At 41.4% G+C, this 115,343-nt stretch carries 101 protein-coding genes and 4 tRNA genes (2 of these 105 running past the window's edge); 51 read left to right on the plus strand and 54 right to left on the minus strand.

The genetic code is table 11. The annotated features are described in order from the left end of the window. The 5 genes from leuB to B9T24_RS06700 form a co-directional block, all read right to left on the minus strand. Window positions 1–442: the start of a 3-isopropylmalate dehydrogenase gene (gene leuB, locus B9T24_RS06680; protein WP_086165065.1), read on the minus strand. The gene continues 638 nt to the left of window position 1, outside the view; only the first 442 of its 1,080 coding nucleotides appear in the window; the start codon lies at window positions 440–442; its stop codon lies beyond the left edge, outside the window. 43 nt (window positions 443–485) lie between these two features. After that, window positions 486–1,049 (minus strand): hypothetical protein, encoded by a 564-nt coding sequence (locus B9T24_RS06685; protein ID WP_086165066.1) that lies wholly within the window; start codon window positions 1,047–1,049, stop codon window positions 486–488. A 104-nt stretch (window positions 1,050–1,153) separates the two neighbouring features. Then, window positions 1,154–1,804, minus strand: coding sequence for a 3-isopropylmalate dehydratase small subunit (gene leuD, locus B9T24_RS06690; protein ID WP_086165067.1), 651 nt, complete (start codon window positions 1,802–1,804; stop codon window positions 1,154–1,156). A gap of 19 nt (window positions 1,805–1,823) precedes the next feature. Continuing rightward, a complete protein-coding gene (leuC, locus tag B9T24_RS06695; RefSeq protein ID WP_086165068.1) occupies window positions 1,824–3,257 on the minus strand; it encodes a 3-isopropylmalate dehydratase large subunit in 1,434 nt (477 codons plus the stop codon). Window positions 3,258–3,603: 346 nt separating this feature from the next. Then, the gene (locus B9T24_RS06700) at window positions 3,604–3,795 is read right to left on the minus strand and encodes a hypothetical protein (protein WP_086165069.1); all 192 of its coding nucleotides are present in this window, start codon (window positions 3,793–3,795) and stop codon (window positions 3,604–3,606) included. A 166-nt stretch (window positions 3,796–3,961) separates the two neighbouring features. Here B9T24_RS06700 and B9T24_RS06705 point away from each other — a divergent pair, with 166 nt between their 5' ends. Together B9T24_RS06705 and B9T24_RS06710 are read left to right on the plus strand one after the other, a co-directional pair. Then, window positions 3,962–4,204 carry a DUF2061 domain-containing protein gene (locus B9T24_RS06705; protein WP_086165070.1) on the plus strand — a complete coding sequence of 81 codons (243 nt, stop codon included), beginning with the start codon at window positions 3,962–3,964 and terminating at the stop codon, window positions 4,202–4,204. Window positions 4,205–4,397: 193 nt separating this feature from the next. Then, window positions 4,398–5,264, plus strand: coding sequence for a LysR family transcriptional regulator (locus B9T24_RS06710; RefSeq protein WP_086165071.1), 867 nt, complete (start codon window positions 4,398–4,400; stop codon window positions 5,262–5,264). Window positions 5,265–5,334: 70 nt separating this feature from the next. Here B9T24_RS06710 and B9T24_RS06715 read toward each other — a convergent pair whose 3' ends face one another. Together B9T24_RS06715 and B9T24_RS06720 are read right to left on the minus strand one after the other, a co-directional pair. Continuing rightward, a complete protein-coding gene (locus B9T24_RS06715; RefSeq protein WP_004649909.1) occupies window positions 5,335–5,580 on the minus strand; it encodes a DUF2789 family protein in 246 nt (81 codons plus the stop codon). 154 nt (window positions 5,581–5,734) lie between these two features. Next, the gene (locus B9T24_RS06720) at window positions 5,735–6,385 is read right to left on the minus strand and encodes an HAD family hydrolase (protein WP_086165072.1); all 651 of its coding nucleotides are present in this window, start codon (window positions 6,383–6,385) and stop codon (window positions 5,735–5,737) included. 183 nt (window positions 6,386–6,568) lie between these two features. Here B9T24_RS06720 and B9T24_RS06725 point away from each other — a divergent pair, with 183 nt between their 5' ends. Further along, entirely contained in the window at window positions 6,569–7,039 is a 471-nt protein-coding gene (locus B9T24_RS06725; RefSeq protein WP_004649911.1) for an RNA pyrophosphohydrolase, read from the plus strand. Between the two features lie 93 nt (window positions 7,040–7,132). Next, the gene (gene ptsP, locus B9T24_RS06730) at window positions 7,133–9,430 is read left to right on the plus strand and encodes a phosphoenolpyruvate--protein phosphotransferase (RefSeq protein WP_086165073.1); all 2,298 of its coding nucleotides are present in this window, start codon (window positions 7,133–7,135) and stop codon (window positions 9,428–9,430) included. On the opposite strand, the gene B9T24_RS06735 is transcribed toward ptsP, so the two are convergent. After that, the gene (locus B9T24_RS06735) at window positions 9,427–9,627 is read right to left on the minus strand and encodes a hypothetical protein (RefSeq protein WP_086165074.1); all 201 of its coding nucleotides are present in this window, start codon (window positions 9,625–9,627) and stop codon (window positions 9,427–9,429) included. The genes ptsP and B9T24_RS06735 overlap by 4 nt on opposite strands. A 409-nt stretch (window positions 9,628–10,036) precedes the next feature. Continuing rightward, entirely contained in the window at window positions 10,037–11,692 is a 1,656-nt protein-coding gene (locus B9T24_RS06740) for an acyl-CoA dehydrogenase family protein (RefSeq protein ID WP_086165075.1), read from the minus strand. A gap of 78 nt (window positions 11,693–11,770) precedes the next feature. Between B9T24_RS06740 and B9T24_RS06745 the strand changes: the two genes are divergently transcribed. Continuing rightward, a complete protein-coding gene (locus B9T24_RS06745) occupies window positions 11,771–12,391 on the plus strand; it encodes a TetR/AcrR family transcriptional regulator (protein WP_086165233.1) in 621 nt (206 codons plus the stop codon). A gap of 116 nt (window positions 12,392–12,507) precedes the next feature. On the opposite strand, the gene B9T24_RS06750 is transcribed toward B9T24_RS06745, so the two are convergent. After that, complete coding sequence (locus B9T24_RS06750) at window positions 12,508–13,017, minus strand: hypothetical protein (RefSeq protein ID WP_086165076.1); 510 nt, start codon at window positions 13,015–13,017, stop codon at window positions 12,508–12,510. 131 nt (window positions 13,018–13,148) lie between these two features. After that, window positions 13,149–15,338 carry a catalase/peroxidase HPI gene (gene katG / locus B9T24_RS06755; RefSeq protein WP_086165077.1) on the minus strand — a complete coding sequence of 730 codons (2,190 nt, stop codon included), beginning with the start codon at window positions 15,336–15,338 and terminating at the stop codon, window positions 13,149–13,151. 308 nt (window positions 15,339–15,646) lie between these two features. Here katG and B9T24_RS06760 point away from each other — a divergent pair, with 308 nt between their 5' ends. Both B9T24_RS06760 and B9T24_RS06765 read left to right on the plus strand, forming a co-directional pair. Then, window positions 15,647–16,090 (plus strand): thiol-disulfide oxidoreductase DCC family protein, encoded by a 444-nt coding sequence (locus tag B9T24_RS06760; RefSeq protein ID WP_086165078.1) that lies wholly within the window; start codon window positions 15,647–15,649, stop codon window positions 16,088–16,090. Beyond that, window positions 16,083–16,478 carry a DoxX-like family protein gene (locus B9T24_RS06765; RefSeq protein WP_086165079.1) on the plus strand — a complete coding sequence of 132 codons (396 nt, stop codon included), beginning with the start codon at window positions 16,083–16,085 and terminating at the stop codon, window positions 16,476–16,478. The genes B9T24_RS06760 and B9T24_RS06765 overlap by 8 nt, the downstream gene beginning before the upstream one ends. A gap of 5 nt (window positions 16,479–16,483) precedes the next feature. Here the strand turns inward: B9T24_RS06765 and B9T24_RS06770 are convergent, their stop codons facing one another. From B9T24_RS06770 to hcaE, 8 genes are all read right to left on the minus strand, one after another. Next, complete coding sequence (locus B9T24_RS06770; RefSeq protein ID WP_086165080.1) at window positions 16,484–17,539, minus strand: MBL fold metallo-hydrolase; 1,056 nt, start codon at window positions 17,537–17,539, stop codon at window positions 16,484–16,486. Window positions 17,540–17,616: 77 nt separating this feature from the next. Next, the gene (locus tag B9T24_RS06775; RefSeq protein WP_086165081.1) at window positions 17,617–18,555 is read right to left on the minus strand and encodes a cation diffusion facilitator family transporter; all 939 of its coding nucleotides are present in this window, start codon (window positions 18,553–18,555) and stop codon (window positions 17,617–17,619) included. 313 nt (window positions 18,556–18,868) lie between these two features. Beyond that, window positions 18,869–20,113, minus strand: coding sequence for a 3-phenylpropionate/cinnamic acid dioxygenase ferredoxin--NAD(+) reductase subunit (gene hcaD, locus B9T24_RS06780; RefSeq protein ID WP_086165082.1), 1,245 nt, complete (start codon window positions 20,111–20,113; stop codon window positions 18,869–18,871). Window positions 20,114–20,125: 12 nt separating this feature from the next. Beyond that, the gene (locus tag B9T24_RS06785) at window positions 20,126–21,091 is read right to left on the minus strand and encodes a 3-carboxyethylcatechol 2,3-dioxygenase (RefSeq protein ID WP_086165083.1); all 966 of its coding nucleotides are present in this window, start codon (window positions 21,089–21,091) and stop codon (window positions 20,126–20,128) included. Between the two features lie 340 nt (window positions 21,092–21,431). Then, window positions 21,432–22,247 (minus strand): 3-phenylpropionate-dihydrodiol/cinnamic acid-dihydrodiol dehydrogenase, encoded by an 816-nt coding sequence (hcaB, locus tag B9T24_RS06790; RefSeq protein ID WP_086165084.1) that lies wholly within the window; start codon window positions 22,245–22,247, stop codon window positions 21,432–21,434. Between the two features lie 2 nt (window positions 22,248–22,249). Further along, a complete protein-coding gene (hcaC, locus tag B9T24_RS06795; protein WP_067722172.1) occupies window positions 22,250–22,576 on the minus strand; it encodes a 3-phenylpropionate/cinnamic acid dioxygenase ferredoxin subunit in 327 nt (108 codons plus the stop codon). Continuing rightward, window positions 22,576–23,094: a 3-phenylpropionate/cinnamic acid dioxygenase subunit beta gene (hcaF, locus tag B9T24_RS06800; protein ID WP_086165085.1), complete on the minus strand. Its 519-nt coding sequence runs from the start codon at window positions 23,092–23,094 to the stop codon at window positions 22,576–22,578. Before hcaF ends, hcaC begins: the two co-directional genes overlap by 1 nt. Next, the gene (gene hcaE, locus B9T24_RS06805; RefSeq protein WP_086165086.1) at window positions 23,091–24,458 is read right to left on the minus strand and encodes a 3-phenylpropionate/cinnamic acid dioxygenase subunit alpha; all 1,368 of its coding nucleotides are present in this window, start codon (window positions 24,456–24,458) and stop codon (window positions 23,091–23,093) included. Before hcaE ends, hcaF begins: the two co-directional genes overlap by 4 nt. A 283-nt stretch (window positions 24,459–24,741) precedes the next feature. Here hcaE and hcaR point away from each other — a divergent pair, with 283 nt between their 5' ends. Together hcaR and B9T24_RS06815 are read left to right on the plus strand one after the other, a co-directional pair. Continuing rightward, a complete protein-coding gene (hcaR, locus tag B9T24_RS06810; protein ID WP_086165087.1) occupies window positions 24,742–25,641 on the plus strand; it encodes a DNA-binding transcriptional regulator HcaR in 900 nt (299 codons plus the stop codon). 264 nt (window positions 25,642–25,905) lie between these two features. Beyond that, a complete protein-coding gene (locus B9T24_RS06815; protein ID WP_086165088.1) occupies window positions 25,906–26,583 on the plus strand; it encodes a DUF1345 domain-containing protein in 678 nt (225 codons plus the stop codon). A 152-nt stretch (window positions 26,584–26,735) separates the two neighbouring features. Here B9T24_RS06815 and B9T24_RS06820 read toward each other — a convergent pair whose 3' ends face one another. The 9 genes from B9T24_RS06820 to B9T24_RS06860 all read right to left on the minus strand — a co-directional run bounded on the left by B9T24_RS06820 (window position 26,736) and on the right by B9T24_RS06860 (window position 35,974). Next, the gene (locus B9T24_RS06820; RefSeq protein ID WP_086165089.1) at window positions 26,736–27,593 is read right to left on the minus strand and encodes an alpha/beta fold hydrolase; all 858 of its coding nucleotides are present in this window, start codon (window positions 27,591–27,593) and stop codon (window positions 26,736–26,738) included. Window positions 27,594–27,876: 283 nt separating this feature from the next. Then, window positions 27,877–29,115 carry an OprD family outer membrane porin gene (locus B9T24_RS06825; protein WP_086165090.1) on the minus strand — a complete coding sequence of 413 codons (1,239 nt, stop codon included), beginning with the start codon at window positions 29,113–29,115 and terminating at the stop codon, window positions 27,877–27,879. A 509-nt stretch (window positions 29,116–29,624) separates the two neighbouring features. Next, on the minus strand, window positions 29,625–30,644 hold the full coding sequence (gene dmpG / locus B9T24_RS06830; protein ID WP_086165091.1) for a 4-hydroxy-2-oxovalerate aldolase: 1,020 nt from the start codon (window positions 30,642–30,644) through the stop codon (window positions 29,625–29,627). Window positions 30,645–30,655: 11 nt separating this feature from the next. Then, on the minus strand, window positions 30,656–31,564 hold the full coding sequence (locus B9T24_RS06835) for an acetaldehyde dehydrogenase (acetylating) (RefSeq protein WP_086165092.1): 909 nt from the start codon (window positions 31,562–31,564) through the stop codon (window positions 30,656–30,658). Between the two features lie 37 nt (window positions 31,565–31,601). Next, entirely contained in the window at window positions 31,602–32,411 is an 810-nt protein-coding gene (locus B9T24_RS06840) for a fumarylacetoacetate hydrolase family protein (protein ID WP_086165093.1), read from the minus strand. A 421-nt stretch (window positions 32,412–32,832) separates the two neighbouring features. Continuing rightward, window positions 32,833–33,438 carry a glutathione S-transferase family protein gene (locus tag B9T24_RS06845; RefSeq protein ID WP_086165094.1) on the minus strand — a complete coding sequence of 202 codons (606 nt, stop codon included), beginning with the start codon at window positions 33,436–33,438 and terminating at the stop codon, window positions 32,833–32,835. 50 nt (window positions 33,439–33,488) lie between these two features. Beyond that, window positions 33,489–34,202 (minus strand): helix-turn-helix transcriptional regulator, encoded by a 714-nt coding sequence (locus B9T24_RS06850; RefSeq protein WP_086165095.1) that lies wholly within the window; start codon window positions 34,200–34,202, stop codon window positions 33,489–33,491. A 74-nt stretch (window positions 34,203–34,276) separates the two neighbouring features. Then, window positions 34,277–34,945, minus strand: coding sequence for an HAD-IA family hydrolase (locus tag B9T24_RS06855; protein WP_086165096.1), 669 nt, complete (start codon window positions 34,943–34,945; stop codon window positions 34,277–34,279). Between the two features lie 93 nt (window positions 34,946–35,038). Next, on the minus strand, window positions 35,039–35,974 hold the full coding sequence (locus B9T24_RS06860; protein WP_086165097.1) for an RluA family pseudouridine synthase: 936 nt from the start codon (window positions 35,972–35,974) through the stop codon (window positions 35,039–35,041). A gap of 758 nt (window positions 35,975–36,732) precedes the next feature. Here B9T24_RS06860 and B9T24_RS06870 point away from each other — a divergent pair. The 6 genes from B9T24_RS06870 (at window position 36,733) to B9T24_RS06895 (ending at window position 42,912) form a co-directional block, all read left to right on the plus strand. Further along, window positions 36,733–40,176, plus strand: a complete 3,444-nt coding sequence (locus B9T24_RS06870; RefSeq protein WP_086165098.1) for an Rne/Rng family ribonuclease — start codon at window positions 36,733–36,735, stop codon at window positions 40,174–40,176. A gap of 171 nt (window positions 40,177–40,347) precedes the next feature. Next, a complete protein-coding gene (locus B9T24_RS06875) occupies window positions 40,348–42,189 on the plus strand; it encodes a long-chain-acyl-CoA synthetase (RefSeq protein ID WP_086165099.1) in 1,842 nt (613 codons plus the stop codon). A gap of 186 nt (window positions 42,190–42,375) precedes the next feature. Next, window positions 42,376–42,451 (plus strand) — tRNA-Lys (locus tag B9T24_RS06880). 22 nt (window positions 42,452–42,473) lie between these two features. Then, window positions 42,474–42,549: transfer RNA gene (locus tag B9T24_RS06885), tRNA-Lys, on the plus strand. 57 nt (window positions 42,550–42,606) lie between these two features. After that, a tRNA-Lys gene (locus B9T24_RS06890) sits at window positions 42,607–42,682 on the plus strand. A gap of 154 nt (window positions 42,683–42,836) precedes the next feature. After that, window positions 42,837–42,912, plus strand: a tRNA-Lys gene (locus B9T24_RS06895). Window positions 42,913–42,994: 82 nt separating this feature from the next. Here the strand turns inward: B9T24_RS06895 and B9T24_RS06900 are convergent. Beyond that, entirely contained in the window at window positions 42,995–43,624 is a 630-nt protein-coding gene (locus B9T24_RS06900) for a hypothetical protein (protein WP_086165100.1), read from the minus strand. 313 nt (window positions 43,625–43,937) lie between these two features. Here B9T24_RS06900 and B9T24_RS06905 point away from each other — a divergent pair, with 313 nt between their 5' ends. After that, window positions 43,938–44,207 (plus strand): PspC domain-containing protein, encoded by a 270-nt coding sequence (locus tag B9T24_RS06905; RefSeq protein ID WP_086165101.1) that lies wholly within the window; start codon window positions 43,938–43,940, stop codon window positions 44,205–44,207. Between the two features lie 64 nt (window positions 44,208–44,271). On the opposite strand, the gene B9T24_RS06910 is transcribed toward B9T24_RS06905, so the two are convergent. Together B9T24_RS06910 and B9T24_RS06915 are read right to left on the minus strand one after the other, a co-directional pair. Continuing rightward, entirely contained in the window at window positions 44,272–45,375 is a 1,104-nt protein-coding gene (locus tag B9T24_RS06910; protein WP_086165102.1) for an HPP family protein, read from the minus strand. Window positions 45,376–45,654: 279 nt separating this feature from the next. After that, entirely contained in the window at window positions 45,655–46,449 is a 795-nt protein-coding gene (locus B9T24_RS06915; protein WP_086165103.1) for a transglutaminase-like domain-containing protein, read from the minus strand. Between the two features lie 313 nt (window positions 46,450–46,762). On the opposite strand from B9T24_RS06915, the gene glyQ reads away from it, so the two are divergent. The 5 genes from glyQ to B9T24_RS06940 all read left to right on the plus strand — a co-directional run bounded on the left by glyQ (window position 46,763) and on the right by B9T24_RS06940 (window position 51,883). Next, window positions 46,763–47,746 (plus strand): glycine--tRNA ligase subunit alpha, encoded by a 984-nt coding sequence (gene glyQ, locus B9T24_RS06920; protein ID WP_004649954.1) that lies wholly within the window; start codon window positions 46,763–46,765, stop codon window positions 47,744–47,746. After that, window positions 47,746–49,815, plus strand: coding sequence for a glycine--tRNA ligase subunit beta (gene glyS / locus B9T24_RS06925; RefSeq protein WP_086165104.1), 2,070 nt, complete (start codon window positions 47,746–47,748; stop codon window positions 49,813–49,815). Before glyQ ends, glyS begins: the two co-directional genes overlap by 1 nt. Before the next feature lie 69 nt (window positions 49,816–49,884). Then, a complete protein-coding gene (locus B9T24_RS06930) occupies window positions 49,885–50,721 on the plus strand; it encodes an OST-HTH/LOTUS domain-containing protein (RefSeq protein WP_086165105.1) in 837 nt (278 codons plus the stop codon). 67 nt (window positions 50,722–50,788) lie between these two features. Next, window positions 50,789–51,178 carry a hypothetical protein gene (locus tag B9T24_RS06935; protein ID WP_086165106.1) on the plus strand — a complete coding sequence of 130 codons (390 nt, stop codon included), beginning with the start codon at window positions 50,789–50,791 and terminating at the stop codon, window positions 51,176–51,178. Window positions 51,179–51,385: 207 nt separating this feature from the next. After that, window positions 51,386–51,883, plus strand: coding sequence for a hypothetical protein (locus tag B9T24_RS06940; protein ID WP_086165107.1), 498 nt, complete (start codon window positions 51,386–51,388; stop codon window positions 51,881–51,883). Window positions 51,884–51,932: 49 nt separating this feature from the next. Here the strand turns inward: B9T24_RS06940 and B9T24_RS06945 are convergent, their stop codons facing one another. Beyond that, complete coding sequence (locus tag B9T24_RS06945; protein WP_086165108.1) at window positions 51,933–52,886, minus strand: 2-hydroxyacid dehydrogenase; 954 nt, start codon at window positions 52,884–52,886, stop codon at window positions 51,933–51,935. Window positions 52,887–53,350: 464 nt separating this feature from the next. Continuing rightward, window positions 53,351–54,622, minus strand: a complete 1,272-nt coding sequence (locus B9T24_RS06955; protein WP_086165109.1) for a hypothetical protein — start codon at window positions 54,620–54,622, stop codon at window positions 53,351–53,353. Between the two features lie 122 nt (window positions 54,623–54,744). On the opposite strand from B9T24_RS06955, the gene B9T24_RS06960 reads away from it, so the two are divergent. Together B9T24_RS06960 and B9T24_RS06965 are read left to right on the plus strand one after the other, a co-directional pair. Beyond that, the gene (locus B9T24_RS06960; protein WP_086165110.1) at window positions 54,745–55,518 is read left to right on the plus strand and encodes a class I SAM-dependent methyltransferase; all 774 of its coding nucleotides are present in this window, start codon (window positions 54,745–54,747) and stop codon (window positions 55,516–55,518) included. Window positions 55,519–55,538: 20 nt separating this feature from the next. After that, complete coding sequence (locus B9T24_RS06965) at window positions 55,539–56,123, plus strand: hypothetical protein (RefSeq protein ID WP_086165111.1); 585 nt, start codon at window positions 55,539–55,541, stop codon at window positions 56,121–56,123. Window positions 56,124–56,166: 43 nt separating this feature from the next. Here B9T24_RS06965 and B9T24_RS06970 read toward each other — a convergent pair whose 3' ends face one another. The 3 genes from B9T24_RS06970 to B9T24_RS06980 all read right to left on the minus strand — a co-directional run bounded on the left by B9T24_RS06970 (window position 56,167) and on the right by B9T24_RS06980 (window position 58,535). After that, on the minus strand, window positions 56,167–56,577 hold the full coding sequence (locus B9T24_RS06970; protein WP_086165112.1) for a GFA family protein: 411 nt from the start codon (window positions 56,575–56,577) through the stop codon (window positions 56,167–56,169). Window positions 56,578–56,650: 73 nt separating this feature from the next. Then, window positions 56,651–57,853: a TIGR03862 family flavoprotein gene (locus tag B9T24_RS06975; RefSeq protein ID WP_086165113.1), complete on the minus strand. Its 1,203-nt coding sequence runs from the start codon at window positions 57,851–57,853 to the stop codon at window positions 56,651–56,653. A 7-nt stretch (window positions 57,854–57,860) separates the two neighbouring features. Beyond that, window positions 57,861–58,535, minus strand: coding sequence for an SAM-dependent methyltransferase (locus B9T24_RS06980; protein ID WP_171264868.1), 675 nt, complete (start codon window positions 58,533–58,535; stop codon window positions 57,861–57,863). Between the two features lie 84 nt (window positions 58,536–58,619). On the opposite strand from B9T24_RS06980, the gene B9T24_RS06985 reads away from it, so the two are divergent. Together B9T24_RS06985 and B9T24_RS06990 are read left to right on the plus strand one after the other, a co-directional pair. Continuing rightward, window positions 58,620–58,805, plus strand: a complete 186-nt coding sequence (locus tag B9T24_RS06985; RefSeq protein ID WP_086165115.1) for a DNA gyrase inhibitor YacG — start codon at window positions 58,620–58,622, stop codon at window positions 58,803–58,805. Window positions 58,806–59,153: 348 nt separating this feature from the next. Further along, on the plus strand, window positions 59,154–59,339 hold the full coding sequence (locus B9T24_RS06990) for a hypothetical protein (RefSeq protein ID WP_086165116.1): 186 nt from the start codon (window positions 59,154–59,156) through the stop codon (window positions 59,337–59,339). Between the two features lie 34 nt (window positions 59,340–59,373). Here B9T24_RS06990 and B9T24_RS06995 read toward each other — a convergent pair whose 3' ends face one another. The 5 genes from B9T24_RS06995 to B9T24_RS07015 form a co-directional block, all read right to left on the minus strand. Then, complete coding sequence (locus B9T24_RS06995) at window positions 59,374–60,018, minus strand: MBL fold metallo-hydrolase (RefSeq protein WP_086165117.1); 645 nt, start codon at window positions 60,016–60,018, stop codon at window positions 59,374–59,376. 21 nt (window positions 60,019–60,039) lie between these two features. Further along, the gene (gene hemH / locus B9T24_RS07000) at window positions 60,040–61,053 is read right to left on the minus strand and encodes a ferrochelatase (protein ID WP_086165118.1); all 1,014 of its coding nucleotides are present in this window, start codon (window positions 61,051–61,053) and stop codon (window positions 60,040–60,042) included. A gap of 67 nt (window positions 61,054–61,120) precedes the next feature. Next, window positions 61,121–62,149 carry a DUF4062 domain-containing protein gene (locus tag B9T24_RS07005; protein WP_086165119.1) on the minus strand — a complete coding sequence of 343 codons (1,029 nt, stop codon included), beginning with the start codon at window positions 62,147–62,149 and terminating at the stop codon, window positions 61,121–61,123. Between the two features lie 132 nt (window positions 62,150–62,281). After that, window positions 62,282–63,154, minus strand: coding sequence for a glutamate racemase (murI, locus tag B9T24_RS07010; protein ID WP_086165120.1), 873 nt, complete (start codon window positions 63,152–63,154; stop codon window positions 62,282–62,284). Between the two features lie 47 nt (window positions 63,155–63,201). Continuing rightward, window positions 63,202–63,828, minus strand: a complete 627-nt coding sequence (locus tag B9T24_RS07015) for a DUF1285 domain-containing protein (RefSeq protein WP_086165121.1) — start codon at window positions 63,826–63,828, stop codon at window positions 63,202–63,204. 188 nt (window positions 63,829–64,016) lie between these two features. On the opposite strand from B9T24_RS07015, the gene B9T24_RS07020 reads away from it, so the two are divergent. Beyond that, complete coding sequence (locus B9T24_RS07020) at window positions 64,017–65,729, plus strand: electron transfer flavoprotein-ubiquinone oxidoreductase (RefSeq protein WP_086165122.1); 1,713 nt, start codon at window positions 64,017–64,019, stop codon at window positions 65,727–65,729. Between the two features lie 114 nt (window positions 65,730–65,843). Here B9T24_RS07020 and tusA read toward each other — a convergent pair whose 3' ends face one another. Continuing rightward, on the minus strand, window positions 65,844–66,101 hold the full coding sequence (tusA, locus tag B9T24_RS07025) for a sulfurtransferase TusA (protein ID WP_086165123.1): 258 nt from the start codon (window positions 66,099–66,101) through the stop codon (window positions 65,844–65,846). A 201-nt stretch (window positions 66,102–66,302) separates the two neighbouring features. Here tusA and B9T24_RS07030 point away from each other — a divergent pair, with 201 nt between their 5' ends. Both B9T24_RS07030 and lnt read left to right on the plus strand, forming a co-directional pair. After that, a complete protein-coding gene (locus B9T24_RS07030) occupies window positions 66,303–67,142 on the plus strand; it encodes an HlyC/CorC family transporter (protein WP_086165124.1) in 840 nt (279 codons plus the stop codon). Continuing rightward, a complete protein-coding gene (gene lnt / locus B9T24_RS07035) occupies window positions 67,139–68,698 on the plus strand; it encodes an apolipoprotein N-acyltransferase (protein WP_086165125.1) in 1,560 nt (519 codons plus the stop codon). The genes B9T24_RS07030 and lnt overlap by 4 nt, the downstream gene beginning before the upstream one ends. A gap of 198 nt (window positions 68,699–68,896) precedes the next feature. On the opposite strand, the gene B9T24_RS07045 is transcribed toward lnt, so the two are convergent. From B9T24_RS07045 to gspF, 3 genes are all read right to left on the minus strand, one after another. Further along, a complete protein-coding gene (locus tag B9T24_RS07045) occupies window positions 68,897–69,232 on the minus strand; it encodes a hypothetical protein (protein ID WP_086165127.1) in 336 nt (111 codons plus the stop codon). A 283-nt stretch (window positions 69,233–69,515) separates the two neighbouring features. Continuing rightward, entirely contained in the window at window positions 69,516–69,953 is a 438-nt protein-coding gene (gspG, locus tag B9T24_RS07050) for a type II secretion system major pseudopilin GspG (protein WP_074943786.1), read from the minus strand. A 39-nt stretch (window positions 69,954–69,992) separates the two neighbouring features. Continuing rightward, complete coding sequence (gene gspF, locus B9T24_RS07055; protein ID WP_086165128.1) at window positions 69,993–71,198, minus strand: type II secretion system inner membrane protein GspF; 1,206 nt, start codon at window positions 71,196–71,198, stop codon at window positions 69,993–69,995. A 152-nt stretch (window positions 71,199–71,350) separates the two neighbouring features. Here gspF and B9T24_RS07060 point away from each other — a divergent pair, with 152 nt between their 5' ends. From B9T24_RS07060 to B9T24_RS07090, 7 genes are all read left to right on the plus strand, one after another. After that, window positions 71,351–73,573 carry a primosomal protein N' gene (locus B9T24_RS07060; RefSeq protein ID WP_086165129.1) on the plus strand — a complete coding sequence of 741 codons (2,223 nt, stop codon included), beginning with the start codon at window positions 71,351–71,353 and terminating at the stop codon, window positions 73,571–73,573. A gap of 59 nt (window positions 73,574–73,632) precedes the next feature. Further along, the gene (locus B9T24_RS07065) at window positions 73,633–75,480 is read left to right on the plus strand and encodes a monovalent cation:proton antiporter-2 (CPA2) family protein (RefSeq protein WP_086165130.1); all 1,848 of its coding nucleotides are present in this window, start codon (window positions 73,633–73,635) and stop codon (window positions 75,478–75,480) included. Window positions 75,481–75,530: 50 nt separating this feature from the next. After that, window positions 75,531–76,406, plus strand: coding sequence for an Hsp33 family molecular chaperone HslO (locus tag B9T24_RS07070; protein ID WP_086165131.1), 876 nt, complete (start codon window positions 75,531–75,533; stop codon window positions 76,404–76,406). A 335-nt stretch (window positions 76,407–76,741) separates the two neighbouring features. Further along, window positions 76,742–77,209 (plus strand): DUF2147 domain-containing protein, encoded by a 468-nt coding sequence (locus B9T24_RS07075; RefSeq protein ID WP_086165132.1) that lies wholly within the window; start codon window positions 76,742–76,744, stop codon window positions 77,207–77,209. Between the two features lie 146 nt (window positions 77,210–77,355). Beyond that, a complete protein-coding gene (locus B9T24_RS07080; protein WP_086165133.1) occupies window positions 77,356–78,324 on the plus strand; it encodes a DnaJ C-terminal domain-containing protein in 969 nt (322 codons plus the stop codon). Between the two features lie 10 nt (window positions 78,325–78,334). After that, window positions 78,335–78,673, plus strand: coding sequence for a chaperone modulator CbpM (locus B9T24_RS07085; RefSeq protein WP_004649989.1), 339 nt, complete (start codon window positions 78,335–78,337; stop codon window positions 78,671–78,673). A 95-nt stretch (window positions 78,674–78,768) separates the two neighbouring features. Beyond that, window positions 78,769–79,035, plus strand: a complete 267-nt coding sequence (locus tag B9T24_RS07090; protein WP_004649991.1) for a YdcH family protein — start codon at window positions 78,769–78,771, stop codon at window positions 79,033–79,035. A gap of 96 nt (window positions 79,036–79,131) precedes the next feature. On the opposite strand, the gene B9T24_RS07095 is transcribed toward B9T24_RS07090, so the two are convergent. The 3 genes from B9T24_RS07095 to rpsO all read right to left on the minus strand — a co-directional run bounded on the left by B9T24_RS07095 (window position 79,132) and on the right by rpsO (window position 83,170). Next, window positions 79,132–80,367 (minus strand): magnesium transporter CorA family protein, encoded by a 1,236-nt coding sequence (locus B9T24_RS07095; protein WP_086165134.1) that lies wholly within the window; start codon window positions 80,365–80,367, stop codon window positions 79,132–79,134. Between the two features lie 192 nt (window positions 80,368–80,559). Then, window positions 80,560–82,647, minus strand: a complete 2,088-nt coding sequence (pnp, locus tag B9T24_RS07100) for a polyribonucleotide nucleotidyltransferase (RefSeq protein WP_171264870.1) — start codon at window positions 82,645–82,647, stop codon at window positions 80,560–80,562. Between the two features lie 253 nt (window positions 82,648–82,900). Then, a complete protein-coding gene (gene rpsO, locus B9T24_RS07105; protein ID WP_086165136.1) occupies window positions 82,901–83,170 on the minus strand; it encodes a 30S ribosomal protein S15 in 270 nt (89 codons plus the stop codon). Between the two features lie 244 nt (window positions 83,171–83,414). Here rpsO and B9T24_RS07115 point away from each other — a divergent pair, with 244 nt between their 5' ends. Further along, window positions 83,415–84,713, plus strand: coding sequence for a serine hydrolase domain-containing protein (locus B9T24_RS07115; RefSeq protein ID WP_086165138.1), 1,299 nt, complete (start codon window positions 83,415–83,417; stop codon window positions 84,711–84,713). A 668-nt stretch (window positions 84,714–85,381) separates the two neighbouring features. Here B9T24_RS07115 and recD read toward each other — a convergent pair. From recD to B9T24_RS07130, 3 genes are all read right to left on the minus strand, one after another. After that, window positions 85,382–87,145 carry an exodeoxyribonuclease V subunit alpha gene (recD, locus tag B9T24_RS07120; RefSeq protein ID WP_086165139.1) on the minus strand — a complete coding sequence of 588 codons (1,764 nt, stop codon included), beginning with the start codon at window positions 87,143–87,145 and terminating at the stop codon, window positions 85,382–85,384. A 63-nt stretch (window positions 87,146–87,208) separates the two neighbouring features. Continuing rightward, window positions 87,209–90,910, minus strand: a complete 3,702-nt coding sequence (locus tag B9T24_RS07125) for a UvrD-helicase domain-containing protein (RefSeq protein WP_086165140.1) — start codon at window positions 90,908–90,910, stop codon at window positions 87,209–87,211. A 6-nt stretch (window positions 90,911–90,916) separates the two neighbouring features. Then, the gene (locus B9T24_RS07130; protein ID WP_086165141.1) at window positions 90,917–94,609 is read right to left on the minus strand and encodes an exodeoxyribonuclease V subunit gamma; all 3,693 of its coding nucleotides are present in this window, start codon (window positions 94,607–94,609) and stop codon (window positions 90,917–90,919) included. Window positions 94,610–94,816: 207 nt separating this feature from the next. Between B9T24_RS07130 and B9T24_RS07135 the strand changes: the two genes are divergently transcribed. Continuing rightward, window positions 94,817–95,323: a hypothetical protein gene (locus B9T24_RS07135; RefSeq protein WP_086165142.1), complete on the plus strand. Its 507-nt coding sequence runs from the start codon at window positions 94,817–94,819 to the stop codon at window positions 95,321–95,323. A gap of 54 nt (window positions 95,324–95,377) precedes the next feature. On the opposite strand, the gene B9T24_RS07140 is transcribed toward B9T24_RS07135, so the two are convergent. After that, entirely contained in the window at window positions 95,378–96,823 is a 1,446-nt protein-coding gene (locus B9T24_RS07140) for a phosphate--AMP phosphotransferase (protein ID WP_086165143.1), read from the minus strand. Between the two features lie 205 nt (window positions 96,824–97,028). Between B9T24_RS07140 and B9T24_RS07145 the strand changes: the two genes are divergently transcribed. The 14 genes from B9T24_RS07145 (at window position 97,029) to B9T24_RS07210 (ending at window position 112,930) form a co-directional block, all read left to right on the plus strand. Next, entirely contained in the window at window positions 97,029–97,739 is a 711-nt protein-coding gene (locus B9T24_RS07145) for an FFLEELY motif protein (protein ID WP_086165144.1), read from the plus strand. Window positions 97,740–97,901: 162 nt separating this feature from the next. Further along, window positions 97,902–98,846, plus strand: coding sequence for a bifunctional demethylmenaquinone methyltransferase/2-methoxy-6-polyprenyl-1,4-benzoquinol methylase UbiE (gene ubiE / locus B9T24_RS07150; protein WP_004650003.1), 945 nt, complete (start codon window positions 97,902–97,904; stop codon window positions 98,844–98,846). 11 nt (window positions 98,847–98,857) lie between these two features. Further along, complete coding sequence (locus B9T24_RS07155; RefSeq protein WP_086165145.1) at window positions 98,858–99,538, plus strand: ubiquinone biosynthesis accessory factor UbiJ; 681 nt, start codon at window positions 98,858–98,860, stop codon at window positions 99,536–99,538. A 12-nt stretch (window positions 99,539–99,550) separates the two neighbouring features. After that, window positions 99,551–101,170, plus strand: coding sequence for an ABC1 kinase family protein (locus B9T24_RS07160; RefSeq protein ID WP_086165146.1), 1,620 nt, complete (start codon window positions 99,551–99,553; stop codon window positions 101,168–101,170). 161 nt (window positions 101,171–101,331) lie between these two features. Beyond that, window positions 101,332–102,411, plus strand: a complete 1,080-nt coding sequence (locus tag B9T24_RS07165) for a patatin-like phospholipase family protein (RefSeq protein WP_086165147.1) — start codon at window positions 101,332–101,334, stop codon at window positions 102,409–102,411. Window positions 102,412–102,665: 254 nt separating this feature from the next. Next, a complete protein-coding gene (gene hisIE / locus B9T24_RS07170; protein WP_086165148.1) occupies window positions 102,666–103,448 on the plus strand; it encodes a bifunctional phosphoribosyl-AMP cyclohydrolase/phosphoribosyl-ATP diphosphatase HisIE in 783 nt (260 codons plus the stop codon). Window positions 103,449–103,458: 10 nt separating this feature from the next. Further along, a complete protein-coding gene (locus B9T24_RS07175; RefSeq protein ID WP_086165234.1) occupies window positions 103,459–104,964 on the plus strand; it encodes a UvrD-helicase domain-containing protein in 1,506 nt (501 codons plus the stop codon). A gap of 30 nt (window positions 104,965–104,994) precedes the next feature. Next, window positions 104,995–106,362: an AAA family ATPase gene (locus B9T24_RS07180; RefSeq protein ID WP_086165149.1), complete on the plus strand. Its 1,368-nt coding sequence runs from the start codon at window positions 104,995–104,997 to the stop codon at window positions 106,360–106,362. Between the two features lie 364 nt (window positions 106,363–106,726). After that, window positions 106,727–109,570, plus strand: a complete 2,844-nt coding sequence (locus B9T24_RS07185; protein WP_086165150.1) for a monovalent cation/H+ antiporter subunit A — start codon at window positions 106,727–106,729, stop codon at window positions 109,568–109,570. Window position 109,571: 1 nt separating this feature from the next. Further along, on the plus strand, window positions 109,572–109,937 hold the full coding sequence (locus B9T24_RS07190) for a Na+/H+ antiporter subunit C (protein ID WP_086165151.1): 366 nt from the start codon (window positions 109,572–109,574) through the stop codon (window positions 109,935–109,937). After that, entirely contained in the window at window positions 109,937–111,745 is a 1,809-nt protein-coding gene (locus B9T24_RS07195) for a monovalent cation/H+ antiporter subunit D (protein WP_086165152.1), read from the plus strand. The genes B9T24_RS07190 and B9T24_RS07195 overlap by 1 nt, the downstream gene beginning before the upstream one ends. A 2-nt stretch (window positions 111,746–111,747) precedes the next feature. Further along, window positions 111,748–112,269: a Na+/H+ antiporter subunit E gene (locus B9T24_RS07200; RefSeq protein WP_086165153.1), complete on the plus strand. Its 522-nt coding sequence runs from the start codon at window positions 111,748–111,750 to the stop codon at window positions 112,267–112,269. Then, complete coding sequence (locus tag B9T24_RS07205) at window positions 112,266–112,541, plus strand: monovalent cation/H+ antiporter subunit F (RefSeq protein WP_074943837.1); 276 nt, start codon at window positions 112,266–112,268, stop codon at window positions 112,539–112,541. The genes B9T24_RS07200 and B9T24_RS07205 overlap by 4 nt, the downstream gene beginning before the upstream one ends. An 11-nt stretch (window positions 112,542–112,552) precedes the next feature. Beyond that, entirely contained in the window at window positions 112,553–112,930 is a 378-nt protein-coding gene (locus B9T24_RS07210) for a Na+/H+ antiporter subunit G (RefSeq protein ID WP_086165154.1), read from the plus strand. Window positions 112,931–113,272: 342 nt separating this feature from the next. On the opposite strand, the gene B9T24_RS07215 is transcribed toward B9T24_RS07210, so the two are convergent. Then, window positions 113,273–113,677 carry a ribosome-binding factor A gene (locus B9T24_RS07215; protein WP_086165155.1) on the minus strand — a complete coding sequence of 135 codons (405 nt, stop codon included), beginning with the start codon at window positions 113,675–113,677 and terminating at the stop codon, window positions 113,273–113,275. Next, window positions 113,677–115,343 carry the 3' portion of a translation initiation factor IF-2 gene (infB, locus tag B9T24_RS07220; protein WP_086165156.1) on the minus strand. It continues 1,051 nt past the right edge of the window, so 1,667 of the gene's 2,718 nt are visible here — the last part of the coding sequence; its start codon lies beyond the right edge, outside the window; the stop codon is at window positions 113,677–113,679. The genes B9T24_RS07215 and infB overlap by 1 nt, the downstream gene beginning before the upstream one ends.

Below are 115,343 nucleotides of genomic sequence, written 5' to 3' on the forward strand. Positions count from 1 at the left end.
TACCACGTGGTTGACCAAAGTAGATCCCGCCTGTCAATTCACGTACGATCAGGATGTCTAAGCCAGAGACGATTTCTGGTTTCAAGCTTGAAGCATCTGCCAATTGTGGGTAAAGAATCGCTGGACGTAAGTTAGCAAAAAGGTTGAGTTCACTACGAATTTTTAACAAACCACGTTCTGGACGAATTGAGCGCTCAATGCTGTCCCATTTCGGACCACCGACAGCGCCAAGTAAAATAGCATCTGCCTTTTTTGCTTGTGCAGCGGTTTGTTCAGGATATGGCGAACCATGAGCATCAATCGCTGCGCCACCCAATAAACCTTGTTCCCAAGTCAAACCTAAATTGAATTTTTCATTTACGAGTGTGAGTACTTGCTCTGCGGCGTTCACAATTTCAGGACCGATGCCATCACCAGCTAAAATCAAAATATTTTTTGACATGAGATTTTCCATTTTCAAAGTCAGTCATTGGACTGATGCAATATTAAATTTTTTGTTCCACAAACTCACCTAAGCCATTTAAGGCATTATAAGGTTTGCAGAAACGTCGAATGGTTTTTTGGTCTTGTTGAAGTGCTACACAAAGTGGATCAGGTGCAGAAACATTCAACAGACTTCCTTGATGCCTCGTTCGATCCCGATACATCTTAAAGGTATAGTGTTTTTGAGCATTAAATTTGTGAAATACATGTAGCGTTTCAGCACGATCTTTCGATATCGGATAAAAACGAATCACCACCTCATGCTGCCCTGCTGGCACGGACAAAAACAAAGAATTCGGTTCTGCCAACAATTTGGGTTGTAAACGAACAATCCCCTGATCAATTGCTTCACGGCTCACACGGTGACTTTGAGCATCCACAATCGGCATTTGATCGAAACGCTCAAACTCACATTGTTCTGTTCCAGTACAAAAGATCAACGCATTTAACTTTGTTGACTCTGTCTCTTTCACACTATTAATACGTTTTTTATCCAAGCTTTGGCATGCACTTAAAGATGCAAGTACAAGACCCAGCACAACAAGCTGACCATAAACTTTTGTCATTATTCGAGCCCAACCTCACCAATTAAAACCAACGAGATATTTTTATCGATTCGATATTAACAAGAGTTAAGCTCCGATACTACTATGTCCGAAATTTCAAACAATTAACCACGAATTTCTGCAAAGACCCAAGGGCGTGATTGCTTGGTTTTTTCTTCAAATGCACGGATATCATCCGCAACTTGAAGGGTTAAGCCAATATCATCCAAGCCATTCAATAAACAATGCTTACGAAATGGATCCACTTCAAATTTGAAAACTTCGCCTTTAGGTGTACGAACTTCCTGTGTTTCAAGATCGATGGTTAACTGATAACCCTCACTTTCAGCACATTCTTTAAACAGTTGCTCCACAATTTCTTCTGCTAAAATCACGGGCAACATGCCATTTTTAAAGCTGTTATTAAAGAAAATATCGGCATAGCTTGGTGCGATCACCGTACGAAAGCCGTACTCTTCTAAAGCCCAAGGCGCATGTTCACGACTTGAACCACAGCCAAAGTTGGCACGTGTAATTAAAACAGATGCACCTTGATAACGTGGTTGGTTCAAGATAAATTCAGGATTTTTTGGACGAATTGAATTATCTTGCCCCGGATAACCTTCATCTAAATAGCGTAATTCATCAAATAAGTTATCCCCAAAACCCGTGCGTTTGATGGACTTCAAAAACTGTTTTGGAATAATTAAATCTGTATCGACATTGGCACGGTCTAAAGGTGCAACAATACCTTGTTCAACGGTATAAGCTTTCATAATTTGCTCCTAGTCCCAATTAGAATGAACGAACATCAACGAAATGACCTGCAATCGCTGCTGCGGCTGCCATTGCTGGACTCACCAAGTGCGTACGACCGCCATTGCCCTGACGACCTTCAAAGTTACGGTTAGAAGTCGATGCACAGTGTTCACCCGGTTGTAATTTGTCTGCATTCATGGCTAAACACATTGAACAGCCCGGCTCACGCCATTCAAAACCTGCTTCAACGAAGATTTTATCTAAACCTTCTGCTTCTGCTTGTTGCTTCACTAAGCCCGAACCCGGAACCACCATCGCCTGTTTAATTGAACCTGCCACTTTACGCCCTTGAATCACTTCAGCGGCAGCGCGAATATCTTCAATACGTGAGTTGGTACATGAACCAATAAATACACGGTCTAATTGAATGTCAGCCAACGCTTGCCCAGCATTTAACCCCATATATTGATAAGCACGTGTCCAATCATTACGTTGTACGTCATCTTTGGCTTGTTCTAAAGTTGGGACGGCTTGTGAAACAGGAATGACCATTTCAGGTGAGGTTCCCCAAGACACTTGCGGCTCAATTTCGTCACCTTGCAACACGACAACGGTATCGAAATACGCGTCTTCATCAGAATGTAAGGTATTCCAATATTCAACTGCGGCATCCCATTGTTGGCCTTTTGGTGCGTAGTTACGACCTTGCACATAAGCAATCGTTTTGTCATCCACAGCGACCATACCGACACGAGCACCCGCTTCAATGGCCATGTTACATACGGTCATACGACCTTCAATCGACATATCACGGAACACTTGACCACCGAATTCAATCGCGTGACCAGTACCGCCCGCAGTCCCGATTTTACCAATAATGGCTAAAACCACGTCTTTTGAAGTCACGCCTTGACCTAATGTTCCGTCAACACGAACCAACATATTTTTCATTTTCTTTTGCACTAAGCACTGTGTTGCCAAAACATGTTCAACTTCAGATGTGCCGATCCCATGTGCCAAACAACCAAATGCACCATGTGTTGCAGTGTGCGAGTCGCCGCAAACCACGGTCATACCCGGTAAAGTTAAGCCTTGTTCAGGACCAACCACATGGGCAATGCCTTGACGAATATCATTGATCTTAAATTCAACAATATTGAAAGCATCACAGTTGTCATCTAAAGTTTGCACTTGGATACGTGAAGTTTCATCTTCAATTCCTGCAATCCCTTGATCACGTTCAGCTTTTGAAGTCGGTACGTTATGGTCAGGAGTTGCAACATTGGCACTTAAACGCCAAGGTTTACGACCTGCAAGCTGTAAACCCTCAAAAGCTTGCGGTGAAGTGACTTCATGTAATAAATGACGGTCGATATAAAGTAAGGCTGAACCATCATCTCGTTGTTTTACTAAATGGTCATCCCACAATTTGTCATACAAAGTCTTTGCTTTTTGGGTATTGCCTGCCATGTCGACGTGCTCCATAGAACTGGGTAATGCTTTTATTAACTTCGATTATAACCACGTATTTACATAAATCTAATTTATCATTTTTATTAGTTCGAAAACTTTTTGGAATTAATTTAAACAGATCAAAACCACTCATCCTGACCATATTTCATATCGGCACGTTTAAACCAACCCTTTATTTCCAGACCATTTGATTGAAGCGATCAAGATTACTTCATCACTTGAGCCAACAATCCAGATTGGATAAAGCACAGTAACATCTCAACCTTCTGATTTGTATTCAAAAGGCTGGAAAGTATTTTTCAGCTGTCTCTTAGCAAGCATGTCGCTGGTTAGAAACGGCGTATTATATCGATGGGTCTACTTTACTCTCGAGCAGTTCCTCAATCGCCTTAATTAATTCAGCTTTCGCTGCGCTGCATTCAGCCGCGGCGCGATTTTCATCATTTTCATCATCTGCAAGTTCATAAACCGCAGTACGTTTTTCTACAGCTTCCTCGAACAGATCAAGAAGATATTTTATATGTTTAATGTGCATAACTTAGATCCTTTAATAAGGTATCAATCGCTGATACTTTTTTAGATTACTTGATTTTTAAATTCAAAAAACCGATTTAAATATACAAAATGTTCGTTTTTACAAATCAAATAAGATTGATTATCCTTTAATCATATCCCGAAGATAAAGCTTGAGAAATCCCACTATGGCACATATTCAAAAATTTGTTACTTATAACCAAAAAACCTTAAAAAAGACCTGTAGTTATTACATCATGCACATCGCTATTGCGCTGTTGGTTGGCTATTTTGTCACGGGCAGTATTTGGATGGCATTAACCTTGAGTTTACTTGAACCCACCATTCAGGCGATTGCATTTTTCTTCCATGAAAAAGTTTGGGAAAAAAACGCCTCAAGCTTGCAAAAAAATCAGAACATGACGGTCTAGAATATTAAACATATTGTGGGTTCAAGCTTGCTTCTTTCAACAAATCACTTTATTGCTATGAAGTGATTTGTGATTTTTACCTCATGTATTCACATCTTTATACATTTTTTAGCTTTGATTTTTATTCTGGCATTCACTTTTAGTATAAAAATATTTTATACTTATTTTGATATTTCATAACCAGACTAATAGTATGAATCTTGCTGCTTTTGAAGCTTTTGTTAAAGTTATGGAAACAGGCTCTATTTCTATGGCTGCCGATCTGCTGTTTATTACCCAACCCGCAGTCACTAAACGAATTCATAGTTTAGAAGAATATTTTGGTGTAAAGCTATTTGAGTCTGCGGGTCGCGGTGTTCAAGCCACCCATGCCGCTCACTCCTTACTGCCCAAAGTAAAAAACTGGCTCAATGAACTGGGGGATATTCATCACACCCTTAGTCATGAACAAGGGCAAGTTCAAGGGAAGCTTAAAATAGGCACCAGCCATCATATTGGTTTACATCATTTACCCAATCACCTGCGCAATTATGTTCAAACCTTTCCAGAGGTCACTTTAGATGTGCATTTTGTTGATTCTGAACAAGCCCATGAAAAAGTACTTGCGGGTGACTTAGAGCTGGCATTTTTGACCCTACCACCTCAAGGCGATGCTCGTCTGAGCTATGTGAACATTTGGGATGATCCTTTGGTTTTTGTCGCTGCATCCTTTCATCCCCTAGCCAATCAAAAGAATTTACAACTTGAAGACTTGATTCGATATCCAAGTTTATTACCTGCGGCACAGACTTATACCAGTCAAATCACTTTGGCTGAATTTGAAAAACGTGGTTTAAAACCGAAAGTCAGTATGAGTAACAACCCACTCGAATCGATTCGCATGTTAGCGTCGATTGGTCTTGGTTGGTCCGTTTTGCCAAAGACGTTAATCAATCAAGATTTACAACAACTGGATATTAATTTTGAAATGCACCGTCAATTGGGTATGGTTTGGCATCCTGGACGCAGCCAATCCAAGGCCGTTTTAGAGCTAATTGAAATGATGAAAATAAAGGGCTAAAACCTAGCGGGAGAGAAAAGTTTCATCTCTTTCAATCCCGCGTCTATTTAATCTATCTTGACTATCAAGCTTAACGATTGGTTGATTCTTCATGTAAGGATTCATTGAGCTGATCCACCACAATCGCCCATTCCCCATCAGACTTTAATTTTTCAGCTAAAAACTGGTGCTGTGCCTCTGACCAATAATCCGCTTCAGTAATTTTGGTATGTGCACTTAATTGATGGGTCGCAATAAAAAGTTCAATCGCGTCCTCAGTGGCCTCTAAGCCTAATTGTTCAAATAAATGAGTCATTCTTGGGCGTACAGCGCTCATTATTTTCTCCATCCATTTTAATTCTTATGCATAACATAGCAGCTTCATGTTAAAAATGAAGGACAAAAATGTAAGGATTTTATACACATAAATAAAAAGACAGCACTTAAAAATGCTGTCTTTTCAATATCATTTTAAAAATGCTATGCATATTTCATATTGACCAATCTTGAATATCCCAACCTTGTTCTTTCGCCAGTACCACCAAGCGATCATCAGGATTTACTGCAATGGCATGATCGGCATAGTCCAACAGAAAACGATCATTAATTGAATCTGAATATGCCCATGATTCCTCAACATTTCTGCCTTGTAGCCATTGTTCTAAACGTGCCAATTTGCCTTTCTGATAACAGGCGATATTAATGACTTTACCTGTATATTGACCATCAATCACTTCTGCATTGGTGGCAATCGTTTCAGTAATGCCAAACTCATGAAAAATCGGTGTGGTAATAAAATCGGAGGTTGCGGTGATGCCCACCAATTCATGTCCAGCATTGCGGTGTTTTTCAATCGCCGCAAAACCTTCGGGACGCATTTGTGGACGAATCACTTTTTTCATGAATAATTCATGTAAGTCAGTCAAATAATCATGGTCATGCTGGGTTAAAAACTCGAAGACAAATTCGTTATACGCAATCGGATCCAGTTGACCGGCTTTATAGTCTTCATAAAACTGGTCATTCATTTGACGATGTCGAGTTGGATCAACCAAACCTTCATTCACTAAAAACTCACCCCATGAATAATCTGAATCGGTGTTTAACAAGGTGTGATCGAGGTCAAATAAAGCCAATTTCATGAAAATACTCGTAAAAACTGAAATTTAAGAAAAATTTTGTAAATCTATCTCCGCTAGTCGATAGAAATTCGTTAAGATCATAGCAATTTTTAACATTTAAGCTGTGCTTTTTTTCGAGATGGATGTAGAAATAACAATCCCCGAAACTAAAGCCACACATTAAAAGCAGATTTAGGTAGCCAAATGATCGACTCAGAAGGTTTCCGACCGAATGTCGGGATCATTTTGGCAAACGACATTGGACAAGTTTTATGGGCAAAACGCATTGGACACAATGCTTGGCAATTTCCACAAGGAGGGATCCAGTATGGAGAAACCCCTGAACAGGCACTTTATCGTGAACTGAGAGAAGAAATTGGCCTCTTGCCCGAACATGTTCAAATTGTAGCGCAAACAAAAGGTTGGCTACGGTATCGTTTGCCGCAACGGTATATACGCTCGGATTCAGACCCCGTGTGTATTGGGCAAAAACAAAAGTGGTTTTTACTTAAACTGACAGCTTCAGCCAAGAACATTCAGCTGAATTTGTCTGACCCACCAGAGTTTGACCAATGGCAATGGGTAAGTTATTGGTATCCATTAGGACAAGTCGTGAATTTTAAACGCGATGTATACCGAAAAGCGATGGTGGAGCTGTGTAATCAGTTGCCATAATATAAACATAAAAAATCGTATGAAAATGCAGATTTTTTAGCAACATATTGTTATAAATAAAATAGATTTAAACTTTTTTTTGGAGCAGATTTTATGTCGAATATGCAGCTGGACACCTTAAGACGTATTGTACAAGAAATCAATGCGTCCACCAGTTTGCATGAATCACTCGACATTATGGTCAACCAAGTGGCTGAAGCCATGCATGTCGATGTTTGCTCCATCTACTTGCTCGATGAACGTAATCAACGCTATTTACTGATGGCGTCTAAAGGTTTAAACCCTGAAGCTGTCGGACACGTTTCATTACATACTGGTGAAGGCTTAGTCGGGTTGGTGGGACAACGTGAAGAGATTGTCAATTTAGACAATGCGCCCAAACATGAACGCTTTTTATATCTGCCTGAAACGGGTGAAGAGATTTATAACTCTTTTCTGGGTGTTCCCGTCATGTATCGCCGTAAGGTGATGGGTGTTTTAGTTGTTCAAAATAAAGAACCACATGACTTTAGTGAAGCAGCTGAATCTTTTCTCGTGACCTTATGTGCACAGCTTTCGGGTGTAATTGCACATGCCCATGCCGTCGGCAATATTGATGTGTTCCGTAAACCCAATAGCCTACCTGCGTATAAAACCTTCCAAGGGATTTCAGGTTCTGGCGGGATTGCTTTAGGCCGTGCTGTGATTTTATATCCACCTGCCGATTTAGCCTCAGTTCCTGACCGTGAAGCCGATGACATTAGTGAAGAACTTGAGCTGCTTGATCATGCCATTGATTCAGTGCGTCAAGAAATTCAATCGCTTGATGACAAAATGCAAGATGCCTTAATGGCAGAAGAACGTGCATTGTTTAGTGTGTTCTTACGCATGCTTGATGCAAATGCGCTGCCTGCTGAAATTAAAGCTGAAATTCGTGACGGCAATTGGGCACAAGGGGCAGTTCGTATTGTGATTGACACCCATATTGCGCTATTTGCACAAATGGAAGATGACTATCTGCGTGAACGGGTCTCAGATCTGAAAGATTTGGGTCGTCGTATTTTAGCGTTCTTACAAGAAGCGGATGCCAGCCACCGTGAACTAACCGATGAAAGTATTTTGATTGGCGAGGAAATTTCCACTGCCGCTTTGGTTGAATTGCCTGTCGATAAAATTGCCGCGATTGTCACCACTGAAGGTGCCATGAATTCACATATGGTGATTGTGGCACGTGCACTCGGTATTCCAACCGTGGTCGGTGTGACGGAACTGCCCATCAATACACTTGATGATGTCGAGATGATTGTCGATGCACATCAAGGGCGGATCTTTATTAATCCACCACGGCGCTTGCGTACCCGTTATAAAGAAATTCAAAAAGAAGAAGAACAAATTGCCAAAGATTTAAAGCAATATGAAACCAAGGATTCCATTACGCCCGATGGCGTTACCGTCAAATTATACGTCAATACGGGTCTGATGATTGATGTGGTACGCGGCGTACAACGCGGTGCTAAAGGTGTCGGCTTATATCGCTCTGAAATTCCCTTTATGCTGCGTGATCGTTTCCCGGGTGAAGAAGAACAACGGGCCATTTATCGTCAACAGCTCAGCCACTTTGCCAATAAACCTGTGGTGATGCGTACCCTTGATATTGGTGCAGATAAAGATCTGCCCTATTTCTCGATTGAAGAAGATAATTCCGCTTTAGGCTGGCGTGGGATTCGATTTACACTGGATCATCCTGAAATTTTCTCATCGCAAATTCGTGCCATGCTCAAAGCCAGTATTGGCTTAAATAACTTGCATATCTTATTGCCGATGGTCACTAGTGTTAGCGAAGTTGAAGAAGCCTTGTATTTGCTTGAGCGTGATTGGATGGCGGTTCAAGAAGAAGAACAAGTCAAAATTACCAAACCGAAAATCGGGATTATGGTCGAAGTCCCGAGTGTATTATTACAAATTGAAGAATTTTCTGAATTGGTTGATTTTTTCTCGGTTGGTTCGAACGACTTAACCCAATATTTGCTGGCGGTTGACCGTAACAATCCACGTGTCGCCAATGTGTATTCACACTTTCACCCAGCGGTGCTGCGCGCTTTAACACGATTGGTCAAAGAATGTCACAAGTACGATAAACCCATTAGTATTTGTGGTGAAATGGCAGGAGACCCTTTGGCTGCAATCTTATTGATGGCAATGGGATTTAATACCCTTTCAATGAGTTCAAGCAATATTTTACGGGTACGTAAAGCAATTTGCCATGTCCCGATGACGGATGCACTGATTCAACTCGAACATGTCTTAAAAATGGATAACCCATTAATCGTGAAAAGTTGGATGGAATATTATTTTAAGACGCATGGTTTAGGTGATATGGTGAAATCTGCAACACGTATTGTCAGTGCTTAAGCCACGTTAAATCCGAAAACAGCACAGAAAGAAAAAGGGAGATAATCATTCGAATATCTCCCTTTTTTGTGCTTGCTATAGCCACGTTTTGCATTTTTCTTTCGGTCTATAAACACTTGACTTTGATTGACTTCATGCATGTGTTTTGCTACAAAGTTGTGAATCACGATTTCTAGCTTTTTCTTTTGTTTCGCCATTTCATTCACCTATTTGGCTAAGATGTTCTGGTACTTTGCCACATGAGATGTAGCAAAGTGATAATACGCTTTCTTGTACATTTTACAAGCAAATTATACCGATGGATGGCTAGTTTTAAGCCTTTTCTTCATCTATTTTAAACAGAAAAATACCCCCGACTCCGCAACAGAAAGACACAATATATTTTACTCATTTTAAAAGCCCCCAAATTCCTCCCACGAAGAATACTGGTCAGTTAAGGGGAATTTAATGATGACTGATTGATCAATCTCCCCTAACCCCTCTTTTTTAAAGAGGGGAACGATAATGTTGTTTATCTCTCCTTTTCAAAAGAGGGATAGAGAGGATTAAAAAATCCTTAACAAATCAGCATGACCTCGAAAAAAAGTAAATCTACAGTTGAGCATTTCAAGCGGCAAAAGCCCTTGCCAGCAAGCGTTCTACATCTACATGCTGAGGATTTAACATGCCCACCACACGCCCATGAAAGCCACTATAACGCGACTGAATAAAAGCAGTGGATACAAAATCTGGTGCATATTTTTTTAATAGAACCGCCTGAGCCAAAATTACTAAACGACTAACCAAGCTTCGCGCCATAAACTGCATTTCGTCTGGACTTAAACCACTAAACAGCTTAAATAACGTTTGTAATTCTTGCTGTAAAGTCGCATCTTGAGCTGACATTTCAGTCAACGCTTTAAACAAGACTTTTAGCGATTCAGGATCACGCCCAATCGCACGCAGCACGTCCAAACACATGACATTGCCTGAGCCTTCCCAAATGGTATTGACTGGGGCTTCTTTAAAAATACGTGCCATAATGCCGTTGTCAACATAGCCATTGCCACCGAAGACTTCCATCATCTCCCCTGTCAGCTCAACTGCACGCTTACATATCCAAAACTTTGATGCTGGGGTCATAATGCGTTTCCATGCCACAGACAGCGCATCATCCGCTTCATAGCAATGTGCCAAATGGAAGCTTAATTGCATGGCGGCTTCGGTTTCTAAGGCTAAATCGACCAGTACCGCTTGCATCAACGGCTGTTGTGCTAAATGCTTACCAAAAGCTTTGCGCTGCCGAGTATAAGCAATACATTGTACTAAAGCTTGCCGCAGCATAGCGGTACTGCCCACAGAGCAAGTCAAACGGGTGTAATTTGCCATTTCAATGATGGTCGGAATGCCACGTCCTGCTTCCCCAATCATGATGCCCCAAGCATCCTGAAATTCAACTTCAGAACTGGAGTTGCTTCGATTCCCGACTTTATCTTTAAGACGTTGAATATAAATATTGTTCTTTGCTCCATCATCCAACCAACGTGGCACATAGAAACAGGCCAAGCCATCTTGTTCCGTGTTAGCCACCACCAAATGGGCATCCGACATCGGTGCAGAAAAAAACCATTTATGCCCTGTAAGTAAATAAGCTTTGCCACGTCCTGACTCTGCGACTGGCATGGCAAGGGTTTCATTGGCACGAACATCCGAACCGCCCTGCTTTTCGGTCATGCCCATACCGAGCCAAATCGATTTTTTCTGGCTAATTGACACATCACGTTCATCGTATTCAGTCGAAAGTAATTGATCGCCTATTTTGGCCCATAATTCAGGTTCTCGCTGAATCAGTGGAATACTGCCCAAAGTCATCGAATTCGGGCACAGGTTGCCGCTCTCGACTTGTCCTGCCAAATAAAAACGCGCTGCCCATTCCACCCATTTTGAGGATGAATTTGGATGATTAAACGGATGTGCATGAGTATCGAACTGCCGATTTAATGCCATCCATTTATGCCAAGCAGGATGAAATTCGATAAAGTCTTTACGGCGTCCTCGCGCATCGAAGGCATGTAAAATGGGGGTATGTTTATTGGCTAAATCCGCATATTGATAATATTCACTTGAACCCACCTGCTGCCCAAATTCAGCCAAAGTTTTTTGATCTTGACTGCCGTAACGCACCAAAATTTCTTGTAAAACTGTATCGGTTTCAAATAGGTTGTAATGTTCCAGTTCATCAAACTGGTTGCTAATTTGATGGCTCATCCATGCATTGATCATACAAACTTCACTCTTGTTCTTATTCCATTTTCATATCAGTATAAAGAAAATTTCACAGTCACATGTTCAGCTTATGCAATGAAGAATCCGAAGGTTCAAGTCCGCCGTAAACCCCGCCAATCCAGAGCTAAATTGACACAAGAAGCCTTACAAGAAAGTTTTGTTCAGCTTTTGCATAAGTGCCATGCGCATAAAATTACCATTCGGGAAATTACCGATGTGGCAGGTGTCGGTTTAGGGACATTTTATGAATATTTTTCTAAAAAGGAAGATTTGGTTGCATTGACCATTCATCAGCATGTGAAAAGTAATGCGGAAATGCTAAAAAATTATGCACAAAGCCGAATGGAGTTATCCACAAAATTAAGTTTTGAGGACTATTTACAGCAGATTATTCATTTTCAAATACAGCAAATTCAAGCCCAGCAGTTTTTATGGGCACAGACTTTTTTACTCGAACGACAAATTTCCAGTGTTGAAAGTTATCAAAAGAGTTATGCCATGATGGTACAGATGTGGCACAGCATACTTGAACCTTATGTTAATGATGAAGGGCAACTCAAGCGAATCAGCTTAAATGTGCAACGGGTATGTTATGGCTTTGTGTCGCAGACGTTGTTGGTCGAACCTGAGTTTGGGGAGTGGCAGGTTTTGGAGGTGGATATTTTTCAAAGTTTAGGGAAGCTTAATTTTGAATAAAAACAGGCTTCCCTCTCCATTTTTCGTTTTACACTTAATATATATAATTAATATATAAGATAATAATAAAATGTGATTCGTATAAGCTCGATTATATTAAATTGAATTTTTAGTAGCTAAAGATTTGGAAAACGAATTTTTGTTTCAGCTTTTCTAATTTCATTACTGGTAAAAGAAATAGTTGTTCCTAGTGAATAAGCATAAATCCCTTGAATAGAATCATTAGATGATTCATATGAGATATAAAATCCGTTATCAACTCTATCCACCCATTCGAAATTCATTTTATATTTTTCAAATAGAAATTCGATAATTTTCTTTTTTAACTCTATATCATTTGTATCAATATCATAAGCGATGCAATGAAGTTTACCTTGCCATTCTTGAAGCGAAATAGGTCCAATTGGGGTTACCAATATATACCAGTTTGATTCTTTGATGAAATTCACGTTTGGAGTATATTTTTCTAAATTGAATTTAGTCTGGATAGTTGAAAAATCTGAACCAATTTGAAATATAAACGGTTTTAGTACTTTATTCTGATTCAGTGTATTGGTCTCTGCATGCAATAAACTATTAGTAAAAAGTAAAATGAAAGCCATCAAGATAAAAAAAGCTTTTGACATAAGTAATTCTAAATTTAAGTTTTCATAAAATTGACACTTTATATGCAACTACGCTTATAAATCAAATAATCTCAATATATTAAAGTCTATAAAAAACCGCTCTTTCGAGCGGTTTTTTATTCCAGTGAAAACTACTTCACATCAAAACGGTCTGCATTCATCACTTTATTCCATGCGGCAATAAAATCGTGAACAAACTTCTCTTTGTTGTCATCCTGAGCATACACTTCAGCATAAGAACGCAGAATCGAGTTCGAACCAAATACCAAGTCCACACGCGTTGCAGTCCATTTTGCTACGCCAGTTGTACGGTCTACAATATTGTATGAATTCTTGCCTGTCGGCTTCCAGTTGTACGCCATGTCCGTTAAGTTCACAAAGAAGTCATTACTTAACACACCTACGCGGTCAGTTAATACACCTTCTTTCGCATCGTTGTAATTTGCGCCTAATACACGTAAACCACCGACAAGCACCGTCATTTCAGGTGCAGTTAAACCCAGCAATTGCGCACGGTCCAATAACATTTCTTCAGGTTGAACTGAATATTCACCTTTAATAAAATTACGGAAGCCGTCTGCTTTAGGTTCAAAATCTTCAAATGAATATACATCTGTTTGTTCCTGAGTCGCATCACCGCGGCCCGCTGTAAATGCAACTTTCACATTCACACCCGCAGCTTGCGCTGCTTTCTCAACTGCTGCGCTCCCAGCTAACACGATTAAGTCTGCCATGCTGACTTTCTTTGCAAGACCCGCTTGAATTTCTTCAAATTTCGCCAAAACCTTTTGCAAACGTGCAGGTTCATTTCCGACCCAGTCTTTTTGTGGAGCCAGACGGATACGTGCACCATTTGCACCACCACGGAAATCAGAACCACGGAAAGTACGCGCACTGTCCCAAGCAGTGGCAATCAACTCAGCAGATGTTAAACCGCTATTTAACAATTTTGCTTTCAGCTCTTCAATTTCTGCTTCAGACAATATGTAATCGACGGTCGGAATTGGATCTTGCCAGATCAAATCTGAAACTGGAACGTCAGCACCGAGGTAACGAGTTTTGGGTCCCATGTCGCGGTGAGTCAGTTTAAACCATGCCCGTGCAAACACTTCTGCTAAGTAGGCGGGATCTTGATAGAAACGCTCTGCAATTTTGCGGTATTCCGGATCCATTTTCAGTGCCATATCGGCATCAGTCATCATGGGGTTACGACGTAGATTCGGATTGTGTGCATCAACGGGTTTATCTTCTTCTTTAATGTTCACAGGCTCCCATTGTTTCGCGCCCGCAGGACTGGTGGTTTTTTCCCATTCATAAGTAAATAACAAATAGAAAAACTCATTGTCCCATTTGGTTGGATGTGTGGTCCAAGCACCTTCCAGACCGCTGACCATGGTATTGCCTGCATTGCCTGTACCTTCAGGGTTGTGCCAGCCTAGACCTTGGAATTCGACATCGGCACCTTCAACATCTTTACCCAGTAATTCGGCTTTACCATTACCATGTGCTTTACCCACGGTGTGACCACCCGCAGTCAATGCTACGGTTTCTTCATCATCCATCCCCATACGGTCAAAAGTGACGCGCATGTCTTGTGCAGTCCGTAATGGATCTTGGACACCATCTACACCTTCAGGGTTGACGTAGATCAAGCCCATTTGCACGGCTGCCAATGGATTTTCTAATGATTTACGGTCTTGGTCATCTTCATAACGGTTCTTGGTTGCATCCAGCCATTTATTTTCAGAACCCCAATAAATATCTTTTTCTGGGTGCCAAATGTCTAAACGACCACCACCAAAACCGTAGGTTTTCAAACCGGCTTCTTCGTATGCGACTGTACCCGCGAGGACAATCAAATCGCCCCAAGAAATTTTGTTCCCGTATTTGCGTTTAATCGGCCAAAGTAAGCGACGACCTTTATCGGTATTGACGTTATCTGGCCAACTGTTTAAAGGAGCAAAGCGTTGGTTACCCGTATTGGCACCGCCACGACCATCTTGCTTACGGTATGAACCTGCTAAGTGCCAAGCGGTACGCACAAACATCCCAATATAGCTGCCATAATCGGCTGGCCACCAGTCTTGGCTGGTATTAATTAACGTGCGAAGATCTTGTTTTACCGCGTCCAAGTCCAATGAATTAAAAGCTTTGACATAGTCAAAGTCTGGGTCCATTGGATTGGTTTTTTGATCGTGTTGAGAAAGGATATCTAGATTTAAAGCATTCGGCCACCAAGCCGTATTTGAGCTGGCTATATTGGTATTTGCACCTTCCTTATGGAAAGGACAACCCGATGCAGCTTGCATATCATTTGTCATTTTTGAACTCCAAAGCTACGTTCAATTGATTATTGTGAAGAACCGTTTATAAAATTATTTACCCTACCAACATAGCTGTTTTAGATCACAATCAAAAGCAGATTTTACGAATAGAAACAATCGAAAAAGCCTATTTAAGAGATGCAGAAAAATTAAAAATATTCAATTTCAAAAAGCTGAATTAAAAGTTTTAAGGCTCTGTTTTCACGACATTTAAAAAACAATCATACTTGCATTTTTTGACGCTATTTTTTATCGAAAATAAATTTGCTATAGTTATGACATAGCCACTCAGAATAAATCCAGTCATGGCACATCACATTGCAGCAATCATTCAAAAACATGACATTATTTTGTTTGATGCCATTTGCGTGATTTGTAATGGTTGCGCAAAATTTTTAATCAAAAATGATCAACACTCGAAATTCAAACTTGCTTCCGCTCAATCGGCTTTAGGGGAACAAATTCTGCAATATTACGGCATGTCCACCACTGACTATACAACCATGGTCGTTATTCTAAATGGACAGCTGTATACCGAATCGACAGCTTTACTTAAAGTCATGCAGCATTTGGGGCTGCCTTTTTCGCTGATGAATGCAGGCTATATCATCCCTCGCCCAATCCGAGATTTTCTCTACCGCTGTGTGGCACTCAATCGTTATCAACTCTTTGGTCAAACCAATGATTGCTTGCTGCCATCTGCCGATAATAAACAGCACTTTTTGGAACATGCGCTTCGCAATGTATAAACAATGCTTGAAAAAACCACTTCAACTCATTCAGATGACACTGGCTGTTCTCTGGATCTATCAGGGAGTGATACCGAAAATTTTATTTCAATCCAATGCTGAAATTAATATTTGGCAAACGATGGGATTTGAACTCGATATGGCAAAAATATGTGTTGCTCTCTCAGGTCTGGTTGAAATCATGTTTGGCTGTACTTTTCTAATGTGGCAAAGAACAGTCTTGATCCATCAGCTCAACATTTTGGGCTTAACTGGATTATTACTCCTGATGATCACAGATCCGTTACAACTCACCACGGCATTTAATCCTGTGGTGATGAATATTGCCATGATGGTTCTGTCAATCGTTGCGATTCAACTTTTAAAGCTCAGAAACAGTCCGCTTTAAAACCATCAAACCACCAAACGTCGCCCTTCTCGCACGCAGTAAAAAGGGGTCATCAATTTAGAGGTATTTTTCATCGCCACTTTTAAATCTAACTCAGGTTGTTCACGACTTTCATCGGTCAATTGAAAGGTTCGGTAATGAATCGCCAGTGAACATTTCGAGTGTAAATCTTGATGCGCCTGAAAAGCGTCTTGTGGATTCATATGCATATAACGCATCAACTCACGTGGCTCATACGCACCTATCGGCAAGAGTGAAACACGCGGTGCACCTAAACGACTTTGGATCTCTTTGAAATGTGGCGAGTAACCCGTATCCCCTGCAAAGAAGCAATGATCTTTACCTGCTAAAATAGAAAAACCACCCCACAGTGCACGATTTTGATCACGTATGCCGCGTCCCGAACCATGCTGCGCAGGTGTGTAGATAATTTTTAAATCATGTAATAAAGCCGATTGCCACCAGTCCATTTCCAAGACATGAAAACTTTTTGGCAAATACCATGAATTACCTAAGCCAGTATAAATCGGCATGGCAAATTGATGATGCAACCACTGTAAGCTGGCTAAATCCATATGGTCATAATGATTATGACTCAGCAATACCGCATGAATGGTCGGTAATTCCTGTAACGCAATGCCCGCAGGCATGACCCGTTTTGGTCCTTTGCCATGCTTCGGACTGACATGCTCACACCATACAGGGTCGGTTAATAAGTTATACGGACCAATTTGTAAAAGTACTGTCGCATGCCCAACAAACCAAACCTGCCAATCATCAATGCTGGCTTGTGGACGATCTTGCGGCATTGCCCGTTTAACAGCATGAAATTCTGCATGTTCTTTAGCAACATCGACATTCCATGTCGATGACTTGCGTTTGAATAACCATTTTAATAGGTCTGCACGTCCACGTCCTTGTGGACGCGGTAAAACATTGCAAAATCGTTGACCATCATGCTGGCTCGAATGCATAAATTGCAATGCAGGCTGACGCCAACTATGTGACCAGCACTCTTGTGTAGGCAGTTGAAAGTGTAATTGTTCGGGCTTTTGCTTCATGTACATTCAATTTCTTAGTGTGACTTAAACATTCAAAATCCGATATTTCGAATGTTCCCTCATGTATATCACGTTTTTTATTCCAAACGTCCTTTCATACGTTCCAACCACACTTTTTTCGTTTGTGGTTTAATAAACAATGCCACAATTTCAGGATGAATCTGTTTAATTTTCGCTTCAATTCTGTTGACGCATGCTTCAATTTCATCCGATTGCAAATGGTCTTCAAACTCTAAACTTAAAGAGGCAAGCACTTGATGCGCCCCCATCTGTTCAGTCAAAACACCATTCGCAGAAAAAACTGCGCTATCTTCTTGCGCAATCAGTAAAATGTTATTGCGTAATTGTGGATCTGCGGTTTCACCCAGCAATAAACCTTTGGTTTCTCGCGCCAATAAAATAGCAGAAACAGCAAGCACAATACCAATCAATATCGAGGCAACGCCATCTAACTCAGGAATATTGAACTGATGTGCCAAATAAATCCCAATGAGCGCAATAAACAGACCACATAAAGCCGCGGTGTCTTCAAATAATACGGTAAAAGTGGTTGGATCTTTACTGCGACGGAAAGCTTCAAAATAACCTTGCTGACCTTTGACCTGACGAAATGCTTTTAACGCCACCAGCCATGATGCTCCTTCACATACAATCGCAATCGCTAAAACAATATAATTCAAGCTCGGATTGAGCATTTCTTCAGGATGCCGCACATGTTGTATGCCCTGATAAATCGACACAATGGCACCTAATGCAAAGACCATCAGAGAAACAATAAAAGCCCAAAAATAAAGTTCACGCCCATAACCAAATGGATGCTTCACATTGGCAGGCTGCTGCGATTTTTTGATGCCGTAGAGCAGTAAAATTTCATTTAGCGTATCCACAACGGAATGAATGGCTTCACTCAGCATGGCTGAACTATTGGTGATATAGGCCGCAACAAACTTGACCAAGGCTATGGCTAAATTGCCCAATAAAGCCGCATACACCACCATTTTATTTGAGTCAGACATTTAAAATTGTCCTGAATTTATTGTGATCCAATACAGCAAGCACGATTGTCCCCCGCTATTTATAGTAACGAAAGCATGGATGATATGGTTTATCTTTTTGTTGTTTTTAAAAGTGAATGTCCGTCAGTGAAAATGACAAATTGATACGTCTGCTTAATGCAGCCAAGACGTGCTCAAGCTGTGATTTTGAAAATAGTGCATATCAAAATAACCGAGCAGATAAACATTCCTGATGATAAATGCAGCATTAAATACGCATAAAAAAACAGCCCTGTGCTAAGCACAGGACTGTTCAAAGATTACTTTACAAACTTTAAGCAATTTTGCGTAAGTCTTGTGTGATATCCAAATGTTTTTCCATTTCAAATGCGGTATTTTTACTGATCATTTTTTTCAAATGACGTATTTCTTTGCCCGCATTGACAGTAATGCCTGCAACAATTTGACCGTCAGTCACACCGTACATCACGAATGAATTGTCTGCACCCTTCGCTGCATCCATTTCACCACGGACATGCCATTCAGCCGCTGCCATATCACCGACAAATTGGACATTAATATCCAGTTGATCAGTCCAGAACCAAGCTGGATTGGCTTTAGGATGTTCAACGCCCATCACATGACGCGCAAAAATTCCCGCTTGCAGGTTGGCATTTTCCCAAGTTTCCACACGGCGGTGATGACCACAGTCACGTAATTGAGTAGCAACATCGCCTGCGGCATAAATGTCTGAATTTGACGTTTGACAATCTTGATTGACTTTAATCGCCACGTCCACCTCTAAGCCAGCATCAATCGCCAGTTGCGCATTGGGTACAATGCCAATACCGTAAACCACAGCATCGGCACGAAGTTCTTCACCAGAAGCCAAAGTGACTACAATTTCTTCGCCATCCTGCTTCTGATCCAGTCGGCAATCAGCGATTTGCGTTGAAAGACGGACATCAACACCTTGAGCACGATGCTGTTCAAGCAAAAATTCACTCAGGATAAGCGGTGAACAACGGCCCATCACCATCGAACCCATTTCAATGACAGTCACAGCACAATCTTTAAACCGTGCGCTTGATGCGAGTTCCAAACCAATGACACCACCACCAATCAAGATAATACGGCGGCCTGCTTGCAACACAGGGACTAAGGTTTGAGAGTCTTCAAGGTTACGCAAGGTATAAACGTGTTTACCCAAAGCATCAAAGTTTGGTAAACGGCGCGCAGCACCACCTGTTGCAAGCAATAATTTATCGTAAGCAACAACGTCACCATTTTTAAGCTCAATGCTGTGAGCGTCGCTATTGATTTTCACCACGCCATTACCGCGGATCACCTCAACATTCAAATCGGCCAGTTTTTGTGGGGACAAGATTTCAATTTTGGTATCGGAAGGATTGAGGATCACATCTTTAGACAACGGTGGACGCTCATAAGGCAGATGTGTTTCGTCACCCACCAAAATGATTTTGCCTTCATACTTATTGGCACGAAGTTCTAAAATGGCGCTTGCACCAGCTTGACCAGCACCCACAATAACAATGCTTTCAATATTCGTTTGACTCATGTCCATCCTTCCTTAGTTTTTCAATTCTGCCGATACAATGCCGAAGCCCGCAATCCATTCACTGATTGCTTCATAGACTTGAGTGGTCATGTGGTATTCGCCCAATTCAGACAATGCGGCAAATGCCGCAATCCATGAACGAACTTCCTGACCGCCACGACCACCGTCACGGCGAATTTCAGCTTCAGTCATCGCCTCAATTGCAGCAAAATCAGCATTTTTGAAGGTTTCAAGTAAGGCAATATCCCATGCCGCATTTAAAGGCACTGCAACAGAAGTATCCCCTGCTGCAAGCTTTTGACCGACTGCAATAATTTTGGCTTGACGTGCATGACGCGCTTCAGTGGATGGATTGCGCCCTGCAATCAGAAACTCTTCTACTTCAGGCGGAACTGAACCCATTTGCGGTGTGGGCGGATCATGTGACAATCCCCCTGTGCCTAAAATCAGCACGCGTTCATTTTCAAGGTTCAGTGATTTGATGAACTGACCTACAGCACGACCTAAAGCCACCGTACGTTTAGTGGTTGGCATGGGTGCTGCTGCACTATTAATAAAAATTGGAATGGTTGGATAACGATCGAGCTGACCACCACATAAGAAATGCAATGGTTGAGTCACACCATGATCGGCCTGCATGCGGTAAGAGTAAGCAACATCGACCCCTTCATCCAAGACACAACGCACTAAATGAAGCGCTGTTTCTTCTGGCACATTAATCTTGTTGTTCTCTGCACCATAATTCCAATCGCCTGCGGCTGTGGCACGAATACCAACGCAGAAACTTGGCATGAGATCATAAAAAAAACCGTTAAAATGGTCGGGGCCGAAAGTAATAATTAACGTTGGATCAAAAGCTTTGACTTCTGCTGCCATTTTATCAAACGCAGCACGAACATTGGTTTCCTGTTCTGCACGCTGTGGCGAAGCAAATTCCATAAGTGGACTATGTGAAGCGCAAATCAGTTTAACGGCCATATGTGACTCCGAAATTGAAATATCTGCTGAAAATACAGTTACCAAGTTAATCCTTTAGCAAATGACTTAAATCGTTATGAAATGCTGTCGAATTAAATATAGAGTTCACAATGCTATTCATTATCTTGGTTGGCGAAATGGATGTCGCCGTTGGGTGGAGGTTTCAGGGATGAACCTCTCACCCAACAAAGGATTTTTGTTACCTTACGCAGTACACTGCTCATCCTTCAAAAGTCAGGCTATGCCTACGCAAAACCATACAAACTTTTGAAGTTATTTGTGGCTGTATCTTATTTATTTTAAATCTAGACTGCTTAAAAATAAGACACCAACACTAAAATCACGCGTCAAAAAAACCTGCACGCGGCTGACGTAAACCGCGAATACCCAAACCACAATCCGCATTAATTAAAACACCCGTCAGGGTACGGTTATTGGCGCGAGACGCCAGTAAGACATAAGAACCAGTCATATCTTCAGGTTCTGGCAAGAAGCCCAATGGCATACCACGACCAATTTTTTCAGGATCACGTGCATCAAGTAGACCCAAATTTTCTTGACCCAGTGATGCAGCACCTTTGATATTGACATTCATACCTGATGGCGCAACGGCATTGACGCGTACTTTCGGTGCAAGTTCATAAGCCAATTCTTTCATGATGCCCACACCCGCATGCTTAGATGCGGTATAGATTGGGCCTCCGCCAGCGGAGTACAGTGCCGAGTTAGACAAGGTAAAGATGATTGAACCTTCAGAAGCTATCAATGCATCCAGTGCCGCTTTTGCACCCAAGATGAGAGATTTGGTGTTAATGCCCATGATTTCATCAAAGGCTGTTTCCAACTGTTCGCCCGAAGTATTGACGATATCGGCATAATGATCCCAAATACCCGCATTACCCACGAAGCAATCTAGCTTGCCGAAACGCTCAACGGTCGCTTGAACAGCACGGACATTGTCTGCATAGCTGGCTACATCACCTTCAATCGCAAGAACTCGCCCACCGAAGTGTTCGTTCAAGGCATCCACTTTTGCTTTTGAACGCTGAAGGACTGCAACCTGTGCGCCCTCTTGCAAAAAACGCTCAACCAAAGCCCAGCCTAAGCCTGAACCACCGCCAGTAATCAGTGCAACTTCGCCTTGTAGCCAACCCATAATTACTCTCCTGCCATCTCTACGAACAACTGACCATCTTCAACAATCACAGGGAATGTTTTAATTGGATCAGTGGCTGGTAGACACAATGCTTCACCTGTTTTTAAGCAGAACCGCGCTGAATGCAATGGGCATTCAACCGTACCGTCATCTTCCAGATAACCTTCAGACATCGATGCATTACCATGTGAACAACGGTCATTCATAGCGAAGAATTCTCCGCCATTGTTAAACACTGCCAGTGCTTCAATACCGTTTACGCCGCAATCTACTTTTAGCGCTTCGCCTTCGTCTAGTTCATCAACTTGGCAAACAAAAATTTTATTCATTAGAAGAACACACTCAGGTTATGTGAGTTATAGGTCACTTGATCTAAGATAATTTTACGCTTGAAGATTTGGAAGCCGAGACCACCTTCAACTTGACGTAATTTGTCGTGACGCTTACCGCAGTAGATCGTTACGTCTTTCTCTTTTTGCGTACGGTACAACAAGTACGTGACATACACATCGTATTCACCGTCCACTTCAGTCGGTTCTACAATCACATTCGACACCATATGTGTGGTGCGTGATGGTGGCTCTTCAGCCCACGCCATACCCGTTTCAAGACGTGCAACACGACGTTCCAATAAGTCTTTGGTGTCGTTAAATACCCACGTGGTTGGCGGTTCAATTGAACGACGACGGTCACGGGTTTGTGCATTTGGCGTCGTGCGCAACGTATAAGAAATATCTTCTGCCAATAGATCCAACCAATCACGGAATTTCCAATCGTCCAGCGCTTTGCCTTCACGATAGAGGAACTGACTAATTTGATGATGAAGTTCTAAACTGATCTGACTCATTTCATTAGCTCCTTCTCATATTGCTCAGCGGCTTTTTCGACCTCTTCCCATGTGTCATGAATCAACAGATCTGCCCAACGACGGTATAAGCCACGTGCCGCAGTTTCAGAGAAAATGTAGTTGGTAATCCCCGGGATACCATCTTCACGTTTTTTCTCATTCCCCAAGCCCATTTCCATAATCAGTTTGTTGTTACGTGCTTTATAGCCGCGTAATACTTTTTGAATCTCAATCCAGTTTTCAGAGTCATCTTGCTCTAGGAAACCAGCAGGACCAAAGGCACGCGTTGCAGAACGCTCAAAAGCTTCTTTCACTTCTTGCGACGCTTCAGCATCGGCAATGCAGAATGCCCAGACTTCCGTTTTATTTGGCCCACGTGGATGCCAGACACGAAGTGTTGCCGTGCCGTTTAACCATGACATGGTGGGGAACATGTTGTTGTGACCCGCCAGACGCAATGCACGCGTTTCACCCAAACGCTCTTTTACTTCGTCATAAGTTTCGCGGAAGTAGTTCGCCACTTCACCATCCACCCAGACGTTTGCATCGGGTTTTTCAGTAAAGAAGAAACCTGAACCATGACCACGCGAGCCGTATTGGATGGCATCTTTAGCCGTTTCCCAGACTGGTCGCGCTGTTTGTGCAGCGCCTAATTTTTTAGAAGACTCGTCATCTGGTTTTGCACCCAACACTTGGATGGCTGATGCGTGAGAGAACAAGGCATGATATTGATCCGATGCAAACTGTTCCGCTGCAAATTTCCAGTTACATTCAATTTCCCACTTATGCACACCACCAATGATTTCTGTACCGCCCGGACGGCGATCCACCACACCATCCAAATACCAAGCAATGTCGCCCATATATTCGATTAAATCAGGTGTGATTTCATCCCAGCAGCCAAAGATTAAGCCTTTGTAAGACTCAACACGATTCACTTCAACCAGACCCCATTTCTCTTTGCATGCACCTTGCGGGAATGCACGATCTTCTAATGGAATGTCTTTGAGTGAACCATCAACACCGTAAGACCAACCGTGGTATGGGCAAGTAAATGCGCGCGTATTGCCACAGTCTGCAAAGCTCACACGCATAGAGCGGTGACGGCATTGGTTTAAAAATGCTTTGATTGAGCCGTCTTTTTGACGTGCCACAATAATCGGGTCTTCACCCATATAAGTATTGAAAAAGTCGCCCGCTTTAGGAATTTGGCTTTCATGACAAAGGAATAACCAAGTACGACCAAAAACGCGTTCAAGCTCTAATTCATATAAATCTGGATCGGTATAAATATATGGCGAGATACGTCCATTTTGTGCATCGACCAAAGCGTCAATTTCGCGCACATCAATTTTTCCACTCATGAAAAGCTCTCCTGTGACGTACTCAGTCACAAAGTAAATAGACTCAACTTTTAGTGGATGATGGTTTTTTCACAGCGTTTAGTGAAATATTTTTTTTGTTTCAATTAAGATATTTTATGGATTATTCGTAGCGTTTTTTTCTTATATTGAAATGGTCATGAAAAATTAAAAACCATTTATTTTCTAAATGGCAGAATCATCTTCACGGCATAGTTGTTTATAGATTATACTCACCCCAAATTATAGTAAGACATTTTTTGGATTACTCATTGGACTAGATTATATGGAATTACGACACCTAAGATATTTTATCACCGTTGCAGAAGAACTGAATTTTAGTAAAGCTGCGTTAAAGCTTTATACCGCCCAACCCTCTTTAAGTCAGCAAATTAAAGACCTCGAAGAAGATGTCGGTGTAAAGCTATTATATCGCACCAAGCGTAAAGTTGAACTGACGGAAGAAGGTGCCGTATTTCTAGAACAAGCTCGCCTCACATTGGCTCAAGCAGACAAAGCCATTGCTATGGCACGCCAAGTCCTACAAGCCAAACAGCAAATGTTGCGGATTGGTTTTGTGCCTGTGGCAGAGATGAAAATCTTTCCTTATGTATTACCCAATTTACGGGTACAAAATTCAGATTTAAAAATTGAATTGCTCAGTCTCAATAATACTGAGCAAATAAAGCTGTTAAAGAAAGGTGATCTAGATGTCACTTTTACCCGTCAGAATTTAAACAGTGATGAAATCGAAAGCTTATTTGTGCTTCGTGAACCCTTGATTTTTATTTTGCCGGAAAATCATCCTTTAGCAAAATATGAACGAATTCCAGTGAAAGCATTGCATGGTGTTGATTTTATCATTCCTGCGGCAGAACAATCTTTGACGTTACATAATACCATTCTAGAGTTTGCCAAAACCCATGGCATTGAATTTAATATTGTACAAAAAGCCGATAACATCTTGTTTAATATCAATTCGATTGGCATGGGTTTAGGTTGCACCATCTTACCCGGCTACGTTGCACCATTGACCATGAAAAACACAGTCATTCGTGCTTTAGATATTGAACTGCCGTATTTGGACTTGTATGTCAGTTACCATAAAAATAGTAGCTCTAGCGCTGTTCATAAATTTGTTGAATTACTCACCCACGTGTTTTATCTCAATATCAATCGTAATTAAGCCACTTTCTTTTTTAAATTGAGCACACCATTATTTTTTTGATAAATAATGGTGTCTTTTTTTGCCTATTTTTCTCTTTATTTTGTACCGTGAAGACTTCAGTCTTAGACTATTTATTGATGAAAAAGTCTTTTTCGATGGGAAATAACGCATAACTTTTCCTTCGTTCATGCATAAAAATATCTCATAATCAAAAAATTACAACTTAAGTCTAATAAATACACTGCGGTATTGATAAAAACAGACATAGATCTAGAGAGCATTATGAAAATACACTCATTACATCGAATCAAAATAGGCGTTCAATACCACCCTTATTTTTTTATCATCTTTCCATCCATCGCAGTGCTGTATTATTTTTTACAATGGCTGACCCCATGGCGTTGGTCGAGCTGTCTTTTAATCAGTTGGAACATCTCCATTTATCACTATTTATTCTTAACCATAAAAAAACTCTGGCACACAGATCATGCCCATATCTTACAGCGCGCACTACAACAAGATGCCAGTAAATGGATCATTTTACTTTTGGTAATCATGACCTTAATTATGTGCTTTATTGCCATTATTATTGAAATTAATCATTTACCCGCAGACCCCACCATTCGAGTAGGACACTTAATTTTATCCATCCTGACCATTATTTCGGCGTGGTTCTTTATGCATACCATCTTTGCCATTCATTATGCACATGACTTTTATTTGGCATTGGAAAAACATCAAGAAGGTGGCTTAGATTTCCCCAAATCACCACAACCGACCTATCCCGACTTTTTATATTTTAGTTATGTAATTGGCACGTCGGCTCAAACGGCGGATGTCTCGGTAACCAGCCAATCAATGCGTGTATTGAATACCTTACACCTGATCTTGGCATATGGATTTAACACCACGATTTTGGCGATCAGTATTAATGTCGCAGCCAGTTTTATTATGGCTTAAAGCCAAATTCATCTGCTTACCCCAAATAAATCGCATCAGGACATGTCCTCTATTGAACAAAAAAGGCTGTGCAAATCGCTGATCTATACAAATTTCACAAAATAAAAAAGGATGGCAAAAGCCACCCTGTTTTATCACTGAATTAAAGCAGATTACACGCCGCGCGCCGTTAAATAATCTTTAATCACGGTATTAAATTCTTCAGCTTTTTCAACTTGAGACCAGTGACCACATTGACTGAAAATATGTGCATCTGCATGTGGAACAATGTTTAAGATATCCCATGAACGAGACACCGGAATCACCACATCTTGTACACCATGAATCAGCAGTACAGGAACAGTAATGTCTTTCATTTTTTCAAAGTCAAGTGGAAACTCAAAACGGTCACGGTCACGCGCGCCAACAACATCCATTAGACGGTCAGAAGCATAATCATTTTTGGCAGAATCAAAACGGACTTTAACCAATTCATCCGTAATCAAATCTTTGTTCACCACAAACATAGACAGGGTTTGCTTGATGCCTTCTGCTGTTAAAACTGGGTTTGCATGGGCTTTCAGTGCTGCTGTTTGTTTCGCCCCCCCTGTACCCATTGATACGATTCCGAGCACACGTTCAGGGTAATCCAAGACCATTTGGAATGCTAACCAACCGCCCAATGAGTTACCCACCACCCAAGTTTTTTCAATGCCTAAAGCATCTAAGGTACGGATAGCATGATCAACCCAAGCACGAATACCATAAGCTGTATTTGGCGCAACAACGGATTGACCATAACCAATGGTGTCAATTGCAATACAACGGGCTTGTTCAGCAATCTGTGGCAAGTTCAACCACCAGTTTGCCGCAGCAGAGACGCCTGTACCCGAACCATGCAAGAAAAGAATAGGCGTACCTTCACCCATTTCGTGATAATGCGTTAACTCACCTTGCGCAGTTTCAATCCACTTATCTTCTAAGCCAAAGAATGAATCGGTTGTATATTCAGGGATTTGGACAGTGCTCATACATACTCCTCATGCAGCATTGATACGTGTTTGATTGACTCAATGACACGCTGAATGATAATAAATTCGACAATTTTACAGCCTAATATTACATGTTCATCAAGCACAAACTGATACTTAATAACGATGATGAACTACAAAAAAACGATAATTTAAGTCTTTGTTTTTAATATATTTAAAATAAATTTATCACCATAATCCAGCTTAGGTATTTCAAGTTCAATATACTGAAGCTCAAAAAAAAGAGCGACTGATTAACAGCCACTCTTTTTCCATCAAATGATTAGAATTTATAGGTATAGGTTGTCGCAATACGGTACTCTTTTAAGTCCGTTTTCCAGTCAAAATCAGCATCAATATACATGCCTTGAATGCCTAAACCTTTGAACTTCCCTTCTGGAAGGGTGTAATTCACAATCAGATTCATTTCATCCGATTTTTGCGCTTGTTTACCCGCTACATCGGCATCAGAACCCGTGAAATAAACCGCTGTAGCATTTAAGCCTTTTGCACCCAACGCAGAGAAATCATAAGCATACGTAAAGCCCCATGATTTTTCATTCACATTGGTAAATGTCGCTACACCCCAGTTCACCAAATAAGGTTGTGGCACCCAACCGCCAATCGTTGGGAACGCATTTTGACCAAACATCTGTTGATAGCCCAAACCAAAGGTATGTGCGCCATGATTAATTTTAGCGCCTACAGATAGCGCCTGATTATCAATGTTCCCATACAATTGATCACCAGATTCCGAGTTATCGAAATAACGGATATGGCTGTCTAATTTTGCCTTTGCACCTAATGTGGTTTTGTAATTCACACCGACATAATGCTGTTGGTAAATATCTTGCACATCGGCATACCAGTAGCTTGCACCAATATTTTTATTAAATTGATGATCAATACCCGCAATGTACATCCCATCCGCTTCTGCGCCATTATCATAGGCAGGCGGTGCAAATTTTGTTAATTCGCGGAATTGATTGTCATAACGGTTGTTAATGCCATCAATGTAAGCAAAAGTTAACTTGGTATCTTTAATCTCTTTCGATTCTAACCATGCACCACTATATGTGGTCAGCAACTGACGTGATGGGTCAAAAACCAATACTGGCGAAACAGGTAAAATTTCACCAACTTTTAATTCAGTTTGCGACACTTTGGCTTTTAAAGTTGCGCCTACTTTACCAAAGTCACGCGCTTGTTTTTCACCATCATGCGGTAAAACCCAATCTGGATTTTTATCCCGACCATTCAAACGTACAGCATGTTGAACCAAGATATCAGCGCCCACTTTTATAGCACCTAAATCGGCATAACCAGACTTAGCATCTAAAGTCACGGCTTGAGACCAACTGCCCCAGTTGTTTTGTGGAAGATCGGCGTATTGACGATCTAAATAGAAGTTTTTAAATTTTAATTGGACTTGGCTATCGTCGATAAATTCTGCATTCGTTGCAGTTGTACCTAGTGTTGCCGCAGCAGCACAGATTGCTATCCATAGTGTTTGACGATGCATGGCTAAATTCCCAGTGATCAAATTAAGCTATAACACCATCATGCTCAACAATTCTGAGTTGCGAAATCCGACTACAGTATTAAGCTTTAATGCCTTTAACGCATGCTTACGACTTTCTGAATCTATATGCCAAACTGGTTTAGAACTTAAAACAATAAGATCTTTTGCAGCTATTTTATGCAACCGCTTATAAGCTATTGTTCACAGGCTTATTTTTATAAAAAAACAGGAATATTTCCGTCAAATAAAAACAACTGATCGCTTTTAAGTTTAACTGCGCTTTTCTATCCGCTAAATATTTGAAAAAATTAATATCACTGGAATATGGCATGATATTTTTTATCTATTAATTTTTTGTATTTTTCTAAACAATGAGTCACGTCTTGCATTAAAAAAAGAGCATGACCCTCCACATGTTCAATCAAATGCCTTTACATCAGCCAATAAAAAGCACCTATGAAAGGTGCTTTTCTAACTGAAAAATCAGTACGACAACGAAACTTAAAATTCTAAGCTTGAAGTGCTTTGGCTTTCGACATGGTCAATGCCAAATCTTCAATCATGTCTTCTTGACCACCCACTGTACCGCGGCGACCCAATTCCATTAAGATTTCACGTGCAGACACACCATATTTGGCTTCAGCACGTTTCGCAAATAACAAAAATGATGAGTAAACGCCTGCATAACCTAAAGTTGCTGCATCACGATCAGCACGAATCGGGTTCAACATCATCGGAATCACAAGATCTTCAGCAACATCTTGAACTTTAAACAAATCAACCCCTGTATCCATCCCCATGCGATTCGCAACGGCAATGAATAACTCCAGTGGTGTATTGCCCGCGCCTGCACCTAAACCAGCAGAAGCCAAGTCAACCCGTATCGCACCCGCTTGAACAGCAGCTACGGTATTGGCAACTCCCATACCTAAGTTATGGTGACCATGGAAGCCCAGTTCAATACTTGAATCAAGACTGTCACGCAAACAAGCGACACGATCCGTTACATCTTGTGGCAGCATATAACCAGCAGAGTCAGTCACATAAATACAGTTCGCACCGTAAGACACCATTTTTTTCGCTTCTGCAAGCAATTGAGCTGGGGTTGCCATGTGAGCCAACATTAAGAAGCCGACTGTATCCATTTCTAACTGACGTGCAGCCGTGATGTGCTGTTCGGAACAGTCTGCTTCCGTACAGTGCGTTGCCACACGGATGGTTGAAACACCTATTTCATGTGCCATTTTCAAATGGTCAACTGTACCAATCCCAGGTAAAAGAAGTGCCGAGACTTTGGCATTCTTCATCCGTGGCACAACCGCAGACAAATATTCCTCATCGGTTGCCGCAGCAAAACCGTAATTCACCGATGAACCACCAAGGCCGTCACCGTGTGTCACTTCAATTAAAGGTACGCCTGCATCATCAAGGGCAGTTGAAATGGCAATCATTTGCTCAACAGTCGTTTGATGGCGCTGTGGATGCATACCATCACGCAAAGTCATATCATGAACAATAATCTTAGACATGTGGTTGCTCCTTATACCGCTTCAGTGGTTGCTTGTTGTGCAATTAAACGCTCTGCAAACATTTCCGCAGTGCGTGCAGCTGCCGCTGTCATAATGTCGAGGTTACCGGCATATTTAGGCAAGTAATCGCCTAAACCTTCAACTTCTAAATACATAGAAACACGGTTTTCATCAAAGACTGGACCATTGACCAGTTTATAACCCGGTACATATTTTTGAACTTCCTTGATCATGGCATGCACGGATGCAGTGATCGCAGCTTGATCGGGTTCACCTTCAACGAGGCAATGAACCGTATCACGCATCATGAGTGGTGGCTCAGCAGGATTGATGATAATGATCGCTTTACCCGCTTTCGCGCCGCCAACTTTCTCAATCGCTCCCGCAGTGGTGCGGGTAAATTCATCAATGTTTTTACGGGTGCCCGGACCTACAGATTTAGTCGATACCGTTGCGATGATTTCACCATAGCTCACAGGCTGAACACGTGAAACGGCAGCCACCATCGGAATGGTGGCTTGACCACCACATGTCACCATATTGACGTTTGGCAATTCACCTTGTTCAAGCAACGCAGCAAGATTTACGGGTGGTACGCAAAATGGACCAACCGCTGCCGGTGTTAAGTCAATCATTTGTACGCCAAGTTCATTGAGTTTTCGGCTGTTTTCAGCATGCACATAGGCAGAGGTTGCATCAAAAGCAATTTGAATATTGTCTGCCAATACATGTGGCAATAAACCATCAACGCCTTCTGCTGTGGTTTTTAGACCCATGCTCGCAGCACGTGCCAAACCCTCAGACGTTGGGTCAATCCCCACCATCCAAACAGGCTCTAACCATTCGCTACGTTGCAGTTTGTAAAGCAAATCTGTGCCGATATTACCCGGACCAATCAATGCACATTTAATCTTTTTCATGAATGTACTCTCTAAAATTCCGATTTATACAAAAACGTTATTCAGCAGCGAAAGCAGCAACAACGGAACCAAAGCCTTCAATCTCAACTTTGAATTCGTCACCTGGGTTTGCAACAACCATTGGGCCAAGTGCACCTGTAAGGATGATGTCACCTGCCAAGAGTGGACGACCACGACGAACCATTTCGTCAGCCAACCACACTGCCGCGTTTAAAGGATTTGCCAAACATGCTTTACCCACACCTTGCGAGACCACTTCGTCACCACGCGTCATCACCATTTTGCAATTCACAAGGTCTAAATTTTCCAGTTTCACTGGACGTGAGCCTAAAACATAAGCCGCAGATGAAGCATTATCTGCAACCGTATCAATCAGGGAAATTTTCCAGTTTTCGATACGACTATCGACCACTTCTACCGCAGGCAATGCATAGTCAGTCGCACTGATAATGTCTGCATACGTGTGTTTTTCTTGGGTTAAATCTTTGTTAATAATCAGGGCGATTTCAGCTTCAACTTTCGGTTGAATGAGCAAACCAGCAGGAATGGCTTCACCATCGCCATAGGCCATATCGGCAAATAACATCCCAAAATCAGGTTGATCTACCCCAAGTTGCGCTTGTACAACTTTTGAAGTCAAACCAATCTTGCGTCCAACCAAACGACGTTCCTCAGCAAGCGCACGTTGGGTATTCACTTCTTGAGCGGCATATGCGATATCGACATCGGCACTTTCCCCCCCCAATTGTGGACGAATAGGTGCAATCGCAACTTTTGACAGTTCAGCTTCTCTAAGCGCTAAAGCAACGGATTCAACACTCGTTTCAACAACAGCAGAATTCGACATCAATGTTTCCTTAAACTGCAAAAATGGACTTATACTGTTTTAGATAAAAAATGATTGAGTAAGATGTAAAACTCGGATCGATTAGATCAATTTCGACAGACGAGCTGTATCTGATCATCTATAAAACGCGTATGTGTATAAACAGTTTAAGCATCGGAAAAATGGCGACTTTACGCCAATACTTATTTTATTTTTTACAATAGTTAGAACCTATAAATCTTTTTTTGTTTTATCAATCAAAATAAACAGCGTAGAAAAATCAAAGCGAAAAATGACTTAATCCCTCAAAATTCAGATTTTATATATTTGAGTGGAAACCATCATCTACGACTAAAAGATAATAAACATGAAGTTTATTTGTATAGGTTTACAACAAAAAAATAAGCCTCTTTAAAAAGAGGCTTATGTAAGTAAAATGATTTTATGCGGCAAATAAAGCAGGATTATTCTTTAAACTTTCACGTTGTTGTATAGCTAAAACATAGCGCTCAATCGCAGGATGGGGCTGTAATAGATTCATTTTTAATTGCCACATAATCATTGCCCCTAAACTGATATCGGCTGCCGTAAACTGTGAACCGCATAAATACGGGCTTGCTTGTTCCAAGCCTTGAATCAATGCCTGATAGGTATCTTGATAATCACCATAGCCCATAAACATTTTTTGTTCAGGTGCAACTTGAATGTTTAAATGTTCATTGTCGGAGGCTGCTGCAAAAGGTCCTGCACCAAAGAACAACCAACGGTAATATAAACCTCTTTTCGGATCATCAAGTGCAGGAGCTAACCCTTTTTCAGAGAATTTATCTGCCAAATACGCACAAATGGCATCTAGCTCATAAATCACCACATCGCCATCGACCAAAACAGGCACTTTGCCAAAAGGGTTGAGTTTTAAAAATTCGGGCGATTTCATTTCTGTGCCATATGCAACTTCTATGCGCTCGACCTCAATCCCCAAATCAAGAATGAGCCAATCCACGACAACACCACGAGATTGCGTATTGGTATATAAAGTTAAAGCCATTGTTCTATCCTTCTGTGTTTATTGTTTTTTTAGCATAGAACTTGGCTGTGTCAGTTTTTGTCAGTAGTGCTTTGTGAAGCTTCTGAATTTGAAAATTCTTTTTGACACCATTGGTGAAATAAATGACGTTTAAATTCGGGGTAGATTTGCTCAGTGAGGGTTAGCGTTTGAATTCGATCTAAACGGAAATTTCTAAAATCTGCACGCAGTTCACACCATGCAGCCAACAGCATTTTGTCGTTAAAATATCCCAATGCAAAAGGCCATAATTGCCGGTGTGAAATCTGTTTCTGCTCATCAACATAATTAATCTGAATTTTAGTTTGTAAACGAATGGCGATCCGAACTTGTTCAACAATGGTTTGATCAACCTCAATCCATGAATGAATGGATTTTAGATAAGTATCATTTAAAAACTCTTGTTTTCTTTGTGGCAAGACTGCTTTAAATTTGCTTAATACCGAATGTGAAGCCTGCTGTAATGCTTGATCAGGAATAGATTTAGCCCATTGTAATGCAAGATACATCGCTTCAATTTCGGATTCATCCAAACTCATGGGAGGAAGGAGAAAGTTTTCTTTCAATTGAAATCCTAAACCTGTACTGCCCTCAATATTGACCCCTTGATCACGTAAACTTTCAATATCTCGATAAACACTTCGCACACTGATTTGCAAATGTTCAGCCAAACATTGTGCAGTAACAGGGTAACGCTGTTCACGCAGATGCTGCAATAAATGAAGTAATCGAATGGAACGACTCATATTATATTTTCTTGTTATTCAAAATTAAATTGAGGTGCATATCCTTATACACCTTGAAAAATGATCAACTTTGCTTAAGCCACATCGGAAGCATTCACTTGCTGATTTAAAAACTGATCTAAACTTGCGACATCATCTGCAATGGTCAAAGGATTAAACGTTTGTAATACAGCTGGCGTATGCACACCATAACTCACCCCTACTCTGGGCATGGCAATATTCTGCGCCATTTCCAAATCATAAGAGGTATCCCCGACCATAATCGCCTGTTCAGCTTTTACTCCTGTGAAAGCTAAAATCTCAGCCAACATCAGCGGATCAGGCTTGGACTTGGTTTCACTTGCCGCACGCGTAATCTCAAACAAATCATGGCTATTGGTCTGATTCAAGACACGATTCAAACCTCTACGGCTTTTACCCGTCGCAACCGCAAGCTGAACACCCTGATTTTTGAGTCCATACAACATTTCAGCAATGCCTGCAAACCAAGCATCGCCTGTTGAATGGGCAACATAATGATCGCCATAACATTTCAAAAGGTCAGTATGTAATTCAGGAACGGTAGGAAATAAAACCTGTGCGACTTCTGGCAAACCTAAACCAATAATACTTTTTGCCGCGTCAGGGGTCAGGGGTTGCTCAAATTGCTGTGCTGCAAACTGTAGGCTTGCCACAATCTGCCCCACTGAATCAAACAAAGTTCCATCCCAATCAAACACAATCAGTTCTACAGGTTTATTCATGAATAACGTCCAATATTTGATTTAGATGCAAAAATATTTTCAAATTTAAATCTCCTCTGTATCCTCCTTTTTTCAAAGGAGGATTAAAGAAGATTATTTAGACTGCGCACGGAGCTGAGCTGCTAAATTCTGCATATCTTCAGGCAAAGGTGCTTCAATGGTTGGATAACCTGGAATTTCTAAACGCAAAGCATGTAAACACAAACGACGTGCCGCAGGGCCTTTATATTCCGTTTCATGACCATATTTATCATCGCCAATTAAAGGATGACCAATACTCAAACCATGCACACGAATTTGATGTGTGCGTCCCGAAAGCGGTGAAGCATAAACCAAGGTGCCATGACGGAAACGCTCTGCGACATTCCACTGCGTTTGACTTGGCTTACCTTCTTTAGATACGCAGACACGACGCTCACCATTGGCCAATTCATAACGGTGTAAAGGCGCATCAATCAGTTGTTTATCCAAACTGACCTGACCTTTGACAATAGCAGCATAGGTTTTTTTAATTTTACGTTCACGCAATAAATCTTGTAGGGTTTTAAGCGTACTGCGTTTTTTACTGATCATCACTAAACCAGACGTATCACGGTCAATACGATGAATCAGCTCTAAATATTTTTTACCTGTGGCTGCGCGCAAACCTTCAATCAGACCATAAGCCACGCCACTTCCCCCATGCACGGCAATGCCTGAAGGTTTATTCACAATCATCAAGCCTTCATCTTCATAAATCACACGGCTGAGTAAGCTCTGTGCAACTTTATCTGACACGGGTGCAGCCGTTTCGTCTTTAGGTTCATAACGAATCGGTGCCACACGAATTTGATCGCCAATTGCCAGTTTGGTTTCAGCTTTAATGCGCTTTTTATTGACCCGAACTTGCCCTTCACGCATCAAGCGATAAATCCGACTTTTAGGCACACCTTTGAGCCTAGAAAATAGAAAATTATCGATACGTTGACCCGATTGATGCTCGTCCACTTCAAACCAAGTGACACTTTGCCATTCTTGCGTAGAATTCATACAGTTACGATGACCCAAAAAAATACTAAAATTGATTAAAAACTGATCACTTAGGCTATGCTTTACACAAGAAATTTAAGCTTAGCCCATAGGCAGATGATGCAAGGTTTGATATAGTCAGCGCACGGATACCACCGTTAGTATGAAAAAATTTAATTACTTCAATATTTTTGAAGCTAAACATTAAATTTCACAACTCATACTAAATACGGAAAGGTCCCTAAAGAATATGCCGACGCCGAAGGCTTATTATATCGGCAAAAAAGCAAACTGTTGCGTTTAATTGTACTTAATGTACATAAATCAGTTTGCCCCAAAAATATGTCGCCAACTTTGAGTTGGTTTTTAAACGTAAACTGATACACATCAAATGAGTCGCAACCTGAAGTCGCATTCAGGCTACAACGTTGATGCATTGGATCTGCACATAAAGCAAAGATACGATGATAATTCCGTATCAAGACGCTCTATCTTAAACGAAGAGATGATCTTCAAGCTACGTGACAGTGAAAGTTACTCACATCCAATGCACCGTTTGTCCGCCAGTGAATCCGTTCAGGTGACTTTAATCGTTGAAAGATTGAAGCCGTATTGCCATCATCAATACGTGAATCAAAAACCGAAGCCGAACAAAAAAGGCCGGTAAAAAAGCTCAGACCACAGGTGTTATTTTGAGATCTGAGTGTTGATCCGTAATATGTGATGTTCGCTACGTGAATAGCGATGTTTTGTTGTGTATCACTATTAGGTGTATACCCATGAAACGTATGTTGATTAATGCAACACATGCCGAAGAGATTCGCGTTGCACTTGTCACGGGTCAGCGTCTTTACGATTTTGATTTAGAAAATCGTACCCGTGAACAAAAAAAATCCAATATCTATAAAGGTCACGTGACTCGCGTCGAGCCTTCATTAGAAGCTGTTTTTGTTGAGTATGGTGCAGGTCGTCAAGGCTTCCTCTCTATGCGTGAAATCGCAAACTCATACTACCAAGCAGATCCACGTCAAACTTCAAATATCCGCGAATTGATCACTGAAGGCACTGAGCTTTTGGTTCAAGTGGAAAAAGAAGAACGTGGCAATAAAGGGGCTGCCCTTTCTACCTTTATTTCACTGGCTGGACGTTATTTGGTACTTATGCCAAACAATCCAAAAGGTGGCGGTATTAGTCGTCAAATTTCGGGTTCAGTTCGTGAAGAATTGAAAGAAATGTTGGCATCACTTAATACACCGCGTGGCATGAGCGTGATTGTTCGTACCGCTGGTATTGGTCGCTCTCAAGAAGAATTACAACTTGATTTACAGCATTTGCTAGACCTTTGGGCACAAATCCAAAGCACTGCAAGTTCTGGCCCATCACCAATGTTGGTGCATCAAGAAGCGGGTGTGGTCACACGCGCGATTCGTGACTATTTACGTGACGATGTTGCTGAAATCTTAATTGACTCTGAACAAGCTTATAACGAAGCGTATAACTTTGTTAAAGCTGTGATGCCACGTCAGTTAGAAAAGTTAAAAACCTATACTTTAAATGAGCCTTTATTTGCTCACTTCGGTATCGAAAGCCAAATTCAGACTGCCTATGAACGTGAAGTTAAACTTCCTTCTGGTGGTTCAATTGTCATCGACCAAACCGAAGCTTTAGTGTCTATCGACATTAACTCTGCGAAATCAACACGTGGTCACGATGTTGAAGACACCGCTTTAAATACCAATTTAGAAGCAGCAGAAGAAATTGCGCGTCAACTACGTTTACGTGATATCGGTGGTTTAGTGGTGATCGATTTTATCGACATGACCAAAGACCGCAATCAGCGTATGGTTGAAGCCAAACTCCGTGAAGCAACCCAAAGCGACCGTGCCCGTATCCAATTCGGTCAATTGTCTCGTTTTGGCTTAATGGAAATGAGTCGTCAACGCCTACGTCCATCGCTTGAAGAAGCAACCGGTTACGTATGCCCACGCTGTCACGGTACTGGCATGGTGCGTGACTTACGTTCTCTTTCGCTTTCGATTATGCGTAAAGTAGAAGAAATTGCGCTGCGTGAACGTCATGGTGAAGTTCAAGTTGAAGTGCCTGTTGAAATTGCAGCATTCTTATTGAATGAAAAACGTCATAGCCTCGTTTACCTAGAACAGACCTCAAATGTACGTGTGACTGTTTTACCACACCCACATTTAGAAACGCCGCATTATGAAATTACGTATAATGCTGAAGGTTTTGCACCAACCAGCTATGAACGTACCGAAGCGACGCGTTCAAGTGAAAAAGAGTTGGGTTACGAATCCTCTGAATGGCATTTAGAAGATGGGCAACAAGCTCAAGCTGCACCACAAGCTCAGCAGCAAGACAAAAACCAGAACAACAAGCAACAACGCCGTCCACAACAAGCTGCTCAAGAAGCACAGCAACAACAGCCAACTCAAGTTGCGCCTGTTGCTCAAGCTTCAGCAAGCCCATGTGCATGGTTAGAAAACTTGTTTGTGCAAAAACAAGCAAAAACTGTTGATCAAGCACGTTCAGCAAACAATGCTGCCGCAGCCATTGAACAAATGGTCAATGGTGGTGCTGTGAGTCGTGGTCAATTTGGTCAAGTGGGTCAAGTTACAACGCCTGCACCTGTTCAAAGCGCACCAGTTGCAACTGCAAACAGCAATGCTTACTTAACGCCAAACACGCCTGTGACCCATAAACAGGAACAGCGTGAAGTTGCCGACAAGTATTCTGATAAAGAAGAAAAAGCGCAACGTCACAATAAAAAGCGCGTGAACAAGCCAAAAGAGCAACGCGAACAAGTTCAGCATGACAATCCACAAAACCAAGTGCATGAAGAAATTGTTCAAGTCTCTCGTCAGGAACAACGCCAAGAACAGCGTCAGGAGCAACGTCAAGATCCGCGTGAAAACAAGCGCCCGACTCGACGTCAACATCCAGAACAACAAAATGCTGAAGTTCAACTCGAGCAAAATGCTGTTCCACGCCGTGACCGCAATAATCAGCAACGTCCAAACCGCCCAAATCGCCACCGCGATCAAAGCGTGTTGAACGAGCAAGCCCCTCAACCAGCGGTTGCTGCTGCTCCTGTCGTAAATGAGCAACAACCAAAAGTCGAAGTGATTGACACACCGCGTCAAGAGGTTATGCCAACAGCATTAGTGGTTAATGTCGATCAAGCGAAAAGCGAAATCATTGCATTAAACTCGGCACCTGTTGTAGTTGAAACGCCTGTTACACCAACGGCACCTGTCGCTGTGGCAGAAACCAAAGCTGCGGTAACAGAAAAACCAGTGGTTGTGAAGGAAGAAAAGCCAGTAACAGCGACTAAACCGCAAGAATCACATAAACCACGTTCTGCTGATCGACGTGCGAGTAACGACCCACGCATGCGTAGTCGCCAAAAACGTGAAAATCAAGCGAAACAACAAGCTCCTGCACCAAAATTGAATCCATCACAGGTTCCAACCTTGAGCCAATATACCGTGGGCAGTTTAATTCGCCATGTATATGGTGAGGATTGTTCAGTGCTGATCGAGCAGTTTGGTTTAATCCCAACCTTCAATCGTGCATTGGTGAAATTCACTGAGCAATATGCTGCGACTATCGTGCATCAGGCAACTGAGGCAGAAACAGCACAACCTGTTACACGTGATGTTGCAGTAACGAAAGCGGCTCCAGAAGCTGAACCAGCACCGGTATTGGACTTAACACCGCCTACGGCTATTTCAGATAAGCGTGTTGCCAATGATCCACGTGAACGTCGTCGTTTAGCAAAACTTGCAGCGGAACAAGCTTTAGAGCAAGCGAAGCAAGCACATAGCGAACCTGAAGCAACCAAAGACGTGGCGACAATCGCACCTGAGGTGGTTGAAACAGCTCCTGTTGAAATCGAGCCTGTGACAGAACAAGTCATAGTAATCGAAGATGTCGCGGTCGTGGATGAACCTAAAGTCGCTGCTGAACCTACGCCAAAAGCTGAGAAACCAGCGCCTGTGGCAAAAGTAATAGAGCCTAAGACTGTTGAAGCAAAGCCTGCACAAGCTGAAACAGCTGTAGAGGTTGCGCAAGATGTACAGGCACTAGCAGAGCCAAAAACGGATACGAACAAAGATGAAACGGAAGATGATGAGGACAAACCCATCCGCCCTCGTCGTCCCCGTGGTCGTCCACCAAAGAAAGTAACGCCTGCAAATGAGTCATAATTCGCTCTAATGCAGCAAAATAAAAAAACCTAGTCATTTCGGTGACTAGGTTTTTTTTGTTATTTTGACCAAATTAGGTTGATTGCTCTAGGACTAAACCACTAAAAAGAAGCTGCAATATAAGCACGAACAAATAGACATACTGGATTATGAAAAATAAATAGGATTCTTATGAACCACAGCACACAAAATGACTTGATTAGCATCACGGATGTCGCAGCAAAGTTACCCAAATTTATCAGTAAAGTTCCCCATTTATTGAGTGGACTGAAACAAGCCTATTTACGCACCCCCAATACACCTGCGGGCTTAGGTATTGCATTTGAAAAAGCAGTCAAGCGTAATCCGCAAGGGAATGCCTTATTATTCGAAGAGCAAAAATTTACCTATCAAGCACTCAATGAATGGGCAAACCAAATTGGGCACTTTTATTTGTCGATTGGCGCACGTAAAGGTGATGTGATTGCCGTCATGGTGGAAAATCGCCCTGAACTGGTGGCGACTGTGATTGCTTTGGCTAAAATTGGGGTCACCGCAGCTCTAGTCAATACTTCACAAAGCAGTAAAGCATTAACGCATAGCATTAATCTGGTCAAACCAATCGCCATTATTATGGGTGAAGAATGTCGTGCCGCAGTGGATGAAATCCGTCAAGACTTGCTCCTTAAAGAAGATCGCTTTCACTGGTTTGCAGATCAGGAAACCTTAGTTAATGCTGGTAAACCCCCAAAAGGCTGGACAAATTTAGCAGAAAAAATTATTCACTTTCCAACATTCAACACCCCCACCACGCAAAGCATTCAAGGTAAAGATGGTCTATTTTACATCTATACCTCGGGTACGACAGGTTTACCCAAAGCCGTCATTTTCACCCATAGTCGTTGGACGTTGGCATACGGCACCTATGGTCATATCTTAGCTTTAACCAGCGATGATGTGATGTACTGTACCCTGCCGCTTTACCATGCAACAGGCATTGTGGTCTGCTGGTGTGGTGTGATTGCAGGCAGTGCAACACTGGCCTTGCGACGCAAATACTCAACCTCTGCTTTTTGGAAAGATGTCAAAAAATTTGATGCCTCTGCCATTGGCTATGTTGGTGAGTTATGCCGTTACCTGATGGATGCACCAAGCTCTGAACTTGAACATGGACACCGCGTCAAGAAAATGATCGGCAATGGCATGCGTCCAAATATCTGGGATAAATTCAAACAACGCTTTGGTGTAGAAGAAATTCTTGAGCTATATGCATCAAGCGAAGGCAATGTGGGTTTCAGCAACATCTTTAATTTTGATAATACTGTCGGCTTTTCCCCAACCCCTTATGCGATTATTGAATTTGATAAAGAAACCAACAGCCCTGTAAAAGATGCCCAAGGCTGGTGTAAAAAAGTCAAAAAAGGTGAAGTCGGCTTACTCGTGGGCAAAATTACCCGCCGTTCGCCATTTGATGGCTATACCGATCCTGAAAAAAATAAATCGGTCATTCTGAAAGATGTCTTTACTCAGGGTGACTCTTTCTTTAACACTGGTGATCTGGTGCGTGATATTGGTTTCCGTCACGCTCAATTTGTTGACCGTTTAGGCGATACCTACCGCTGGAAAGGTGAAAATGTATCGACGACCGAAGTTGAAAATGTCGTCAGTGAATATGAAAAAATTGCTGAAGCCGTGGTTTATGGGGTAGAAATCCCCAATACCAATGGTCGTGCTGGCATGGCAGCCATTACACTGGCAGATCATGCCGAATTTACCGAACACGATTTACAGCACATGGCGACTGAATTTAAAAAATGCTTGCCAGCCTATGCGGTTCCTGTGTTTTTGCGCATTCAAGTCCATGTTGAAACGACAGGCACCTTTAAATACCAAAAAAACACGTTAAAAGAACAAGCCTTTGATCCCAATAAAACAGACGAACGCTTGTTGGTTTTACTGCCAAACGCAACAGGATACTGTGATTTAACTGCTGAAATATTCAACAATATCCAAGCTTATCAATACCGTTTCTAATTCAAAAAGTATATTTTTTGACTAGATTTAGCAAATTTGTTGCATTTATAATCAAACATCAACAAGTTTGCTATTTTTTACTTGCGCTCGTTTCATAACTTGCTACAATACGCCCATCAAAACGAAGTGGTGTTTAGAAAAATTTTCTTGCACTGCTCATTCAAGTTTTACTTGAATGTTGGTTCAGGGTCGTTAGCTCAGCTGGTAGAGCAGCGGACTTTTAATCCGTTGGTCCCGCGTTCGAATCGCGGACGACCCACCACTTATTTTGATCACCTAGAGATGGGTCGTTAGCTCAGCTGGTAGAGCAGCGGACTTTTAATCCGTTGGTCCCGCGTTCGAATCGCGGACGACCCACCATCTTCTAAAAACTTCTGCCATGAAGTTTTTTTAGCTTTTAAAGCACTCTTTCTAAATGGGTCGTTAGCTCAGCTGGTAGAGCAGCGGACTTTTAATCCGTTGGTCCCGCGTTCGAATCGCGGACGACCCACCATTTATTCTTAAGTTTTCTTTCTGTTCTCCTAAGCAGAAGTAAAAACCACAAATATTCCAATTACGACAAATTCTGCCCTTTTCAGTCGCTTTACCCTTCTCAAAATTTTGCTTTATCTTGTACTTTATTTAAAAGCATGTTTTAAATAGGTTCAGGGTTGTTAGCTCAGTGGGTAGAGCAGTAGACTCTTAATCTATTGGTCGAGGGTTCAAGCCCCTCACAACCCACCAAATTTAATCAGAAGCAATGCAAATCAATATTTATGCCATAAAAAATCTCCGCATTCGGAGATTTTTTGTCATCTAAATTTGATCATAGGCTTGGTTTAACTGGTTCTCTTACTAAACGATAGGCTTTTTTAGGAAAAGCATTGCCCTGCGCAAAATATTGTCTATTGCGCTGAGTCTGATTGGAAATTTTCGCTAAATCCATTACCAAGCTTTGATTTGCATCAATGTGATAAAAAAACTCTACCCCATTGCCACGATGCAAAATAATTTGATGCTGCTCTGAATCATAAGACCAATGATCTTGGTGATATTGAACATCCGAAGCAAAGGTTATTTGTCCCAAATGGATAATGCTACGGTGTGCTGTACCATCGGCTAATAAATTCACAATAAAATCGGCTGTCCCCTTTTCACATGCCACAAAGGGGTCATCACAACTAATCACCGTCTGGTAACGTCCCACATAAGGTTCAGCACTTTGAGGAATCGTATGCGGGGTTTCTTCTGTGGCTTTAGTGGCTACAGGTAATGTCGCCTGCCCAGCGACTTCAGTCAGTTTTTTACCTTCAATATTGCTCACTACCAGATCAGTCGCTTCAGTTGCTGGTTGTATTTGTTCAGCGACAGAATCTTCTAATGACTTATTACAGCCGACAAGAGCGGTAAACATTGCAACAAAAACACAGTAACCATAATTAGCATTTCGAAACACGTATCCCTCCTGTCTCAGCACGTCTATTGCTTTATTCTTGGCAAATACTCAATTAATTACAATAGATACTAAAGTCAAGTATCCGTTTTATAGGAAGAAGATAATTGATATTTAATGAATTATTATTAACAACAATCCATCTTTTTTTCAGGTTCATACATTTTATGTGCTCGATTAAAAAGAATAAGTGTCCAGTTACATAACTTAACGATTTTTCTAGCCGATAACCCTTTAAAAATTGATTTACATCACCATTTTATCAGTATGAGTAAATTGTTTTAACTCAGCTATTTTTAATTTTAAGGAGATTTAGATGGCCAATGTTGGCTTGTATCGCTCTAACCGCCAAAATATGATCGCAGGTGTAATGGGCGGTATTGCTGAACGATTTGGTTGGAATGCAAATTTGCTTCGCATTATATTTGTGATTGTTTCTCTAATGAGCGCTGCATTCCCAGGAATTTTAGTTTATTTGGTTTTATGGCTCATTATGCCTAAAAAACAGTTTCAAATAACTCCTGCTCAAGGCTATCAAAATCCCGTTCGTACGGTACATCAAGATTCTAATGATCCATACCGTTAATCATTTTTAGTTTTCGGCTACGACTTTTCCCCAAGAGTCGTAGCTTTTTTTTGCCTGTATTTCGCTATGCATTGATCTGATTCAGCTGTTGATTCAATGCCGCAATCATGTCTGCACGACTAATCATGCCCACTATTTTTTGATCTTCCACCACAGGAATATAATTAAATGAGCGTTCAACAAAATAAGGCACCAAATCCTGTATCGGTTGTTCTGGTTTTACGGTAACCACTTGACGCACCATAATATGTTTCACTTGATGCTCCCATGTCGTTCTCATATCATTTGCACGTTTAAACCATTCCACCACTTCATATAAAGCCAATGTTCCCACCAATTGCTGCTCAGCATTGGACACGGGTAAGCTCATTAAATTCATCTGTTTAAATTTATCCAAAGCCGAATGAATATCCTCCTGCTCATTTAAACTCACGACATGTTTACTCATGATATCCTGACACTTAAACTGGCTCTGCCCTCGTGCATTGGCCTTTTCCTGTGCCGCTAAAATAATTTTCTGTAAATCATATTCACTAATATCTAAAAGTTCAGTTTGTTGATCCAAAGTGGCTTGAATATCTTGCGGTTGAATGGTGACTTTTTGGGTGGGCGTTGGGTCTTTAGAGCGTTGATTAACTTGTGCAATTTGCGGATATTGTTTTCCCAGCATGCGATTAAAGACAATTGCAATCACTAACAATAAAATAGAATTCAATAAAACAGGATAAAAAATAAAGTGATAGCCCAGTTGATGTACCGCATCCCCACCCAATACAGCAGTAATTGCGATTGCACCACTGGGTGGATGCAATGAATCTGTGGTCATCATTAATACAATAGACAACCCAACAGCAACACTAAAAGCTTCCGTTAAATTTGGAATATACATGGCGCAAGTCACGCCAATAATTCCAGCAAGGGTATTACCCACCACCATATTCCACGGTTGTGCCAATGGACTGGCAGGTACGGCAAATAACAAGACCGATGATGCCCCCATAGGCGCGATATACCATGCGTTAATATCACCTAACACCCGCCAACTGATCAGCGATGAGAGTAGTAGCCCTAACAATGCACCTATGCCACACAATAAGCGCTCTTTTAACGGCAGAACTTTAAAATTGGGTTTTAAGATATTGAGCCATCTAAGTTGTGAATGAAACACAGCACGCCTTTGGTTATATTGGAGTTGATTTACGAATTATAGAATGATGCAACAATAAGGTGTATTTATTTTATATTTTTCCATGATCAATAAATTCAGCATGTTTGAAATAAAAAAATACCCTACTCTTTGCAGCAATCAGGACGAGTTTCCTTTGTCATTCATTTTCTGTCGTGTTTTAAACCAGAGAGCAGCGCACAGTGAACCCCATACATTTCTTTTAAAGTCATTGTACTGTGCAACACTTTTCTGCTTTTTTATGCTGACTAATCATCCAGTTTATCTGGTAATGATTGGCTCAATTTTGAGCATCTCGATCTCGCCATAGAAGGTAGAAAATGCAACATCGCCAGCATCTATTCCTGTAGCAATTCGAATTAAATTTTCTACCGGTGCTAATCGGGTTGGATCAAACAACACCCATCCGCCCTCTAAATAGGCTTCAAAAATGGCATGAAAATCGGGTAGAAATTTTTCAATTTCGACATAACCCACCACCATACGTGCTGGAATCCCTAAAGCACGACAGAGTGCAATCCCTAAATGAGCAAAGTCACGACACACTCCAGCCCGATGGATGAGTACATCGGTCGCTGTTGTAAATTGGTTAGAGCTGCCAGAAACATAAAAAATGTTGTTACAAACCCACTGTTCAATGGCTTTAACTCGTGCATACCCTTGTGCCATCCATCCAAATGATCGATTTGCCATATCCACCAAAAGGTCTGAATTACAATATCGGCTGGCCAATAAATAAGGCAGCACTTCATCGGGTAAATTTGGAATCGCAACTTCATTAAGCTTGTGCTGAACATCGGCATTGATCACAGGATGACGTTCAACCGTAGCACTATAGTTCACTTCAAAAGCGTCACAAGCTTCAATATGCAATCTGATATAACGGTTTTGCTGGCTTGAGTCGTGAAATTCACGCCATATCACAGGCGGAGAAAAGCTAAGGTGTTCTGTAAGGATTGTTTGATCGGGATGATCAGCAACTTGAATCAGAAAAACAAATTCTGTAGCTTGGACAATCTTGTATGTTAAATGGCACTGAATTTTACAAGTTGTCATGACCGTCCTTATTTTTTAAGCAGTATTTCACTGTATGCAGATTAAACCAATTTCATGTAAATAAATGAATAAGATTGCTTTATCTTTATCACAATTTTAGGTCAATCATGACATCCATCTGATTTATTCTTGCTTTTCAATTCAGCATAAAGCACTTACTAAAACAGAAAATCGTACGACTGAAATAGAGACCTGATCTATTTTAGCGGGATTTTGATTTTTTCAAAAAAGTATCGACGCATTAACCCTTTGCCACTCTTCCTGAAACTCCTTATAATTGAGCACAATTTTCTCTAATTTTAAGTGGATGACCATGAGTCGCGCCATATCGCATATTGATACCTTCCAAGGCTTAATTCTTGCCTTACAAAACTACTGGGCTGAACAAGGTTGTGTCATTTTACAACCTTACGATATGGAAATGGGCGCAGGCACATTCCACACTGCAACCTTTCTTCGAGCACTTGGCCCTGAAACATGGAACGCTGCATACGTTCAGCCGTCACGCCGTCCGAAAGATGGTCGTTATGGTGAAAACCCGAACCGTTTGCAGCACTACTACCAATTCCAAGTGGTATTGAAGCCAAACCCAGACAACATCCAACAGCTTTACCTTGACTCTTTAAAAGCCATTGGTATTGATACCCTCGTTCACGACATTCGCTTTGTTGAAGACAACTGGGAATCACCAACGCTCGGTGCTTGGGGCTTAGGTTGGGAAGTTTGGCTCAACGGTATGGAAGTGACCCAGTTCACTTACTTCCAGCAAGTCGGTGGTGTTGAATGCTACCCTGTTACGGGTGAAATCACTTATGGTCTTGAGCGTTTGGCAATGTACTTGCAAGGTGTAGACTCAGTTTACGATTTGGTTTGGACAAAAGGTCAATTCGGTACAGTAACTTATGGTGATGTGTTCCATCAAAATGAAGTTGAACAATCAACTTATAACTTTGAATATGCCAACGTCGAAAAAATGTTTGAACTATTCGACTTCTATGAAGCTGAAGCGACGCGCTTGATTGAAGCTGAACTTCCACTGCCTGCCTATGAACAAGTGATTAAAGCATCGCATAGCTTTAACTTGCTTGATGCACGTGGTGCAATTTCAGTGACTGAACGTCAACGCTATATTTTACGTGTACGTACTTTGGCGCGTTCAATTGCACAAAGTTATGTGGCGGCACGTGCCAAGCTTGGCTTCCCAATGGCAGAACCTGAATTACGTGATGAAGTTTTGGCGCAGTTAAAAGCACAAGTTGAAGCAGAAGCGAAAGAAGCAAACAAGGAGAGCAAATAATGTCTAAACATACCGTTTTGTTCGAATTGGGCTGTGAAGAACTTCCACCTAAAAGCTTAAAGAAATTACGTGATGCACTGCATGCTGAAACGGTAAAAGGCTTAAAAGATGCAGGTCTTGCTTTCGATACTATCGAAGCTTATGCAGCGCCGCGTCGTTTGGCTTTAAAAATTGTGAATGTCGATGCTGCACAAGCTGATACACAAAAACGCTTTGACGGCCCTGCAAAACAAGCGGCTTTTGATGCTGAAGGCAAACCAAGCAAAGCATTAGAAGGCTTTATGCGTGGTCAAGGCATCACTGCGGACCAAGTCACCACGTTCCAAGCGGGTAAAGTTGAAAAAGTTTGCTATTTAAAAGATGTCAAAGGTCAAAGCCTTGAGGTTTTACTGCCACAAATTTTACAAGCAGCTTTGGACAATCTTCCAATTGCAAAACGTATGCGTTCAGCAGCGAGCCGTACCGAATTTGTCCGTCCTGTAAAATGGGTGGTGTTGCTCAAAGACAACGATGTCATTGAAGCCACTATTCAAGACCATAAAGCAGGTAATGTGACTTATGGTCATCGTTTCCATGCCCCTGAAGCGATCACTTTGACTCATGCAGATGAATATCTTGCCAAGTTAAAAGCGGCTTATGTGGTTGCTGACTTTGCAGAACGCCAAGCCATCATTGACCAACAAGTCAAAGCGTTGGCGGATGAAGTCAATGCGATTGCGATTGTACCAAGCGACCTGCGTGATGAAGTAACTGCATTGGTGGAATGGCCTGTTGCGCTGCGTGCAAGCTTTGAAGAGCGTTTCCTTGCTGTACCGCAAGAAGCTTTGATTACCACGATGCAAGACAACCAAAAGTACTTCTGTTTGGTGAATAGCGATAACAAGCTACAGCCTTATTTCATTACTGTTTCAAATATTGAGTCTAAAGATCCGATTCAAATTATTGAAGGAAATGAGAAAGTGGTTCGTCCACGTTTGTCCGATGCAGAGTTCTTCTTCCTACAAGACCAAAAGCAACCACTTGCATCTCGTAAAGAAAAACTTGCGAACATGGTATTCCAAGCACAGTTGGGTACGCTTTGGAACAAGTCTGAACGTATTGCCAAATTGGCTGTCGCATTATCGGCAATTACAGGTGCAAATCCTGCCGATGCTGAAAAAGCAGCGCTACTTGCAAAATGTGACTTAACCTCTGAATTGGTGGGTGAATTCCCAGAACTTCAAGGCATTGCGGGTACTTATTACGCACGTATTGAAGGCGAAAATGACGAAGTTGCTGAAGCTTTAGGCGAGCAATATTTACCTAAGTTTGCTGGTGATGTTTTACCGCAAACCAAAACTGGTACAACCATTGCCCTTGCAGATCGTTTAGACACGCTCACAGGTATTTTCGGTATTGGTCAAGCACCTACAGGCTCAAAAGACCCGTTTGCACTACGTCGTTCTGCGATTGGTATTTTACGTTTGGTGACTGAGAACAATCTTGATGTGTCGATTGAAGATCTCATCAAGTTGGCATTAAACGCTTATGGCGATGTTGTAGCGGATCATGCGAAGACTTTAGCGGATGCTGTTACATTCCTTGAAGGTCGTTACCGTGCCAAGTATGAAGACCAAGGCGTTGCAGTTGATGTGATTCAAGCAGTTCAAGCGTTGTCGCCAAAATCACCTTTAGATTTTGACAAGCGTGTGACTGCGGTAAATCACTTCCGTGCCTTGCCTGAAGCTGCTGCACTGGCTGCTGCAAATAAGCGTGTTGCTAACATTCTTGCCAAAGAAGCTGAACCAACTGGCGCTGTGGTTGAAGCAAACTTAGTTGAAGAGGCGGAAAAAGCATTATTCGCTGTACTTGCTAAAATTACGCCTGAAGTTGAACCATTATTTGCTGCCAAAGATTACACCACTGCATTGTCTAAGCTTGCTGCTTTACGTGCGCCTGTGGATGCATTCTTTGAAGGCGTCATGGTCATGGCAGATGATGCAGAATTGAAAGCCAACCGTTTACGTTTATTGGCTCAATTGCGTAGCTTGTTTACCAGTGTGGCGGATATTTCGGTGTTGCAGCACTAAAGTTTTAAATAATTGTAATTTAAGAAAAACCCCGCTATAAATTAGTGGGGTTTTTTATTTAAAGTCACTATGCAAAATATCGAAGAATTAAGAGATAAAATTTTTTTACTACTAGGCAAGCATCTAATTCGCTTTCAGACTGTAGAAATGAGATTAAAATCTTTATTAAAGCTTAATCGTACCATTATTTCTAAAAATGATTCATCCCCACTAATTATAGAGCCTTCAGTTAAAAATCAAACTTTAGGTGGATTGACTACAAAAGCCTTAAATTCAATTTTTGTAAGTGGAACGGAAGAAGAAAAGAAAATCATAGATGAAACGATAAAGACGCTTCGTATTGATATGAACGTATCATTTAATTTATGTGAACATCGTCACCAAGAACTTAATTTTCAATTACAAGAATTTGTAGCGGATCGTAATTTTCTAGCACATCAATTTCAAGAAAAATTCAATTTATCAAAACTGGATGAATGCCAACAGGCAATCAATTACTTATTAGAATTGGAAAAAAAGCACAAACCATTTTTAGATCAATTTGAGCAGTATTGTGTAAGCGCACAAAAAGGAGTCGATACTCAAATCTCCTACTTAAAATCTAACTTATTTAAAACTCATTTCATTTTTCCTGCAGAGGAAATTTACAAGGAAATTCAAGTATTAATAGACGATAATAATAAAAATAAGGGTTGGATTTCACTTACAACTATAGGTGTATCAATTAGTAAGAAATTCCCTGATGCTAATAAAAAAATCAAAACAGAATATGGCTTCAAAAATCTTAACGACTTAATACTTAATAGCGGACTTTTCTTACTTAAAATTGAACCAACTTCAAAGGGTGAAAAAATATTGATTCAGTTAAATCATGGTGAAACTACATTCGAAATTATTGAAAACTAGTTTTTATAGCGAATTTAAATTGAATTCCATATACTCAAACTAACAATACTCAACAAGAAAGAATATTATGAAACTTAAAACTCTTATTTTGACTGGTCTTGCTAGCGTTGCCCTTACTGCATGTACATCTGCACCCAAAATCCCACAACTTGAAACTGGTGTCCTACAAGAAGTAAAAAACTTAGACGTTTACCCAGATACCACCAATAACAAAGCCAAATTGACTAAATTCAGTGACAAATGCGTGATTGAATTTACTGGAAACCTCGAAGCAGGCAAAGCCGTAGAACAATGGTCATTTAAAAGTTTAACCCTTATTTCAGGTGGTTCTGCCAGCTTTGCAAAAGATGGTACAAGTACCGCAACCAATTTCGACCTACACGATGCAACGGTACAAAAGAACTTCCTTACACTACGCAACTACTTTGCCAAAGAAGCACTCGCACAATGTGAATAATCGGTTTTTGATATGGTACTAAAAGCCCTCTTTTTTATAGAAATGGGGGGCTTTTTTTATTCCGCCATTCACACTGTAGGAGTAAATGTATAAGCATGTTGTAAGGCTGTATCAATTTCAGCATATTTTTGTTTAACCGCTTCATTCGCGACTACAATAAATTCAGAATGTAGATAATTGCGACAATGAAAAGGAATAAATACCGATATGAAACTGATGAAAACAGCGCTATTGAGCAGTGTAATTTTAACCTCCACTTGCCTTTTTATCCAAACCACATCGGCAGCAGAAACAGCGCCAGTCACCAAAACAACACCAACTTATGGCGACAATCCCAATATTTTTGAAGTGTTGGGACATAAGGCGCAACAAGCTGCACAAAATACGGCGGATAAAGTCGATCATGCAGCGCAAAAAGGCATCGCCAAAGTCAAACCTAAAGTTGACAATGCATGGGAGGAAAGCAAAGCACTAGCAACGGAAACATCTGTGCTTGCAAAAGAAAAATCTCAGCAAGCCGCAGCAACCGTCAATAAAAAAATAAATAAAACCAAGGATGGCATCATCGGCAGTCCAAATACACAGCCTGCACCCATTGTTTCACACCCTTTAAGCCAGTCATCTAGCAATCTTGAGCCTGTGCCTGCTCCAACACCGACAACAGAAGCACCACAGACCCCAAGCAAAGGCAGCATAAATTTATAATACATACCCTCTTTCTTTTATTTTGAGAGAGTCGTACGCAGAGCGTCGGTTAATTCACTTGTCGAATGGGCTGACCTGCTTTAAAAGCCGCAACATTGTCCACCATCTGCTGCACAATACGCTGACGTGCATCCACACTGCCCCATGCACTATGCGGAGTAACAATTAAGTTGGGAAAATGGGAATCTAACAAGACATTGCCCTCTTTCGGGGGTTCAACCGTCAACACGTCAGTCGCTGCACCTGCAATTTTGCCTTGAACTAAGGCATCTGCAAGCGCCTGTTCATTGACAATTCCACCACGTGCACAGTTAATTAAAAATGCACTCGGTTTCATTGCATCAAAGGCCTTGGCATCAATCAAATCACGGGTATTTTCTGTTAATGGACAATGCAGACTAAGGAAATCAACTTGTGCTAATAATTCAGTAAAAGGAATACGACTGCTATCGCTGGGACGGTTTGGCAAAGATCCCACTAAAACTTTCATACCAAAGGCTTCGGCTAATTTGGCCACCGCTTGCCCCAATTCACCATAGCCCAAAATTCCTAAAGTTTTACCTTCCAATTCAACAATGGGGAAATCTAACAAACAAAAAATGGGTGATTTATTCCATTGCCCTTGCTGCACCGCACGATCATATTGAAGCAATGAGGTGGCTAAAGCCAACATTAAAGTTAAGGTATGCTGAGCCACAGCAGAAGTGCCATAGCCCTGACAATTACACACCACAATGCCCTGCGCACGTGCTTGAACTAGGTCAATATTATTGGTGCCTGTTGCTGAAATTAAAATCAGTTTCAAATTCGGACATTGCTGAAGGGTTGCTGCATCGACTATCACTTTATTGCTAATGATGACATCCGCATGTTGCACACGCTCTAACAACTGCGCTTGGCTGGTACTTGGATATAAACTTAACGCGTCAAAACTGGCCTCTAGTGCGCTCAAGTCTAAATCATGTTGATCCAGTGATTCATAATCTAAAAATACGGCTTTCATTAAGCATTCCTTGGCTAATTTTAACAGAAATCTACAAATTCATTTTAGAGATTCAAAGCCAACTTTGTGATATTTTTCAACTCAATTTAAGCACTTGTTATGAATAAACCCACTATTTAGTGGGTTTATTCATATGGACTTGGATAGACTTGCGTATTTGGCTAAACACATACATTGCTAAGGCTAAAACCAAAAGCAATCCGCTGCCCATAATGATATAGGTGCTATCTGGAATCTGGGCAAATGCATAGGAAGGTAGCAATAGAGCGAGTATGGCTAAAAGCACAGTCGGTATAAAATCATGTTTCATCCTTAAGCACCCTTTATTGTTTATTCTTCGATATTTAGCAAATTGAACTTGCCTTATATTTTCTATCTTAGACCGATTAAAATATAAAGCAAGTGGTCAAAAATCAGACTAAAGTCGAGTTTATTTTAAACAACAATAAGCTACTCAATCGTGCTTAAGGATGGATCGGTTGAGTCACAAATTGAGCTGTTTCAGGCGTGTCTTCAATAAACTCATGACTGCCATATTCATTATTATTTAAGTTTAAATGCTTATAACTGAGCACATAAAAATCACTATATTTTTTCATTACAATGGGGTGCATGCCTGCTGTTAAAGGCTCATGTTCTTTAAATAATTTCATGATGTGGCGATCATTCATCGCCACCACGTAGCGTTCATCATTTAAAGTAATTTGTACCAAAGCACTACCCTTGGCAAAAATTGGAATCAAAAATTTATGATTTAAAGCAATCGCACTGGCGGCATAGCTTTCAATTTTTTGGCTAATCACATTAAACACCAAGCCATGACCAAAAGAGTCGAGTAACTGGCTGCGGTTTTCCTGCGGTAAATTGACCTGTATACCGAGTTTCATTAAATCTTGCTGACTAACTTGCTTATTACTCAACAATTCTCTTAATAACTGTTGTTTCAACTTTGCGTCAAAAAACTGGTTATCGAGCTGTAAGTCATTGTTAATTAAAATCGAACCCAAAGCATTTTTATGACGTGGCAGTAAATTTTCAATCACTTTACGGTAATAAAACTTACTGTTCTTTTTGACCTGACGGATCTTTTTATAAAAATAGGGTGCATCAAAATCATGCAACAAAAAGTCATGTAATAATTCTGAACTGGCGAGTACCGCAATGGCATCATGCCCAGTAAAAGGTAAATTCAAGGTATGAATGTGCGGTAACACTTGTTCGAGCTTTATATATTGCGCACGATCTTCTGGACAATACGGATCATAAACCACAATGTATTCACGCTCAGCAGAAACATCTTGCGGCTGAATTTGCATGTTGGCATTCAGTTCTGCGTGAAAGAACATGTTATAACGCGGGTCTTCAACATCATCAGGATTTATTGAATACTGTGGCACGAGGGCAACCACACGTTTTAAATCGAGCAAATTAGAATATTTAATCGCGGCATAACCACCCATTGAACCGCCATAACCAATACGGGTTTTAAATGGGGCAATTAGCTCTTGAATTTCGGCAAACATCTGACGCATTGAGCTTTCAGGAAACCACGATTTCTGCTTCGGCATAATGCCAATGACATTAAAATCATGTTTAGAAAGTGACTTTTCAGCATTAATCGACAATCCTTTGGCACGCGTAATTAAGTCGCCAAAAGAGAAAATCAATTCATCTGATGAGCCTCTTAAAAAAATGACCCGAATTTGTTCGTCTTCAAAAATAATGTGTTTATCCATTTCCACACCGAAGCAAATCGGCCCTTGTTTTTAGAGTCAATAAAACAAATAGACAGTGTGCCTATTTACCAAAAGCCAATATGTTATTTTATAGATGCTCAGAAGATTAAAAAGCGCAAAATATGACACAATCACTACATCCAGCCGCTCAAAAAGGCTTCAGTTCAGCAGCAGAACTCTATCAACAAGTTCGCCCCAGTTATCCACCAGAGATCGTACATTGGCTGCAAGATCAGCTCCAACTTGACGAAAAATCACAGCTGATTGATCTCGGTTCGGGTACTGGCAAATTCTTACCTTACTTACAACAGATCACAAAACACATTACCGCAATTGAACCAATTCAGGAAATGTTGGCACAATTACAAAGTACCTATCCAGACGTTAAAACGCTGCAAGCATCGAGCGACCAGCTGCCCTTAAGCAGACATAGCCTTGATGCTGTCATCTGTGCGCAATCGTTTCACTGGTTTGCCAATCTTGAAACATTACAGCAAATTCATCACGTGCTCAAACCCAACGGACATTTGGCTCTGATTTGGAATCAACGTGATATTCAGGTCGATTGGGTCAAAGCCCTCGCGGATGTGATTGCACCTTTTGAGGGTAACACACCTCGTTATCATAGTGGTCAATGGAAAAAGGTCTTTGAGCAGCAAACCTTGTTTCAACTGAATCATGTACAGACCTTTCAACAAGTACATAAGGGTACTGTGGAAAATGTCGTGTCTAAACGCTTACTTTCCACCAGTTTTATTGCAGCAATGCCAGAACACGAACAGCAACAGTTAAAAGCCCAATTTGAACAGATTGTTTTCAAGTACACTGGAAAACAGCCTCAAGATGAAATTGCTTTTCCCTATTTAACCTATGCTTATGACTTTAAAAAAAACTGATTCGCAATAAAGGAATGATCATGAAAAAACTTCAAATGAAACAACTGGGTTTTCCTTTTTTACTCTGCTCAAGCCTGCTAATTAGTGCTTGTGATAATAGTAAAAATGCCACCAACGAAAATGATAAAATTCAGCCTGAAGATAAAGTCATGCAGGAGTTGATTACTGAACCAGTGAAAGCTTTTGAAAAAACGCCAAATGATCAACATGATATTGCCTTACTGACCGACTTTGATCAGCGCTTTACCCAAATGAGCGATGACATGGAAGATGAACTAAGCAAAATGCGAGAAGCAGGCTCACTGACCGATGAATTTGCCCATCAGCGCAAACGGGACAATATTCAGTCGGCACTCAACATGTTAAAAGAGCTGGATTTAAAAACGGCGCAAGGTCGCTATATTCAAGGCTTGATTGCAGAATATTGGCAACTACAAGCCAAACTGTATGATGAGAACAAAGAACCCAAAGCAGTAAATCCCAAAAAATCAGAGGATCAAGACAAAGGCTTAGGTGAGTTTTTACATGCGCAAGAACAGCTTGAACATTGGCAATCACAATATCCTGAAATGACACCATCTGAAGCAACAAAATCAGCCCCATAAAAAAGGGATCTCTTGATCCCTTTTAGCAGCTAATAACAAAACCTTATGGTCGTTCAGCATATTGCGGCAAAGTATCGCAAATGGTGTCCCATTCTGCTTTAGAGGCCACAAAAATATGCTGTGTTGGCGTTTGGGCCAGTGCTGTATCCAATGTGCCGATACGTAAACGGTAGACATCAGGTGTTTCCGTTTTAATACTGATAATCGGTGAGCCGCAATCGGCACAGAAACAACGCTGTGTAGTGGCTGTCGATTGAAACTTTTTCAGTAAATGCTCACCTTGCACAATTTTAAAATCTGCTTTTTGAATGGGTGCATTGGTTGCAAAAGCAGTGCCATTGGCTTTACGGCACTTTCGGCAATGACATTGCACAATGTCACCAATTTCACCTTGAATTTCATAGCGCAGACCGCCACACAAACAACTTCCTGTATATTGCTTTTGCTCAGTCATAAACGACTTCATTTTTATCATGAGGGAGTTTTTAAGCTAGCATATTTCTGATCATGCTTCAAAAAATCACCAACTATTGTTGCGTAGAAAGATAGTTTTGCACACCCTCAGCTGCGGCACGACCAGTTGCAAAACAAGCAGTCAGCAAATAGCCACCCGTCGGGGCATCCCAATCCAACATTTCCCCGCAACAAAAGATCTGCGGATTTGAACGTAATTGTAGCTGTTCAGTCAGTACCTCGCGCTTTATTCCGCCAGCACAGCTAATGGCTTCCTCTATGGGGCGAAAACCCGTGCAAGGAATCAGCAGATGTTTGACTTTTTGCGCCAACGCCAAGGGATCATTCCACAGCACTTTGGCAACCAATTCACGGACTAAACTGGCTTTGGCTGCATCTAAGCCAGCCTTACGCCAGACATTGCTGAGCGACTGTTTTTTACTGGGCTGTAATTTTTCGGCCAATTTCGCAATGGTTTGATCGGGCAGTAAATCTAAATATAGCTGCATCGTCTGACCATTTTTCACTTGCTCACGCAATGCACGGCCCTGCTTATAGATCAAACCACTTTCTAAACCATAATGGCTAATCACAATATCACCCATGGTTTTGGCTTGATCATCCACCCATGCTTCAACCCGTTTTAACGGCTGACCGAAAACAGGTTGCATAAACGTAGACCACTGATACTCAACGCCTGCATTGCTGGCTTGAAAAGCTTCAATTTCATCCTGTGCCAACCATTGCTGCCATGCACCATCACTGCCTAATTTTGACCAAGACACCGCACCACAAGCCAGCACGATTGCATCGAAATTCTGTACTGTAACCTGTTCACTCACTAAATCTTTGACCGTCAGTGCCGCTGCATTTAAGTCTAAACACTGATGCCGATAATGAAACTGAATACCCTGTTGCTGCAAGCGTTTCAGCCATGCACGCAATAAAGGGGCAGCTTTCATTTCAATCGGGAAAACCCGCCCAGATGAACCAATATAGGATTCAATGCCCAAATCTTTCATCCAGCTTTGAATCCAGACAGCATCCCACTGTCTCACCCACGGTTCAAGCCACTCTGCTTGATCATAGCGCCCAATAAATTGGGTCACAGGTTCAGCATGGGAAATATTTAACCCTGTTTTGCCTGCCATTAAAAACTTACGCGCAGCCGAAGGTTTCTGTTCATACACATGCACCTCATAATCGGACTGGCTTAAAACTTCCGCAGCCATGAGACCCGCAGGGCCAGCACCTATAATTGCAACACGCTTTTTCATGACTTACTCATTCAGCTTTTTCAGGTGCAGCAGTTAAATCTGTTTGCTGAGCCACATTCTGCCCCTGTAAAGGCATAAAATCGTCAAAACGGGTGCAATAGCCTTCTGGCTTGGTCATGATCAATTGCTGACACAATTCACCGCGCTGCAAATACTTAATTTCAAAATGTGTGCGGGCTGAGGTTTCAGCAATCACTTCTTTAACAAACGGGAGTTTCCACACGTCAATCAACTGCTGTTCTGCTTCAGCGATATATTCAATAATATTACTGGCCAATGTGATTGTTCCACCGACCTGTAAACGTGACAATAAAAATTCAAAAAAGGGCATATTTAACCAGCGCTGCGCTGGATTATGCGGCTCAGGATTGGGATATAAAAGAAAAAATTGCTGCACCTGAGCAGGATTCAATGCATGTACAATCCACGGCATTGCATCGGCATGAATCGGCTGTAAATTCGCCTGTCCTTCTAGCACATGCTGTTTGTGCATAGCCAGACATTTTTCACGGGTGCGTTCAATCGCCACTAACCTTTTTTCAGGATTTTGTCCCGAAAACAACAAGGCATGTTTACCCTTACCCGCGCCAATTTCCACACAAATGGGATCTGGGCTGATCATTTGAAAATCACGAGGCGCATGCATACGCTGTGCTTGAAATTGACGAATTGGCATAATCAGATCAAACTAACAAAAATCGGCTCAAGTCTAGCAAGAGCGACTGTATTTGCCTAATCGAATCATCATTTTTATCTGGAGCACAACATGCCTCGTACTTTCCCGTGTCCACGCTGTGGTGATCTTTCAACTTGGGAAGGCAATGAATTCCGTCCTTTTTGTTCTGAACGCTGCAAAATGATTGACTTAGGCGCTTGGGCAAAGGATGAATATAAACTTCCGACTCAAGATGCACCCCAAGCCGATGGCGGTCGGGAGGAAGATCAGTTTTAAGGTTTTATTCTTAAAATTACCTTTCCCCCAAAACCAATGCAGCGGTTGATGAATGACACTCATCAACCATTTACCATATAAACTCAAATCCAGCTTTTTATATTTTAAAGCTAAAAAATAAGAAGCATACCGATTGCAATCATCGACAGTACTGAACGGTAACAACTAAAGTCTTCTCATGTGCGGAGGCTAAAAATAGAAACATGGCCCTAAGCGTTAGTCGATGAAAGGCTACAAAATATCTTATTGAAAACCATTAAAAAATTCTTTTGTTTGCTGATAAAAGAATAATTATGACTCATTTTTTGAACTACAATGATTTGATAAATATAAGAAAAGGAAATAAAAATGGAACTATCATACTTAAAAATTCTATTTTTTCTATTTGCCTTACTCAGTATTGCGAGTTTAGGTTTTGGCATTTATAACCATGATGTCATTATTATGGCAATTGGCATCTTATTTTGTTTTGCAGCAATAATCATCGTCTTAGAATTAAAGAAGCACAATAGCAATCCATTTCGTCGAGATTGATGAAACGGATTCATCAATCGACGAAAAGAAAAAATTAACCGGCCTTACCTGCAACAAACGGATTATGTTGTTTCTCGAAACCAATGGTACTTAAAGGCCCATGTCCTGAAATAAATTGCGTTGCATCTGGCAGACTAAAACATTCACGTTTAATCGAATCAATCAGTTGTTGATGGTTACCACGAGGGAAATCTGTACGACCAATTGAACCTTTAAACAGTACATCACCCGTCCAAAGCAGACCATAATTCTGGTTATAGAACATCACATGACCTGGGGTATGCCCTGGCGCAAAGCGAACTTCAAACGCTTCATCACCCAGTTTTAAAACTTCACCACCTTCTAGCCATTGCGTTACTTCAACTTTTTCTGGAATAGGAAAGCCATACCTTGCAGATACGTCTTGAATCATATCGAGCCAAAAAGCATCTTCTTTATGTGGGCCAATCACAGGCACATGCCAGACTTTACTTAATGTACCCACAGCTCCTGCATGGTCTAAATGTCCATGCGTTAACCATAAGGCTTTCACCGTTAAACCCAAAGCATCGACTTCGGCTTGCAGTTTTTCAGGTTCACCACCAGCATCAATCAAAATCGCTTCTTTGGTTTCAGAATCCCAGACAATTGAACAGTTTTGTTGAAATGCCGTAACAGGGACAATTTTGACTTGCAACATAATGGCGAAACCTCGATGAAATTAGTGGGCTAATGTTTGCGTTAAGGCATCAAGATTAGCTTGAAGCAAAGTTGTGAGCAATGCCAAATGATCTGTATCGGCATTTAAGGCGGGAATATAAGCATAGTCTTGTCCCCCTGCTGACTTAAACAAGTCTGCATTTTGAATCGCCAATTCTTCTAGCGTTTCCAAACAATCTGCTGAAAAAGCAGGACTCATAATCTGTACCGACTTTACCCCTTGCTCTGCCCATTGCTGCAATATGACATCGGTATAAGGCTTGACCCATTCCTGCTTACCAAAACGTGACTGGAAGCTGATCGCCCACTGATCTTCTGCTAAATCCAAAGCCTGCGCTAATAATTGCGCTGTAATACGACAACGATCTGCATAGGGATCACCCTTATCGGCATAAGGCTGTGGAATACCGTGAAATGACATCAATAATTTTTCGGCACTGCCATGCTCGGCGCGATAGTTACGCACACTTTGCGCCAAAGCCTGAATATATAAAGGATGCTGATAATAATCACGAATAATCGACAAGCCCGGCAAATTACGCTGAGTCAAGATCCACTTGGCAATGGCATCATAAAGTGGCGCGGTAGAAGTAGCTGAATATTGAGGGAACAAAGGCAAGAGGATAATGTGATCTTGCACATTTGCACTTAAATTTTGCAGTAAATTTTGAATCCCCGGATTGCCATAACTCATGGCAGGCACCACATTTAATTCAAATTGCGGATAGTCTTGAATCAATTGCTGTTGCACTGCTTGCACTTGTTGCAAGACAATTTCACGCATCGGTGAATCTTGCCCCCAGACCATGGCATACGCATGTGCAACGCGTTTTGGGCGAAAGGGTAAAACAAAAAGTCTTAAAATGATTTGCCAAATCGGTTTGGGAATTTCGATCACACGCTGATCGGATAAAAACTGTTTCAAAAAACGGCGGACTGCAACAGCAGTGGGTTCGTCTGGCGTACCCAAATTGGCCAAAATAATGGTGACTTTTGCTTTAGGTGCAGAAAACATCAAACCCTATTCCAAGATGAATAAACTGGGTTTACTTTAACAGTTTTCTACACCTTCACCATATCCATTAATAGGATGAATTAAATTGAAAAACACGATTATTATCAAGTAAATTACTTTCCAGCAATTTCTGTCCTTTCGGCGTTAACTGCCACAACATGCGTTGACGGTCATCTCGTCCAGATTGAATAATCCAGTCATTTTGACGCATTTGCATTTTAATGCTGTGCAATGCCCGAATATTGATTTGTGAACGGGCAACCGCATGCGCACGAGGCATTTCGAGTCGTGCATCCGCCAAACCATTATCATTTAAATATTCATTCATACATTTAGAAAAATATTCTTCTGGTGTCGGATGAAGAAACATGGTGCCTAAAATACTTAGTAACTGTGCCCAAGTCAGTTTCTTTTGAATTTTCAGTTCTTTAAAATTACCGTCCTGATAGGCATGCATGCGATATTCAAAAGCAAAAACTTCATGCATGGAAACTTTTGGCAAAGTTAAGAACGGATCGACCTCACGCTTACCCACTTCAGTTTCAAGTTGCTCAACTTTTACTTTCAACTGATCAATTTCATCATGCAACAATTGGGTGTTTTGTGGTCTCACCCAACCTGAAACAGGATAGCGTTCTAACATTTGTGGCATATTAAAACGTACGGCCATTTCCAAATCACGCATGCTGCGATAGGTAAAAATTTGATCTGCTTCTTGTTGTAATAATTTACGGAATTCTAAAAACTTCTCGCGTAGCTCTGGCTTTTGATCCTGCAAAGACAAATCCCGTGATAATGGGTCTTCATGCATAAATACGATAATGGGTTTCTGTTTGGTGACTGCATAGATATATTCTAAATGCATATAGCCGACACCAGACACAGATTGCTCACCGTATTGACTGCCCAAAAGAATCACCACATAGTCACAATCATCAATTTGACGACGTGCAAATGCTGTACTTAAAGGTGTCCTTTGCTCCAATCCCCACGAAAAGAATCCCATGCCCACCAAAGTTTGAGCCAAAATGATACGCTCTGGCTGCATTTCACTGCCAGACATAGAAATAAAAACCTGATAACGCTTATCGAGCATTGGTTATCCTCTTCCAATTGCACATTACATCTCCAACTGTCGCTATGCTGAGCAGTTGTGCTGTAATCCGATGACCTAATCTAAAATTTATTTTTTGTACTATATTTCAAAAGACTATTCGCGTTTGATTGCTTATTCAACAGCAATATTACGAATATTCCAAGTTAAATCATCTTGAATCAAGTATTGCAACACAGTTTTTAAGTTTTCTGCGTTATTGCCACTCACATGACATTCAATCCGCACACCGTCATTCTGATCTTGCTCAAATAATAACTCATTTTTAATCAAAATTCGGGCTGTTTGTCGCGCAACTGGTACACCAGAGTCAATTAATGTCAGTTTCTGACCAAAAATAGACTCAATTGCAGGTTTTAGAAAGGGATAATGAGTACAACCTAAAACTAAATAATCAGCACCTTGATCCACCACAGGTTGTAATATTGCTTTTAACGTGGCTAAACATGCTGTACTCATTTGTGTGCCACTTTCGACAAACGGCACCAAATCGAGACAAGTCACAGGAATCACATTGACGTGGGCAGGAAGTGCAAAACGCTGCATGACATCTTGAATCAGTTTGCCGCGAAAAGTCGCGGGTGTTGCCAGTACGGCCACCGTTTTTGATTTTGTTTGTAAGACCGCAGGTTTTAAAGCGGGCACCAAGCCAATAATGGGAAAGTCTTCGCCATAATAATCACGTAAATAATCAAGACTAAAGGCAGATGCCGTATTGCATGCCACCACCGCGACTTTACACCCTTGCCGATATAACCATTCAATCGCTTGAGCCGTCAATTCACGAATATTTTGATCATCACGTGGCCCATAGGGCACATGTGCAGTATCTGCATAATAAAGAATCCGTTCTTTCGGTAAATATCGAGCGATTTCCTGTGCCACCGACAACCCACCTATTCCAGAGTCAAAAATTCCGATCGGCGCATGAGATTGCGCCTTGGGCATTGGATCTATTAAAGGATAAATAGGATGAATGGCTGTCATAGCTTCACTTTTCAGCAGTTCAAAAGGGAGAGAACAAAGCTTAAACCTCAGGTGCCTAATTGCAAGTAAAAATCACCGCTTTGTAGGCTTAAAATGGTATCGCCTTGCTCATTTTCAAGCAGCTGCCCCATTTCAATTAAATGAAAAAAAGCGGCACGTTGAATTAATGCATTGATGCCAAAACGCACATGCACATAAGGACGCAACTCAACCGATCCATCATGAGTAACATAGTCACGCATAAAAATAGAATGTTCAGCATCCACAATGACGATATCTTGCGTGGTGGTGCTCAACTGAATGTAATTTTTCCCATCAATTTCCACTCGACCAACCTGATTCACCCATAAAGGTTCATCTTCCACCTCTATTTCAATTTGTTCAACTGGGGTTTTTAAATAGAACTTACCCTGTTCTTTCCAAAGTACGCTGGAGAACAGATCAATGAGGGCCTGACGTTTGATCAATTGACCTTCGTGCCACCATTCTCCGTTGACTTTCACCTTTAAATCCATTGTGCCACAATGCTTTGGGGTAAATTGCTCTAAAGGGGGTATTGACCTTTTGTGACCGGTCTGTGCATCTTTTAAGTATTGTGCAATACCCATTAAATTTTTATCATCAGCAATAGCTACTTCTTTCGTCGGATTTGGTGAATTATTTTGATTAATCATAAATGAAGACCCTACTGACGGAAAAATAATATGATTCAGCCAATTGGCTAGATCAAGGTTTAAAACTATACTAGCCCACAATATAAAAGACACGATAATAAAATTGTGTCTGGGCATTAAGAACACTCATGGCAGCACCGAGTGAAATCACTACGGTTGCCACCTTCAAATACTATGAGGAGTCCTACATGGAGCACATCGAACGTGAATCGATGGAGTTTGACGTAGTCATCGTTGGCGCAGGCCCTGCTGGTCTTTCTGCAGCGATTAAAATTCGTCAACTTGCAATTGAAAATAACCTGAACGATCTGTCCGTTTGTGTCGTGGAAAAGGGCTCTGAAGTTGGTGCGCACATTTTATCTGGCGCGGTTCTTGAACCTCGTGCCATGAATGAGTTGTTCCCGAACTGGAAGGAAGAAGGTGCGCCTTTAAATGTTCCAGTGACTGAAGACAAAACGTATTTCTTGTTGTCTGATGAAAAATCACAAGAAGCACCGCATTGGATGGTGCCTAAAACCATGCACAATGATGGCAACTATGTCATTTCATTAGGTAACGTCGTTCGTTGGTTAGGTACAAAAGCGGAAGAACTTGAAGTTTCAATTTTCCCAGGCTTTGCTGCTGCTGAAATCCTTTACCATGCCGATGGTACAGTTAAAGGTATTCAAACGGGCGACATGGGTATTGGTAAAGATGGTGAACCAACCCATAACTTTACGCCGGGTTATGAACTGCATGCCAAATATACGATTTTTGCTGAAGGTTGCCGCGGTCACCTCGGCAAGCGCCTGATCGCTAAGTTTGATTTAGATAAAGATGCCGATCCGCAACACTACGGTATCGGGATTAAAGAATTGTGGGAAATCGACCCTGCGAAACATAAACCCGGTTTGGTAATGCACGGTGCAGGTTGGCCGTTAAATGAAACGGGTTCTTCAGGCGGCTGGTGGTTATACCACGCTGAAAATAACCAAGTCACTTTAGGCTTGATTGTTGATTTGTCATACACCAATCCAAACATGTATCCATTTGCAGAAATGCAGCGTTGGAAAACCCATCCACTAATCAAGCAATATCTTGAAGGTGGTAAACGTATTTCTTACGGCGCACGTGCCATTACCAAAGGCGGTATTAATGCTTTACCGAAGTTCACCTTCCCGGGTGGCTCGCTCATTGGTGATGATGCAGGTTTCTTGAACTTTGCTAAAATCAAAGGTTCTCACACAGCGATGAAATCTGGCATGCTTTGCGCAGAAGCAGTGTTTGAAGCGATTGCTGCTGGTGTAGAAAAAGGCGGTGATCTTGCAATTGCCCGCGTAACTGAAGGTGAAGACTTCTTTGCTAAAGAGTTAACCGCTTATACCGATAAGTTCAATAACAGCTGGTTAAAAGAAGAGTTATACAACTCCCGTAACTTCGGCCCTGCATTTCACAAGTTTGGTCAATGGATTGGTGGTGCATTTAACTTTATCGATCAAAACATCTTTAAAGTGCCATTTACATTGCATGACTTAGTGCCTGATTTCAGCACATTGAAAACGGTAGATACGGCTACATTCAAACCCAATTACCCAAAACCTGATAACAAACTCACTTTTGACCGTTTGTCTTCTGTATTTGTATCCAATACCGTACATGAAGAAAATCAGCCTGCGCATTTGAAACTGACCGATGCTTCTATTCCAGTCAACGTCAACTTGCCGAAATGGGATGAGCCTGCTCAGCGTTACTGCCCTGCTGGTGTGTATGAAATTATGGAAGAAAATGACGGTTCTAAACGCTTCCAAATTAACGCTGCCAACTGTGTGCACTGTAAGACCTGTGATATTAAAGACCCATCACAAAACATCACTTGGGTCACGCCTGAGGGTGGCGGTGGTCCTAATTACCCTAATATGTAGGGTAATCCTTGCGAGGCAGTACCTCTCATATCCAAATATGTAATATTCAATAAAAAATCCCCTTTCGAGGGGATTTTTTATGTCATTTTAAAGTGAAGAACATAATATTCTGAATTAGCCTTTCTTGACCAAATAATGAAACTCTTTATTGCCTGCATCATCTAATACTTCTTCTTGTAATAATAATTCATGGCCTAGATGCATGCAGAATTTTGGAATATCCCATGAGGTTGAATTATCGGTGGCAAACACCTCAACCACATCACCCGATTTAGATTTACGAATCGCTTGATGCAACATCATTACAGGTTCAGGACAGCGTAGTCCTCGCGTATTTAGCTGAAGAGTTGGCGTAACAAGCGGTTCAGACATCGGTAAACTCGGTATTAAAAAATCCTCGCTATTTTAACATAAACTTAAATGCCATGATTTGCTTAAAAATACAGTTTAAAATAAGCATGCAGAATGACTGATACATTCATGCAATACAGCAATTTTAGAGATAGACATCTAGATTTTCTCGGGTATGATAAAATTCGTTTTTTTAGATATTAAGAGTCTTTAGGAAAGATCATGCACGAGGAATCAGGCCCGTCGTGGGGCATGCGTGGCTTACGCAAATGGCTAAGCACTGCACCCGAAACTCGCGACGAACTGCTAAAATTAGTACAAGATTCACGTCGTTTTTTAGAACCCGATACTGTTGCAATGCTTGAAGGCGTACTTGACCTTCCTGCAACAAAAATTCGTGAGGTCATGACCCCACGAACTTCAATGATCAGCTTACAAGAAGATGATCAGTTACTGGATATCTTACATACCCTTGTAGAGTCGGCACATTCTCGTTTTCCAGTATTTTCATCCGACCAACCCGACAATGTGGTGGGTATTTTATTGGCAAAGGACTTATTGCCTTATTTAACTGAACCGAGCAATAAAGTCGATATTCGTGCCTTGATGCGCCAACCGATCTTTGTGCCTGAAAGTGCGCGATCTGACCAAGTTCTGCGGATGTTAAAAAATACCCAGACCCATATTGCTGTGGTGATTGATGAATATGGCACAACGTCTGGATTGGTCACCTTAGAAGACATTTTAGAAGAAATTGTCGGTGAAATTGAAGATGAACATGATATGGTCGATGAAGAAGCACAATTCATCATTCCTGACAATGACCATCAAACGGCAAATACGTGGTTAGTTCAAGCACTTACACCAATTGAACACTTTAACAATGTTTTAGATGCTGATTTTTCCGATGATGAAGTAGAAACTGTTGGCGGTTTATTGCTTCAAGAAATGGGTTTAGTCAGCGATTTACAAGGTCAAATTATTGAGCTTGAGAATTGGCAATTTACCATTATAGAAGCAGATGCCCGCACTATTCATCTGATTCGAGCTGTCCGTAAATGAGAACTTACTTTAATAAGCTGTTCAATTCATCCCAACAACAAAAACAGCTCCCGTTTATTTACCCTTTTTTAATTTCATTATTTTCAGGTGCCATGTTCAGTTTTGCACTGGCACCTTATTACTACTGGTGGCTGGCACTGCTGTCACCCGCTTTACTCTATGCTTCGCTACGTAAACGCTCTGCTCGACAAGCCTTTGGCATCGGTTGGGCTTATGGCTTTGGTTTATGGTTTGTCGGTGCATTTTGGCTCTATACCTCTATCCATGTTTATGGTGACACCAGTGCTTTTTTAAGTGTCCTGATGATTGCCTTCATGGCCTTGCTGATGGGCTTATTTACTGCCTTACAGACATGGCTATACCGTCGCTTTTTTCCTGAAACGCCCCTGACCTTTGCACCGCTTTGGGTATTTTTTGAGTGGGCGAAAACTTGGGTATTTACTGGTTTCCCATGGTTATTTGTCGGTTATGCCTTTACTGAACGCTTTCTAGATAGCTATGCACCGTTATTCGGGATTTTTGGTGTTTCGTTTGTGGTGATTATTTTAGCCTGTGCCTTGGTTGAAATCCTCAATAAACGGCTGTTTTGGATCATTCCTTCAGCGCTCTTACTTTTGGGTGCTTGGGGCGCTTCCTATCTGAGCTTTGTTCAGCCTAAAAATGCCAAACCGCTTTCTGTCTCTTTAATTCAAGGCAATATTCCTCAAGATTTAAAATGGCTGACCGAATATCAAGTGAAAACCTTGATGATCTATGCCAATTTAAGTCGAACTGAATGGGGACGTGATCTCATTGTTTGGCCTGAATCTTCGATTCCAATGTTCCAAACCGATATTGAACCCTTCCTTGATGCAATGAACGTACAGGTGAAGAAAACAGGCACAGCATGGGTGACAGGTCTTCCCTACTGGGATCTAAAAGAATCTCAAATTGAACAACATCCAATGTATTACAACAGCATCATGGCTTTAGGTGATGAAGCTACAGGTTTGTATAAAAAACAGCGTTTAGTACCCTTTGGTGAATATATTCCACTCTCAGGTTGGCTCAGTTGGGTGTTGCCTGCATTGCAAAATGACCCGTCGATGAGCGGTTTTTCGCGTGGTGCGCGTGAGCAAAAGCCATTGGACATAAAAAACCATCCTTTAGGTGCTGCGATTTGTTATGAAGTGGCGTATCCAAGCCTGACGCGTCGTAATGCCCGTCAAAGTGATTTCTTGGTGACTGTCTCCAATGATGCATGGTTTACTGGTACAGCAGGACCTTGGCAGCATTTACAAATGGTGCAAATGCGCGCCAAAGAAAATGGCCGTTGGTTTATTCGCGCCACCAATACTGGTGTGACTGCCTTTATCGATCATAACGGACATATTGTAAAGCAAGCGCCTACGGATCAAACAGCGGTTCTTCGCGGTGAACTGCCAGCCATGCAAGGTGAAACCTTATATATGCGCCTCAGTGATTGGCCGATACTGGCTTTTTCATTGTTGTTGTTGATTTTAGGTTGGATTTATCGTCCACGTCAGGTGGATGTTTCATTTAAATCACGGCGTTAAAACTTTATTCCCTCTTCATTCTTAAAGGGAAAAAAGTTCCTCTTTGAAAAAGGCGGATTAAATATTTCCACAATCCAATAGCGGCTTAGGAAGTAAACATATACCAATCCCGCCCAAGCTCCCTTTTTAAAAGGGAGGGGCTTGTACAATGAAACAAAAAAACCGAGGTCAATGCCTCGGTTTTTTACATCCTTCATTTTATAATTGAGTCACTAAATAAGACATCATGGTTGCTAAAAATAACATTGGAATATAACAATAAATTTTGACCATACGGTGTTCTAAAGCTGAAACTTGTTCTTTTTTTAAGCTTAATACAGTCGCTTTCAATGCAGACCAAAAGCACAGTACCAGTAAGGTACTAAATACACTGATGGCAAAAAAACCCACCATAATTTGGCTACTTCCCTCTGTCGCATGCCATAAAGTTAAAATGCCTTGACTCATGGGAAGTAAACTTAAAATCAAAAGAACAGATTTGAGCATTGACCAATGAAATTGACCAATTTCATCCGCTATCATTAATGCTTTCATTCTATTCTCCATAGGCAAAATCGTTGCCATTTCAAACATTATGCAAGCTTTTTAATAAATAAAAAGGCTATTTATCTACACATTGAATCATTATTGTAACCATCAAATATGGAAATAATTCTTATTATAACTCTCAAATACACACCATTATATTATTTTAATAAAATTCAATAACTTAATATATATTTACGTATTGGGATTTATTATCACTTCACTGAGTATTGAATGTTTAGATCAAGTGAAGTGATATATTCCATAAACGCAATAAAATAATGCTTCTCAGTTAAGGCTGATAATAAATATCGGCATCTGTGCCTTCACCGCCTTCTTTACCATCCGCGCCAAAAGAATACAAATCAAAGGCACGACCTTCGGCACCCGGAATCACATATTGAATGTCATTATCCCAACTGTCTTTTGGATAGCCGCCTTTCACATAGCCGCCTTGCATCCAGTTTTTTGCAGAAGCAGGTTGATTCACTAAAGCATCCAAACCGCCATCTTGCATCGAAGGATACTTACCATTATCAAGCTTATATTGATCTAAAGCACCCGCAACACCTTTTAAAGTAATGGCAGAGGTATCCACTTTGGCTTTCTCGCCACGTCCCATCACATTAGGAACAATCAGTGCAGCCAACACCCCTAAAATCACAATCACCACCATTACTTCAATGAGGGTAAAGCCTGATTGCTTCGCTTGATATTTTTTAGCTTGCATATAACTCTCTCGCAAAAATCTTTATCTTTATAAAATGGGTTAAATCATATTATTCATATTCACAATCGGCAACATCACCGCGATTACAATCACCAAAACAATACTCGCCATCACCACCAACATTAAAGGTTCAAGCAGTGCCAGTAAAGTTGAAATTAAGGTGGTGACTTCACGATCTTGCATGGTGGATGCACGCTCGAGCATACGATCCAGCTCACCCGATGCTTCGCCACTTTTGATCATTTGTACCATCATCGGTGGGAAATAACCACTACGCTCCAGTTGCGTTGCAAGGTTGCCACCTTCCGTTACTTTTTCTGCCGCTAAATTGACAGAATCGCGAATCACCCAATTATTACTGACCGCTGCACCTATTTTCAGTGCATCCACCAACGGTACGCCAGACTTGGTCAAAATCGACAAGGTACTGGCAAAACGTGCAGCATTTATACCACGCGATAATTTACCAAATAATGGCAATTTGAGTGTTAAACGATCAAAAGCATAATGCCCAGCCGAAGTTCTTAAAAACCGAACTAATGTAATAAAACCAACCACACCTGCGACAAGCAAAAAGGGCCATGCCACCCGAATAAAATCGCTGGCTTTCATTAACGCAACCGTAATCCAAGGCAGTGCATCTTTACTTTGATCAAAGGTTTTGACAATGTCCGGCACCACGTAGGTCATCAGCCCCATCACAATCGCAAAGGACATTAGCATCAGAATAATTGGATAAATCATCGCACCCTGCACTTTCTTTTGCATGGCAAAACGGTTTTCAGTGTAATCTGATAATTGATCTAGAATTAAATCGAGATGCCCTGAACGCTCACCCGCAGCAATGGTGGCAATATACAAATCGGGTAAACGTCCTGCTTGCTGCAAAGCATTGGCAAGTGAATGCCCTTCCATGACTTTTGAGCGTACCGACATCAACAAGTTTTGCACATGTACTTTTTCGCTTTGTTTACCCACGGCACGCAGTGCTTCTTCTAAAGGAATCGCGGCGGCAACCAAAACTGAAAGTTGACGGGTAAATAAGGCCAAATCATAAGCAGTGACTTTTTTCTGCAACCATCGTTCTGAGCGATGCTTATCTTTTTGCTCAACAGGATCAACCGTTACAGGAATGAGGGATTTGTCTCTGAGCTGTTGACGAATTTGACGCGCGGAATCGCCTTCTAACACGCCTTTTTGCTGCTTCCCTGAAGCATCAATGGCAGTAAATTGATATGCAGGCATTGTAATGCTCTAATTTTCCAAAATTTGCTTCAGCGCTGTTGCGTCTGACCACCAAAATCATTCATATTCTGAGACATAAATGATTTGCTCACTCTAACATAACTCGATCTTGAGCACGACGAAATTTGATTAGGACGATTTGACCCTTATTTATGCCAAATACAACATCGACTCCATCCAATATTTATCGCATTCGTGTTGCTGTATCTGTACATGTCTATGACTGCTTTGATTACAGCTTAAGTGCCCAACAGTACCAACAGGCCCAAGTGGGCGCACGTGTTGCAGTGTCATTTGGACGGCAAAGTCTGATCGGGATTATTGTGGGAAAATTAACGCCAGACACCCCAATTGACCCCCGTTTTAAACTCAAAGCCATTACCGAACTGCTCGATGATCACGCTATTTTAGATCAGAAAATTTTAAGTTTATTGACATGGTCAGCGCAATATTATCAATTTCCAATTGGTGAAGTCTTCCAAAGTGCCTTACCGACTTTTTTACGCCAAGGTAAACCGTATAATTTATTGGCACGCATGTGGAATGTTTTAGACTTGCATGCCGAAGCAAAAGTGACCCGTTCGGAAAAACAACAAGAAGCTTATAAAATACTCAAATTGCATCCAACAGGAACCACAGAAAATATTTTAAATTTGGCTGGCATTGAAACAGCCACACTAAAAGCTTTAGAAAAAAAAGCCATTGTGGAATGTGTGTTAGAAAAGCAAGATTTTAACCCACAGCCTGTTACCCTAGCGCAAATGCCCTTAACGGCCAATGAAGAGCAAAAAAAAGCCATTCAACACGTGCTCAAGGCACAGAAAAAATATCAAGCCTTTTTACTCGATGGCTTAACGGGTAGTGGTAAAACTGAAGTGTATTTGCAGATCATGCAAGAGGTACTGAAACAAGGCAAACAAATCTTGGTGTTGGTGCCTGAAATTGGTCTAACGCCACAAACCATTAGCCGATTTCAATCGCGTTTTCATAGCAATATTGTGTTACTCCATTCAGGGTTGAATGACACCAAACGCTTACAAGCATGGCAAGCTGCACAAACAGGCAAAGCCTCAATTATTTTGGGCACCCGTTCTGCCATTTATACACCGCTGCCCAATTTAGGTTTAATCATTTTAGATGAAGAACATGATCTGTCCTTTAAACAACAAGAAGGTTTTCGCTATCACGCCCGTGATGTTGCGATGTATCGTGCACATTTAGAAAGCTGTCCGATTATTTTAGGTTCAGCCACCCCAAGCATTGACAGTTATGCACTGGTGGATGCAGGCAAAATGACCCGTTTAGAACTGAGTCAGCGTGCAGGTGTGGCACTCATGCCGAAAATTCATCTGATTGATCTGAAAGTTGCTCAAAAGCAAAATGGCATTAGCCAAAGCCTGCTTGATGAAATACAAAAACGCCTCGATAAAAAAGAACAAGTCTTGGTGTTTTTAAACCGACGCGGTTATGCGCCCGTATTGATTTGTGAAAGTTGTGCATGGCAGGCAAAGTGCCCACATTGCGATGCCAATTTCACTGTACATCGTCAACCGTATCAGCATTTACATTGTCACCATTGCGGCACGATTCATCGCATGCCAGATCATTGTCCACAGTGTCAGCATAGCGAACTCAAATCGATTGGTCTGGGAACGGCCAAAGTTGAAGAACATTTACAACAGTTATTTCCCAAATTTGATGTGATACGAGTTGACCGCGATTCCACCAGTCGGGTGGGAAGCTGGCAAAAAATTTATGACAAAATTCAAAAAAGTGAACCGATTATTTTGCTCGGCACACAAATGTTGGCCAAAGGACACCACTTTCCTTACGTGACCTTAGTGGCCATTTTAGATATTGATTCAGGCTTATTTAGTGTCGATTTTCGTGCCACAGAACGCACAGCGCAACTGATTGTTCAAGTGGCAGGGCGTGCAGGTCGCGGGGAACGCAAAGGTGAAGTCTATTTACAAACGCTCAGACCTGACCACCCTTTACTCACGACATTAATCCAAGAAAATTATTATCATTTTGCCAAACAAACTTTAAAAGAGCGTCGTGCAGCTTTACTCCCTCCTTTTCGCTATGCGGCACTGATTCGTTGTGAGTCGAAAAATCAGGAACAAAACCAAGCCTTCTTAGAACAACATGCCCAAGCCTTAAGACAGGTTTCAGAAAACCTGATTGATATTTGGGGACCCATTCCAGCGCCCATGGAACGCAAAGCCGGACGTTATCAAGCACATATGGTACTACTATCGCAAGATCGGGCGAGATTACATTTTTATATTCGGGCTTGGTGGCAAAATATGTTGCATCAAAAGCCCTCAACCATGAAACTTACCTTAGATATAGACCCTCAGGAATTAAGCTAAGTTAAAGTTCAGCTTTGGCTTAAATTTTTTGGCACTAAAATAAATTCTAGGACAGGCTAATGTCGCTACTGTTACAAATTACGATTTTCCTTGGTGCGTCCTTACTTTTGGTGCCTTTAGCCAAACGCTTCGGAATTGCCACCGTACTCGGTTATTTGTTTACAGGTATGCTGCTGGGTCCCAGTGTATTCAATATTGCCAGTGACCCTGAATCCATCCAAGAATTGGCTGAATTTGGCGTGATTCTGTTAATGTTCATTATTGGTCTAGAACTGCGACCACAACGGCTGTGGGAAATGCGTAAATCCATCTTTTTGATGGGCAGCTTACAAGTCGGCATAACTGGCATTATTCTCGCCATCGTTGTCTTTTTTGCCTTACAACAAAACATTGCTGCAAGTTTTGTCATTGGTGCTGCACTCGCGCTGTCATCGACGGCTTTTGTTTTACAACTACTGGCCGAAAAACAACAACTCAACACCACCTTTGGGCAACAATCTTTTTCTGTACTGCTGTTTCAGGATATTGCTGCCATTCCCCTGCTGGCGATTATTCCCCTCTTAGCAGGCAATGAATCGACCCATCACGGCATTGCCTATTTCGCTGCAATTATTGCCACTTTTAGCGGTTTATTTTTATTTAGCCGTTATATGATGCGGCCCTTTTTTCGCTTTGTCGCTAAAAGCGGTGCACATGAATTGATTACGGCTGTAGGTCTATTTATTGTCTTGGGCGTTGTCGTGCTGATGGATGTACTCGGCATTAGCACCACTTTGGGCGCATTCTTAACGGGCGTGTTACTGGCAGATTCAGAATTCCGACATGAATTGGAAGCCAGTATTGCGCCCTTTAAAGGACTTTTACTCGGTCTGTTCTTTATGACCGTGGGGATGACCACCCAATTGTCACTCTTGGTCGATATGCCGTGGTTGATTATTGGTGGGGCATTTATTTTAATATTGGTGAAAAGCATCACCCTCACCGCCATTGCCCGTTATTTAAAATATTCATGGCGCAACAGTTTGCTGCTTGCGACCTGCTTATCTCAGGGGGGGGAATTTGCCTTTGTGGTACTAAAAGTCGCAAGTAGTGAAAAAGTCATCACCCAAGCCATTTTAGAACCTTTGACTCTCATTGTTACGCTATCCATGGTGCTCACGCCCATGCTGTATTGGCTGATCAGCACATGGGTGATTCCTGTACTTGATAAAGAAAAAGAAAAAAAACCGGTCTATGACGAAATTCCAAATATTCACAACCCAATGATTATTGCTGGATTTGGACGTTTTGGACAAATCATTGCGCGTATTGCCCACCTACAACATCAATCCTTTACCGCGATTGACAGCAATTTAGAAAAAGTTGATTTCGTGCGTCAGTATGGTGGTACGTTATACTATGGTGATGCCACACAACCCGATATTTTACGTTCTGCGGGTATTCAACATGCTAAAGTTTTTGTTTTAGCCATTGATGATATTGAAGACTCCATGAACGTGGCACGGCATATTCGTTTAAATTATCCGAATCTGAAACTGTTGGTACGTGCCCGTGATCGTCATCATGTCCATTTACTGCGTGATTTAGGTGTCGAGCAGATTTGGCGTGAAACCTACTTATCATCGCTTGGTATGGCCTATCGTGCCTTGCGTGAATTGGATATTAGTGAAGAAGATGCGTATAAAAGTATTGAATTGTTCCGTGATTACGATGAAAAGTTATTAATTCAGCAACAACGTATCTATACCGATGAACAAAAGGTCTATGAAACCCATCGTAATGCTTTAGCAGAGCTAGAACACTTATTTGAAAGTGATGCTCAAATTCGTCAAGAACCCACTGGCGTCAATTTACAACGCGGCTTAGCGCATCCGCGTATTGATGTCACACGAGATGATAGTAACTAGCTTGTGTTTTACAATGTAGACACCATTAACACGGGCTATTGGAGAAATTTATGTCTGAATTACGTCAACGCTTTTATATTGAAAATTGCCCAATTCGCGGTGAAGTGGTCCATTTGGAAAAAGTATTACAAACAATTCTTGCCCAACGTGATTATCCTCAAGCCATTCAAGTCCTGTTGGGCGAAATGCTGAGCGCCACCGCATTACTTGCCAGTACCCTTAAAATTAAAGGTCGTATTAGCCTTCAAATTCAAGCAGCTGGCACATTCAAATGGGCGATGGCGGAATGTAATCATTTAGGTGAATTACGTGCATCAGCAGATTATGAAGAAGATTCTCGCTTCTTACAGGCAGAAAATAGCAGCACCGTTTTCAAAGCATTGGTCAATCCTGTCCTTTTTATTAACATTGAACCTGAATTTGGTGAACGCTATCAAGGCATCATTGCACTTGAACACGACACCTTAGCGGGTTGTTTGATGCAGTATTACGATTTATCTGTACAAATTCCAACCAAAATTATGTTGGCCAGTACCGCAGAATGCTCAGGTGGTTTACTCATTCAACTGTTACCGCGAAATAGTGAAGAAGAGCAGCAACGTGTCGATGAAGACCTCTGGCCTCGCCTGACCATGTTGACTGAAACCTTAAAACCTGAAGAACTGACCAAGCTCGATGCCACAGAAATTCTCTATCGTTTGTATAATGAAGAAGATGTCCGTTTACCTGACATTGAGGAATTAAAGTTTGGGTGTACTTGTTCTAAAGACCGTTGTGCCAATGCCCTGATCCAAATTGGTGTTGAAGCGGTACGTGAAACCCTCGAATTTCAAAATCCAATTACCATGGACTGCCAATTCTGTAGCACCCAATATAGCTTTACTGCCGAAGAAGCCTTTGGTTTATTTGGCAAACATCTCAGCTAATCTAAGCTCAATTGGTAAAAAAAGAGCGGCTAGATGAGCTGCTCTTTTTTTATCCAAAAATTAAACCCAATCCTGTTTTAAGTTCAGCGAGCTTAAACCATCAACCTGAACTGAAATAATCCGTAGATGAAAAGATCAGCCTCCTGAACAACTCAATCAAAGGTCATTTCTGGACTTTTTTAAGATTCAAGCCTTCAAAACCCCACCAATCAAACATAATTAATTGTTTTTGTGAAATATTTTGCTTTTTCTTATTTGATTTCCACAAGGTTTATCGCTATAAATTAGGCGCTTTACTCTAAAACTATAAAATATTCCATTTTCAGGGGACATTCATGAAAAATTTATATCAAGGTATTCTTGCAAGCGTTATATTCGCAACACTTTCTTCCTTTAGTTTTGCTGCCAACATAAATGATCCTTTAGTCGGCAAATGGAAAACTGTGGATGACCGTACGGGGTATTCTCGTGCTGATGTCGAAATTAGTAAAAAACCAGATGGCACTTATGAAGGTGTCATTGTGGCAACGCGCAGTGTGCCTGGCACAGAAAAAATGATGACTTGTACCAATTGTCCCGGTAACTTAAAAGACAAACCATTTTTAGGTTTACCTTTTATTTGGGGCTTTAAACAAAACCCAGATAATCCGCGCGAATTTAATCATGGTCGAGTGCTTGACCCGATTGGAGGCAAAATCTATAAAGGTAAGGCACGTCTCAGCGCAAGTGGCAAACATTTAAATCTACGCGGTTATGTCGGTGTTTCAGTCATTGGACGTAGTGTAACGTGGATTAAATATTGATCTTATTGATGATTTTAAGAGACTCCATTTCAGGAGTCTTTTTTTTTGTCATAATTTGAAACAATAAGGTACAGATCTACACTATTTCAATTTGATGAAATAGCATAATAATGATTAAAACATAACCAGTTTTAACTTCCTATTTTATGACTAAAAATTATTATGAAATTCTGGGTGTTACGCGTAATGCCACCCCAGACCAAATCAAGAAAGCTTATCGAAAATTAGCTCGAAAATACCATCCCGATGTGAGCAAAGAAGCGAATGCCGAGGAGAACATGCAAGCCATTAATGTGGCTTATGACACTTTAAGTCATGAACAGAAAAAAACTGAGTACGATTTTCAGTTAGATCATCCAGAAGCCTTTTATCAATCTGATCAACACACAGGAACGGATGGTTTTGACCATACACAATTTTATCGTCAAGACTCTAACCAACAGCAGCATTCAAATTTTAGTGGTTTTGAAGATCTTTTTGGACGTTTCGGTTCAGGCTTTGGTGGAGGAAATCATCACTATCAAAATCAACAAAGGCAGCAACAACGTAGCTATAAAGGTGAAGACCAACATGCCAATATAGAGGTCGATATTGATATTGCTTTCCATGGCTCAACCCAAAATATTACCTTACAAATTCCAACCTTGAGTGCTTATGGAGAACCCGAAGTTCAACGTAAAACATTAAAGGTCAAAATCCCCAAAGGCATGAAGGAAGGCCAACAAATCCGTCTGGCAGGACAAGGGCAAATCGGGATCAATGGCGGTAAAAATGGCGATCTTTATATTGAAATTCACTATAAAGACACCGAGCAAATTCGAGTCGAAGGTGCTGATATTTATTACACCATTAATGTTGCACCGTGGGAGGCAGCATTAGGTCAAAGTATTGAAATCATGACCCCTGAAGGAAGTAAAGTTCAAGTAAATTTACCTAAAAATGCAAAAACAGGTCAACAGTTACGGTTAAAAGACAAAGGAATACCAAGTAAAACACCTGGTCATCTATTTTTGGTTTTAAATATTGTGTATCCAACTGCGCAAACTGAACATGAACAGCAGGCTTATCAAGCTTTCGCGGAAGCCTTTTCAACATTTAAGCCTCGTAATGCTTAAGGAGAAAATCATGACCACTATTCATTATCGTGAAATTATTTGTGATGGATTCAATCATGCCGAAGTCATCGATGAGCATCATAGTTTTGATTTAAAGCATTTTGCTGATGCCTGTGGACAGAGTCCTGAATGGGTTTTACAACTTTTAGAATACGATATTTTAGATACACGTCCAGAAGAACGAATTCATCAGTTTTTTGGTGATGATATTTCTCGTGCACGTCGAGCTTACCGTTTACAACGTGACTTTGATGCTAGCTTTTCTGCTGTCGCCATGATGCTTGACTTAATTGATGAAGTACAACAATTGCGCCAGCAAGTGAAACACATGGATATCAAAGACTCTTAACTGAGGCTTTAAAACCGAATCGTATTGTCCTATATCGCCCCATATAAGGTTGATATTTCTATCATAAATGAACTCTGAGAGAATAATCTAGGCTTATGAAAACGAAAGAATGCAATAAAAAGATTAAACGAATGTTTCCTGAACATCAGGATTTGATCCATAAACTCCGTCATGATGACCCTCATTTTGCAAAAATATTTGAGAGTCATCAAGAATTGGATAAAGAAATCATCCAGCTTGAACTCAATCCAGTTAATTTAATTAATGATGATATTGAGTCAATGAAGCGTAAAAAACTAAAAATGAAAGATGAAATCTATAAAATACTGACGAAAAATGCTCAAGCAGGTGATTTTTCTTAAGCTCTAAGCCTAGGTCAGTCCATTTAATTTTTAGTTTAAGTCAACGTTGTATTGTTGTGCTTAAAAATAAGATTCCTTTTGATAAAAAGCGAACTGCTATTTAAGCTTGGTCAACTTTTCGACTTCCTTTATCGTTTCTTTAACGGATTGCTTAATCGGTTCATAATCTAAAAACCACAATAAATTAATATGCTGATCTTTATGCTGTTGGGCCAACATATCAATCACGCTCTTTTCACCACGCCCAACTAAATGTCGACGATAGAAATAATAGACTAACAATAGCGTGGTGATAAACATGACCAGTAACATACTTAAAAAACCAATTGGAGACTTTAATCCAGGAATAAATTCAAAGTTCATCCCATAGATCCCCGTTAGTAAAGTAAGGGGGGCAAATACTGCGGTAATAATGGCAAGAATCCGCATATTTTCATTGGTTTGATTGGCAATTGCTGAAAAGTGTAAGTCCATTGCCGCTTGAACAGCAGCGCGAAGACGAACCGTATGTTTTTGAATTCGCTCAATATGACTCACCAAATCATCCATACGAATCAACATCACATCCTGTCGTTCAGGCTTTTTCTTACCTTTCAAATGTGGGTAGTTATCTACAATTTCATCTCGCAACTCTTGTAAAGTATCAATTTGCTCTTCACAAAGATTTTCGACTTGTTGAAATGCCATATTCTCTTGTAACAGCTGATTCCATTTACTAAACCGACGATGACCTTGCAATAATTCTTGCTGCCAAAACTCAACCCGACGGGTCAATGGCACACGTAAATCTAAATAACCATCGACCATACTATTCAATAAGCGTAGCGCTAAATCTAACGGTGTCACTGCCAGTTTTCGCGGTTTATTCTGCTCTGGAAGTGGACGAGTGATTATGGTTTCCATGCGTGAAATATAATTTTCAATCGCCTTGTTGCCCTGTTCGCGTACAGTAATCAGGACTTGCGGGGTAATCATGAAACTAATGGGGGTTGTGGCTAAACCAAAGAATTTTTCATGCTGCTCAAGTGCTTGCTCACCAGCTTTAATCGCATCATCTGGCGTAATGAGTTTACGAAAAATAAGTAAGTCATAATCATCCATGGTATCAAACACACAAGGATGTTCTAAATTCAGAATATCTTTAACATGGAATTCATTGAGTGCAATATCGGTATGCGCATAAATTTCTTTTTGCCATGCATCTGCACGATTCACCACATCATCTCGTGTGCAATCGACCCATAAAAACTCAAGCTCAGCTTCGTTATTTGGCTCTTTTTGTACAAAAATATGATGTTCTGTTGGATGCTGGTAAAAATAATAAACTTGCATTAAAACAATTCTCTATTGTGCTTTTTGTTGTTTACTCGATAGAAATTGGGCTAAAACTTACAATCGACCCGTTGTAAAATTATGTGCTGAGCAGAAAACTTAAGCAATAAAATAAAGCTTTGTTTCTTCATTCTGACTTCATTACAATTTAAAAAAGCCCGCATGAGGCGGGCTTTTTTAAACAAGGAACAATTATACTTGTTCGATGTCTTTCATTGTTAACTTGATACGACCACGGTTATCAACGTCAGCAACTTGTACTCGTACTTCTTGACCTTCTTTCAATACGTCTGCAACATTGGCAATACGTTCGTTAGAAATTTGCGAAATGTGAAGTAAACCGTCAGTACCTGGCATGATATTCACAAACGCACCAAATTCAACGATACGAATCACTTTACCTACGTAAATTGTACCTGGTTCAATTTCAGCAGTTAATGCTTGGATTTTTGCAACCGCAGCAGCAGCAGCAGCTTTCGTTTCACCAAATACGCGCACTGTACCGTTATCTTCAATGTCGATTGCCGCTTTGGTTTCTTCAGTAATGGCACGGATGGTTGCACCACCTTTACCGATTACATCACGGATCTTATCAGGGTTGATGTTGATCACTTGGAACGTTGGCGCATGCATCGAAATTTCAGGGCGAGCACGTGAAATCACTTGATTCATTTCATTGAGGATGTGCATACGACCCGCATACGCTTGGTTCAATGCAGCTTCCATGATTTCTTCAGTGATACCTTCAATCTTGATATCCATTTGAAGCGCAGTAATACCGTTTGCAGAACCTGCTACTTTAAAGTCCATGTCACCTAAGTGATCTTCGTCACCTAAGATGTCAGAAAGAACAGCGAAACGCTCGCCTTCTTTCACTAGACCCATTGCAATACCCGCAACTGGTGCTTTCAATGGAACACCTGCATCCATAAGTGATAATGAAGCACCACATACAGAAGCCATTGAAGATGAACCGTTCGATTCAGTAATATCAGATACGATACGAATCACATACGGGAAGCGATCAGCAGGTGGAAGTACCGCTTGAACACCACGACGCGCCAAACGACCGTGACCAATTTCACGACGTTTAGGACCAGATTCACGACCAGTTTCACCTACAGAGTATGCAGGGAAGTTGTAATGCAACATGAAGTTGTCAGTTTTAGTACCAGCAAGGGTATCAACCATCAACGCATCACGTGTATTACCTAAAGTCGTTGTAACCAACGCTTGAGTTTCACCGCGTGTGAACAATGCTGAACCGTGTGCACGACCCAATACACCGACTTGAACGTCAATACCACGAACAGTTTTGGTATCACGACCATCAATACGTGGTTTACCAGACAAGATATTGTCACGAACCGTGCGATATTTAAGATCTTCAAAAAGTTCGTTCACTTCTTCCGCAATACCCGCTTCGTCATTTTCTGGAACGAATTGAGCAACAGCTTCTGCATAAAGTGCATCAAGCGCTGCATAACGGTCTTGCTTAACCGCAATCGTGTACGCTTCAGAAATTTTTGCTTCGAATGCATCTTTCAATTGAGCTAAAAGTGCTTCGTTTTTGCTTGGAGCAACCCAAGTTGATTCAACCGCACCAGCTGCCGCAGCAAATTCTTTAATCGCTTGAATGGCGATTTGCATTTCGTCATGACCGAAAAGTACAGCACCAAGCATTTGGTCTTCTGAAAGCTCTTTCGCTTCAGATTCAACCATCAATACAGCAGCTTCAGTACCTGCAACCACAAGATCAAGATCAGATTCTTTCAATTGTTCTTGGTTCGGGTTAAGAATGTATTCACCGTTGATTAAACCAACACGTGCACCAGCGATTGGACCACGGAATGGAACACCCGCAATTGACATTGCAGCTGAAGCACCAAGCATTGCAGCAATGTCAGCATCCATGGTTTTATCAGAAGAAATAACCGTTGCTGTGACTTGGATTTCGTTATAGAAACCTTCTGGGAATAATGGACGAATTGGACGGTCAATTAAACGTGAAATTAAAGTTTCAGCTTCAGACTGACGGCCTTCACGTTTGCCATAACCACCTGGAATACGACCAGCAGCATATTGTTTTTCTTGATAGTTTACTGTAAGCGGGAAGAAATCCTGACCTGCTTTTGCTTTTGGTTGAGCAACAATCGCAACCAGTACAGTTACGCCGCCCATAGTAATAACAACAGTATTTGCTTGACGCGCAACACGACCTGTTTCTAAAACAACGGTGTGTTGACCATATTGGAATTCTTTACGAATAATATTAAACATCGACATGTATTTTTGTTTCCTGATTTTATTCTAGTGGAGACCCCTAAGGTTTGGCATTCACATTACCGCATGTAACTATAAATGACAAAGCTTAGAAGCCGACCTCACCAGATTTAAAAAAACACCAATTTAAGACACAAAGAAGGAGCGAAACATTCGCCCCTTCCCAATACCTAGCCGAAGCTAGGTAGACTTTCTTTTTCAGTCTGACAGCATTCAAAATGCAATCGTCCGAAAAATAAGTTTAATCGAATTAACGACGTAAACCTAAAGCAGCGATCAATGCGCTGTAACGAGTAACATCTTTACCTTTAAGGTAATCAAGAAGCTTACGACGTTGGTTAACCATACGGATCAAACCGCGACGGCTATGATGGTCGTGTTTGTGATCTTTAAAGTGACCTTGCAAATCATTGATTTGAGCAGTCAATAAAGCCACTTGAACTTCAGGTGAGCCAGTGTCGTTTTCAGCACGAGCAAATTTAGCAACGATCTCTGCGCGATCTGCGTTTGTTAAAGCCATTCGATTTCTCCGAGATGCTTAAAAAAATTACGTATGATAAAAATCAATTGATTACTCAATTGACTGCCGTGCATCACTACAGCAAGTCGCCTATTTTAAGTGATCTATCGCTATATTGCAAAAATGATTTAAGTTCACTGGCAATTCGGCAACTGACAGCATTGAATAAAATAGGCAAACTAACATTGGTCGATTTTCAATTGATAAAAAAGACCAAAGAAAATAAAAAATATTGCGAGGGAATGTGAAAATTTTATCAACAAATACCTGTTATGTGCCAAAAGACTTGAATCAAGTGATTCGCTCTAAAGATGAAGTTCCAGCGGAATTGGGTGGAATGACTGAAAAACAAATTCAAAAAATTTGGAACAGTGTCGAGGCTCTTTATCAAACAGGAAATTATCCTTTAGCCACTTTATGTTTACGTCGTCAGGGGAAAATTCTTTTAAATCGGAGTATTGGTTATGCACAAGGTAACTCGCCAGATGGCTTAGCACCTGATGCCAAGATTGGTACACCCGATACACCGATCTGTTTATTTTCAGCATCTAAAATGATTACTGCAATGTTGATTCACATGCTGGATGAACGAGGTGATCTGAATTTACTGGACCCAATTAGCTACTATATTCCTGAATATGGTGTGAATGGTAAACGTCGTGCCACCATTTTCCACTTACTCTCTCATCGCGGCGGCATTCCTCGTATTGACAGCGAAGTCACCCCTGAGCTGCTTTTTGACCAAGAACGCGTTTTAAAACTTCTGTATGCGGCTAAACCTGTTTCACCCTCAGGCAATCACCTTGCTTACCATGCCGTCACCGCAGGCTATATTTTAGGTGAAATTGTTCAGCGCGTAACAGGACAAAGTGTTCGACAATTTTTGCATGAACAAATTGAAAAACCGATGGGCTTAGATTATTTCAACTATGGTTTAAAAGCTGAATATCGTGCAGATGTGGCTTTAAATTATGCAACAGGCATGCATCCAAGTTTAGGTACAGACCATTATCTCAATCATGTCTTGGGTGGAGGTTTACAGCTTGCTGTAGATGTCACCAATGACACTCGCTTTATGGACACCATTTGTCCTGCTGGAAATATTTATACCAGTGCTGAGCAAGTGGGGCGTTTCTTTGAAATGCTGTTGAGTGGTGGTGAATACCAAGGCAAACAAATTATGAGTGCCCAAACGGTATTCCGCTCGACCTTACCTACATCAGGTATCAGTTTAGATCGAACATTATTAGCACCCATGCGTTATGCCTTAGGTCCAATGCTTGGAAGTAATCCTATCGGTTTATTTGGACCAATGACGGGACAAGCTTTTGGACATATCGGTTTTTCCAATATTTTATGTTGGGCAGATCCAGAACGTGATATCAGTGTATCGCTATTAACCACAGGAAAATCTGTGGTAGGTACACATTTACCTATGCTCGCAAAAATGCTCTATCAAATTTCAACCAACTGTCCAAAAATTCCGAAAAACCAACGTCGTTCATTATTTGCAACAGATCGTCATGAAGCAGACTTAGTTTAAATACTTAAAATCAGCATACAAAAAAAAAGCCCAAGCTAAGCTTGGGCTTTTTTGCGCTGTAGTTTCTTATATTTTAGTTTTTATTGTTTTATTTATAGTCATCATATTCGCTATTCCGCGTTTTTTATAATAAACAATCCATGTGCCAACTTATTACGTCCTTATGTGACATATTTTGCCACAAAACCTACTGTAAAGAAGTCGACTTTATCGTATCTCCGTGTAAGCATTTACCTACATTAGTTAACTTTTATTTAACAATGCAAACCCATCATTTATTTATATTGTTTAAATACAATAATTAACATCTATATCAACATTAATTGATTACAAAAAAACCAAATTTTCTCTGCATCATTGCATACATCAAACGATGTAAGATTAAGCCAATTTTTGTATGGTAAAAATATTTTTTAGATATAAAAAAGCCTTGTAGTCTCTCCCAAAACTACAAGGCTTAGCGGCTGTAAGTTTCCTCTTTATCTTACTTCACTGTAAGTTCGCTGTCTGAAGACATTATTATTATGTTATGGCGATTATACCCAACTATCCGTGTTGAGCTTTTTATGTGAAGCCATCATCTCAAAAACCCTGATAAAGCTCTATGCGCTAATTTCTCGAATCACTGTAAGCAATTTCGTACAAAAGCAAATATTATTTATTTTTAATTAACAATTTAGCGAATTGTTAATTTTATCTAATAGACCACTCTTTCTTGAGGTTCGAACAGTCAAAGATTGCAGTAAAGCGTCTGCATCTGCGAGTAAACTGACCACCTTTTTTGCCCGTGTAATAGCGGTATAAAGCAATTCTTTACTCAATAAATTTTTCGCAGCCTCATCTAATACCACAGCAACATGCGTAAACTCGGAACCTTGTGATTTATGAATCGTCAGTACAAATGCCGTTTCAATACTTTTCGGTAAGCGAGTCGCAGGCACCCATTTTTCTAAACTGGGAAAATACACTTCGAATTGTGACTGACCATCTCGACTACGCTTAAAGCAAATCCCAATATCACCATTCGACAAACCGAGTTGGTAATCATTATAGGTCATCATCACCGGTCGTCCGACATACCAATCCCCTTGCTTAGTCATCTGTCGTGCTAAGGCTGCAAGTAAGCGTTGTTCAATGTGGATATTGAGCTGTGCCAAACCTAAAGCACCATGTCGCATCGCGGTCAAAATGCGATAATCATCAAAAACCTTGACCACTTCTGCGATGTAAAGTTCTGGCTCATCAGCGGTTAAATAGCTTTTTAATAGCTCAATATAATGCTGATAACCCAGTATCAATTTATCGTAATACGGCAGCCAATCCACTGGCTTTGCATTATTTTTTGGCAAATATTCCAGTTGAATCTGATCTTCCATTTCAGCAGTGAGCGCGATGGCTTTTATTTCACTTGGATGAACCACTTGCTCGGCAAATTTTTCGAGCAATGCAGCACTGCTTTGGCTCGGCTGTTGCGCCTGAATAAATTGAGCCATTTGCCCAATCAACGCACCTTGCTTAAAGCGACGACTGTTGCGCAAATTCACCCGATTTTCTGCCAACGCTGGAACTTTTTGTAGGTCGGCAAGCACTGAACCGACATCGACTGCTGCCAATTGATCCGCGTCGCCCAATAAAATTAAGCGGGCATGCTCAGGTACAGCAGACAACAGCATTGTTGCCAAATTTAAATCCAACATCGACGCTTCATCAATTACAATTACATCGTAAGGCAACGGTTGTTGGGCATGAAAACGCGGCTGAGCATTACTGCCTAAACCCAATAAACGATGAATGGTAATCGGATTGAGTTGTTTTAACGCATCCGTCACCAAATCCTGAAGTTTTTCATCATTTAAAGAGTTTTGCAGGGCTTCTTTCATCCGCTGTGCAGCTTTGCCTGTGGGTGCTGCCATCGCAATACGAATATTGGGCATCGCTTGATTCAGCACGGCAATAATCCGTGCCAAAGTATAAGTTTTCCCTGTCCCCGGCCCACCAGTAATAATATTTAATCCATGCTGGGCGACCATGGCTAAAGCTTGAATTTGATGTTCATCTGTCAATAAATGAGGATAAGCCGAGATATCAACCGCTGCTATGTGTTGCTGCTTTAAACGTGCCACCTGTTGTGCCAAAGACTGTTCCAAAGCCCAGTAACGATACAGATACAAGCGCTGACCATCAAAAACAAACGGTGCAATCTGTTGCTCAATATGGGCAGATGAAACCACCAGATCATTTAAAGTCTCGGCTTGCTCCACACTTGCAGAAATACAACTGTCGCCCTGTTGAATTGCCTCAAGCACTTGCTCAATAATATCGCTACCAGTTTCGTGCTGTGGCGCATGACTCAAGGGCTTCTGGCGAATAAACTGACTCCAAGTGCTGATCCATTCAGTGCTTTGACTCGCTTTATATTGTTTATTTTCCACACAGTTATCCTCAAAGTTACCCACAGCTTAATTTATTGTTTAAACACTGTTAATTTCCATCAACTAAACAGTTTTGCTGCTTTTATCTTCAGCAAAGTAGCCCAAAATAGCATCAAGCCGCAGCACAAATTCGGTATCTGGTTTCCAGTGATAATAGCCTTGCTCTGCTTGTCCATTCATACCGCGCAAATACAAATAACTCGCGCCTCCCAAATGCTTTCCAATCTCATAATCTTGCATTTGTAGCGTTAAATAACGATGTAAAGCCACCAGATATAAGCCTGCCTGCAACCAATAACTGGCTTGCGACATGCTTTGCTGAATGGCCGTGGCACAATAATGGATTTGATCTGTACCTAAAAAATTACTTTTATAATCGGCAATGTGATATTGCTGACCATCAAAATAAACCAAATCAATCGATCCTGTTAAATAGCGCGCAGAATTTGCAGAGTTAAAATCTAGCATTTCAATGCCATATTCTGCATAGAGCTGATGAATTCGCTGAATCGCTAAAACATGATCTGACAATGAGAGATAAAAAGGAAATTCGGCTAAATGTTCATGTTCGGTCAGCTGATTGAGTTGAAAGGTTTGATGTAAGGGCGTGGCTAAAACCTGCTGCAACCATTCACTCATCCAAGCAATCAACTGCTCTTCATCTGCTTGCTGAAATTCTTGCTCATATTTTGCCAAAAGTTCTATCCATAAACTTGGATAATCATTTTTAAAACGGCGACGAATCTCCAAAGCCCAATCTTGCGGATCTTTAAAATCAATATGTTCAAAAATTTCATGCAGGAAGGTTCCCGCGACCGTTCCCATGGGAAACTGACGTTTAATCCATGACAGCGGTTGGCTTGAAGTCGTTGCAATAGCATCAAAGCGATGAATTTCATCTGCTGCACTGAGCATTTTTTCAGTCTGAACAGCAAAAATGTCCATAACTTGTTTACGCGTTAAATGTTGTGCCAAGGCACTAAAACTGGTTTTAGAGCGTGGATAAAAACGCTGCGTTGGAAATTTCAATGCCTGTAAAGGTCGTAAGGGTTGTGCTTGTTTAATCTGTAACTGAATAGGCTTATTCATCAGCAAGGCTTCATCGGCACTACTCGCATGAACAAAGGCTTGTCCACGCCAAAACGCCAAGCCATTGACTGATTTACCGTCTTGATCCTGCAACATGGCATAGACACGGTGACTAGCTCGGGTCAGTGCCACATACCAGAGTCGATGCTGCTCTGCGACAGCACGTGCATTGTGCTGATCAATTGCATTTTGATCCAATAAATTTTTATCATTCACCGCAACCACACGTTGCCGTTCCACTTGACCCGTCACAGGATGGACATGCTCTACGGTGGAAAAATTCAGGGTTTTATTCATTTCCCTGAAATCTTTATCTGCCCCGAGTAGAAACACAATTTTAAATTCCAATCCCTTAGACTGATGGATGGTCATCAATTGAATGCCTGCCTCATTCGACAGTTTACGTTCCAGTTCCCACTCACGTTCTGCGGGTGATTGCAGTTGTTTTAAATACCAGTGATAGAGCTTTTGCGCCCCTTGATATTGCTCGCTGTGCTGACTCAGCAATTCGGTCAAATGGCGTAAATTCACCACAGTACGTTCATTATCTCGGCTTTGGGTTGCCACCACATTTTTCCAAATGTGGAATAAATTCAAAGCATATTGCCAAGCGGTTAAAAATCCTTTTTGCAACCACATTTCACGGATGCAGTCAAAGTCATAAATAAACTGACTTAAGCCATCGGCTTGCGCTTCAAGTTGCATTAATTGTTGTAAATTAAAACCTAACAATCGACTTAATAAAGCCCGTTTAATTTTCGCTTCATCATAAGGATGCATAATCGCGCTGAGCAAAGCTCCGACATCTTTGGCCACTTGATGATCAAATACACTGCGTTTTGAAGGGCGATTGACCCGAATACCTAGACGTTCCAATTCATATTGGGCTTTATCTAAACCATCATGGTTCTTCGATAAAATGGCGATGTCATTTTCAATTAAATATCGAGGACTGCTCTGTTCTGCCAGATAAAGTGTTTCTTCAATCCCCTGATTCAGTAAGTCACGAATTTTCCATGCCACCTGAATGGGTTCATCTTTTTTATCATTTAACAATAGCCAACGTAGCGGTTGATGATTTTCACCGTGCGCATCAATAAGCGGTGGATGTGGACGAACACCTGCTGCAACAGGACTGTAAATTACCTCTTCGCCAAAATCCATTTGCCGTTGAAACAATGCATCGACCGCTTCCACCAACACTTTCACGGAACGATGATTATGTCTAAGGCTGTATTCCTGACCTTGTTTACTTAAGACATCGGCACGGGCTTTGTTATAGGTCAGCATGTCGCCACCGCGAAAGCCATAAATCGCTTGTTTGGGATCACCGACCATAATCATACAACTTTGGCTATAGCGCTTGGCATCACGCCAAACTCGCGCCAATATATCATCCTGATCTTGGTTGGTATCTTGAAATTCATCTACCAAAATCAGTGGATAATGTGCCTGTACAAACTTGGCGAAACGTAAACCTTGTTCGCCTTGCAATGCTTCCGACAAGGTGCGAATTTGCTGCGCGAACGTGGTTTCACTTTTTTGTTGCAGCACTTGCGGTAGGCGTTTTTTCACTTCACGGCTTAAATAAAACTTTAAATAAGCATCCAGTAGATCCAAATCTACACTGAGTTTGGACAACGCTTCACAAAAGCGGCGTAAGCTTTGCAGCACTACATGCTGATCAAACTGATTCAGCACATCTTCAGCACATTTATTTAAAACTTTTTTAGTCGCAAGATCGGTCAGATTCTTCAGTGTTTTTTCAAAATGCGCTGCAAATAAAGCATAACTGCCTTGCTCAGCCAAAGCCTGAATAAAAGCAGGCAAATCCTCACATAGTGTTCGTTGCATTAAACCATCAGTCCGCCATTTTTTACCAATCACGGCATGGTATTGCCCATCTGGCTGATAATATTCACTCAACGTTGCAATCAGAGTTAAATCCAACTGTACAAAATCATTAACCAATTGTTCAAACTGCATTAAATCCAATACTGGAGGTGTGACTTCCTGAAACTGTGCCGAAGCAAAATTCAGGGTATTTTCCACCACAGGGATATAAGCGTCTTGTGATTTTAGTTTTTGATTGAGCAGCAAATAATCGACAACATTTTGCGGTTGCAGTTGAATCCATTCCCGCAGTACATCGTGAATTAATTGCTGGGTATAACTTTTGGCATCATCGGTAATATCGGCACGTTCAATTTTGCCACTTTCAAAGGAAAACTCACGCAATAACTTTTGGCTAAAACTGTCCAGTGTGCCGACAAATAGTTCATCCAGCTGATCAAGCACCAGTTTTAAACGCTCACGCGCATAATCCACACGCGTCGCATATTCCTGCAAAACCTTTTGCAATAGAGGATCTGTCTCGCTTGTAATTTTGGCTTGAATTTCAGCTTCAGTGAGCAATTGACAGCCTTCAAAATAACGTAAGGTTTCAAGCAAACGCAGCCGAATACGATTTTTGAGCTCTGCGGCAGCTTTACGGGTAAACGTGGTCGCAATCACCTGATTTGGCAAATAAGCACCGAGAAAAATCCGCACCATCAAACTGGATAAGGTAAAGGTTTTGCCTGTGCCTGCCGACGCTTCAATCCAGTGCAACCCTTTAAACTGCATATCGACAATCGGGTTGAAGGATATTTTTGTTAATGTTTGAGGATGATTCATGCTGTTTTACTCCTCAATCACAGATTGATGCCAAAAGACCGGCTGATATAAATGATAGGAAAATTGTGTGCAAGCCTGTTCAAGCAAAGCGGTGGCATCTTGTTCCTGTAAAATAAATTGCCAGTCACGATGCATTTTGGTCGCTTCATTATCGGCAACTGAAAAACCGGTAAATTTGCCATCTTCATGCCAATCTTTATAAATGGCATCCATATCTTCGATACACATCTGATTTTGCTCATTGGCTTGCCAGTCATGCGCTTTGTCTTTTTCAGCAATTTTCAGCAGCAAAGCAGCAGGTAAAACCAAAGGCTGAGTTTGTCCATATTTCCATGCCGCTAACCAGTGCTCAATCCACTCCTGAGCCTGCTTGGAACTCACCCCATGACATAAAATAGTTCGGTCACTAAACACCACAATCCGCGTCAGTTTTTCACCGCCCTCACCCATATTGAGGTAAGCCAGCCAAAGTAAATATTCTAACCACACTTTGGCACGACGCTTGGCACGTGCACTGGAAGCCTCCAGACTGATCCATTGTTCTGCACTGTTTTTAGGCAGACGAATGTTCATATAAATCTGATCATTGATCTTCCAGACCTGCTGTGTCGTCGGGGTCGTTTCAGAGGCATAGTTCAACAAACGATCTTTTAAGCGCTGTTGTTCCAATACACTCATGTGCCAACTACTGTGTTGCAATTTTCCAATCGGCAGCTGATCCATTAATAACTCAGGTTTTGCTTCACCTTCATGCTGCTGTAAAAAATGACGCACAGCATAACGTCCTAGCCCATCCAGTAATAACGGTTCTTGCACTGCAGGTAAATCTTCAGGGCGTAAATTGTCCACGCCCAAGGTTTTTAAATATAAGCGTGCGGGAAAAGTCACATCCTGAATCCACTGATGGCTATCCAACACTTGTACGTCTTGTTGTAGATGTTGATATGAGGTATTCACCCAAGCCGCACGTTGTCCCGTGGCGTGACGAATTTGTCCAGCCACACTGAACCATTGATCCTGATAACGCACAGGCTTTACGGATTCAAAACCGACTGGATCAAACGGTAATAAAGGATGCACGTGATAAAGGGATTGTAGCTGTTCTGGTACATCGACCCCATGAATACTCACGCTTTCATTGATCGCAGCATCGGGTTGTTTCGACTGCACAATAAAAGCCAGATGTTGAATCAGTTCCTGCAACACGGTTGATGGATCACGTACCTCACCATCGTTAATATCGAAGCCATTATAAAATAACCATAAGCTTTCTTGTGCCAACAACAGATTATCTAAAAATGCGCCTTGGTCATCTTCCAAACGTGAACGATCGCCCAATTGCGGTTTCAGCAAATCCATTAAATCAAAGGGCAAATGCTGGCTACGATTTGGAAATTTACCACTGTCCAGTCCAAGCATCACAATCAGTTTATACGGCACAGGTCGAATCTGACCAATTTGACTAAAGGTAATTTGCCCCGTCGGTTCGGCATGTTCCAATTGTGTTTCTAAAGTACTGTTAATCTCAGCCAACAAATACGGTAATGGCAAACTCAAAGCACGTAAGGCATGATGATCGTGCTCATCATAAAAACTGGCAAGCGTCAGCATGCGTTCTTGTTTCTTAATAATTTTATAGACACTGCTTAAAGATTCGACACCAGCATCTTCAAATTCAGCAATGTCCTGCATCAGCCGTTTCAGCCATGTTTCAACAGGCACACTTTCGCCTTGCTCATGTGCTGTCATCCAGTCACGGCGTGCATCAAAATCTTGATAAATCTGGATCAGCTTGGCAATTAATTCAAAATCACTCGGCAGTACTTTGGCAAAACTGAGCGTGCCTTGAAATAAAGTATGTTCAGGAATAGCAATGCCCAAAGCCAAACGATCAAGTGCAAATTTAAAACTAAAACGATAGTCGTCATCACCTGCAGACAAACTGCGCTGCAAATGCTGTGCATCTAAGCCACGTTTAAAACCAGCATCAATTAACAATTCCGTGATGCGTTCAATTGCATTGACTTCTAAACCGTAAAGCTGCTGGGTTGCACTCAGACTCAACCAATCGGCAAAATCTTCAATGCTAAAACGTCTTTGAATCAGTTCAATACGCCCCAGAACGGCTTTCCAAGCATTCAGCGCATCCAGCTGAGCGACCCCTGCAATTTTAATCGGCAAATACACACTCTCTTTGGACAGTTGATGACTACTGCCTGTTTTTTGCTGAATCAGATCACGCTCACTTGGCGGCGGTGCAAACACGCTACGAATTAAAGGTTCAAGTTCACTTAGACTGGGACTTAAAACCAAGATGTCACTCGGTCTACGCGGTTCGTCTTTACTGCCTTGTGCCAACCAGTGAATTAGTTGTTCTTTTAAAACTTCCAGCTGGCGTAAACTAGAATGACACACATGAATCTGAATCGAATCATCCTGCTCATCTAATACATATTGCTGCTGTTCAGGTTCAACCAAATACAACACATCAGACTGCACTTTAGCCAATAAATGGTTTGCATAATCATCGACAAAGGCATCTGCCCAAATGCCATCTTCGCCTGAAGACAAGTTGGATAATAAGGAAAAATGATCTCGCGCTTGTTTACCAAAACGCGTCAGTAACGGATGGCGCGACTCACGCTGCTCCGCATTAAAATTTAAAGTAAATTCCTGAAAGAATTTTGTAATGTCCGCATCACTGGCTTGCGGGTTTTTCGCAATAAAACGTTCTTTTACCCCAACGTCATAACGGGCTTTCCAATTTGGATCGACACTGTCGGCCCAATACTCTTGCGAAGGATTGTAGTGCAAAATATAAATATCAATGTACTGCCCCAAACGGTGTAAAAATGTCAGTTGCATGGGCGGCAAATCCAGCAAAGTAAAAATCACCAACTGGGATGGTAATTTTTTTAAAGCAGCTTGCCGTGTTTCAGAATGGTCCAGAGTTTCCCAAAACAGGGCATCAATACTTTGCATCTGCTCAAAGTCTTGATGAAAGACTTCCTGCCATAACCAACGCTGCCATGCTTCCAACTCATGCGCTTGATTTAAAGTAAATTCAGAAATTTCAGTATTGGTTTTAAAAAACATCTGTTCAATCGGCAGTTGTTTATTTTGCCCCCACGCCTGCAACCAATTGCTTGGACAGTTGCACAGATTGGCTGGGCAGTTTTTCTGACAATGCCCACGATATTCCATGTAATGACTAAACAAACGTGAGACTTGTTCCGCCACCCAATACAGCATGCCTTGCTTTTTCAGCTGCTTTTCCACCCCCTGTTCTAAACGGTCAGCACTGTCATAAATGCGCTGTACAATCGAATATAAAGGATGATCTGGGGTTAAAGGATTTTGTTCTGCTTGAATAAAAGTTTTTAAGGCTTGAAAGATACGCCACTTAATAATAATGCGTGGAATATTGGCTTTACGAACCTGTTCTTTTTGCTCGACCAACACCCATTGATAAGCTGACCATTGAAAACCGCGAATACGATGATGAAATTGGGTGTTGGCACTAATGCCTTTTTGTTCGGCTAATTTTTGCGTTAACCATGCTTCAACCGCATGTGACGGCACAATAAAATGCTGGGTTTTAAGCACCTGAAAAGGTGTTGCAGCAGGCTTATTCACGGTCGTCAACATGGCATGAACCAGTACATCAATACGCTGACTTTGAATCACATGAATTGCCATGAATGACCTACTCCACTCTTTTTTAAAATACAATGCCTACAAAAGCATAAAAATTATTTACTATACATCTGCATCTGTCTATGTCACTTTGAGATTTCGGTTCGATTCAAAAATGCTTTGAAATTCGTACCTTAATAGGGTCTTTTGACATTTCACCCCCTCGTCATTAAATAGAAAAACCAACACGAAGTTTAAGGTATTTAGATTATGAAAATAGATAAAATTCCAGACTCCATAGACCCAACATTAGATTTAGACATCATTCGTGCCGAATGCTTAGAACTGGTGCAAAAACGCGCTTATATTTCTGCGGGTGCTGCGGTCGTGCCTGTGCCATTTCTGGATGTTGTCATCGATGTCGGAATTTTGTCACAACTCATTCCAGAAGTGAATGCGCGCTTTGGTTTAGCACCCGAACAAATTAGTGTCTACGACCCCGAGACCAAACAGGTACATTGGCATGAACTGCGCAAACGCGGTGTCGAGTTCTCAGGACTAGTGATTGCACGTACTGCGGTTAAAAAATCCATCAACAATGTTGCCGCCAAAGTCATTACCAAACAAGTGACTAAATTCATTCCTTTAGGCGGGCAAATTATTGCCGCAAGTTTAGGTTATATTGTCATGAAAAAAGTCGCTGCAGCACATGTAGAAGAATGTTACAGCCTAGCCAAAGACATTCAGAAAAAACAAAATGCTCAGCTTGTGGGTTAAGCAAACCGTTATAAGTCGCTGACCATCAGGGTAACTAATCTCGCTGCTGAGAGCTTAATCCGCTCTCAGCTGTTTTAAAATGGTTCGTAGGACTTCTAAGCGCGCCATATATTTATCATTGGTGGCAATAATATGCCACGGTGCATGCACGGTACTGGTTCGCTCAAACATATCTGCGGCAGCGTCTAAGTAAGCGTCCCATTTTTCACGATTACGCCAATCATCGGCAGTAATTTTAAAGCGTTTATGCGGTGTTTCTTCTCGTGCTTTAAAACGTACTTCCTGCTCATCTTTACTAATGGCGAGCCAAAATTTAATCACCACGGTTTGACTGTTGACCAAATCTTTTTCAAAGCGATTAATTTCTTCATAAGCCCGTTGCCACTCGACTTCATTGGCAAAACCTTCAACCCGCTCGACCAAGACCCGACCATACCAAGAACGGTCAAAAATGGTAATATCTTCATCGGTCTGCAATTTGGTCCAAAAACGCCATAAATAGGGATGACGTAATTCATATTTCTCAGGTGCCGCAATGGTGTGAATATCATATTCGCGTGGATCAAGATTTTTTACAATGCGCTTAATTGCACCGCCTTTCCCCGCCGCATCCATCCCTTCAAAGACAATAATCGCTTTACGATCATCGAAGCGCAGGGCTTCAGCCACTTTAAGCGACAGTTTTTTAAATTCTGCTTTATAGTTTTCCTGATTGACCGCCTTATTTTCAGGCGCTAATAAAGGCTTAGGAACGGCCGCCTGTTTCCACTTGGTTTTGTTTTGGCTTAAATGTTCTGGGCAATGCTCTAAAGCACGTAAAATATGCTGGGCAAATTGTTGATCACGTAGCTTCTCATCTTCACAATCAATCACGGTCCAATCATCGGTAAAACGCTGACGCAGTTTTTGTACATTGTCATATTGCTTTTTATTCCGCCAATCTAAGCCATGCAGTTTATGCCAATGCACTTCACTCGGCTTCATATTATCCAGTCGTTTCTGCAAAGATTTCCATGACAAATCAAACCAAACTTTCACCACATCAACATGGTTATTTTTTAGGTCCTGTTCAAAGCTGCGCATGTCCTCGACATAGGCATCAAACAGCGTTTCATCCAATGGTTTGGACACATGTAAAGCCGTTATTAACAGATCACTATACCAATTGCCAAACATCACCATAATTTGCCCTTCAGCAGGAATAAAGGGTGCATACGGTTGCCAAAAAATTTGATTTTGCTTAAATATATTGGGTGCATCGGCTTGGACTCGTAAATAACGCGGATCGACCCATTCACGTAACTGCTTAACAGACTCGCCTTTACCAGCCAATTCAATGCCATTGACTAAAATCACCACACTTTTCGCATTTTTTTGATCGCGAGTATCTTTTAAAAAATATTGTGCTTCAATCAAACTTAAGGACAGCTCAGCCTCATCCAACAGCTGATTTTCAGTTTTTGCTATTTTTTCTGTTTTTTCTGTTTTTTCTGTAGACATATGGCTTCCAAATCTTTGTATTTATTTCAGTATATCTAAGCATAGAACAACGCTGAATTATAAAATATGCATTTTATGTTGCGTGAAATTGCGTCTTTCTACATTAAACTGACTTCTTTTTAGTCATTTTTATCACAGATTGTCATAGCGAGTTTGCCCATCTCGCTCTAAGATTTAACCATCTAAAAAATAATAGAGATGCTTGATGTCAAAACTGGCTGCATTGGATGACTTACTAGAGTTATATTATCAACTGAATTACCATCAAAACCCTGACATTTTTCAACGTTTACAAGACGTGCAAGCTTGGCAAAAAATACGCATGCAAAGCACGCATTTACGACAGTTTGCTGAAAAACACAATATCTTAATGTCTGAGTATTTTCTCAATCGCTTATATGGCGGTTCAGATTTTGACGCTTTGGCGGGGCAAATTGCGCGTTTAATGAAATATGCCCATAAAGCAGAAAAACTGATTCCTGAAAATGCCATCAAAACAGGCACGTCAGGCGTTTCTTTGGCTATTTTAGCCGTACAACTGGATGAACAAGTCGCGATGCAATTGCTCAAAGACTACCATCCGCATGAAAAGTTAACCGATGAAATGATGCGTTTGACCTATCTTAAACTGGATCAAGGACAACAACGCCTTCAACAGCTAGATTTACTCGATCAATTGGGCTTGAGTTTAGATAAATATATGCGCTCATTTATGGTCTATACCGCATTTAAAATGTGTAAAGGTGCAGCCAGCAAATACAATTTTCAAGTGATGTATGAATTTATGCAGGATGGCTTTTTAGCGATGAAACCGTTAAAGTCGGCAGAGAAATTTGTCAAAGATTTTACCGCGGTTGAACGCCAAATTATCCATCAAGTTCATGCAGCCGATCCAAATCCATTTCAGTATCAATGATGCTGTTATGGAAATAACAAATCGAACTATGAATTAAAATAAAGAATAGATTTCTGTATATTATTCATAACAATTGCATGCTGATTGCTGTACAACGTCTTAGAATCTGTCATCATGCATGCACTGCAACATTAACCCTATTTTTATGTTAGGAGTGACTCTATGTCTAATGAAAATCAAACGCCTACCTCGACCCCTGAGTCGGCACCAAATACAGACAAAGTAAGTCCTTTCTTAACCGAACCGCTTCCACAAGGTACTGCTCAAGGTCAGCAACAATCCTTACAACAACAGCTGACAAATACCCCTGTTACAGGTTCAGTACCCAAATATAATCTGCCACGTGGTGCCAATACAGGCAACGTCGGTGCAACCACACACTTCGGTTATCAAACTGTGAGTAGTGATGATAAAGCACAGAAAGTGGCTGAAGTATTCCATTCTGTTGCCAGCAAATATGACATCATGAATGACTTGATGTCATTCGGTATTCACCGTTTATGGAAACGCTTTGCCATTAATATGTCTGGCGTGCGTCGTGGTCAACATGTTTTAGATATTGCAGGCGGTACAGGCGATTTAGCCAAAGTCTTTAGCCGTGAAGTCGGCCCTACAGGTCATGTGGTGTTATCTGACATCAACGAATCCATGCTCAATGTGGGTCGTGACCGTTTAATCGATGCTGGTTGTACCAATGTCGATTTCGTTTTAGCCAATGCTGAAACCTTAGAGCCATTTGCCGACAACAGTTTTGACTTGCTCACCATCAGCTTTGGTTTACGTAACGTAACCGATAAAGATGCCGCACTTGCTGCCATGTACCGTGTACTTAAGCCGGGCGGTCGTTTACTGATTTTAGAATTTTCTAAACCTGTATTTGAACCGTTCTCTAAGCTTTATGATTTGTATTCATTTACGGCGCTGCCTATCATGGGCAAAATCATTGCCAATGACTCAGAAAGCTACAAATATTTAGCAGAATCGATTCGTATGCACCCCGACCAACGTACCCTAAAAGGGATGATGGAACAGGCAGGCTTCCAAAACTGTGATTACCACAACTTAACTGGTGGTATTGTGGCGGTTCACCGCGGCTTTAAACTGTAAGGGTTGACGCTATGTGGTCGATTCTGGCACTGGGTGCAGTTGAACGATTGATTCATCATGTCATTGATTTGGATGCGCTTACTCGTATCCAACTGAATGCATTGCAAGGCAAAATGTTGCGTGTGGTCATTGATGCCCCGCAACTGTCTGTCGATGTATTTTTTGATCAAGACAAAGTTCGCCTTGAACCGACAGTTACGGGGCAAAGTGAAAAAACATCTATTTTTGAACAACGTCCATTTGATCAAAATCAACAGCTTTCTGAAGCGACTGCCACATTACACGTTAAAAATGTAGTTGAGCTTTTAAAGTTACTGTTTGCAGAGGATGTCGGTAATATTCCACTGCAAGGTGACTATCACTTGTTGCAAGATATTCAACGGATCATGCAACAAGCCGAACCTGATTTAGCATCACATTTAAGCCCTTGGATTGGCCCGAGCCTTGCACATGAACTGGGTAAAATTCAACACGTCCCGCAACATTTAAAACGCTCACTGCAAAGTCACTTGTTCTTTGCTGAAGATGCCTTAAAAGAAGATTTAGCTGTATTTGCCCCACGCTGGCAAATGGATGACTTAAATCAAGATACGCGCATTCTCAATCAAAATTTAGATCGTGCTGAAGCCAAAATTCAACAACTTCAAGCACACATTGATGCAGCTGCAACTTCTGCTTCACCTCAAGATTAGGTAATAACATATATGATTCCGCACGTTTCACGTTTACTCGAACTTTGGCGCATCGCCGCGCACTATAGACTCGACACGTTGTTTCCTGCGGAAGAATTACCAGAAAAAGCCCATCATGCGTTAAGCCTGATTCGCATGCACCCTGCGGCATGGTCGAGTCGTGAACGTAAGAATCCGCTCAAGCTGAAACTCGCTTTAGAGGAAATGGGACCGCTTGCAATTAAACTTGGCCAGTTGCTCTCTACCCGCCGTGATTTGATTGCACCTGAAGTTTTACAGCAATTGGTGTTATTACAAGATCGCGTCAAACCGTTTGACAATCATGTTGCCAAAATGCGGATTCAGGAATCCTTAAAAGCCGATGTAAACACCCTGTTTGCTCGTTTTGATGAGCAACCACTTGCCGCTGCTTCAATCGCACAAGTGCATACCGCTGCCTTGCATGATGGCCGTGAAGTGGTGGTGAAAGTCACGCGCCCGAATATTCGTCAACAAATTTTACATGATTTTGAAATTCTAGATTGGCTCGGTGCAGCGTTAGAAAAACGCCTAGAAGCAGCACGGGCGCTACATCTTTCGGAAATTATTCAGAACTATCGTCAAATCATTCTCAATGAATTGGATTTGACTTTAGAAGCCGACAACACCCGCCGTATGCGCCATTACTTCACTGGCTCAAGCATGATGTATGTGCCTGAAGTGTATATGGACAGCAAAGATGTCATGGTGGCGGAACGCATCACCGGTGTGCCGATTTCCGATATCGCAACCTTTGATAAAATGGGCATGGATCGTGCGGAATTGGCAGAAAAAGGTTTAACCATCTTTTTTACCCAAGTCTTCCGTGACAACTTTTTCCATGCCGATATGCATCCCGGCAACGTCTTTGTCGAAACGATTAACCCAAGCAATCCACGCTTTATTGCACTGGATTGTGCCATTATGGGTGAGTTGTCTAAACACGACCAAATGACCGTGGCGCGTATGCTGCTTGCGGTTATGAACAGCAACTTCATGCAACTGATTCTGGTGGTGCATCAAGCAGGTTGGATTCCACCGGGCACCGATCAGGATGCTTTAGCGCGTGAAATGCGTCGTACGGTTGGGCCCATGGTTTCGAAACCGATGCATGAACTTGATTTTGCTGGCATTTTGATTCAAGTGATGGATATTGCACGCCGTTTCCATTTGGAAATTCCACCACAATTAATGCTGTTGTTAAAAACCTTGGTGCATGTGGAAGGTTTAGGCACAGACCTGTACCCAGAACTGGATATTTGGAAACTGGCGAAACCAATTTTGACCGATTGGATTAAAGCCAATATGAGTCCAGTCAAAAATATGAAAGAACTGGGTCAGCAAATTCCAGATCTGCTACTCGGTGCGCAAGACCTGCCTAGCCTGATGATCGACAGCCTCAATGGTTTAAAAAATCAGTCCGCTTGGCATTCCAAACAACTGAATGAACTCCAAAGCATGCGTTTGCAAATGGAACATCAGCAAAAACGCAGTTGGATATTCGGTAGCATCATGGCGATTTTGTTATCCATTGCCATTATTGCACCGTGGTATGTGTCAATTTTACTGATCGTATTTTCAAGTATTCTTGCCCTTTGGCGCATGGCAAAATAACCCAATTTTTATAAGTTTTGAATATTCAGCAGCCTGATAATGAAAATGATCAGGCTGTTTTTCATCGAATGACTGATCAGTCAACAAGTGATGACTATCGCCATTGTCGCTGAGGCGTAGCAACTTAAAATAACAACACACTTGTATATTTATCCTAGGCCATGATGCAAATCTTGCAAAAACACCGCCCCTCTCTGACGATTCGTGCAGGTCATCTTGCACGCCAACTAATTGAAAAAGAAGGTTTACATGCACAGCACGTTGATATTATTCCCGGTGCGGCAGGTGGCCCAAAAGGGATTGGTATTCAAGGTTTAGACCAAGCCATTTTTGGTGATTTTTTTGCCCAAGCCCCACAGCGCAGAACCCTGATTGGTTCATCTATTGGCAGTTGGCGTTTTGCCAGTATTTTGGCTTGGGGTGCAAAAGAAGGCACTGAACGCTTATCTAATTTATATACCAACCTCTCTTTTCATAAAAAAATGTCACGTCAGGAAGTCGCTCACATTTGCCAAAACATGTTGATTGACCTGATTCAGGGTCAGGAGCAACAACTGGTTGAGCATCCTGACTATCACCTTGCAGTGATTTCAATTAAAGCGCAGCACATTTTCCAAAGTGATCTGGCCCTCCCTTTACTGGCCTCTGTGGCAGGTATTATTGGCAGTAATGCACTGGGTCGTAAGCACAATCGTCTGTTTATGCAACGGGTGATTAGCCAACCCTCATCTGGTCAGCAATTTAAAGTAGAGGATGACTTTGTCACCCATTATCAAAGCTTAAATCGGGACAATGCCATCCCTTGGTTAATGGCATCCGCCTCTATTCCGGGTGTCATGGCGGCTATTCGTGATATTCCAGATGCACCGAAAGGCAGTTACCGTGATGGCGGTTTAATTGACTATCACATTGACTTACCCTTTGAGAGTCAAGGCATTGTGCTGTATCCGCACTTTAGCGACAGCATTACACCGGGTTGGTTCGACAAAATGCTGAAAAAGCGTAAAGCCAATCCTGAAAATCAGGCGCGAACCTTATTGCTTTCGCCTTCGCAAGACTATTTGCAATCCTTACCCCTTGGACGTTTACCCGATCGTAAAGATTTCACCTTAAAAGGTTTAGATCAAAAACAACGCATTCAGATGTGGAACCAGTGTGTGGCTGAAAGTCAGCGTTTGGGGGATGAGTTTTTAGAACTGGTAGAAAAGCAGCATTTCCCTCAGTTTATGCAAAATTTATAACGCTGGTTTAAGTGCAGCTTTGCTGATCGCGTGAGCTTTATCTTGTATTTAAATTCGCTACTATTTCAATTATTTTGATCCATAAAAAATAAAGCACGCTATTTTTTAAAGCTTTAATATTGATGAGAGATAAAGCGCAATTATGCTGATGCAGCGTATATTTTTTTCTCAAAGCAGTGCGAATCACGTACACTATGTCGTTGCGATTTTAATTCGCTCTTTTTAATTTTGAACATATTTTTGGTGAAATTCTCATGAACAACGTGCAATGGCTCGATGAAGTAAAATTTAACGAACAAGGTCTCATTCCTGCCATTGCACAGCATCATCAAACCGGTCGTATACTGATGGTTGCATGGATGAACCGCGAGGCTTTGGCTTTAACTGCTGAAAAAAATCAAGCGGTTTACTTTTCCCGTTCACGCCAAAAATTATGGCATAAAGGCGAAGAATCGGGTCATTTCCAAACCGTACATGAAATCCGTTTGGACTGCGATGCCGATGTGATTGTGTTGCAAATCGAACAACATGGTGGCATTGCTTGTCATACCGGTCGTGAATCGTGTTTCTACCGCAAACTAACCACAAATGGTTGGGAAATAGTCGATGCACAATTGAAAGATCCAAGCCAAATTTACGCAGAAAAATCGGCGAATCCACATACGCTGGCAATGAATGCTTCAACGACTCAATCTGAACAGGTTGAAATTTTGGATTATTTGGGTCAGATGATGGCAGAACGCAAAAAAGCCAATCCAGATTCATCTTATGTGGCCAAGCTGTATCATAAAGGCTTAAATAAAATTTTAGAAAAAGTCGGCGAAGAAAGTATTGAAAGCATTATTGCCGCCAAAGATTTTAAATCTGAACCGAAAGAAGACAATAAAAACGATTTAATTTATGAAGTGGCTGACCTGTGGTTTCACACCATTGTGATGCTCGGTTATTTCGACATTGAACCACAAATAATTTTAAACGAACTCGCGCGTCGCCAAGGCTTATCCGGCTTGGTTGAAAAAGCCAATCGTCAACACTAAGCCGATGACTGTGTCTGATCCCAAAAAACCAAGCGCCACCTATGAGCAAGCCATTGCCATCGACAACGCGCGTTTAGGCAAATCCTTTAAAGTGATTGCCTATGCAGGCACAGGTAAAACCACAACTTTGCAAATGATCAGTGATGCCATGCCTGAACGGCGGGGTATGTATCTGGCATTTAACAAAGCCATTGCAAGTGAGGCACAAAGTAAATTTCATCGCAATGTCGACTGTCGTACCTTTCACTCGCTGGCGTTTCGTAGCGTGCCGCGTGGCGTGACCGATAAACTGCGTCTGCCGCGTTTAAGCCCGAGTTTCATCGCCAAAGAATATCGACTCCAGCCCATTACCTTACGCCGAATGATGGGTGGACGTTACGAAAAATATGTGATGATGCCCAGTCGTTTGGCCAGTCTGGTTGCCAATGCCGTAAGTTATTTTTGTTCCACCAGTTCGCAATATCCAGCACCACGCCATCTACAAGCACCGAGTTGGCTACATCCAGATGATATTGCTGAACTACAAACGCATCTTTATCCCGCCATTGAACGGCGTTGGTTAGAATCGATTGATCCAAACCATCAAGCGGGTATTGGTCACGATATTTATCTAAAACTGTGGGCATTGTCTGAACCCAATATTCCAACCGATTATGTGTTGTTTGATGAAGCACAAGATGCCGACCCGTTGATGTTGGGCATTTTACTGCGCCAAAGAAATACCCAAGTGATTTATGTCGGTGATGCACATCAACAAATTTATGCTTGGCGCGGTGCAGTCAATGCCATGCAACAGCTCCCTTTGCCTGAATCTCGTTTAACCACCTCATTCCGTTTTGGTGAAGAAATTGCATTGAATGCCAATGCCATTTTGGGTGCGTTAAATGAAACTGTTCCTTTATTGGGCAATCCACATCTGCATTCCAAAGTGGTCAATAAACCACATACCAAACAACGTGATGCCATTTTATGCCGCACCAATGCACGGGCGATGGAGTTATTGCTGGCAGGTTTAGTGCATGGCGACAAAGTCAGCTTGCAAGCCGATCATGTCAAACTGAACCGTTTTGTCGATGCTGCAAGCATGCTCAAACAAGGCAAACGCGTGACGGATGTACCTGAACTGGCTTGGTTTAATTCATGGCATGATGTGCATGAATATTGTGAAACCAATGATGGCAGCGACATTAAACCTTTGGTGAAATTGGTAGATGATCACGGTACAGATCCATTGAAACGTGCCTTAGCCAAAATCAGCCCGATTGAGCATGCCGATTATATTATTTCAACCGCTCATAAAGCCAAAGGCTTGGAATGGGATCGTGTGCATATCGAAGATGACTATCAATTTAAGGTCAACGAAAAAGACCACAAAATTAGTGATGAAGAGTTAAGATTACTTTACGTGGCTTGCACACGTGCTAAAGTAAGTTTAAATATCCACCACATTTACGATTTGGTGCAACAGCTCAAAAAACAAATGCCCTTATCGTTGCGTAAAGCTGTGGGAGAATAATTTCAGCTTATTGTGCAATGTAGGTCTTCTATGAAAATCGATGCTATTCAACTCAAACATACCCTTCATTTTGCCGACCTCAAGCTGAAATTTAATCAGAAACCCATCACCTTAATTATGGGTGATCAGGGTACTGGCAAAACCACCATTTTAAGATTCACTTATCAAGCCCTCACGTGGTTTGCAGCGCGTTATAAAGACTTACGTGCTGCGGGTGTGGTGATGCTTGATCAAGACATTATGTTGAACCGTTTACAATCCAAAATTGATATTCGGGTGCAGATCCCCAATGATATTGGCACTTTAAATGAATCCAGTGCAGTACAAGACCAAGCGCTTGGTTATTGCGATTGGCAACTGTATAAAACCTTAAATAGTCATGGCATTGGCAGCAGCAAAGCAGAAACCCAACACTTAGATAACTTAGTCGAACTGTATCAAAATGCCATCCAACATGATCAACTCCAAGGCTTGCCCTTAATTGCCTATTACCCCGCAGAACGCTTTGTCAATGAAATGAATATTCTGAGTAAGAACAATCCACTCATTTTTCAAAGCGCACATGCTTATGAAATTTCAGCGATTCCCTTTACCACGTTTGGCCGTTTTTTTGAGTGGTTGCGTGAAGTCAGTGATATTGAAAATGCACAGATCGCACAACTGTTTCAACAACTGCTCTCCAATCCCTCGCTTCAGAAAAACAAAGAACATGACTTTCTACAGCACTTATTGCATGCACAAAAGCAGATGCATAGCCCTCATTTAGATGCGTTAAAACAAGCCTTAACGACGGTCATTCCTGCTTTAGAGGATCTTTTTATACAGTACCAACCGAAATTACAATTGATGGTGCGTTATCAAGGCAAAAATATGCTCTATCAACAACTGTCGAATAGCGTGAAAAATTGGATTGCCTTGGTGGGTGATATTGTGCGGCGTTTATGCGTACTCAATCCGAGTAGTTTATATCCCTGCCTTGAAGGCGACGGTATTTTACTGATTGATGCGATTGACCATCAACTGGATCAAAATACTGCTCAAGTGATTTTACCGCGCTTACATCAGGCTTTTCCGCGGCTACAAATTATTGCCACAGGTAATCGTAGTGAATTACTCGAACATGCAGCCGAGTATCAATGCTTGAAAATTGAAAATAAACAAATTTTTGAGATACAGCTACAACCATTACAAGACAAATTTGATCATATTTATGAAAACTTAGTCTTTAATCATGAAGTAATGGAAACTGATCTCTTGCTTGAACCCGTATTAGACAGTGTCACACCGCAAAGCCTATGGCAACACATTCAACAGCATTTAAGCCCAGAGCAACAGAATGAATTACTCGGTTTAATGAATGCGCAAGACGGCACTTCTTCACATCAACCCTTGCCATAATACAAACTTGACCGCTTAAATTGCATGCAAAAAAGCTTAATCGGTAAAAATACTGAATACTCAGTTTTTCATCAGCTTAAAACATGCTACGCCCAGATTACATAGACGGGTAGATAATATGTTACGTATGCGCAAAACTAATTGATGTTGTTTTATTCATGTAATAAGATCAGGGATATGTAAAGTTTTATAGTAAAATCCGATTTTACTATTACTTTTTACAAGTTGCGCAACACAGCTTGTTTTCAATATTTTTAACTCCGATTGGCTTTCGAGATTTAAACGTTTGGATTGCTCTTTGTGATCCTGTAGTCCTTGAAAGATAACATTCACCCTTAGGTTTTTATCAACCTAATTCACGACAATGGATATGAGTGTGCTACCGATTATTATATTGTTACCCTTAGTATTGGGCACTACACTTGTCTCGTGGCTGAAAAATTTTTCACGCGGGGTAACGGCCTTAGGGGCGATTGGGGTCAGTCTAAGCAGCCTCATCTTATTACTGACTCAAGCAAAAGATGTTTTCAATGGTGCAACAATCACGCAAAGTTGGTCATGGTTACCTCAGCTAGGCATCAACTTAAGTTTCCGTTTGGATGCTTTAGGTTTGTTATTTTGTTTGCTGATTAGTGGTATCGGCACACTCATTTATATCTACGCTTATTATTATTTAAGCCCTAAGAATTCCCTGAGTAAGCTGTATGTATTACTCATGTTATTCATGGCCGCCATGCTGGGTATCTCTTTATCCAATAATTTAATTTTGCTGCTCACTTTTTGGGAGCTAACCAGTATTTCTTCTTTTTTACTGGTGGGTTATTGGAGTAATTATGAAGCCGCACAGCGCGGCTCACGTATGGCACTCACCATTACAGGCATGGGCGGTTTAGCCATGTTGGGTGGTTTTATTTTGTTAGGTCAAATAACGGGCACTTATCAAATAGACCAAATTCTCACCATGACTGAGAAAATTCAAAGTCATTCGTTATTTGTGCCTACTTTACTGCTGATTTTAATCGGTGCATTTACCAAAAGTGCGCAGTTTCCGTTCCATTTTTGGCTACCGAATGCCATGGCAGCACCAACGCCTGTATCGGCCTATTTACACTCTGCAACCATGGTCAAAGCAGGTATTTTCCTGCTGGCAAGACTCTCCCCTATTTTTGTCGGTGCTGCGCTGTATCACAACATTGTGACTTTCGTAGGCCTATTTACGCTCTGTATGGCTGCCTTCTTTGCCATTTTTAAAGAAGATTTAAAAGGTTTATTGGCGTATTCCACCATCAGTCATTTAGGTTTAATTGTCTGCTTATTGGGGATTGGCTCTCCTCTCGCTATTGCCGCAGCCATCTTCCATATTATTAACCATGCGACGTTTAAAGCTGCCTTATTCATGATTGCTGGTATTATTGATCATGAAACAGGGACACGTGATTTACGTAAACTCAGTGGGATTTGGCAGCTACTTCCGTTCACTGCCACCTTAACCATGATCACTGCTGCCTCAATGGCGGGTGTACCACTGACCAATGGTTTTTTATCCAAAGAAATGTTCTTTACCGAACTACTCGCCAACCTCTCTGGTCCAGTACTAATTGGCTCGGCTATTGTGGCAACCTTAGCGGGTATCTTTGCGGTTACTTATTCAGTGCGACTGGTTCATGGCGTATTCTTTGATGGCCCTTTAGGTAAGGCTGTTCCCAATAAAGACGCACATGAGCCTGCTTTTGGCATGCGCGCACCTGCGACTTTTCTGGCAATTTTATGTATTTTAGTTGGGCTTCTCCCTGCCCTCTTGGTTGAAAATATTGTTAATTCAACCACACGTGCCAGCACACAATTACCGAATTTTGCAGGTACTCATCTTGCCCTTTGGCATGGTTTTAATCTGCCATTACTGATGAGTACAATCGCTCTTTTAGGTGGACTATGCTTTTACTTTGCTCTGGCCAAAGGTGGAACCATTCGTGAGATTAACCTTGATCCAATGCTGGGTAAATTCCAAGGTCGCATCTTATTTGATTTATTTTTAAAACATCTCTTGCTGAAATCACGTCAGTTCAAACGTAAAACTGAAAATGGTTCACTACAAAGTTATTTAATTTGGATCGTGGCTTTTACTATTGCATTGGTTGCCATGCCGTTAATCAATCAAGGTTTAACCACTGGCAGCCGTGAACTTACCCATGCTCCTGCCGTTGCAATTGTACTGTGGTTACTCTTGTTCTCTGCCTGCTGGATGATGTTGTGGTTCCACCATGAACGCATTAAAGCCGTACTGATTAGTGGTGCTATAGGCTTAGTAGTGACCATGGTGTTCGTAACGTTGTCTGCACCAGACCTTGCTTTAACGCAAATTACCGTCGATGTCGTCACCACCGTTTTGCTGTTGATGAGCTTATCTTTATTGCCACAACTTACCCCTTATGAATCGAGTGGATCACGTCGTTGGCGCGATGCCCTCATTGCAATTGGTGGTGGACTCGGCATTGGTTGGATTGCTTGGTTGATTTTAACCCGTGACCATAATTCAATTTCATGGTTCTTCATCCAGCAATCCATTCCTCTGGGGGGTGGGAGCAATGTGGTCAATGTCATCTTAGTCGACTTCCGTGGTTTCGATACCTTTGGAGAGATTACCGTACTGGGTATTGCTGCGATTGGTGCCCTTTGCTTAATGGATGGCATGCGTGCGCACGGCACCACCATTACCCAAGGTTTAACCTACCGCTTTAATCCATCACCCTTGATGTTCCGTATCACCGCTTCATGGATTTTACCTTTAGCACTGGTCGTGAGTTTATATATCTTCCTGCGTGGACATAACTTACCGGGTGGCGGATTTATTGCCGGTTTAATTACTTCATTGGCTTTGGTCATTCAATACATTGCACTGGGTCAAGATCAAGCTGAGCAAATGTTAAAAGCCAAATCAGGACGTTTATATGAAATCTGGATTGGTTTAGGTTTGGTGATTGCTGGACTCACAGGCTTAGGTGCTTGGTTGTGGGAGCGTCCATTCCTGACCAGCGCGCATATTTATGTCTCTCCACCTGTTTTAGGTGAAATGCACCTTCCCTCCGCTGCGCTGTTTGATCTTGGGGTTTATATCACGGTCGTTGGTGCAACCATGTTGTTGATTTCAGTGTTAGGTGATTCGCGTCACTCCAGCATGACTGGTCCAATTGTACCGAAGGGGGAATAAAATGATCAGCTTAGAATTTTTACTTGCCTCTGCCATTGGGCTACTTACAGCAACGGGAATTTATTTAATTCTACGGGCACGTACTTTTCCTGTGGTCCTCGGTTTGGCAATGATTGGATATGCCGTCAACTTATTTCTTTTTGCGATGGGTCGTCTGCAAATCAATGCACCCGCGGTACTCACCGAAACCACCAAGGTCACCGATCCCCTACCCCAAGCTTTAGTGCTCACTGCGATTGTGATTGGTTTTGCAACCACTGCTTTTATTGTGCAACTTGCGCTACGCAGTCGTTATGAAACAGGAACCGATCACGTCGACTCGAAAGAAGATATTATTCCTATTGACCCACGTGAGGATGAGCCTTAATGAATGCTGTCATCCAATTCTGGACTGAACATACCCCAATTTTTAGCATTTTAATTCCAGCTTTTACTGCTTTTTTATTGGTGTTACTTGGTAATCCAGGCGCTGGCTCATTAGCACACGATTGGCGCCAACCTTGGCGTCGTGGCATTAGTTACATTTCTTCAATTTTAGGTTTAGCCACGGCTATTCTTTATTTAATCTCTGCCAGTAGTGGGCAAATCAGTGTTTACAATTTAGGTGAATGGGCTGCGCCATTCGGGATTGTCTTGGTGCTAGACCAACTTTCTGCACTGATGGTCGTCCTCACGTATGCCCTCGCAACCGCTGTTTTATGGTATGCAAGTCATGAGTGGGATACACGTGGACGTTATTTCCATGCCATGTTCCATTTCTTATTGATGGGTCTATGCGGTGCATTTCTGACAGGTGACTTATTCAACTTATTTGTGTTCTTTGAAATCCTGTTGATGGCATCCTATGTGTTACTTTTACACGGACAAGGCAAAGCACGTTTTCAACTGGGCATTCATTACGTCACCATTAACTTATTGGCTTCTGCGCTCTTTCTGATTGGTCTCGGCATCATTTATGGCAGTGTCGGCAGCCTAAATATGGCCGATGTCGCACGCCTAATCCCACTTTTAGAACCGGATCAACATAAACTTGCTGTAGCGGGTGGCTTATTACTCTTTGTGGTTTTTGGTATTAAAGCCGCAATGCTGCCTGTTGGTTTCTGGCTGCCTAAAACCTATGCCGTTGCCACAACACCTGTTGCTGCGATTTTTACCATTATGACCAAAGTGGGTATCTATGCCATTTTACGGATTAATGGCACCGTATTTGACGATCATTTAAGTCAAAGTATTTTGGTGTCTTGGTTATTGCCGATTGGCCTCATTACTTCAGTCTATGGCGTGATTGGCGCAATTGGCGCAGAACGACTACGTCGCTTCGTTGGATTTATGATTCTGTCATCTATTGGCACGATCTTAATCGCCATTTCGCTGTTTAATACCTTGGCATGGGCAGCCGCATTGTATTATTTAGTGCATAGTACCCTGATTGCCGCTGCATTTTATTTGCTCTCTGGCTGGATTACCTCGCAACGTGGTGCATTTAAAGACCATTTCAAAGTTGCGCCACACATGAAACAACAAAAAGTCGTTTCATTAACCTTCTTTTTAATTGCTTTAATGATGGCAGGCTTGCCTCCATTTAGTGGCTTCTTAGGTAAAGTCTTTATCTTACAAGCCACATCACATTCACCTTATCAATTACTGATTATTATTGTGGTCTTAATTGTCAGCTTACTCAGTATTATTGCCTTTACCCGCATCGGTTTTGTACTGTTCTGGCGTGCCACACAACCCGAAGACAATCCAAATTCAGCAGAATATAAAGCCTATCAAGCCTTGCCAGATCAAGCCCCTGCTCGAAATGACAAAACCATCTATTTACTGCTTTTAGCTTTAATTCTGTATATGGTTTATGCCAGCCCAATTCAGCAATATATGTTTAAAACGGCTGAACAAATACAAAATAATGCCTTATACGAAAGCAAAATTTTGAAAACGGATCATCTGAATCAGGTTATCAGCGTACAACCGTATGATCCAGAAAATTTACCTGAAACCAAATATGGCGGTGAAACGGTTGATCCAAATGCGCATCTCATTCCTTATGTTATTTCTGAAAACACTTTAGAAGGTGAACACATTTCAGAATATAAACAACGCCAAATCAATCAACAAATCATACAAGAACCAGCCCATCCAGATGATGCCAAACTGAAACCTATGGAGCCTTAACTATGCAAAAAACATCGTTTTTGGAAAACTGGCTACCCCATCCATTTGTTTCTGTCATTGTGGCTTTAAGCTGGATCATGCTTGCACATAGTATTGACCTAGCAACATTACTGATGGCTTTCATGCTCGGAATTTTTATTCCGCGCTTAGTCAACCCCTTTACTACCCGTACACCGAATATCAACTGGCTATTGGCATTCAAATTATTTTTTGTGGTGCTCTGGGACATCATTATTTGCAATATTAAAGTGGCTAAATTGGTTCTTGGACCTACGCATAAACTGCATCCCAAATGGTTTCGAGTCCCGTTAGACTCCCAACATGAACAAGTCAATGTTTTGCTTGCCCTGATTATTACCACAACCCCTGGTACGGTCACGGCTGGGATTGACCAAGACCGTGGTGATATTTTAGTTCATGCATTAAGCAGTGATAACATAGAAATCGACATTCAAGACATTAAAACTCGTTATGAAAAAGCACTGATGATGATTTTTAATGTGGAATCAGGAGACGACGCATGAGCATTTTGCCTTATACGCTGGGCATATGTATGGTTGCCATCACCATTTCAATGTTCCTTTGCCTAATTCGTTTAGTCATTGGCCCCTCTATTGTCGATCGACTTTTGGCTCTGGATACTCTTTTTCTCAATGCCACCTGTTTAATTGTCATTTTGGGTATTTATTGGGCAAGCACCTCATTCTTTGAGGGGGCACTCTTGGTTGCCATGCTTGGTTTTGTCTCAACGGCAGCCCTCGCCCGCTACTTTACCACTGGTCATGTCGTGGATTAGGAGTAAAAATAATGCAACTTATTATGGAAATTCTGGTTTCAATTTTTTTATTGATTGGTGCTTTCTTTACGCTGGTGGGTGGAATTGGCATGGTGCGCCTCCCCGATTTATTTATGCGTCTACATGCACCAACCAAATCAAGTACTTTAGGTCTGGGTAGTTTTTTAATTGCTGCCATTATTTTTGCTGCCTTTAATGGCCGTTTTGGTTTTGCTGAAATACTCATTACCTTATTTATTTTTATCACCGCACCAGTATCGGCCAATCTGATGGCACAAGCAGCCCTGCATTTACGTTTACGCTCAACCAGTGGTGAAGTACCTGAAAGTTTAGACCGCCCACTCCCTTGGCAACGTTCTCGAGTTCGCCGCCAATATCAGAAAAAATAGTCTTCATCCTTTAGGAGCTTCGGCTCCTTTTATCATTCAAATCAATCCATCTCTCAGCATCTACAGCACATGCATTAAAGCAGTGTAAACTTGATCATCTTTAAACAAATTTGATGATTTAATATCAACAAAATTCTGAGCTTATCCGTAAAATACTGCACCTTTCTCAACTTTACCCAAAATCATTATTGAATCATTTCGTTGTATACACTCCATGCTTTAAGCTTGTTTATATTGCATAAAAATAGGTTTCCTATCTTGTAACTTACTTCAGGACAGAACACATCCATAAAAAAAGCCACCCGAAGGTGGCTTTTTTGCATATAGCTTGCGCTATATTAATTATTCATCATCTTTTTTTGCTTCTTCAGGAGGTAAATCCTTCACTGCTTCAGCAATCAAACCAAACATATAGTTACCATATGCATTGGTTTTATCATAATGAAAACGCAATCTTGGCGTAATACGTGTCTTGATACGACGACCTAATTCGTGACGCAAGAAACCTGAAGCACCATTTAATACTGCTAAAGTTTCTTTATTTGCCACTTCACTTTGATCATCGCCCAGTTCACGTCCCATTACGGTGACGTAAACTTCTGCATAGCCTAAATCTGCGCTGACTTTCACCGCAGAGATGGTCACTAGACCACCTAAGCGTGGATCTTTCAGCTCTTGACGGATTAGTTCTGACAACTCACGTTGTACCGTATCCGCCATTCGCTTAAGACGTTGACTACCCGCCATTAAAGACTCCGTTTAATCAATTGAACATCATAAACTTCGATTTTATCAAGTACTTTGATGTCTTTATAACCTTTCACGGCAAGACCACATTCCATACCAGCACGAACTTCTTCAACCACTTCTTTATAGCGACGAAGAGATTCAAGCTCACCTTGGAATACCACCACATCATCACGTAATACGCGAATCGGTTTATTACGGTGTAACATGCCTTCAAGTACCATACAGCCCGCAGCCGCACCAAACTTACTTGAGTGGAACACTTCACGTACTTGAGCTACACCCAGAATCGTTTCACGATGCTCAGGCGCAAGCTTACCGCTCATTGCAGCTTTCACATCATCAATCAATTCATAAATGATGCTGTAGTAACGAATGTCGATGCCATCTGCATCGGCTTTTTGACGCGCAGTATTATCAGCACGAACGTTAAAGCCTAAAAGTACAGCTTCAGACGATTCAGCAAGAGTAACGTCAGACTCGGTAATTGCACCGACACCTGAACCAATGACACGAACACGAACTTCATCCGTTGCCAATGCTTGCAAAGCAACAGTCAATGCTTCTAACGTACCACGTACATCAGTTTTAAGCACCACATTGACATAAGGCACATCTTTCTTGCCCATAGATGCCATGATGTTTTCAAGACGCATTGCACTTTGACGCTCAAGACGTTGTTCACGTTCACGTGAAAGACGAGCATCAGCAACTTCACGCGCTTTCTTCTCATCATTTACAACAAGAACTTCATCACCCGCCATTGGTGCTTCAGGAAGACCTAAAATCTCAACTGGGATTGAAGGACCTGCTGATTGAATACGTTTACCGTTTTCATCTACCATCGCACGAACACGACCGTAAGAACCACCAGCAAGAACAAGATCACCGACTTTCAATGTACCATTTTGTACAAGAATAGAAGCAACAGCACCACGGTCTTTATCAACACGCGCTTCAATTACAACACCTTGTGCAGCACCTTGTTCAGACGCTTTCAATTCAAGAAGTTCAGATTGAATTAAAATAAGGTCAAGAAGATCATCAATACCTTGACCCGAATGCGCAGAAACCATGGCAACAGGAACATCACCGCCCCACTGTTCAGGCACAATTTCTTTAACTGTCAATTCATTTAATACACGATCTGGATCAGCAGATTCTTTGTCCATTTTGTTGATGGCAACAATGATTGGCGTACCCGCAGCACGTGCATGATCAATTGCTTCAGCTGTTTGTGGCATTACACCATCATCAGCTGCAACAACAAGTACCACGATATCAGTCGCTTTCGCACCACGTGAACGCATTGAAGTAAACGCCGCATGTCCTGGTGTATCAAGGAAGGTAATAATCCCTTTATCAGTTTCAACGTGATAAGCACCGATATGCTGTGTAATACCACCAGCCTCACCCGCTGCTACTTTAGTGCGACGAATACGGTCTAGAAGTGATGTCTTACCATGGTCAACGTGACCCATGATCGTAACCACTGGCGCACGAGTGGTTTGAACACCACGCGCTTCTTCAGCAGCTTCAAGTAAGTTATCTTCAGCTTGTGTATCCGATACTAGAACTGGGTTATGACCCATTTCTTCAACCACGAGCGCTGCAATTTCTTGCTCAATCGCTTGGTTCTGTGTAACCAACTCACCCATTTTCATCA

It is taken from the genome of Acinetobacter sp. ANC 4654, from assembly GCF_002135425.1.
GTDB classification, from domain to species: domain Bacteria; phylum Pseudomonadota; class Gammaproteobacteria; order Pseudomonadales; family Moraxellaceae; genus Acinetobacter; species Acinetobacter kyonggiensis.

What these genes read in the sequence shown, in the direction of transcription:
- ubiE (WP_004650003.1), top strand. Translation starts at nt 97,902, where the DNA reads ATGTCTAATGAAAATCAAACGCCTACCTCGACCCCTGAGTCGGCACCA.
- B9T24_RS07165 (WP_086165147.1), top strand. Translation starts at nt 101,332, where the DNA reads ATGATGCAAATCTTGCAAAAACACCGCCCCTCTCTGACGATTCGTGCA.
- B9T24_RS07205 (WP_074943837.1), top strand. Translation starts at nt 112,266, where the DNA reads ATGAGCATTTTGCCTTATACGCTGGGCATATGTATGGTTGCCATCACC.
- B9T24_RS06975 (WP_086165113.1), bottom strand. Translation starts at nt 57,853, where the DNA reads ATGAAAAAGCGTGTTGCAATTATAGGTGCTGGCCCTGCGGGTCTCATG.
- B9T24_RS07195 (WP_086165152.1), top strand. Translation starts at nt 109,937, where the DNA reads ATGAATGCTGTCATCCAATTCTGGACTGAACATACCCCAATTTTTAGC.
- B9T24_RS06930 (WP_086165105.1), top strand. Translation starts at nt 49,885, where the DNA reads ATGCAAAATATCGAAGAATTAAGAGATAAAATTTTTTTACTACTAGGC.
- B9T24_RS06835 (WP_086165092.1), bottom strand. Translation starts at nt 31,564, where the DNA reads ATGAAAAAGATTAAATGTGCATTGATTGGTCCGGGTAATATCGGCACA.
- ptsP (WP_086165073.1), top strand. Translation starts at nt 7,133, where the DNA reads ATGTCGAATATGCAGCTGGACACCTTAAGACGTATTGTACAAGAAATC.
- B9T24_RS07015 (WP_086165121.1), bottom strand. Translation starts at nt 63,828, where the DNA reads ATGATTAATCAAAATAATTCACCAAATCCGACGAAAGAAGTAGCTATT.
- pnp (WP_171264870.1), bottom strand. Translation starts at nt 82,647, where the DNA reads ATGTTTAATATTATTCGTAAAGAATTCCAATATGGTCAACACACCGTT.
- B9T24_RS07020 (WP_086165122.1), top strand. Translation starts at nt 64,017, where the DNA reads ATGGAGCACATCGAACGTGAATCGATGGAGTTTGACGTAGTCATCGTT.
- B9T24_RS06685 (WP_086165066.1), bottom strand. Translation starts at nt 1,049, where the DNA reads ATGACAAAAGTTTATGGTCAGCTTGTTGTGCTGGGTCTTGTACTTGCA.
- B9T24_RS06715 (WP_004649909.1), bottom strand. Translation starts at nt 5,580, where the DNA reads ATGAGCGCTGTACGCCCAAGAATGACTCATTTATTTGAACAATTAGGC.
- B9T24_RS06905 (WP_086165101.1), top strand. Translation starts at nt 43,938, where the DNA reads ATGGCCAATGTTGGCTTGTATCGCTCTAACCGCCAAAATATGATCGCA.
- B9T24_RS07140 (WP_086165143.1), bottom strand. Translation starts at nt 96,823, where the DNA reads ATGTCTACAGAAAAAACAGAAAAAACAGAAAAAATAGCAAAAACTGAA.
- B9T24_RS06985 (WP_086165115.1), top strand. Translation starts at nt 58,620, where the DNA reads ATGCCTCGTACTTTCCCGTGTCCACGCTGTGGTGATCTTTCAACTTGG.
- B9T24_RS06785 (WP_086165083.1), bottom strand. Translation starts at nt 21,091, where the DNA reads ATGGCCGTTAAACTGATTTGCGCTTCACATAGTCCACTTATGGAATTT.
- B9T24_RS07215 (WP_086165155.1), bottom strand. Translation starts at nt 113,677, where the DNA reads ATGGCGGGTAGTCAACGTCTTAAGCGAATGGCGGATACGGTACAACGT.
- B9T24_RS07030 (WP_086165124.1), top strand. Translation starts at nt 66,303, where the DNA reads ATGCACGAGGAATCAGGCCCGTCGTGGGGCATGCGTGGCTTACGCAAA.
- B9T24_RS07135 (WP_086165142.1), top strand. Translation starts at nt 94,817, where the DNA reads ATGAAAATAGATAAAATTCCAGACTCCATAGACCCAACATTAGATTTA.
- glyQ (WP_004649954.1), top strand. Translation starts at nt 46,763, where the DNA reads ATGAGTCGCGCCATATCGCATATTGATACCTTCCAAGGCTTAATTCTT.
- B9T24_RS06845 (WP_086165094.1), bottom strand. Translation starts at nt 33,438, where the DNA reads ATGGCTTTAACTTTATATACCAATACGCAATCTCGTGGTGTTGTCGTG.
- B9T24_RS06870 (WP_086165098.1), top strand. Translation starts at nt 36,733, where the DNA reads ATGAAACGTATGTTGATTAATGCAACACATGCCGAAGAGATTCGCGTT.
- tusA (WP_086165123.1), bottom strand. Translation starts at nt 66,101, where the DNA reads ATGTCTGAACCGCTTGTTACGCCAACTCTTCAGCTAAATACGCGAGGA.
- B9T24_RS06740 (WP_086165075.1), bottom strand. Translation starts at nt 11,692, where the DNA reads ATGATCAATGCATGGATGAGCCATCAAATTAGCAACCAGTTTGATGAA.
- B9T24_RS06965 (WP_086165111.1), top strand. Translation starts at nt 55,539, where the DNA reads ATGAAAAAACTTCAAATGAAACAACTGGGTTTTCCTTTTTTACTCTGC.
- B9T24_RS06940 (WP_086165107.1), top strand. Translation starts at nt 51,386, where the DNA reads ATGAAACTGATGAAAACAGCGCTATTGAGCAGTGTAATTTTAACCTCC.
- B9T24_RS07180 (WP_086165149.1), top strand. Translation starts at nt 104,995, where the DNA reads ATGAAAATCGATGCTATTCAACTCAAACATACCCTTCATTTTGCCGAC.
- B9T24_RS07210 (WP_086165154.1), top strand. Translation starts at nt 112,553, where the DNA reads ATGCAACTTATTATGGAAATTCTGGTTTCAATTTTTTTATTGATTGGT.
- B9T24_RS06815 (WP_086165088.1), top strand. Translation starts at nt 25,906, where the DNA reads ATGAAAATACACTCATTACATCGAATCAAAATAGGCGTTCAATACCAC.
- murI (WP_086165120.1), bottom strand. Translation starts at nt 63,154, where the DNA reads ATGACAGCCATTCATCCTATTTATCCTTTAATAGATCCAATGCCCAAG.
- glyS (WP_086165104.1), top strand. Translation starts at nt 47,746, where the DNA reads ATGTCTAAACATACCGTTTTGTTCGAATTGGGCTGTGAAGAACTTCCA.
- B9T24_RS07065 (WP_086165130.1), top strand. Translation starts at nt 73,633, where the DNA reads ATGTCGCTACTGTTACAAATTACGATTTTCCTTGGTGCGTCCTTACTT.
- lnt (WP_086165125.1), top strand. Translation starts at nt 67,139, where the DNA reads ATGAGAACTTACTTTAATAAGCTGTTCAATTCATCCCAACAACAAAAA.
- B9T24_RS07125 (WP_086165140.1), bottom strand. Translation starts at nt 90,910, where the DNA reads ATGAATCATCCTCAAACATTAACAAAAATATCCTTCAACCCGATTGTC.
- gspG (WP_074943786.1), bottom strand. Translation starts at nt 69,953, where the DNA reads ATGCAAGCTAAAAAATATCAAGCGAAGCAATCAGGCTTTACCCTCATT.
- katG (WP_086165077.1), bottom strand. Translation starts at nt 15,338, where the DNA reads ATGACAAATGATATGCAAGCTGCATCGGGTTGTCCTTTCCATAAGGAA.
- B9T24_RS07155 (WP_086165145.1), top strand. Translation starts at nt 98,858, where the DNA reads ATGTGGTCGATTCTGGCACTGGGTGCAGTTGAACGATTGATTCATCAT.
- B9T24_RS06935 (WP_086165106.1), top strand. Translation starts at nt 50,789, where the DNA reads ATGAAACTTAAAACTCTTATTTTGACTGGTCTTGCTAGCGTTGCCCTT.
- B9T24_RS07045 (WP_086165127.1), bottom strand. Translation starts at nt 69,232, where the DNA reads ATGAAAGCATTAATGATAGCGGATGAAATTGGTCAATTTCATTGGTCA.
- hcaF (WP_086165085.1), bottom strand. Translation starts at nt 23,094, where the DNA reads ATGAGTCAGATCAGTTTAGAACTTCATCATCAAATTAGTCAGTTCCTC.
- B9T24_RS06770 (WP_086165080.1), bottom strand. Translation starts at nt 17,539, where the DNA reads ATGAAGCAAAAGCCCGAACAATTACACTTTCAACTGCCTACACAAGAG.
- dmpG (WP_086165091.1), bottom strand. Translation starts at nt 30,644, where the DNA reads ATGTCTAAGATTATTGTTCATGATATGACTTTGCGTGATGGTATGCAT.
- leuC (WP_086165068.1), bottom strand. Translation starts at nt 3,257, where the DNA reads ATGGCAGGCAATACCCAAAAAGCAAAGACTTTGTATGACAAATTGTGG.
- hcaD (WP_086165082.1), bottom strand. Translation starts at nt 20,113, where the DNA reads ATGAGTCAAACGAATATTGAAAGCATTGTTATTGTGGGTGCTGGTCAA.
- B9T24_RS06995 (WP_086165117.1), bottom strand. Translation starts at nt 60,018, where the DNA reads ATGTTGCAAGTCAAAATTGTCCCTGTTACGGCATTTCAACAAAACTGT.
- B9T24_RS07005 (WP_086165119.1), bottom strand. Translation starts at nt 62,149, where the DNA reads ATGCTCGATAAGCGTTATCAGGTTTTTATTTCTATGTCTGGCAGTGAA.
- hcaE (WP_086165086.1), bottom strand. Translation starts at nt 24,458, where the DNA reads ATGAGTGGAAAAATTGATGTGCGCGAAATTGACGCTTTGGTCGATGCA.
- B9T24_RS06710 (WP_086165071.1), top strand. Translation starts at nt 4,398, where the DNA reads ATGAATCTTGCTGCTTTTGAAGCTTTTGTTAAAGTTATGGAAACAGGC.
- B9T24_RS06725 (WP_004649911.1), top strand. Translation starts at nt 6,569, where the DNA reads ATGATCGACTCAGAAGGTTTCCGACCGAATGTCGGGATCATTTTGGCA.
- B9T24_RS06840 (WP_086165093.1), bottom strand. Translation starts at nt 32,411, where the DNA reads ATGTCGAATTCTGCTGTTGTTGAAACGAGTGTTGAATCCGTTGCTTTA.
- B9T24_RS07130 (WP_086165141.1), bottom strand. Translation starts at nt 94,609, where the DNA reads ATGGCAATTCATGTGATTCAAAGTCAGCGTATTGATGTACTGGTTCAT.
- hcaC (WP_067722172.1), bottom strand. Translation starts at nt 22,576, where the DNA reads ATGAATAAAATTTTTGTTTGCCAAGTTGATGAACTAGACGAAGGCGAA.
- B9T24_RS06820 (WP_086165089.1), bottom strand. Translation starts at nt 27,593, where the DNA reads ATGAGCACTGTCCAAATCCCTGAATATACAACCGATTCATTCTTTGGC.
- B9T24_RS07200 (WP_086165153.1), top strand. Translation starts at nt 111,748, where the DNA reads ATGCAAAAAACATCGTTTTTGGAAAACTGGCTACCCCATCCATTTGTT.
- B9T24_RS06945 (WP_086165108.1), bottom strand. Translation starts at nt 52,886, where the DNA reads ATGAAAGCCGTATTTTTAGATTATGAATCACTGGATCAACATGATTTA.
- B9T24_RS06705 (WP_086165070.1), top strand. Translation starts at nt 3,962, where the DNA reads ATGGCACATATTCAAAAATTTGTTACTTATAACCAAAAAACCTTAAAA.
- B9T24_RS07090 (WP_004649991.1), top strand. Translation starts at nt 78,769, where the DNA reads ATGAAAACGAAAGAATGCAATAAAAAGATTAAACGAATGTTTCCTGAA.
- hcaB (WP_086165084.1), bottom strand. Translation starts at nt 22,247, where the DNA reads ATGGGTTGGCTACAAGGCGAAGTTGCACTGATTACTGGCGGTGGTTCA.
- B9T24_RS06775 (WP_086165081.1), bottom strand. Translation starts at nt 18,555, where the DNA reads ATGTCTGACTCAAATAAAATGGTGGTGTATGCGGCTTTATTGGGCAAT.
- B9T24_RS06760 (WP_086165078.1), top strand. Translation starts at nt 15,647, where the DNA reads ATGGCACATCACATTGCAGCAATCATTCAAAAACATGACATTATTTTG.
- hemH (WP_086165118.1), bottom strand. Translation starts at nt 61,053, where the DNA reads ATGTTTTCTGCACCTAAAGCAAAAGTCACCATTATTTTGGCCAATTTG.
- B9T24_RS06855 (WP_086165096.1), bottom strand. Translation starts at nt 34,945, where the DNA reads ATGAATAAACCTGTAGAACTGATTGTGTTTGATTGGGATGGAACTTTG.
- B9T24_RS07095 (WP_086165134.1), bottom strand. Translation starts at nt 80,367, where the DNA reads ATGCAAGTTTATTATTTTTACCAGCATCCAACAGAACATCATATTTTT.
- rpsO (WP_086165136.1), bottom strand. Translation starts at nt 83,170, where the DNA reads ATGGCTTTAACAAACGCAGATCGCGCAGAGATCGTTGCTAAATTTGCT.
- B9T24_RS07190 (WP_086165151.1), top strand. Translation starts at nt 109,572, where the DNA reads ATGATCAGCTTAGAATTTTTACTTGCCTCTGCCATTGGGCTACTTACA.
- B9T24_RS06720 (WP_086165072.1), bottom strand. Translation starts at nt 6,385, where the DNA reads ATGAAATTGGCTTTATTTGACCTCGATCACACCTTGTTAAACACCGAT.
- hisIE (WP_086165148.1), top strand. Translation starts at nt 102,666, where the DNA reads ATGAACAACGTGCAATGGCTCGATGAAGTAAAATTTAACGAACAAGGT.
- B9T24_RS06700 (WP_086165069.1), bottom strand. Translation starts at nt 3,795, where the DNA reads ATGCACATTAAACATATAAAATATCTTCTTGATCTGTTCGAGGAAGCT.
- B9T24_RS07145 (WP_086165144.1), top strand. Translation starts at nt 97,029, where the DNA reads ATGTCAAAACTGGCTGCATTGGATGACTTACTAGAGTTATATTATCAA.
- B9T24_RS07075 (WP_086165132.1), top strand. Translation starts at nt 76,742, where the DNA reads ATGAAAAATTTATATCAAGGTATTCTTGCAAGCGTTATATTCGCAACA.
- B9T24_RS06745 (WP_086165233.1), top strand. Translation starts at nt 11,771, where the DNA reads ATGAAGAATCCGAAGGTTCAAGTCCGCCGTAAACCCCGCCAATCCAGA.
- B9T24_RS06860 (WP_086165097.1), bottom strand. Translation starts at nt 35,974, where the DNA reads ATGAATTCTACGCAAGAATGGCAAAGTGTCACTTGGTTTGAAGTGGAC.
- leuD (WP_086165067.1), bottom strand. Translation starts at nt 1,804, where the DNA reads ATGAAAGCTTATACCGTTGAACAAGGTATTGTTGCACCTTTAGACCGT.
- hcaR (WP_086165087.1), top strand. Translation starts at nt 24,742, where the DNA reads ATGGAATTACGACACCTAAGATATTTTATCACCGTTGCAGAAGAACTG.
- B9T24_RS07085 (WP_004649989.1), top strand. Translation starts at nt 78,335, where the DNA reads ATGACCACTATTCATTATCGTGAAATTATTTGTGATGGATTCAATCAT.
- B9T24_RS07185 (WP_086165150.1), top strand. Translation starts at nt 106,727, where the DNA reads ATGGATATGAGTGTGCTACCGATTATTATATTGTTACCCTTAGTATTG.
- B9T24_RS07080 (WP_086165133.1), top strand. Translation starts at nt 77,356, where the DNA reads ATGACTAAAAATTATTATGAAATTCTGGGTGTTACGCGTAATGCCACC.
- B9T24_RS06970 (WP_086165112.1), bottom strand. Translation starts at nt 56,577, where the DNA reads ATGACTGAGCAAAAGCAATATACAGGAAGTTGTTTGTGTGGCGGTCTG.
- B9T24_RS07060 (WP_086165129.1), top strand. Translation starts at nt 71,351, where the DNA reads ATGCCAAATACAACATCGACTCCATCCAATATTTATCGCATTCGTGTT.
- B9T24_RS06735 (WP_086165074.1), bottom strand. Translation starts at nt 9,627, where the DNA reads ATGGCGAAACAAAAGAAAAAGCTAGAAATCGTGATTCACAACTTTGTA.
- gspF (WP_086165128.1), bottom strand. Translation starts at nt 71,198, where the DNA reads ATGCCTGCATATCAATTTACTGCCATTGATGCTTCAGGGAAGCAGCAA.
- B9T24_RS06990 (WP_086165116.1), top strand. Translation starts at nt 59,154, where the DNA reads ATGGAACTATCATACTTAAAAATTCTATTTTTTCTATTTGCCTTACTC.
- B9T24_RS06955 (WP_086165109.1), bottom strand. Translation starts at nt 54,622, where the DNA reads ATGGATAAACACATTATTTTTGAAGACGAACAAATTCGGGTCATTTTT.
- B9T24_RS07160 (WP_086165146.1), top strand. Translation starts at nt 99,551, where the DNA reads ATGATTCCGCACGTTTCACGTTTACTCGAACTTTGGCGCATCGCCGCG.
- B9T24_RS07070 (WP_086165131.1), top strand. Translation starts at nt 75,531, where the DNA reads ATGTCTGAATTACGTCAACGCTTTTATATTGAAAATTGCCCAATTCGC.
- B9T24_RS06960 (WP_086165110.1), top strand. Translation starts at nt 54,745, where the DNA reads ATGACACAATCACTACATCCAGCCGCTCAAAAAGGCTTCAGTTCAGCA.
- B9T24_RS06850 (WP_086165095.1), bottom strand. Translation starts at nt 34,202, where the DNA reads ATGAGTCGTTCCATTCGATTACTTCATTTATTGCAGCATCTGCGTGAA.
- B9T24_RS06875 (WP_086165099.1), top strand. Translation starts at nt 40,348, where the DNA reads ATGAACCACAGCACACAAAATGACTTGATTAGCATCACGGATGTCGCA.
- B9T24_RS06825 (WP_086165090.1), bottom strand. Translation starts at nt 29,115, where the DNA reads ATGCATCGTCAAACACTATGGATAGCAATCTGTGCTGCTGCGGCAACA.
- B9T24_RS06750 (WP_086165076.1), bottom strand. Translation starts at nt 13,017, where the DNA reads ATGTCAAAAGCTTTTTTTATCTTGATGGCTTTCATTTTACTTTTTACT.
- B9T24_RS06765 (WP_086165079.1), top strand. Translation starts at nt 16,083, where the DNA reads ATGTATAAACAATGCTTGAAAAAACCACTTCAACTCATTCAGATGACA.
- B9T24_RS06915 (WP_086165103.1), bottom strand. Translation starts at nt 46,449, where the DNA reads ATGACAACTTGTAAAATTCAGTGCCATTTAACATACAAGATTGTCCAA.